The sequence below is a fragment of the Kocuria sp. JC486 genome (assembly GCF_011602805.1).
GTDB classification, from domain to species: domain Bacteria; phylum Actinomycetota; class Actinomycetes; order Actinomycetales; family Micrococcaceae; genus Kocuria; species Kocuria soli.
Window position 1 is genome coordinate 1 of the sequence record NZ_JAAOZS010000009.1, and the last position, 108640, is coordinate 108640.

The following is a 108640-nucleotide window of genomic DNA, read 5'->3' on the forward strand; positions in this document are numbered from 1 at the left end:
ATGTGGAAGCAACGACTGAAGAGTTGTGGAGCTGACTGGTACTAATACACCGAAGATCTACACACAACACACATCACAACACCGCGTGTGGCTGGGTTACCCAGTCCTGGTGGTGGTGAACAGGAGTGTGTGCTCGCGTCCACTATACGGTCCCCGAACAACACCCCCGGGGGTGAGGGTTCGCAGGACACCAGCACTGTGTGTCTGGTATAACAGCATAGGTTCTTGTGGTGACCAGTAATGGTTTTGCGGTGGTCATAGCATGGGGGAAACGCCCGGTCCCATCCCGAACCCGGAAGCTAAGGCCCATAGCGCTGATGGTACTGCACTCGTAAGGGTGTGGGAGAGTAAGACACCGCCGCAACACCACCACACCACACGGAAAGCCCCACCCACCAGGACGGGGCTTTCCGCCATTTTTGAGGCATTGCAAGGGGCGGTGGGCTCAGGAAACCGAATGTTTCCTGAGCCCACCGCCCCTTTTCTGCTGCGTTCCGGAATGAGAGCCGCGGGATTCAGCCGGCTTCGCCGTTGCGTAGGGCCTTGTGCAACGTGTCCGGCGAGTCGATGACCTTTCCAGGGTTGAAGTTCTCACCCGGATCCGCGATTTGGAACAGGCCGCGGAGAAGCTGGACGCCGCCCTCGGAGACGTCTTGCTCCATCCACGGGCTGTGCTCGGCGCCCACACCGTGGTGGTGGGACAGCGTGCCTCCGGAGTCGATGAACGCCTGTTGGATGCGCGTCTTCACCAACGCGTATTCGTGATCGACGTCGTCGCTGTATTCGAACGCGAAAGTGAAGTAGAGGCAGGCTCCCGAGTGGTACGAGTGGGACATGTGGCTCATGATCCAGCCGGTCTTGCCCAGTTCGTCAAAGGCCGATTGCGCTGCGTCGTAGACGTTCTTGTGCACGGTGGTGAGTTTGGCCCACGGTGCCGCGGTTTCGGACACGTCGCCGATGACGCCCTGTTCCAGCAGGAAGTCACGGAGGTAGGGGGTGTCGAACTTCTTCTGGTCGTAGAGCGCGCCGGGTCCGGACCCGAGGATCAAGGCTCCCTGCTTGTGAACGATGCCGGAGACCCGTCGTTTCTTGCGCAGGACATCCTGCTTCGTTCCTTCGAAGCAGACGTAGGCGATGCACATGGCGTCGGTGTCCCACCCCCGCTTCCGCATGAGCGCCCAGAGGGCGTCCTGGCCCTTCGCGGAGACCGTCTTCTTGAGAGACGTCGGTGCCTTCTGCGTGGCCAGGGAGAATTCGGTCTCCCGCGCGTCCGAGATGCGCGCGAAAGTCGTGTGCACTTCGGATTCGTGGATGTGACGCATCGCGGTCAGGCCCTGCTGCCAGGTGGGGAACATGTAGGCGATGACTTCGCGGGCTTCGGTCTGGCGGTGGATCTGCACCCAGACCTCCGTGATGATCCCCAGCCGGCCTTCCGAGCCGATGAACATCTCGCGCAGGGAAGGGCCAGTGGAGGTCGACGGGAGTGGGCGAAGCCTGACGATGCCGCCCGGGCGAACGACGTTCATCCCGCGGATGATCTCCGCGATGTCGCCGTACTTGTCCGACTGCATTCCGGAGGAGCGGGTGGCGGCCCAACCACCAAGGGTCGAGTGGTTGAAGGAATCCGGGAAGTGCCCCAGGGTCCACCCGCGGGCATTGAGCTGCTCTTCCATGTCCGGGCCCAGGACGCCGGCCTGGATTCGGGCCAGCCCGGACGTCTCGTCGATTTCCAGGACCTGATTGAGGCGACCGAGATCCACTGACACCACGGTCCGGGTCTCCTCGGGCCGAGCCTGCAAGCTCCTGGAGATGCTCGAACCACCGCCGAACGGAATCAGCACGAGGTCGAGTTCAACGGCCGCGTCGACCAAGGCTTGGACTTCGTCCTCGGAACCGGGGTAGACGACGACGTCGGGAACGCGATCGAACCGGTTCTGGAGGGTCTTGATGATGTCGGTGACCGACTTCCCCGCCCAGTGAATGACGCGGTCGTGATCATCGGTCAGTGTGTTCTCCGCCCCGGAGATCCCCTGCAGCGCAGCCAGCTGTGCATCCGTGATGCGGGACGCGGGAACCTGGGCGGTCCCGAAGTCGACGGTGTCCCGCTCGCGGTGGCGAAGGTCGATGCCCACGGCTCGCTTGACGATGGGGGCGAAGGCGGGCTTGTTCTCGTACGTGAAGAAGACGTTCTCTTCTCCCCAGCCCCACCATTTCTGGTGCTTGACGTTTGGCACTTGTACCTCTTTCCCTACGGTTCGGTACTCGACTCTACGCGGTGCGCAGGGGCGTTCCCGCGGGGACGCGAAGGCGGTGGTCCTGAGGTTGGATCACTGCTCGATGAGCGGCCGGTACTCGCGGTAGAGCTCGCGAACGGTTGCCTGGATGCGGTCGTTGAACCCCACCGTTGATTCGTGCTCCCGGGCGACCAGTGGTTCGCCGATGGCGACCACGACCGGGGGGCGTCCGCGACGCGGCCACGACGTGTCCCTGGGCATGGCCTCGTGGGCGCCGATCAGCGCGACCGGCAGGACGGGCACCCCGATGGAGGAAGCCAGTGCGGCCGCGCCGACCTTGAACTCCCGCATCTTGCCGTCCTTGGAACGGGTGCCCTCGGGGAATACCAGGACCGGGATCCCCGCACTGAGGAGTTTGCGCGACAAGCCTCGGTTCTCCCCGGTGCCCTTACGGTCGATCGGGAACGCGTTGAACACCAGCTGCGTGAAGAGCTTCTTGTACCACGTAGTGAAGAAGTAGTCGGCGGCAACCCCGGTGGCCACGTTCTGCCGGAGATTCACGGGCAGCGAGCTCATGATCAGGGGAGCGTCCAGGTGGCTGGAGTGGTTGGCGACGACGACGCACGCGCCGGTCAGAACCTCGGCGCCGGGTTTGCGCTGGACGCGCCGCCGGATCGTGCGGTCCACGATGCCGTTGAAGAAGATGGCACGGGCGACGGCGCGAAGGCGGCGGCGCCCGGGATCGGTGAAGTGCTCGAGGCCGATGTGGGCCGACTCCGCGGGGGGTGCGACCGGCGCGGGACCGTGGTCCTCCGGCGGCGCACCGTGAGCGTCAATGCTGTCCAGCACGTGCGGGGCGGGTTCTGAGGGTTCCCACGGGCGCCACTGGGTGATGACCTTGAGGCGGTCGGTGGCGGGGTTCTTCGCGTCCGCGCTCTCGTTGTCAGTCGGGCCGGAGTGTTCCGTCATGACTGGACCTCTTCCTTGCCGTGGGAATCGTCGGTGTCGGTTGCGGACAACGGCTGCGGGGTCGGGCTGTCACCGACGGGGTCGGTGGCGATCTTCTGCTCCCGGGCGCGCGCGCCGTTGAGCAGACCCGAGGCCAGCCGGATGCCCGAGCGCGGAGCGTGCTTGACCACACCCATGAGGGCCTTGTACCGCAGTGTGGGGATGGAGACCACCTTGCCCCGCGCCATGTCGCGGAGGGCCTCTTCGACGAGTTTGTCGGCGTCGAGCCACAGCCAGTTCGGGATCGACGAGCCGCTGATGCCGGCCCGCGAGTGGAACTCCGTGCGGACCCAGCCCGGCAGCAACGCCGTGACCTGCACGCCCGTGCCGCGCAGTTCCACCGCCAACGATTCCGTGAAGGTCGTGGTCCAAGCCTTGATCGCGGAGTACGGCCCCATCGAGACCTCGCCGGCCACGGAGGACACGTTGAGGATCCAGCCTTCGTGCCGGGCGGTCATTGCGCGGGCTGCGGCGGAGGACAGGACCATGACGGCGCGGCACATGACGTCGAAGCCGGCGTCGTGCAGATCATGGTCAGGAGAGGTCACGGGACCCTTGACCGAGAAGCCCGCGTTGTTGATCAGGAGTTCCACGGGCCGGTCCGGGCTTTCGAGCCGCTCGGCCACGCGGTCGACGTCGTCGCGGTCGGCGAGGTCGGCTGCCAGCGTCTCGACCTCGATCCGGTACCGGGCCCGAAGCTCTTGTGCCGCTTGATCCAGGCGAGCTGGGTCGCGAGCAACCAGCACCAGATTCAACCCCCGGGCGGCCAGTGCTTTGGCGAAGGCGGCCCCGATGCCCGAGGTTCCGCCCGTGATCAGTGCGGTGAACATGAAACCCACGGTACACTACGGTGGGCGTAGCGTAACCGGTGACTTGAGCTCTCCAGCGAACCAGTGAGTGGCTCACCGCCTTCCGCCGGCTACGGTCGCGCAGCCAGCCCGCCGTCCCCGGAGAATCGCGTGAGCACCACAGGTGATCGGCCAGGTTCCCATCTGGTCCAGCACAAGAACGGATCACTCGACCACCGCGCCCAACAGCGTCCGGCGGTCGACTCCGGCTTCCCGGCCCATGACTTCTGCCGTGGTGAACGAGGTGCCTTCCACGAAGAGCTGGACACGGCCCAGTTCGAGATCCGACCGCTGCACGTGGGTGTTCTGGACGCCGTCGCGCATCTGTGGGCACTCGAGTCCTCGACCACGGGGCCCCTGCGACCTCTGGCCGCAGGGGAGTCCGTGCAGGACCCCAAGCTCGGCGCCTTCCTGACCACGTGGGGCCGCGAGAAGCACTGGATCGCCCGTGCGCTCGAAACTCTCCTCACTGTTCACCATCGGGAGCCACCCCGGAGTGGTGCGCCGGAGCGGCGGACGCCCATGACGGGCACCGTGCTGCCGAAACTGATCGGGGCGGACGTCGTCGCCGGGCAGATGGCGCAGGCGCTCTCGCGTGAGGCGACCACCGCGGCGCTGCTGCGGCGCCTTGCCGTGGTGGCCGACCATCCCGTGGTGGATCACCTGTGCGACCGCAGCTTGGAACGCACCGCCGATTACATCCGGTTCTTCGAGCAGGAGGCCAAGGCCCGGCTCGAAGGATCTCCCAGGGCCGCGGCCCTGGCGAGGAGGGTGCTGGGGCGCGGCTTCTCCCCGGTCCGCCCGCCCAGGGTGGCCCGGGAGACAGTGCAGGAGTCACTGGACGTACTGGCTCCGAGGGTGCGACACCGTCGGGCTCTGTGCCGGGAGGCAGACGCCGCGGTGCACGACCTGCCCAACCTCAGGGGCCCGGAGCCCCTCGAGCGGGCCCTGCGCACCGAAGGGATGCTCGTGAGATCCTGACCCAATGGTGCGGCCCGACGGGTTGCCGGAACCGCGCGCCGGGCGCCGTCCCCGCCCGGTCCACGGAGCCCAAGCCCGCACCCGTGTTTGGGTGGGCCGTTGAGAATCCATGAGAATGAAGAACAGCATCGTCGGCAACCACCGTTGCCGACGCCACGTACAGCCGTTTCCGGCATGAGGAGAACCGTTGTCTGAGAACACCACCAAACGAGTGCTGCTCACGGGAGCCACAGGATTCCTGGGGCAGGCCGTGATGGAGCGCTTGTTGTCGTCCGAGGACAACGTCCACATCACCGCCGTGATCCGACCCAAGGGGGAGATCACCGCGCAGACCCGACTTGAACAGATCTTCCGCAAACCTGTGTTCAAGACCTGGCGCGAGCGTGTCGGGGACGACGAGGCCAAGCGCATTTTCGCCGAGCGGACGGATGTCCTGGAGGGCGACCTGGCAGCGCTCAAGTCGATCGACCAACCCTTCGACGTCGTGGTCCACTCCGCCTCGACCGTGTCCTTCGACCCGCCGATCGACGAGGCGTTCAACACGAACGTCGGCGGCGCACTGAGTCTCTACGAGGCGCTCCTGGCCTCCGGGCAGGACCCGCACGTGGTGCACGTGTCCACCTGCTATGTGGGCGGAATCGCCAAGGGACTGCGGCCCGAGGCGTCCATCGATCACAACGTGGACTGGCGCCGGGAATTCGACTACGCGGTCGCCGCTCGCGAGGAAGCGGAGCTGGCCTCCCGGACACCGGAGCAGCTGCATGCCTTCATCGAGTCCGCCACCCGGGCCAGCGGGAAGCGCGGGCCCAAGTCGGTCGCGGAGAACGCCGAAGCCGCCCGCACCGGGTGGATCACGCAGCGACTGGTGGACCTGGGACGTACCCGGGCACAGTCCCTGGGGTGGACGGACATCTACACGTTCACCAAGGCCATGGGGGAGCGGGTGGCCGAGGACCTCTGGCAGGGCAACGGGCACCGCTTGTCCGTGGTCCGCCCCGCAATCATCGAGTCCGCGCTCCGGCACCCCCAGCCCGGGTGGATCGACGGGTACAAGGTTGCAGACCCCCTGATCATGGCCTACGCCAAGGGTGCCCTCCCGGAATTCCCGGGTCTGCCCGATTCCGTGCTCGACGTCATCCCGGTGGACTTCGTGGTCAACGCGATCACCGCCCTGGTGACCCACGGCCATCCCGGGGAGGCCGACGGCGACCGTGGAAAGGTCGGTTACTACCAGATCTGCTCGGGGGCATCGAACCCGTTGCCGTTCCACGAGATGTACGGCTCCGTCCGTGAATACTTCTTGGAGAACCCGGTGGAGGGCCCTGACGGCAAGCCCGTGGTGGTGCCCGAGTGGAAGTTCCCGGCGAACAACGCCGTCGTGCGCTCGCTGGCCGGCAAGGAGAAACTGGCCGAATGGGGAGGGCGCCTCAACGCGTTGCTGCCTTCGACCAGGCGGACCCTGGAATGGACCAACTCCCTGCACAAGATGCAGTCCGGCCTGGGGTCCCTGCGGACCTACGTTGACCTGTACCAGAACTACACGCGCACGGAGATGGTCTTCGACGACGCCAACACGCGTGCGCTCAACGACTCCCTCCCCGAAGGCACACCGGAGGACCGGACCTTCGATCCGCGGGACATCGACTGGAATACCTACTGGCAGCAGATCCACCTTCCGGCTCTCACCGAGATGACCCGGGCGTACTCGCGGGCGTCCTCGGCCCGGGCCCGTCGTGCGCAGCGGCCGCGCAAGGATCTCAAGCCCGGCACGGACGTGGTGGCGGTCTTCGACCTGGAAGGCACCGTGTTGGACTCCACGGTGGTCTCGCAGTACTTCGCCGTTCAGCGTCGTGTGCTGCCGGCCAGCAAACGCCCGGCGGACGTGCTGGACGCGGTTCGGACCACACCGACCTACCTCAAGGCTGAACGCCGCGACCGTGGTGAGTTCGTTCGTGCCTTCATGCGGCGTTACGAAGGCATGGAGGCCGAGAAGATCCGCGAAGCCGTCGCGGGCAAGCTGGGGGAGGAAATGCTCCGGGTGCTGAAGCCGGGAGCCCTTGCCCGGATCGAGGAACACCGGGCGGCCGGGCACCGCACCGTGCTGGTCACCGGGTCCCTCGACCTGTTGGTCTCGCCCGTGGCCGACCTGTTCGACGAGGTCGTGGCGGGATCCATGGTCGAACGCGACGGCGTGCTGACCGGATACCTGTCCACCCCTCCGTTGGTGGACGAAGCACGTGCCCAGTGGCTCAAGAAGTACGCCGAGGACAACGGCTACGACCTCTCACGATCCTTCGGTTACGGCGACTCCGTGGCCGATGCCTCCTGGCTGGGATTGGTGGGCCACCCGTACGTCGTGAACCCGGACATCGCGCTCTACCGCCTGGCCAAGCGCAACCACTGGCCGATCGAGGACTGGAAGAAGATCTGACCCATGGGCACCGACACCCAACAACCGGCCATGACGACGGGCGGCACATGAGTGCGCCCAGCCCCGTCGAGGGTCCCGATCGCGGTCAGCAGGACGGCTCAGTAACGCCGGACCCGCGGACCGTGACCACGGACCGCAAGATCACCGCCGCAGTCCTGGGCATCCTCACCAGGGAGGGCCCGGGGCGGCTGTCGATCGAAGCCGTGGCCGCGGAGTCGGGTGTGGCCAAGACCTCGATCTACCGGCGGTACGCGAACTCGGACGCCATGGTCGACGACGTCCTCGCTCGCTCCCAGGAGAACCTCGCACCCAAGCCGCTCAACCTGGATCGGGAGTCCTGGACCCAGGAGCAGTGGACCCGGGCCCTGGACACGGCGTTGCGCGTGTTGATCCAGGACCTCGGGACGGGCATTGCCGTGACTCTGCTGACGGAGCCGGAATCGGAGACCTCGCACATTCTCCGGCGCCACCTGGTTCGCCCACGCATGGCCCAGTTGGTGGAGTTGCTGCAACTGCAGATTGACGCGGGGCGTCTGGACCCACAAACGGATCTCGGTGTGGTCGTCGACTTCCTGCTCGGATCTGCCTACGCACAGGTGGCCCGTGAGGGAGAACTCGGGGAGGACTGGGCGTCGCGGGTGAAGGACACGCTCACGCGGTCACTGGGCTGACCAGACCTTCAGCGGAGCGCCCGCCGGGTCACAGCATCATCTGTTCGTCCGGCCGGGTACGCAGTTGGGACTCCACGTAGTCCTCGACGGCCTGTGCGGTGGGGATGTCCTCGCGGAGCCGTTCGGACAGGAACCAGCGGTGCTCCAGGACCTCGTGGATGATCTCGGCGGGTTCACGCTTGGCGCGCAGGTCGGCGGGCACCGCCGCCATGATCTTCGCGTAGACCTCCTGCATCCACAAGGAGCCCGTCAGGTCCTCCGGCAGGCCCGGGTACAGGGCGCGACCGAACTGGGCGATGTCCGTGAGGATGCGGCGGGCCTGATTCTCGCGGGCGACCATGCCGGTGATGTTGTGGAGGTGCCGTGAGTGGTGCCCCGGTTCGACGACGCGGGGGACCAGGTGCACGAACCCGTCGTCGTCGGTGTCCAGGGAGGCCTCCTCGACGTCGAAACCGAGGTCGTTGAGGCGTTTGACGCGTTCGGCAACGCGCCACTTCTGTTCGTGCGGGAACTTCTCTTCGCCCGTGAGCTCGTTCCACAGATTTTCGTAGCTTTCAACGATGCGTTCCGAAGTGGCGAACGGGTCAACGGGCACGGGGTTCGAGGACATGATCTGCGGCAACGCCGAGGTGGCCGCGGCGGGCTCGTAGCGAGTCTTCTCCCCGCTCTTCATGGACGGGTCCAGCGGCGGGCCGTCGTGGGAGTCGTCCTCGAAGCCGGCCAGGAGGTCCATCAACTCACCGGCAACGTTGGTGCGGGCGAGCTCGAGGTCGTAGCTGCGCTGACCCTTGGTCAGCTGGGGGTGGATCTCACCGGTCTCCGCATCCACCAGGCAGGCGGCGAACCGGCCGGCGTCGCGCAGAAACAGCGTGTTCGACAGGGAGACGTCGCCCCAGTAGAAGCCCGCGAGGTGCAGTTGAACCAGCAACAGCGCCAAGGCGTCCACGAGCTTGTTGGCGATCACCGCGTCCGGGTGCTCCGAGAACAGGACCCGGTAGGGCAGGGAGAAGTTCATGTGCTCGGTCAGCAGAACCGCCGGCAATTCATCACCCCCAGCGGTGTGCCGTTCGGTGACGACGGCGACCGGGACCACACCCGGTGTGCCCAGCTGGCGGAGGCGACGCAGCAGGTCGTACTCGCGGGCGGCGTTGCGGGCGGTGGTCTCCTTGGCTGCCAGGACACGGTCACCCACCTGGGCGAACCGCACCACGTGCCGGGAAATCCCGCGCGGATAGGCGACCAGGACGTCGTCGGGCCATTCGGCCAACGGGGTTGACCACGGAAGGTCCAGCAGCTCCGGCTGGGGGAAACCGGTCTGGATCTTGACGCCACGGACCACGGGGCGGGGGTCGGAAGAGTCCTGGACCTGGGTCTCAGAGGCACGCGTGGGTCCGGTCCCTGAGGGAGCCGACGTGGCCTCCCATGGGACCTGGGGGGAGGAACCCAAGTTAGAACTATGCATGATCAACGAGACTACACGGGGGTTTCGACGGGGACCTGGGCGACATCGTTCCGAGCCTTCCAGCGTGGCGCTTCAGCCAAGATGCTCTAAAACCCCTCCCTGTCCGGTAGGGTTACAGGCATCCGTGACGTAGGCCACCATCAATCCGGCGCCGCATGGGCTGCCGTACCGCACACTCGCCGATCTGCAGAGGCCCCGTGAAATCTCTTTCGACGCTGTTCCCGGAATGTCCGTCCCGTCTCCTGACCCGTCGCCGTTTGTTCGGCGCGGCGGTGGGCCTGGGGGCGCTCGGTGCGCTCAGTGCGTGCTCTCCCACGGGACAGGGCGTGACACCGGCCGGTCCCGGGAAGCTGAAGATCCAAGCGGGCGATGACGAGATCCCGGGCCTGACGAAAATCGCCGAACGGTTCACGAAATCCACCGGTGTGACCGTGGAGTTCATAGAGCGCGAGATCAATGCGCAGACCATCTCGGACTTCATCGCCCAGGCACCCATGGGTCAGGGTGTGGACATCCTGATCTCTCCCCACGACAACCTGGGCCAGCTGGCCACCAACGGGGTGGTCGCCTCCGTGGAGATGGGTGATCGCGAGGAAGGGTTCACCGAAAACGCCCGCAGCGCGGTCAAGTACGACGGCGTCAACTACGCCGTGCCCTACGCCGTCGAATGCGTGGCCCTGGTACGCAATGACGACCTGACGGATGCCACCCCGACGTCCTTTGACGACCTTCGACGCATTGGCCACCGCCTCATGGAGCGGGAGGGGCTGTCCTACCCGTTCGCGATCCCACAGTCGGCGACCTCCGGGGACCCGTACCACCTCTACGCCATCCAGACGTCGTTCGGGGCGGAGGTCTTCAAAAGGACGGGTGCCGGTGAATACCTCCCTGAACTCACCATGGGAGGCAAGTCGGGGGCAGAGTTCGCGCGGTACCTGGCCGATCTGGGCGAATCCGGAGATCTGCGTACGTCCATGTCGCCTGACATCGCCACCCAAGCTTTCTCCAGCGGGGAGACGGCGTTCTTGATCGGCGGTCCGTGGTTGCTGCCCGTCTTCGAGGAGGCCGGGATGAACTGCACGGTGTTGCCGGTGCCTGCCGCAGGTGAGGAGGAGGCTCGGCCGTTCGCGGGCGTCCAGGCATTCTTCGTCAACGCTTTCGCCCAGAACCCCGTGGCCGCGCAGGACTTCGTGACGAATTGGTTGACGCTCGACGAGTCCCAGACGGACATGTACGAGTCGACGGGGCGGCCGCCGGCCTCCAACGCGACGATCGCCCGGATGGAAGGGGACCCTTTGCGCAGTGCTTACGCACAGATCGCCAAGGACGCCCTGCCCATGCCGGCCATCCCCGCGATGGGCGCCGTCTGGAGTTTCTGGGGAACCGCCGAGAACGCCATCGTGGACGGACGGGGTGAGCCTGCGCAGGTGTGGGAGGACATGATCAAGAACATCGAGGGGCAGATTTGATGAGCGACGCAAGCAGCTCCGCCCGCACGCGTCCGGACATGAGCGCTTCGGACCGGGAAGGGTCCGCGACCACCGAGCCGGTTTTCAAGCCCCTGCCCAAGCGCGCCCACTCACGCGGTTTCGGCATCGGGTTCCTGGTCAAGTTGATCCTCATGGGATTGGTCAACGCCTTCGGCATCTACGGGATCGTGGCGGCCTTCGGTATCAGCAGCTGGGCCATCGGGGCATTCCTGGTGGTGGCCTTGATCGCCGCGAACCTGATTTATTTTCTACCCGGGCGGCGCATCCTTCCCGCCAAGTACCTCTACCCGGGCCTGGTGTTCCTGCTGATCTTTCAGGTTTTCGTGATCCTCTACACGGGCTACACCGCTTTCACGAATTACGGTGACGGTCACAACGGAACCAAAGACGCCGCGGTTTCGCAGATCACGCGGACCTACGAGGAACGTGTGGAAGGCAGCCCGGAGTACAACGTCGAAGTTCTGCGCGGTGCAGACGGCCGATTGGCTCTGGCAACCGTTCGTGACGGTCGGGTGCTGGTCGGTTCGGAAGGGCAGGCTCTGGCCGTCGCCGAAAACGCTGAACAGGGCGATGGCGCCGTGACTGCCGTGGATGGGTACGAAATCCTCGACTATGCGGGTGTCGTCAATGCATCTGAGGATCTGGCCGAGTTGCGCGTGCCCGTGTCCGAGGAATCTGCGGACGGCGCATTGCGTACGGAGGACGGACAGACGGCCTATGCCTGGCACCCCACCATGACGTACGACGAGGGTCGGGACGCCATGGTCGACGAGGACGGAACAGTCTGGACCGACAACGGGGCGGGTGCTTTCGTCAACCCGGACGGTGAGGAACTTCGTCCCGGATGGCAGGTCTTCGTGGGGGCGGAGAACTTCAAGGCGGTGCTCGATCCCGAAGTGTACGGAGGCCCGTTCCTCTCGGTCACCTTGTGGACGTTCGCCTTCGCAATCCTGTCGGTGGCGCTGACGTTCTTCGCCGGGCTCCTGCTGGCGATCCTGTTCAACGACGAGAACCTGAGGTTCCGGAACGTGTATCGGACGATCCTGTTCATGCCCTATGCGTTCCCCGTGTTCCTGTCGGCGTTGATCTGGGCGGGTCTGCTCAACACGGATTACGGCTGGTTCAACCAGGTCCTCCTGCAAGGGGCGGGAATTCCCTGGCTGGAGAACCCGTGGCTGGCCCGAGCCTGCCTGCTTCTGGTCAATCTGTGGCTCGGCTTCCCCTACATGTTTCTGATCACCACGGGTGCCCTGCAGTCCATCCCGCAGGACCTCTACGAATCCGCGGCCATCGATGGTGCGGGGCCAGTGCGTCGCTTCCGCTCGATCACATTGCCCATGCTCATGGTGGCGGTTGGCCCCCTGCTGATCGCCTCCTTCGCGATGAACTTCAACAACTTCAACGTGATCTACCTGGTGACCGGCGGCGGTCCCGTGGACCTGGAATCGACCACCGGTGTGGGGGCCACGGACATCCTGATCACGTTCGTCTACAAGATCGCCTTTGCCGGCGGCACCAATGACTACGGCTTGGCGGCAGCCCTGTCGATCCTGGTCTTCGTGATGGTTGCGGTGGTTTCGCTGCTGACCTTCCGACGCTCCAGTGCACTCGAGGAGATCAACTGACATGTCCACCACCTCAGGTTCTTGGGTAGAGACTGACCGGCAGGCCTCGTCGCCGGATGTCGCACCGTCGTCAGAGGGGCGAGCCCCCCGTCGTCGACGAACCAAGGCAGGTCGGGCGAATGCCTGGTGGCGTCACGCGTTGGCGATTCTCATGTGTGTGTTCGCGTTGTTCCCCCTGGTTTACGCGTTGTCGGCTTCCTTGTCCGAATCGGGAACCTTGACGGGCTCCAACCAGCTGTTCGCCTCCCTGACCGGGGCGAACTACGAGGCGTTGTTCACCACACCCGCCTATCCGTACTGGCGATGGTTCTTCAACTCGATCTTCATCGCCACCGCCACTGCCTTGGGGACCGTGCTGATGGGGGCTGCGGCCGCATACGCATTCTCGCGATTCCGGTTCTCCGGACGTCGAGGGGGACTCATGACCCTGTTGGTGGTACAGATGTTCCCTCAGCTACTTGCTTTCGTGGCCATCTTCCTGCTGCTCTTCGCCATTTCCGGGATCTACCCGTTCCTGGGGCTGAACTCGAGATTCGGGCTGATCGCGGTGTATCTGGGCGGTGCGTTGGGCGCCAACACCTTTCTGATGTTCGGTTTCTTCAACACCATCCCCAGGGACATCGATGAAGCCGCCACGATCGATGGCGCGTCCCACGCTCAGATCTACTGGACGATGGTCCTTCCTCTGGTCCGCCCCATCCTGGTGGTCGTGGCCATGCTGGCCTTCATCACGGCGTTCTCGGACTTCCTTCTGGCGCAGATTGTGTTGCAGGACCCCCGGCAGTACACCCTGGCAGTCGGCCTTTACCAGTTCGTGGCCGTGGAACTTTCCGAGAACTGGGGTCTCTTCACGGCGGGAGCCATCGTTTCCGCTCTACCTGTTGTGTTGCTGTTCCTCTTCCTGCAGCGTTACATCGTCGCCGGTCTCACGGGTGGAGCGGTCAAGGGGTGAGAAGGGTGACCGCTGCCCGGGGTGGTGGGTCGACAGTTGCTCGGCGATCCACCCGGCGGTCTCGACCGGGTCGGCCTCCGGGCGTAGTGGTGTGGTGAGCCGGTCGATCACGATGCCGTTGGTGACGTGGTGGAGGGCTTCGACCAGTTCCGCTCCGCCGTCGAGTCCCCTTGACGAGTGGAACTCGACGTCCTGGACGAATCCTTGGCGGAGGAACGGGAGCACAAGCGCCCGGACTTCTGGGTTTCGTGCGGCTTCCAGGCGAAGCTCGACCAGTGCGAGTGCCAGAGACGGCTGTGCCAGCAGACGCTGCGTCGCGTACTCGACGTACGCCGTGACCGCCGCGTCGCCCTGCAGTTGCTGGAGCCGGTCCAACTCGTCTTGAGCGGGCGCAAGTCGTTCGAAGGAGCGTCGAGCCATGGCACTCATCAGGTCGGAGCGGCTCCGGAAGTAGTTCGCGCAGGTGCCTGTCGGCAGCTCTGTCCGCGCGTCGACCGCACGATGGGTGAGCGCACGTCCGCCGCTGTTCCCCAGAATGTCCAACGCAGCGTCCAAGAGGCGTTGTCGGCGACGGGGATTGGCGACCATGGTGCAACCCTATCCAAACCAGTACATCAGTTGTACGTTCGAAACAACAACAGATGTACTGGTTATGGGTTGTGATGCGTGAACTCGTGTACTACGTGGCTGTGTCCATGGATGGATACATTGCCGCGCCGGATGGCGACTTCAGTGCGTTCCCCGTCAACCCGGCCACGGTTGGGGCGCTTTTCGAGCGGTATCCGGAAACGTGCCCCGCACAGGCCCGGGAGCTTTTCGGTGTCACAGGTCGACCACGACGGTTCGACACCGTCGTGATGGGTGCCCGGACGTACGCCCCCGCACGTGAAGCCGGGATGGATACCGTCTATCCGTCGCTGCGCGAAATCGTCGTGACACACCAGGAGTTGCCGAACGACGGGCCGATGGACGTACTCAGGGGTGACGTGGCCGGTCACATCAAACACCTCAAAGCTGAGCCAGGCCTCGACATCTGGTTGTGCGGTGGTGCGGATCTGGCCGGCCAGCTGTTCGACTTGATCGACGAGGTTCAACTCAAGGTGAACCCGGTGATCCTCGGGGCCGGGGTCCCGTTGTTCCAGTCCGGGTTACGGGTGACCCCGATGCGGTTGGTATCCTCCGAGCAGCTGCCGGGCGGAGTCGTGCTCACCACCTATCGCCGGGAATGAGACCGTTCGCGCAGCTCCGCCAGCCGCTCCAACACCTCGGCCAATGCATGGACGTCGGAAACGCGGTGGGCGGCGACGGTTTCTTTGTCGCCCACCTTGATGCCCAGGTCCTGTGCACGGAGTTCCTGCATGGCGTCCTCATCGGTGACGTCGTCTCCCGCGAAGACGACCAGGTCGGCCCGCACGGCGCCCACCAGCGCATTCAGGCCCTCACCCTTGGTGGCTCCCAGGACGGAGCATTCCATGACCTGTTGGCCCGGGGTGATTCGCAAGCCGTCCAGGGCGGTGTACTCCTCAAGCATCTCCTGCAACGCCTGGTCGGACAGCAACTGGTCCGCCATGGGGCGGGTGTGGAAGCACACCCCGGCCGGCTTGAGTTCGGCCGTCGATCCCGGGTAGCGCTCGATGACCCGGTGAGTGGCCTCGACGGCGAGCTCCAGGGTGACGAGTTGCTGTGCCGACAACTCGATGTCGACCTGCTGGGCATCGGGCCCCAGCGCGGTCAGGTCGAACTCGGCTCCGTGGGAGCCGGAGAGCAACATGCGCTGCTGCGGATCCACCGTGGAACGCAGGAAATCCATGGTGCGCCCGGAGATGATGCCCACCCACGTGTGCTCTGCCACGGCAAGCCGTTGCAGTGCGGCTTCCGCGCGCGGGGTGGCTCGGGAATCCTTGGGGTCCTTGGTGAAAGGTGCGAGGGTGCCGTCGAAATCCAGGGCGACCAACAACCGGTCGGCACGTACTGCATCCTCCAGCGCGGCCTCCAGGGCTGCGGGAACGGCGGTGGGCCCGTCAGACACGGCCTGCTCGGCGGGCAAGGATGCTGCGGCGGAGTCCTCGGTCATCACAGGTCCATACTGGACCCGCCCGCAGCCGGTTCCAAGCGTTCGTTGCCGAGCCGGGGATCGACGTCGTCGTCGCGCATACGGGCCAGATCGGTGAGGAACTTGTCCTGCCAGTCGTTGACGTCGTGGGTGAGCACCTGTCGACGCATGGCGCGCATCCGGCGCCGGGCCTGGTCCTGCGGCATGTTCTTGGCCAACAGGATCCGCTCCTTGAGCGTGTCGATGTCGTGCGGGTTGACCAGCACGGCCTGCTTGAGTTGTTCGGCCGCGCCCGTGAATTCGGAGAGCACCAACCTGCCCGTTCCGTCCGACTTGGCGGCCACGAACTCCTTGGCCACCAGGTTCATCCCGTCCCGCAAGGACGTCACCAGCATGACGTCAGTGGCCAGGTAGAGGGCCACCATCTCGGCGAACGGGTACCCGTGGTGCAGGTAGCGGATCGCGGTGTGCTCCATAGTGTCGAACTGGCCGTTGAGCCGACCAACCATGCCTTCCACCTGCTCGCGCAGCACTTTGTAGGACTCCACGCGCTCGCGGGAGGGCGAGGCCACCTGGATCATGACGTCCTGCCCGACGCGCAGTTTGCCGTCCTCCAGGAGCTCACCGTAGGCCTTGATCCGGTGCCGGATGCCCTTGGTGTAGTCCAACCGGTCCACGCCCAGGAATACCGTTTCCGGGTCGCCCAGTTCCTGGCGGATCTCCTGGGCTCGCTGCCTGGTCTCCGGCTTGGCAGCCATCTCACGGATGGCGTCCACATCGATCGAGATGGGGTACGCGGCGACCTTGAGCCGCCACCTGTCCTCCGCGGACCTCATGCCCTCCGGCGTGTCCGCCGCGGGCTTCTCCGGGTCGACGGCGGGGTCCGGAACGGCGAAGGTCGCGGACGTGACCTCCGGGCCGATCTCGGCCTGCCCGTGCCGGAACGTGATCCCCATGTGCCGCCTGACGCAGCGCATGAAGTTCTGGGCGTCCCCGGGGCGTTGGAATCCGATGAGATCCGCCCCTGTCAGTCCTTCCAGGACCGCACGCCGCCACGGCAACTGGGCGAAGATCTCCAACGGAGGGAACGGGATGTGGTCGAAGAAGCCGATGGTCAGATCTGGACGCAGCTGCCGGAGCATCCGAGGCACGAGTTGCAGCTGATAGTCCTGGATCCACACCGTGGCGCGCGGGGCAGCCGTGGCCGCGGCGGACTCGGCGAAACGGCGGTTTACATTGCGGTAGGCGTTCCACCACGTGCGGTGGAACTCGGGCGGGGCGATCACGTCGTGGTACAGCGGCCACAGGGTTGCGTTGGAGAAGCCTTCGTAGAACCGCTCCACTTCCTGGGCGGAGAGTTCGACCGGAACCAGGTGGAAGACGTCATGGTCGAAGGGGTCCAGGTGCTCACCGGCCCCGCCCGCCCAGCCGACCCACGCGCCGTCGTTGTTGGCCATGACCGGTGCCATGGCGGACACCAGACCGCCGGGGGAGCGGCGCCAGGTGCTGTTGCCGTCTGCGTCCGTGACACGGTCCACGGGCAGTCGGTTGGAGACGACGACGAAGTCGTAGACGGATTCGTCGGAGGGTTTCCGGGCGTCTTGTGGGCTCACTGTGAACTCCTCGCGCAAACGGCCTGGTTCGATTCTCAGTTTACTGCCGATTGGGGGGGCGTCCCACTTCGGTCGGTGCCGTCCCCTGGCGGTCCAAGGAACGAAGCCGATGGATGAAGACGGATGAAGCGGAGAGTACCTGGGCAAAGCCTGTGTAACGAAGACCGTTATCCTTGCCTGCGAACGATCCTTCCGGGCAGGTGTCGGCTGAAGCGCCGGGTCCGGGAGCACCTCGCGGTCCGGGTGGCGGGATCGATCCCTGACCACCGCGGACGCCAGACCGACTTCAGAAGAGGACCTATGGCCGACAAGAACGACAAGTCCGACTTTCGAGCGCACGCGCGCCAGATCGCGGATCGTCACGCCAAATCCGACGCGCGCCAGCGCAAGCTCCTGATCGGGGCCATCGCGCTGCTGGTCGTCGCCGTCCTGGTCATCGGACTGCTGGTGTTCTTCCAGGTCCGATCGCAGAAGGTGGCCGATACCGGCCCCGTCCCGGCGTCGTCCAACCAGTACGGCGGCATCGTGCTGACCAAGGACGGTGCGGAGAAGGACACCTCCGACGTCGACGAGGTCGACGTGACCACCGTGCCCGAGGGGCCCGAGACCCCGCCGGAGGAACCCGACGCGGAAGGCATCGTGGAACCCGGCACGGCAGCTGATTCGGATGAGCCCGTGCAGATCGTGATCTGGCAGGACTTTGACTGCGTCCACTGCGCGGAGCTCGAGGAGACTTCCGGGGAGGACATCGCCAAGCTTGTCGAGTCCGGCGACGCCACGGTTGAATACCGGACCGTGAACTTCCTGGACAACGCGACCAACTACTCGTCGCGCGCGGCCAACGCGTACTACGCCGTGGCCGATCAGGTCGGAACCGAGGATGCGTTTGCGTTCCAGAAGGAAATGTTCGAGCACCAGGGTACCGGCGGCATTGATGACAAGGAGATCATCGACATCGCCGCCAAGCACGGGGCCGACATCGAGGAAGACATGAAGTCCGGTGAGTGGCGCACCATGGTCAACTACACCACCGCGGTGGCCAAGGCCAACGGTGTCAGCGGCACGCCGACCGTCATGATCGACGGCAAGGTCTGGGACCAGAGCAAGGGCCTGTCCGAGACGGTCGAGGCCGCCAAGAAGGGCGAAGACACCAGCGAAGGCTGATCGCCCGTCGGGCGTCGCTCCGGCACTGTCCGGTGGGGCGCCCGACCGCGCGGGTGCGCGATGTGAGTCCGTGCGGTTCCACCCGCTATCATGGGCGGGTTCCATTTACGGAATACGCCTCCTTAGCTCAGTTGGTAGAGCAGCTGCCTTGTAAACAGCAGGTCATCGGTTCGAATCCGGTAGGGGGCTCCACCACGCTTCACATGCCGAGACCCCCGGCGTGGGGCACGATCAGAGCGATCGCGCCCCACACCGGGGGTCTCGGCGTTCAACGGGTGCTCGATCCCGGGTACGGTCCCGGGGTCACCCGCAAAGATCACTAGATCACTCCTCCGTGATCACGACCTCCGCGGCATCACGTCGGCCGTAGGCCCACAGCAGCAGCTCCGAGGGATTCCCGCGCACCAGCTGGACGCGCTTGGTCTTTCCCCGGCCGGCGCTGATCGATCCGTGCCCGGAGGCCACCAGCAGGATCGAGTCCTGCTCGCCGCGCAGCAGCGGCTTGGCCATGAGCTGGAGCGAAGCCCACAGGTCCTTCTCCTCGTCCAGCAGGAGCTGCCTGCGGTGCCAGGTCTCCTGGGCGCGGCGGACGTCCTCGTGGTGCACGAAGAACTCGGCCGTGTTCATGCGCTTGTCCAACGGCCCGACCCGGGCGGCGGAGAGCAGCGCGGGCTTCTCCAGCCGTGCCACCAGCTCGTTCCACGGAAGGGCGTACAGGGCGTCGTCGCCAGCTTTGGCGCGCTTCCCCAGGACGGGCAGCTTGGGCGCGAACTTGCCGACCAGGATGTCCGGTCGGGAATCACGTTCGACCAGGTGCACGGCAAGGTCGCGGGTCTTCCACCCCTCGCAGTGCGTGGGGGCCTCGGGGCCCACCCGACGCAACAAGGCGGCCAGATGGCGGCGTTCGACGACGGCGAAGTTGGTCACGGTAGCTCCTCTGCCCGGTGCGGGCTGGTGGGGTCAGCCAGGACGTGCCTGGATGTCGTGCCTGGCTCGTGTCTCCCACGGTAGCCCCATCGGCACGGTGACGGAACTCAGGCCTTGCCTTCCTGGAACTGGCTGCGGTAGAGGTCCCAGTAGGCGCCGCGGGCGGCCAACAGGGAATCGTGGTCACCCTGTTCGACGATGCGGCCCTGGTTCATGACCAGGATCGTGTCCGCGTCCCGGATGGTGGAAAGTCGATGGGCGATCACGAACGACGTCCGCCCCTGACGCAACGCTGCCATGGCCTTCTGCACGGCGACCTCGGTACGGGTGTCCACGGATGAGGTCGCCTCGTCCAAGATCAACAGGGCCGGGGCGGCCAGGAAAGCGCGGGCGATCGTGATCAGCTGGCGTTCACCGGCGGAGATGTTGTCTCCCTCGTCCTCGATCAACGTCTCGTAACCGTCGGGCAGGGACCGGACGAAGCGGTCCACGGACGTGGCGACGGCTGCCGCTTCCACCTCCTCGTCGGTGGCGTCCAGGCGCCCGTACCGAATGTTCTCCCGGATGGTGCCTTCGAAGAGCCAGGCATCTTGAAGGACCATGCCCACGCGGGAGCGCAGCTGCGCCCGGGTCATCGAGGTGATGTCCGTCTCGTCCAGGGTGATGCGTCCGGAGTCCAGTTCGTAGAACCGCATGACCAGATTGACCAGCGTGGTCTTTCCCGCCCCGGTGGGGCCCACGATCGCCACGGTGTGCCCGGGGTGCGCCTCGAAGGAGAGGTCCTCGATGAGCGGCTCGTCAGGCGAGTAGGAGAAGGACACCTGGTCGAACCGGACGCGCCCTTCCGTGCGTTCGGGAAGGTCGATGGCCGGCGGGTCTGGTTCTTGTTCGTCGGCGTCCAGGAGTTCGAAGACCCGCTCCGCAGAGGCCACACCGGACTGCAACTGGGTGGCCATGCCCGCCACCTGGGACAGCGGCTGGGTGAACTCGCGGGAGTACTGGATGAAGGCCGTGGCCGCACCCAGGGTCATCTGACCGGAGATCACGCGAAGCCCACCGACCACCGCGATGCCCACGTAGGACAACCAGCTGATGAACTGCATGATGGGCATGATCGTGCCCGAGGTGAACTGGGCGCTGAAAGCCGCCGAGTACAGCTCGTCGTTGCGTTCGTCGAACTGGTCGGCCATGGCGTTCTCGCGGCCGAAGACCGTGACCAGTCGATGCCCGGAGAAGTCCTCCTCGATCTGACCGTTGAGCGCACCGGTTGCCGCCCACTGCCGCCCGAAGTGCTTCTGCGCGCGGGAGCCGACCACCCCGGCTGCCGCTGCGGACAAGGGCAGGGCCACCAGTGCGACCAGGGCCAGTTGCCAGGACAGGATGAACATCATGATCACGATGCCCAGGACGCGCATCGTGGATTCCAGCAGCGTGGAGAAGGTCTGCTGGAGGGTGGTTTGTACGTTGTCGACGTCGTTGGTGACCCGGGACATGACCTCGCCGCGGCGTCGGGTGTCGAAGTAGCTCAGGGGCAGCCGGTGCAGCTTGGACTCCACGCGCTCGCGCAGGTCACGGATGATGATCACGGAGATCTTGTTCAGCACCCACCCCTGCGCCCAGGCCAGGACGGAGGATCCCGCGTACATGGCCAGCACCAGCAGGATCAACACCCCCAGCCGGTGGAAGTCGATGCCGGCACCGGGGACCAGGTCCATGGCCGCGAAGACCTCGGCCAGGGAGTCGTTGCCCTCTGCGCGCAGTCCCGAGACCACCTCGGCCTGCGAGGTCCCCGCGGGTAGGTCGCGCTGCAGCACACCCGCGAAGACGACGTCGGTGGCCTTGCCCAGGTACTGGGGGGCAAGCACCGCCAGCACCACGGACACCGTGATGAAGGCTGTGACCGTTGCCAGGCCCACCCGGTGCCCCGCAAAGAGTCCCGCGATACGGCCGGCCGTGGGCCAGAAGTGTTTGGCCTTCTTCCCCGGGGGAACGCCCTCACCCAGGACCTCTGGGTCCTGGTCGGGGTCTGCGGACGCCGACGGAACCGCCTCTGAGGCTTCCGTGGCGGGTTCCAGGGACTCCGGTGTCTGTTCCTGTCGGCTCATGAGTTGCCTTCCTCGGCTGCGTCCACGGTGACCTCCTGCGGGTTCAACTGGGACTCCACGATCTCCCGATAGGTGGCGGAGGACTCCAGGAGCTGGTCGTGAGTTCCGCGGGCCTGGATCCGTCCGTGTTCCAGCACCAGAATCTGATCCGCGTCGACCACGGTGGACACCCGCTGTGCCACGACGATCACGGTCGCGTCAGCCGTGACCGGTTTGAGGGCTGCCCGCAGCCGCGCATCCGTGGTCACGTCGAGTGCGGAGAAGGAGTCGTCGAACAGGTAAACCAACGGCTGGGCCACGAGAGCCCGGGCGATGCACAACCGCTGCCGTTGGCCACCCGAGACCGATGTTCCTCCCTGGGAGATGGTGCTGTTCAGGCCCTCCGGCATGCACCGCACGAAGTCCGCCGCCTGCGCGATCTCCAGGGCTCCCCACAGCTCCTCGTCCGTGGCATTGGGGTTTCCGAACCGGAGGTTGGAGGCCACGGTGCCCGCAAACAGGTACGGCTTCTGCGGCACCGCAGCCACTCGGTTCACGATCTCCTCCCGGGGCAACTCCGGCAGGGCCACTCCGTCCAGCAGGACCTCACCACCGGTCGGGTCCACCAGTCGGGGGATGAGGTTCAGCAGGGTGGACTTGCCGGACCCCGTGGAGCCGATGATCGCCGTCGTCGTGCCCGGGGCGCAGCGGAAGGTCAGGTCTTCGAGCACCGGGCGTTCGGCGCCCGGGTAGCAGTAGGCCACCGAGCGGAACTCGACCAACCCGGTACGGGCGGACGGCACGACGGGGGAGGTGGGTTCGTGCAACGTGCTGCGGGCGTCCAGCACCTCGCCGATACGTTCGGCGGAGACCAGCGCGCGCGGCGTCATCATGAGCATGAACACGCCCATCATCACGGCCATGAGGATCTGCAGCAGGTACTGGATGTAGGCGGTCATGCCACCGACCTCGAGCTGACCGTCGTCGATCCGGTGCGCTCCGAACCACACCACGGCCGCGGTGGCCACGTGCAGGACCATCATGATGAGCGGGAACATGAGCACGAACAGTTCGCCGATGCGCATGGAGACCGTGGCCAGCGCGTCGTTGGCGGTGGCGAACCGGTTGCGTTCGTAGTCCTCCCGCACGAAGGCCCGCACCACGCGCAGGCCCACGACCTGTTCGCGCAGGACTCCGTTGATCTCGTCGATCCGGGACTGCATCGAACGGAACATGGGCATCAGCCGCACCACGATCACACCGATGAGCACCGCGAGCAACGGAACCGAGACCCACACGAGCCAGGAGAGCCCGGGGTCCTCGCGGATGGCCATGATGATCCCGCCCGCGGCCATCAACGGTGCGGCGACCATCATGTTGAGTCCCATGAGGACCAACATCTGGACCTGCTGGACGTCGTTGGTTCCGCGAGTGATCAACGACGGCGCACCGAAGGTTTCCACCTCCCGGTCCGAGAACCGGGCCACCGAACGCTGGACCGCTCGGCGGAGGTCCCGCCCGGTCCCCATCGCAGCCTTCGCCCCGCAGTACACGGCGCAAACGGAGGCGATGGCCTGCAGCAGGGTCACACCGAGCATGACCGTGCCCGTGGACGTGATCACGCCGATGTCGCCCTGAGCGATGCCCCGGTCGATGATGCGCGCGTTGAGAGCGGGCAGAACCAGGATCGCCAGGGCGGCGACCAATTGCAGCAACACGACGCCGATGACCCAGGGCAGGTATCGGCCGGTGTACTGGCGGATCAGACGTAGCAGCACGGGTACTCCGGAACTAGGGGACGCGGATCAGACTAGGACCTTCAGCGGACAGGACCTGGCCGCAACTGACAGCAAGTGGGTGCGGTTGCGTGCTTGCGTCTTGGGATATTGGAAGATGTCTTTCGGGCAGGTGAACCCTACCGCCAAGTACCCGGACCCGGTCAGGCCCGATTCTCATGGCGGTCGGTGATACCGCAATCGGTCATCCTGGCTACAGAATTGGCCTATGCAGGACAAGGAATGGAGCTCAATGTTTGCCGAAGAACGCCAGGCGGAAATCGCCCGACTCGTCGGAGACACCCGCCGCGTCAGCGGTGCGGATCTGGCGCGCCGGTTCACCGTGACGATGGAAACCATACGCCGGGATCTCGCAGCGCTCGAGTCCGAAGGTGTGCTGCGACGGGTACACGGCGGCGCCGTCTCCCTGGACCGCACGGACTCCGTGGAACAGTCCCTGGACAGCCGGGCCACGCTGAAGACCCCGGCCAAGCGGCGCATCGCGGCTGCCGCACTGGAACTGCTCGAGTACACCGAGGCGACCAGCGTGGTCCTGGACGCCGGATCCACGGTCGAGACGTTCGCGGACGCGCTCGCGACCCGGCGGACCGGTTCGAGCGACCAGTCGTTGCTGGTCATGACCCATGCCCTCCACGTGGCCGGACGGCTGGCCGACCAGCCGGAGATCGACCTGGAACTCGTGGGGGGACGGGTCCGCACCTTGACCTGGGCGGCCTCCGGGGTCTTCACCGCCGAGCAGTACAACCGGTACCGGGCGGACGTCGCCTTCCTGGGGTGCAACGGCGTGGCCGCGGGTTTCGGCTTCTCCACCCCTGAACTGCCCGAGGCTGCCGTCAAGACGGCGATCGTCAATTCGGCCCGCAAGGTGGTGGTCCTGTGCGATGCAGAAAAGCACAACCACGAGAACCTGGCGCGGTTCGCAACCTTCACCCAGGTGGACGCACTCATCACGGACGCGGCCCCCACGGGTCCCCTGGCCGCGGCCCTGGAGGAGGGCGGCGTCGAGGTGATCGTGGCCTGACACCGCCCACGGACGGTGAGAATCACAGCCGCCGATGCCCCGCCAAGACGGTGAGTCCTGCGGGGAAGCCGGTACGGTAACTGCTGAGCAACCTGTCTGGATCCGCCACCTTGGCGCATCGGCCTCGGGATCCCGACGCCGGGTCTCAGCGCCGGATCGCGGAGCACAGACACTCGGAGCACAGACATCGGAAACGGGAGAGAGCACTTTGCGAGAGTTCACCGCACGCTTTGCGACGCCGCAGGAAGTCGCGGACTGGGACACCCACGTCCAGGCGAATCCCCGCGGCGGTGACATGCTGCAGTCCGCCTCCTACGCGGACGTCAAGAAGCACCACGGCTGGCGGCCCGTTCACCTGGTCCACGAACCCGACGACGGGTCGCAGCCCGTCTACACCTTGGCCCTGGAGAAGTCCGTGCCCGTGGTGGGGCGGGTCTGGTACATCGTGCGTGGCCCCTCCGTGGAGGTCCTCAACGACCTGGTGGGGTTCACCAAGGCCACGGAGGCCTTCATCCGGGAGAGCGCCAAGAACGTCTTCCTGGTCAAGTACGAACCCGTGTTCCTGGCCGGTGAGGAGGCCCAGCAGACTCTCACTGCCGCCGGGCTGACCAAGTCCTTCGACATCCAGCCCAACGACCACACGGCGCTGCTGGACACGGACCGTGAGCCGGACGAGATCATGGCCGGCATGAAGTCCAAGGGCCGCAACATGTTGCGCCGTGCCGAGCGCGAGGGCACCCCGGTTGAACGGGTGGAACTCACCGAGGAGAACATGAAGACCATGTTCGCCCTCATGAACACGGTGGGGCAGGGCGAAGCGAACATCACGCTGCGGCCCTACGAGTACTACCGGAAGTTCTGGACGAACTTCGCCGAAGCGGGCCAGGGCCGGTTGTACTTCGTCCACGAGGACGGCGAGCCGTCGATGGGCGCGTTCGTCGTCAACTACGGGCGGCACGGTACCTACAAGGACGGCGGGTCCAAGCCGCGGCGTAAGCAGCGCGGCGACGGTCACCTGCTGCAGTGGAGGGTCATCAACGACCTCAAGAACGACTACGGCATCATCGACTATGACCTGTGCGGAACGCCGCCGTCGGACGAACTCAAGAACGAGGAGCACCCCCTCTACGGGCTGGGGCTGTTCAAGACCGCCTTCACCAAGGAGGTCATCGACTACGTGGGCGTCTGGGACCAGGAGATCAGCCCCGCCAAGGTGGCGCTCTGGAACAAACTGGCGGAGAAGGTCATGCGTCAGCTGTGGGTCCGTTCCAAGCATGAGCCCTTCTACTGAGTCGACCTACTGAGTCGGCCGTTTCGGGTCGACCGTCCTCGCCCGGTGCCCGGCACGTCCCGTGCCGGGTTCGGTGATTCTTGGGAGGTGAAGCGATGGGTCCGGCAGTGGGGACACAGCCGGTGGGGGAGACCCCCGCAGGGCTGGTCGCCTTGGCTCATTCCTTGGACGGTTCACGTCACTACCCCGTGTCCGGGTGGGCCGATCCCGAGTCCGAGTGGTCGCAGCCGTTCGGTCCGGACGCGGAGCTCCACCTGGTGGACCGGTCCCCGGGTGGCACCGTCACCCGGACCGTGTCCACGGAGGCCCAGGCCGAACGTGCGCGGGCGCGCGCGGAGGGGGCACGGACCGAGGCGCTGACGGCTGTCCCCAGGCCCATCCCCGTTCTCACGCCGGAGGAGATCGAGCGGGACCGCTTGCGCCGCGAGTCGCCGGCGCAGACTCTTCCGGTCACGACCTCGGGTCGCCGTCGTTCAGCGACGACGACGGCGCAGGTGACGCGCCCTGACACCACCGGCATCGACGTCGCACCGGTCGCAGCCGGTCCGTCCACGACCGTCCTGCCGGCCGCGTACCCGTCCTCGGACTCGACCTCAGCCACCGCCACCCAGCCGCGGTCCAAGCGTGTGCTGCGGTCCCTCATGAAGCGCGACACCGGCATGACGGCGCCCATGGGGCTCGTCGACCGGCTGGCCGCCAGCCCGTTCGCTCACCTGCGTCGGCACGCCGACTCGGGGGAGAAGGAGGCGCGGCGCACCCTGAACTTCGCTCTTCGCCTGGCCGAAACCATGTTCCACTACGGCGCGGACGCGCTGGAGGTGGAGAACGCCATCGTGGCGGTGTGCGCCACGTACGGGGTGGAGAACCTGGAGGTGGACATCACCAACCAGGCCGTCACCATCAACTACGTTCCGGACGTCGGGCACACCGGGACCCGCACGCGCGAGGACGTCTTCAACGACAACAACACGACCAGCCACACGGTCATGCGTGTGGTCCGCTCCTGGACCGACAACTACGCGGCACTGGCCGCGACCCACCAGCTGGTCACGGAAATCATCGAGGGGGAGATGCCCCGCGGTGAGGCCAGTGCCCGGCTGGAGACCATCAACTCGAGCCCCAAGACCTTCCCCAACTGGGTGGTCACCGCGGCGATGATCGCGGCCGCCGCGACCATCACCCTGGGGATCGGTGGTGGGCTCGTCGGCGCCGGGATCTCAGGTGTGTCCGGGCTGATCGTTGCGCGGATCGGGATCTGGATGGGTCGGCGTCGCTACCCGGAGTTCTTCAGCATGATCGCCTCCGGATTCGTGGTGACCGTGCTGGCCATGGCCTTCACCTGGGCGGACGTGGACATCTCCCCGCCACGGGTGATCGCCGCGGGCCTGATCATGCTCATGCCCACCACCAGGTTCATGTCCACGATGCACGACGCGATCAGCGGGTTCCCCGTGACCGCGGCGGGCCGCGTGGTGTCCACCGGTATGGCCTTCGCCGGGATCGTCGCGGGCATCTACGCGGGAATCGTTCTGGCCGGTCTGGGCGGGATCATGGCGGTGGACCCGGCCCAGGGCCAGTTCGAACCGCCCGGGGTGGTCATGAACATCGTGTTCATGGAGCTGGCCGCGGTGTTCATCGCGATCACGCTTCAGGCTTCACCCCGCTTCCTGCTGCCGGTCCTGGTGGCGTCTCTGGGCGGGCTGGTCGCCTATCACGGGGCGGGGTACGTCGGGCTGGACGTGAGGCTGCAGGCGGTCTTCGGCGCGGTCACGGTCGGCTGCATCGCCGCACTAGCCGCGGGAAGGCTGCGGATCCCCTCCCTGGTGATCGCCATCCCCGCCATGACCTTTCTGCTGCCCGGCCTGTCGATCTTCCGCGGCATGTATACCGTGGTCATCGAGGGTCAGACCACGGGCGACGGCGTGGTGGCGCTGGTGACGGCCATGACGACCATCGTGACCATGGCCGCCGGGCTGGTGTTGGGTCAGTACCTGATGCGACCGTTCACCAAGCAGCAGCACGGTGTGGGCCTGGACCGTAACCGACGACGGTGACCGGCAGCGCTCAGACCTGGCCGATGGGCGTGCGCTTCTCCGCCTGGAACACTTCTTCCGTTCGACCGCGCGCCCAGTAACCGGAGATCGACACCTGTTCCTTGGTCAGTCCTCTGCCCTGCGGGTCGGTCGAACCTGTCGAACCGCCGAAGATGATCGGCCGCAGCAGCTTCATCGCCTCGCGCTCGCCGTGGGCGAAGGCCTGGACGCCCTCCGTCGACGTCGGCCATTCGACGGCCTCCGCGGCCTCGACCAGCGCGTGCGTCCCCGGCGCCTGGTCCCGTCGATGGCACCATCGCAACGTCATGCCGGAAGGAACCGGAAGGTCCATCTGGTCCTCCGGGCCCTCCACCTCCAGGAGGACCACGCCTTGGGCGTCGTCGGGCAGGGTCTCCAGGTTGGCCGCGATCGCGGGGATGGCGGCGTCGTCGCCCAGGAAAAGGGACCAGGAGGCCTGGGGGTCCGGGACCCACTTGCCCCCGGGGCCCACGGCGACGATCGTGTCCCCGGGTTGAGCCTGCATGGCCCAAGGGCCGGCGAAACCGACCTGCCCGTGGGTGGCCACGTCGATCCACACGGAGCCGCGTTCCAGATCGACCTTCCGCAGCGTCATGTGGCGCGTGACCGGCTGCTGTTCAGGAGGCAGGCTCTCCTTGAGTTCCCAGTAATCGGGGTGCGGGCCCAGGTCTAGGGCGGGGTCGAAGAACACCAGCTTGACGTACTTCTCCGGTGGTTCGATGTCCTGGAACTGCGACGGGTCCTGGATGTCCGCAACCACCCGCACCATCGAGGCGGACAGCTGCAGCCGCTGCCGAACGACCAGGTTGATCTGCGGCTTCCTCGGCCTGTGCTGCGTGCGTGGTGCCGCTGTTGACGCGGAGGACGACGCGGAGGACGACGGGGAGTCTGAATTAGGTGTAGCTGACGTCACCTAATTCAGCCTACGCGCCAGTCCACGGGACCGACACCCTGCTGTTCGAGCATCTCGTTGACCCGGGAGAACGGGCGGGACCCGAAGAAACCCTTCGAGGCCGACAACGGCGACGGGTGGGCGGACTCGACCCGTGGTGCCCCACCGAGCCACTGCGCCGTCGAGCGTGCGGGGCGCCCCCACAGGAGACCGACCAGCGGGCGACCTCGGGTGGCCAGCGCCTTGATCGCGCACTCCGTGACCGTTTCCCAGCCCTTGCCGTGGTGCGAGGCGGGGGCACCCTCGCGCACCGTCAGGCATCGGTTGAGCAGCATGACGCCCTGCCGGGTCCAGGCGCTCAGATCCCCGTGCTGCGCCGGCGGGATACCCAGGTCGTCCTGGAGCTCCTTGTAGATGTTCTGCAGGGAGCGGGGCAGCGGCCGCACGTCCGGGCGCACGGAGAAGGACAGGCCCATGGCGTGCCCGGCGGTGGGGTAGGGGTCCTGACCGACCACCAGCACCTTGACCTCCGACATCGGTTCCTGGAAGGCCCGGAAGATGTCCTGCCCCGGGGGGAACGTTCGGAATCCCGCCGCGTGTTCGGCGCGGATGAAGTCCCCGAGCTCACGGATGACACCCTCCACCGGCCGCAGGGCCTCCGCCCAGTCCGCGGCCATGATCTCCGACAAATCGCCCTTGGTCATGGGGCTACTGTGCCACGCCACGCATCGCCGACCGGAGTCGTGTCCCGTCCGACCGTGCTCCTAGAGTGTGGCCATGACGACCTTCGACGACGACGCAACAGTCACCGCCACGGATGCCGCACCCCGGGCGTCGACCGGAGGTCCACGACCGCTGGCTCTGGTCACGGGCGCCACCGGCGGCATCGGCCGCGCCGTCGTCGAGAACCTGGCCGCCACCCACCGGGTGATCGCCGTGGGACGCGACCCCGAACGTTTGGCCGGTCTCACGGACCTGGGGCCCGCGGTGGAAACGGTGGCGGCGGATCTCACGGATTTCGACAAGCTGCCCGCGTTGGTCGAGTCCCTGCAGACGTTGGACGTCCTGGTCCATGCCGCAGCCCTGGGACACCGGTTGGGAGTGGCGGAAGCCTGCCCGGCGGACTGGCAGGCCCAGTTGGAACTCAACGTTATGGTCCCGGCCGAGCTGACCCGGGCGGCGCTCCCGGCCCTGCGCGCCGCACGCGGCACCGTGGTGCTCATCAACTCGGGCGCCGGGTTCAAGGCCAGTGGCGGCAACGCCGTCTACGCCGCCTCCAAGTTCGCCCTGCGGGCCTTCGGCGATGCCTTGCGGCAGGAGGTCGAACCCGACGGCATTCGCGTCAGCTCCGTTCACCCCGGCCCCACGGACACACCCATGCTGCGGGGCATCTTCGAGTCCGTCGGAAAGCCGTACCGGGCCGAGGAATACATCCAACCGGCCACGGTGGCAGCGGCCGTCCGGACCGTCGTCGACGCCGGTCCGGATGTCCAACTCACCACCGTGTCCGTCCGCCCGCGGACCGAACAGAAGGGCTGAACCGTGGGGGAACAGCAGCCCGCGGGGCTGGACGACCTGAGCCTGCAGATCCTCGAACTCGAGGGGCGGCGGTTCAAGTACCAGGGTGCCAAGGAACGGGCGATCCGCAGCGAGCTCGGGATCCCGGTGACGGCGTACTACCAACGGCTCAACGTGCTCATCGACGACGCGGACGCCTGGGCGCTGCGGCCCGCCTTGCTGCGCAGACTCCGTGACCAGCGTGACGGGGCCTCCGGTGCGACGGCCTGAGCGGGACCGTCCCGGGGCCGTGGGGCTGCCCGAGATGGGAGGATGGTGCCCATGACCCCGTCCAGTCAGTCTCCGGCCAACCCGCCTGCGCGCGACCCCGAGGTGTCCGCGGGGCGTACCTCGTCGTCGGCCTCCGCGTCGTCGTGGCCCCGCGACGCCTTCGACGACGTACCGGAGGAGGGGGCGCGAGTCGGAGCCCACAGGGCCCTGGACGCCCCCGCCCCGCGGGTGACCCGCCAGATCGCCGGTCTGCTCCTGGCCGGGGCGGTGGCCCTCGCGGTCGGAGCGGCTGCCTACCTGCTCGGCGGCAACTCCGAGGCCGCCCCGGGGGCTGCGAGTGGGGCTTCGGCCTCGCCGTCGCAGTCTCAGTCGCAGTCGCAAGAGGCGACCGAATCGGCCACGCCCACGCAGGAGGCCGAACCCACGGTGGAGCCCGACGCCTCCGTCCAGGTGGGCGTCTACAACGCGGCCGAGGTCGACGGGGCCGCGGGCACCACGGCCCAGGACCTGAGCTCAGCCGGGTGGACGGTCTCCGCCACCGACGACTGGGGCGTGGGTGTGGAGCAGAGCGTGGTCTACTACGCCGACGACGAGGAACAGGCGCAGGCCGTCGCGGATCATCTGGGGATCGAACAAGTGGCCAGTGACGAGGCGGTGGGTTACCCGATCGTCGTCGTGATCGGATCCGATCTTGCCGAGGACGGTGCGTGAGTCGCCGTGAACGCCCACGGTGAACACTGAGTCGAACTGGCTCAAGGGGTTTGCACTCACCCGGACAGAGTGCCAATAATGGGCTTAGCACTCAGTCGCGTGGACTGCTAGGTGGCCATGCTGCGGCCGCCACGGTTCCCGGCACAGTGAGTGAACTCCAGCCGAACTCGGTGAGGGGCAATGACGTGCGGGCCATCCCACGCGCTTGCTCCGTCCGTCGCGGGCACCGGGTGCGGCGCACAGTCTGTTGACCGTCCAGGAGGGACGAAACACATGGCAAAGTTGATCGCTTTCGACGAGGAGGCCCGTCGCGGTCTCGAACGCGGCCTGAACACCCTGGCCGACGCCGTCAAGGTCACCCTCGGCCCGCGCGGCCGCAACGTCGTGCTCGAGAAGTCGTGGGGCGCCCCCACGATCACCAACGACGGTGTCTCCATCGCCAAGGAGATCGAGCTCGAGGACCCCTACGAGAAGATCGGCGCCGAGCTGGTCAAGGAGGTCGCCAAGAAGACCGACGACGTCGCCGGTGACGGCACCACCACCGCAACCGTTCTGGCCCAGGCCCTGGTCCGTGAGGGCCTGCGCAACGTGGCCGCCGGCGCGGATCCGCTGTCGCTCAAGCGCGGCATCGAGAAGGCCGTGGCAGCCGTGACGGAGGAACTGCTGTCCTCCGCCAAGGAGGTCGAGACCGAGGACGAGATCGCCGCCACCGCGTCCATCTCGGCCGCTGACCCGGAGATCGGCAAGCTCATCGCCGAGGCCATGGAGAAGGTCGGCAAGGAAGGCGTCATCACGGTCGAGGAGTCCAACACCTTCGGGCTGGACCTCGAACTGACCGAGGGCATGCGCTTCGACAAGGGCTACCTCTCCGGTTACTTCGTGACCGACACCGACCGTCAGGAAGCGGTCCTGGAGGACCCCTACATCCTGATCGTCAACTCCAAGATCTCCGCCGTGAAGGACCTGGTCCCCGTGCTGGAGAAGGTCATGCAGGGCGGCAAGCCGCTGCTGATCATCGCCGAGGACGTCGAGGGCGAGGCGCTGGCCATGCTGGTGCTCAACAAGATCCGCGGCGCGGTCAAGTCCGTGGCCGTCAAGGCTCCGGGCTTCGGTGACCGCCGGAAGGCTCAGCTGGCCGACATCGCCATCCTGACCGGTGGCCAGGTCATCACCGAAGAGGTCGGCCTCTCCCTGGAGACCGCGACCCTGGACGAGCTGGGCACCGCCCGCAAGGTCGTCGTCACCAAGGACGAGACCACGATCGTCGACGGCGCCGGCACCCAGGAGGAGATCGAAGGCCGCGTGGCCCAGATCCGCGCCGAGATCGAGAACTCCGATTCGGACTACGACCGCGAGAAGCTGCAGGAGCGCCTGGCCAAGCTGGCCGGTGGCGTGGCAGTGCTCAAGGCCGGTGCCGCGACCGAGGTGGAGCTCAAGGAGCGCAAGCACCGCATCGAGGACGCCGTGCGCAACGCCAAGGCCGCCGTGGAGGAGGGCATCGTCGCCGGTGGTGGCGTGGCTCTGATCCAGGCCGGCAAGTCGGCGTTCGAGAAGCTGACCCTCGACGGTGACGAGGCCACCGGCGCGAACATCGTCAAGGTCGCCATCGACGCACCGCTCAAGCAGATCGCTCTGAACGCAGGGCTGGAGCCGGGCGTCGTCGTCGACAAGGTCCGTGGCCTGGACAAGGGCTTCGGCCTGAACGCCGCGACCGGCGAGTACGAGGACCTGATGGCCGCGGGCATCAACGACCCCGTCAAGGTGACCCGGTCGGCGCTGCAGAACGCCGGTTCGATCGCCGGTCTGTTCCTGACCACCGAGGCCGTCGTGGCCGACAAGCCGGAGCCCGCTCCGGCAGGCGGCGGAGAGGACCCGATGGGCGGCATGGGCGGCATGATGTGATCCAGCCGCACGGCTGATCAGCTGCCGCGCAGCACCCCACACCTCCGCCGAGTGTCCGTTTCCGGTCGCTTCCACCCGTGGAAAGCGACCGGAAACGGACACTCGGCGGAGGGTTTTCTGTCCGAGGCTCGTGAAAGGGTGTTCCCCATGGCAATCACCGCAGCAGCCCATGGTTCCGCGCTGGGCAATCCCGGGCCGGCCGGATGGGCCTGGTACATCGACGACGACTCGTGGCAGGCCGGCGGGTGGGAGCACGGCACGAACAACCTGGGTGAGTTGAAGGCCGTTCTGGACCTGCTGGAATCCACCGCGCACCTGGACGAACCGCTGCGGGTGCTGTGCGACAGCCAGTACGTGATCAACTCGATCACCAAGTGGATGCCCGGCTGGAAGAAGAAGGGCTGGAAGAAGCGGGACGGCAAGCCCGTGATGAACCTGGACCTGATGAAAGCACTGGATGCGGCCATGGAAGGCCGTGACGTGACCTTCGAGTGGGTCAAGGGCCACGCCGGCCACGAACTCAACGAGGCCGCCGACGCGCGGGCCAACGCCGCCGCACGCGCGTTCCAAGCAGGGAAGGCACCTGAGACGGGCCCGGGCCTGGCGGCCGCCGGTGGAGTTTCCGCGGGCCGCGCGGCGAGCGACTTCACGTACGACTCCGGTGAATACGATCCCCAGGAGGAGGCACAGGACCAGGATCCGGACCTGTTGGCCACCCTGGACGTTCAGCAGGAGTCACTGGCCGAAGGCGTCACACCGGACCGGGAGGTCCTGGGTCTGGAACTCCAGCGGATCCGGGGCGGCGTCCCCGCGGCCCGGGTTCACCCCGACGCGGTGCTGATCGGGGCAGACGGCCGCCCGGTCGAGGCCGACGCCCTGTCGGGAGGGGACGCCGAGGCCGACGTCCACGTGGTCGAGGTCCTGACGCTGAGCCGAAACGCCGTGCTGGTCTCGACCCACCTGGTGGGCAGTACCGTGGCTCCGGGTACCCGCGTGCACGCCTCCCTGTGGACCAGGGAGGACTCTCGCAACGAGCTGGGCGACTGGCTCCTACGACACCACCAGGTAACCGAGGAGTCCTGACCCGCCTTCACCCCGCCGAAAGTCCGAGTTCGGTCGCTTCCGGTGCCCCACGGTGACCGAACTCGGACACTCGGCGGGGGAGAGGGACAGGGAGGTCAGGGGCGGGGGTCGTGGATGATGTCGGGATCGTCGTCGTCGATCTCGGGGATCGGCGGGAGGTCGTCCTCCACGACGGGAGGCGCCGTGGGTTCGGGCACTGCCGGGAGTTCGTCGAGAGTCTCCGGCGGCGGCTCGGGTGTGGAGATGCTGGGCAGGGACACGACGAACGTCGCCCCGCCACCCGGGGTGTCCTCCAGGGTCACGGTGCCCCCGTGCTGGTCGATCACGGCGGAGACGATCGACAGACCCAACCCGGTCCCGCCCGTCTCTCGAGTTCGGGACGTGTCGGCCCGGTAGAAGCGTTCGAAAACCTTGGCCCGGTCGGCGCCCTTGATGCCGGGGCCGTGGTCGCGGATCTTGATCTGGGCGAGGAACTCCGCGGGGTCGGTGTTCCCGGCCGTCGAGGGACGCTGGTCCCGGGGGACCCCGGTCAGCGGCACGGTGCCGATCAGAATCTGCAGGTCGCTGCCCCTGGGTGTGTACCTCACGGCATTGGTCATGAGGTTGGCCACAACCTGCCGCAGTTTGGCTTCCTCGCCTCGCGTCCACACGGGAGTCGCGGGGCCGTCGTCGAGGTTCGTGACCGTGACGGACCGGTCCGGGCTGGAGGCCGCGAAGTCCGCGGCGGCGTCGTGCGCCAGGACCAGGAGGTCGACGTCGTCGGTGGCCAGTTCCCGCTTGCTGTCCAACCGGGCCAGGGACAACAGGTCCTCGACCAATTGGGTCATCCGCGTCGCTTCGGACTCGATCCGGCCCATGGCCTGTCCGACCTGCTCCTCGTCCCGCAGCGCGCCGTGGCGGTAGAGCTCGGAATATCCGCGGATGGAGACCAGTGGGGTGCGCAGCTCGTGGGAGGCGTCCGCGACGAACTGCCGCAGCCTGGCCTCCGACCGTGTCCGGGCGTCGAAGGCGTCCTCGATGTGGCCCAACATGCGGTTGAGCGACATCGACAGCTGACCGACCTCGGTTTCCGAGTTGTACCCGGCCATACGCCGTGAGAGGTCGCCTTCGGCGATCTGTGCCGCGGTCTGTTCGACCTTTTTCAACGGTTGGAAGGCGCGGGTGATCAGCACCCACCCCACCACCAGGGCAGCCAGCAGGGTGGCAGCCCCGAAGCTCAAGGTCAGCAGAGTGATCGCCGAGACCAGCCCGTTGGTGTCACCCAGCGGCTCGGCGACCACCACCGTGTAGGAGGTCCGGGACTGTGGTGCCGCCACGACCCGCCAAGACCCCTCCGCCCCGTTGGCCGACGGAACGGTGATCCCCAGCTGTTCCGACTGTTCGACCATCTCTCGGTCGAACCGCGACAGATCGGGCTGAGTGTCAGGCTGGGCGGTCGTCGTGCCCGTGGCGTCGACGTGCGCCACGACCTTGCCGTCCTCGGAGAGCAGGAAGCCCTGGTGCGGGACGGTCTCCGTCGGGCTGCCCGTCATCTCGGACATGAGTGCCGTGGACACCGAATGCAACGAGTCCTGCAGGTCCTCGTCGATCGAATTGATCAGAGAATCCCGCAGCACGGAGATCGCCACGAAGCTGGTGACGACGATGCTGACGGCCAGGAGCATGCCGGTCAGCGCCATCAACTGCGTGCGCAGTGATGACGCTCGCCAGCGGGCTGCGAGGGTCTCCACGGGGGCGGATGCTCCGGGACGGGGTCAGGAGTTCTTGTTCGCCGTGCGCAGCAGGTAGCCCACACCGCGCTTGGTGTGGATCAGCGGGGGCAGATTGGGGTCGTTGTCGATCTTGCGCCGCAAGTAGGAGATGTAGGACTCAACGATCGAGGCGTCCCCGTTGAAGTCGTACTCCCACACGTGGTCCAAGATCTGGGCCTTGGACAGCACCCGGTTGGGGTTGAGCATCAGGTAGCGCAGGAGCTTGAACTCGGTGGGCGAGAGATCGATCTCACGGTCGCCGCGGTAAACCTCGTGCGCGTCGTCGTCGAGCACCAGGTCGTCGACGCGCAGCCGGGAGTCGTCCTCCTCGGCCGGCTGGGTACGGCGCAGGACCGCGCGGATCCGGGCCACGACCTCGTCCAGGCTGAACGGCTTGGTCACGTAGTCGTCGCCACCGACGGTCAGTCCCTGGACCTTGTCGTCGGTGTCGTCCTTGGCCGTGAGGAAGACGATCGGGAAGGAGCGACCCTCGGCGCGCAGCTTGCGGGTGACGGCGAACCCGTCCAGGTCGGGGAGCATGACGTCCAGGACGGCCAGGTCCGGGTCCTCCTGCTCCGCCTTGGTGATGGCGTCGCGGCCGTTGGCGGCTGTCACGACGTCGAACCCGGCGAAGCGCAGCGAGGTGGCCAGCAGCTCGAGGATGTTGGGTTCGTCGTCGACGACCAGCAGTTTGGCTTCAGGAGTCTTGGTGTTCACGCGTTCGATTCTCCCGACGTTTTCTGTGAGGCCGCTGTGACGGATTCCAGCCTCCTCTGTGCGTGCACTGTACGGCAGGTCGGTCGACGGCGTCAGGTCTGCTTCCCCGTCCGGCAACCAGCGCGGCAACCGGCCAGGAACCAGCTGGGCAACCGGCCGGGCAGTCTCAGGCCGGCCCGAGCGCGCCGTCCGAGAAGCGCAGGTAACACGCCGCGCACAGCGATTCGTAGTTCACCTCGCCGTCGATCGCCACCTGGTCACCGGCGAACACGAACCGGCCATCCACCTTGCGGGCGTTGAACATGGCCTTGCGGCCGCACCGGCAGATCGTCTTGAGCTCCTCCAAGGAGTGCGCCAGTTCGAGCAGGCGCGCGGACCCGGGGAAGGAGCGGGTCCGGAAGTCCGTGCGGATCCCGTAGGCCAGTACGGGAACACCGTCCAGGACGGCGATGCGCAGGAGGTCTTCCACCTGGGCGGGGGAGAGGAACTGGGCCTCGTCCACCAGCAGGCAGGACACGGGTGGCAGTGTCACCGTGTCCATGAGGGCTTCGGGCTCGGCACCGGCGGCCAGCTGCTGGAACCGGGAACGGACGTCGTCCTCGGGAGAGACCAGCAGGTCCACCTGGCGGGAGATCCCCAAGCGTGAGACCACGTGGGCGTCGCCCTTGGTGTCCACCTGGGCCTTGGCCAGCAGGACACGCTGCCCGCGTTCCTCGTAGTTGAACGCAGCCTGTAACAACGCGGTGGATTTTCCGGAGTTCATGGCTCCGTGGCGGAAGTACAGTTTCGCCACCCGTCAGTGCTCCTCGAGATCGGTGATGAGATACGCGTAACCCTGCTCGGCCAGGAATCGCTGGCGCTTGGCGGCGAACACCGTGTCCACCGTGTCCCGGGCGACCACCGTGTAGAACGTCGCCTGCTGCCCACCCGGGGCGGGCCGCAGCAGTCGTCCCAGGCGTTGGGCCTCCTCCTGCCGGGACCCGAAGGTCCCGGAGACCTGGATCGCGACGGTGGCGGAGGGCAGGTCGACGGAGAAGTTCGCCACCTTGGAGACCACCAGCACGGGCAGTTCACCGGCCCGGAACCGGTCGTAGAGTTCCTGCCGTTGTCTGGCCGGGGTCTTGCCGGTCAGCACGGGGGCGTCCAGGAGCTCGCCGAGTTCTTCGAGCTGTTCCACGAACTGGCCGATCACCAGGGCCTGCTCGCCCGGGTGACGTTCCAGCAGTTTCTGGACCACGGGGTTCTTCTGCGGGGAGGAGGCCGCCAGGCGGTAGCGTTCCTTGTCCTCGGCCGTGGCGTACACCAGGCGGTCCGACTCCGGAAGGTCCACGCGAACCTCCACGCATTCGGCCGGGGCGATCCAGCCCTGGGCCTCCATGTCCTTCCAGGACGCTTCGAAGCGCTTGGGGCCGATCAGGGAGAAGACCTCGCCCTCGCGTCCGTCCTCCCGCACCAGGGTGGCGGTGAGCCCGAGGCGACGACGCGCCTGGATGTCCGCGGTCCGCCGGAAGACGGGGGCGGGCAGGAGGTGGACCTCGTCGTAGACGATCAGCCCCCAGTCCTGGCCGTCGAGCAGTTCGAGGTGCGGCCAGAACTCGCCACGTCGTGTGGCCAGCATCTGATACGTCGCAATGGTCACCGGGCGGATCTCCTTGGACCGGGACGTGTACTCACCGACCTCGTCGCTGGTCAAGCTCGTGCGGGCAATCAGTTCGTCACGCCATTGTCGCGCGGCCACCGCCGAGGTGCACAGGATGAGAGCGGTGGTCGAGGACGCGGCCAACACCGAGGCCCCCACCACTGTCTTCCCGGCCCCGCAGGGCAGGACCACGGTGCCCGCGCCGGTGGCCCAGAAGGCGTCGACAGCGGCGGCCTGGTAGGGCCGCAGGCCCCAGGGCTGCCCGCTCCTGGCATCGGTCTCCGTGAGCGTGATCGGGTACGGCGTCCCGTCCACGTACCCGGCCCGATCCTCCGCGGGCCACCCGAGCTTGAGCAACTGTTGCTTCAGCTCACCGCGGGCGCTCGCGTGCACCACGGTGGTCCGGGGATCGATGCGTGGGCCCAACAGCGGCTGGATCCGTTTGGCCCGGGAGATCTCCTCGTAGACGGGGAAGTCGTCACAGCGCAGCACCAGACCGTGGACGGGATCCTTCTCGAGCACCAGGCGGCCCCACCGTCCCATGGTCTCGTCGATGTCGATCAGCAGGGAGTGGGGCACGGGGTAGCGCGAGTACTCGAGCAGGGTGTCGACGACGGCTTCCGCGTCCACACCGGCGGCCCGCGCGTTCCAGAGTCCCAGCGGGGTCAACCGGTAGGTGTGGACGTGCTCGGGGGCGCGTTCGAGTTCGGCAAAGACCGCCAGTTCCCGCCGGGCCTCCTCGGCCTGGTCGTGATCGAGCTCCAGCAACACGGTGCGGTCGGACTGGACCACCAAGGGGCCGTCAGGCACGGGGTTTCTCCTTCGGGGTCGCGTCCTCGGGGGCAGCCGTCGTCCCACCCCGGGCAAGGGCCCGCGCGTCAGCGGCCAGACGGTCGGCCACGGTCACCACATGGTCGCGGTCCACGACCGGTTCGGCGGGTGGCGGACCCGGGAACAGCGCGCGCAGTTGGGCCGGTGAGGCGCCGCGCGGCAGGGACAGGTTACTCGGTGCCGCGTCCTCCCCCGGGTGGGCCAGGGTGGGGGCGATGCCGACCTGCTCGGTGGCTTTCAGCACGGCCACGTCCACGGGATTGCGGCGCAGAGAGGCCCGGGGCGCCTTGCGATCCGGTTCGGCCGAGCGCAGGACCAGGACCTCGGAGCTCACCCGTTCCACCTCGAAACCGTCCAAGGCGGCGGAGGAGGCGATGGCCTCCACCAGGTCCGGGCGGCCCGTGACCACGCGCTCCGCGTTCAGGATCCGGACGTTGCCGTGGGTCCGGATCGCCTCGTCCACCAGGTGTGTCAGGGCGGCCGGCACCGGCCCTTCGCTGCGCGTTGCCACCAGGTCCCGCAAGGATTCGGCGTCGTGACCGCGCTCCAGGGCGCGGTGCAAGGACGCGACACTGAACCGGAAGGTCGCCGCGGCCCCCTTGCCCTCGGGATCGGCGACGAGTCGCAGGTCAGCGGCCGCAGCCGGTGACAGCGGTCCGTGTGCCACGGCGGTGTGGTCGCTCTGCAGCACCACGGTTTCGACGACGGGCGGGAGGCGCCGCGCCACGGTGGCCGTGACCTCCTCGGGACCGTCCCGCAACAGCACGTCGATCAGATCCGTTGCGGCGCCCGCCCCGGTCAGCCCCAGGTCCGCACATTCCGCCAGAATCCCGTGGCCGTGGCGACTCAACTGTCCGCTCAGCCGCGGGCGGAACCAGGCCCAGGCGTGTTCACTCGATGAGGCATCCTCGGCCAGCTCGGAATCCCGGGTCAGGGCGAGCAGGACCGTCCGTCGCAGCGCAGGGGCGTCCTTGACCCACCAGCCGTCCGTCAACGGCGTGATGACGGAACCGTCGGCCCGTTGGGTGCGGGTCGCGGACGGAACGACGCCCGAGGCCACCCAGGCCGCCAGGACCAGCCCGTGCGCCATGGCGACGTCCAGGTCCTCGAAGGACGGAGCGCTGGGACGCCACGTGTCATCGTGCTCGTCCTGTTCGATCACCCCGGCCAGGTGGGCAAAGCCGAGCAGACGGTCCGCGCGGGGCACGTCGACGTCGAGTGCGGTGGCCAGGCGCCGTCGCTCCCGGATGCCGAGGCCTCCGGCGCGCAGGGTCTCCGCGGGCCGCTCGCGTAGCTCGTGCCGCAGGTCCGTGAGGTCGCGGACGAGTTCGGCGACGGCGGCCGAGGCGGCGTTGTCGCGGATCCGCGGGTTCACCCGGTGACCCGTGGGGGCAGGAGGTTGGGTGCTGTGCCCGGACCACGGGTCGTCGTCGTTGAGGGCCAGGCCCACCTCGCGCGGTGCCTCCACGTGGTGCGTGCCGACCGGGACCAGCAGCCGCCGGGCCAGCAACCAGTCCACGGGGTGGTTCTCCGGATCATCGGGCACGGGGCGCCGGTCGGCGTTGCGGAGCGTACCGAGGGGGCGCGACCGGAAGTTCGAGAGGACCTCCGCGGGTCGCGGTGGGAGCGAAACGAGGAGGCTCCGGTCGATCTCCGGGGGCTCCGAGCCCGTGTCCGGCCCGAGACGCTCGGCGAGGGGGCGACCGACGCCACCCGGATAGCGTCCGAGTGCCTCGGCGACACCGGGGGACAGCACCCAGCGCGGGGCGTTCCCTCGCGGATCCTCCGGGCCTGGCGTGGCCCTATGTATCAACCCGTGTATCAGCCCGGCGGCGTGCAGAGCGCGTGTGTGCCCGTCGTCGTCGATCGTGTGTTCGCCGCGAACCACTGCGCGCTCCAGAACGTCCAACTGGGCGCGGTCGACCTGATTGAGGGCCGATTGCAGGGAGGGTCGGGCGGACAGGGCCGCGGCGAGTTCGGCGACGGAGGTCGGTGTCGCGTCGGCGACGTCCGGGCGCAGTTCCAGGAGCGCTCGCAACTGGTCGGGTGTGCGCAGCGCGAGGTCCGTGACGAAGGACGACGGCAAACCGTCAGGCCCGGCGCCGCTGGGCCAGGGTGAGCACGAGTGAGAGGAGCAGGCACACGACCGAACCCGGGAACGCGAAGTAGGCGTAGCGCGTGAACCACGGCCAGACCTCTCCGCCGCCGGTGACCCATTTGAGGACCAGCATGATCAGGATGGCCGCGCAGGAGGTCACTGCCAGGAACACTGCGGCCCACCCGAACACGTTCAGCCCGGACCCGCCGGCGTTCATGGGGTCTCCTGAGGAGCCCTGGTGGTCGAGGGGCGGTGTGGCAGACATGCGCCCCAGGATACAGCCGGAGAGAGCGCTGCGCCCGCGGCGTAACGCGGAACAAACGGGGTAAGATAGGGAGTTCTGTCTAAGATTGGTGAAGACTCCTCCGGCAACTGCTCCGGTGGGTCCTTCACCACCTGATCCACGATCAACTCCTGAGAACTGAGGTCGAAGAAAGTGCCCACTGGCAAGGTCAAGTGGTTCGACGCCGACAAGGGATTCGGCTTCCTGGCCAGCGACGACGGCGGCGAGGTCTTCCTGCACGCCAGCGCGCTGCCCGCCGGAATGGAATCGGTGAGCCCGGGCACCCGCATGGAGTTCGGCGTGGCGGACGGTCGCCGCGGCCCGTCCGCGCTGTCGGCCACGGTTCTGGAGCGCACACCGTCGGTGGCCAAGAACACCCGGATGCCCGCCCAGCGCATGGCCGTGATCAACGAGGACCTCATCAAGCTCCTGGACGACATCTCCGGCGGACTGCAGCGGGGCAAGTACCCGGACCGTGCCCACGGCAAGAAGATCGCCACGATCCTGCGGACCGTCGCCGACAACCTGGACGTCTGAGGGGAAACCCATGTCTGAGACCACATCGACCGACGCCGCCCAGGGTGAGACGCCCGAAGCGGCGCCCGCGCGTCGTCGCAAACCGTCCGTCGACCAGAAACTGGCGGACGCCAAGGACTTCGCGCTGGCGGCCCTGACGCAACTCGTCCCGGAGGCCGAGATCGGCGAGGGCCACAGGGTCCAGGCCGACGACGAGCGACTGGTGACCCACTACTTCCCGTCACTGCGCCGCGGGTACAAGGACTGGGAGTGGTACGTGACCATCGCCCGGGCGCCGCGCCAGACGGAGCCAACCGTGTGCGAAACCGGTTTGCTCCCCGCCGAAGGTGCACTGTTGGCCCCCGAATGGGTGCCCTGGTCCGAGCGACTGCGCGACGACGAGAAGGACGACGCCGCGGACATCGATCCCGACGCTGATCCGGAGGTCGATCCGGACTCCGACGAGTCAGGTGCGGCCGATGACGAGGCGAAGCCGGCCGAGGTGCCGGCGGAGGACGACGCGTCCGACGATCCGACGGACTAGGTGAGCGCCGCGACGCCGTCGGGAACGCCGTCCGGAACCTTCCGGTCCTTCCGCCACCCGAACTACCGCCGCTGGTACGCGGGTGCGGTGGTGTCCAACGTGGGCACCTGGATGCAGCGCACCGCGCAGTCCTGGCTGGTCTTCGCCGAACTCACCGATCACGACACCCGCGTGATGGGCGTGGTCATGGCGTTGCAGTTCGCTCCCCAGCTGCTGTTGGCCCCCTACGCGGGGGTGCTGGTGGACAGGGCCGATCGACGGCGTCTGCTGGTCCTGACGCAGACGGTCATGGCAACCCTGGCCCTGGTCCTGGGTGTGCTGATCGTGACCGGCCTGGTGACGTTGCCCCTGGTCATGGCGTTCGCTCTTGCGTTGGGGATCACGACGACGTTCGACGCCCCCGCGCGGCAGACGTTCGTGAGCCAACTGGTCGAGGACAAGGACCTGTCCAACGCCGTCGCCCTGAACTCGACCTCCTTCAACCTGGCCCGCCTGGTCGGACCGGCCGTGGCAGGTGTCCTGGTGGCGGCCGTGGGGTCCGGGTGGGTGTTTCTGCTCAACAGCCTGAGCTTCGCGGCGATGCTGGCCGCCTTGTGGTCGCTGGACCGCAACCTGCTCCGGGCCAGTCCAAGAGCTTCCAGGGGGCGCGGACAAATCCGCGAGGGTTTCGCCTACGTCCTCAGCCGCCCGGACCTGACCGCGGTGTTGCTCACGGTCTTCCTCCTGGGCACGTTCGGACTGAACTTCGCGGTGTACCTTGCCGCGATGGCCGGCACCGAGTTCGGCAGGGGGCCGGACACGTTCGGCCTGCTCAACTCGGTTCTGGCGGCCGGCACCCTGGCCGGCGCCCTCCTGTCCGCGCACCGGCCCAGAGCGCGGCTGCGCATGATCTTCCTGGGCTCGGCCGGATTCGCCGTCTGCACGTTCATGGCGGCCATGGCCCCCACCCTGTGGATCTTCGCCGCCTGGCTGGTCCCCACGGGTCTGAGCGCACTGACCGTGAGCACGACCGCCAACGCCTACGTGCAGACCACCACGGACGCGGCAGTGCGGGGCCGCGTCATGAGCCTCTACATGGCGATCTTCATGGGCGGCACACCCCTCGGGGCGCCGCTGGTCGGGTGGATCACCTCCGAGTTCGGGCCGCGGTGGGGCCTGGGTTCAGCTGTGTTCGCGGGCCTGGCCGGTGTGACCGTCGGGGCGATCCTGTGGTGGCGGTGGGCCCGTCACCTCACAGCTGATCGACGATCAGGTCGATACAGGACAGCAGTGCCGAGACGTCCTCGGGATCCACGGCGGTGAAGGTCGCGATCCGCAGCTGGTTGCGGCCGAGCTTGCGGTACGGCTCGACGTCGACCACGCCGTGGGCACGGAGGGTTTTGCTGATCGCGGTGGCGTCCACGGCGTCGTCGAAGTCCACGGTCGTGACCACGGTGGACCGGTCCCCCGCGGCGGTGACGAACGGGCGGGCGAACTCGCTGGCCTCCGCCCACGCGTAGACCCGGTCGGAGGAGTCCTTGGTTCGGGCGGCCGCCCAGGCCATGCCGCCCTGTTCGTTGAGCCACCGCACCTGGTCGTCGAGCATGACCAGCCCGGCCAGACCGGGGGTGTTGTAGGTCTGGTTCTTGCGGGAGTTCTCGAGGGCGGTGTTGAGCGAGAGCACGTCCGGAACCCAGCGACCGGAGGCCGCGATCGCCTCGATGCGTTCGATGGCGGCGGGGGAGAAGGCGCCGAACCACAGCCCGCCGTCGGAGGCGAAGTTCTTCTGCGGGGAGAAGTAGTAGACGTCGGTCTGCTGCAGGTCCACCGCGGTGCCGCCCGCCGCGGAGGTCGCGTCGACGACGACCAGGGCGCCGTCGGACCCGGGGGTTGCCCGCTCCACGCCGTCGGGACGACGCACGGGGGCCATCACGCCCGTGGAGGTCTCGTTCTGCGGCCAGGCGTACACGTCCACGCCCTCTTCCTCGACCACCTCGGTACGGGTTCCGGGTTCGGAAGTTCGGATGCTCGAGGGCTGCAGGAACGGCGCGTTGTCGGTCACGGCGGCGAACTTCGCCCCGAATTCACCGAACGCGGCGTGCTGCGCTTTCTCGCGGACCAGGCTGAAGGCCGCGCTGTCCCAGAACGTCGACGCCCCACCCAGACCGAGCAGGATTTCGTACCCGTCGGGCAGCTCCAGGAAGTCACCCAGGCCCTCACGGATGCGACCCACCATGTCCTTGACGGGCGCCTGGCGGTGGGAGGTCCCCAGCAGCGAACGCCCCGCGCGGGCCAGGGCCCCGACCTGCTCCTCCCGGACCTTCGACGGGCCGGAACCGAACCGTCCGTCGGCGGGCAACATGTGATCGGGGATCGAGATGGGACGCGACAAGGGTGGCCTCCATGGGATGGGTCTGGGCAACGTTCACGGTCCGGTCGGCAGCCTGTGAAGCGCTTCGTAAGCCATTCTGCCCCACGCTCCTCGGCCCCTCGGCTTCTTGATCCCAGCGCTCCGCAGCACCCGGGCCCGGGGAGCCGTGGCCGGGAGAGTCGATCGGCCGTTCGGGGACGACATGTGGCGGATTCGTGCAACGACTAGACTCTTGTTTGACATCCGGCCGGGGTCCTCCCGCAACCGGAAGCGTCGCGGCCACGGTGCGTCGCCCCCGGTGACAGGCACTGCGTCGCGTTCGCCCCCGACCCTTCAGGACCCGCAGGAGTTATTCGTGACTGATCTGATCGACACAACGGAGATGTACCTGCGCACCGTCCTGGAGCTGGAGGAGGAGGGCATCCCGCCCATGCGCGCTCGCATCGTCGAGCGCCTCGACCACTCCGGCCCCACGGTCTCGCAGACGGTTTCCCGGATGGAGCGCGACGGGCTGCTCACCGTGCTGCCCGACCGCCGGATCGCATTGACGGACGACGGCAGGGAAACCGCGATCAAGGTCATGCGCAAACACCGGTTGGCGGAGCGGCTCCTGGCGGACGTCATCGGACTGGAGCTCTCGGAGGTTCACGACGAAGCGTGCCGGTGGGAGCACGTCATGAGCGAAGAGGTGGAGAAACGCCTGCTGGTCCTGCTGGACGGACCCCAGGCTTCTCCCTACGGCATGCCCATTCCCGGGCTGGACGGACTGACGGCCCCCGACGAATCGAGCGCCGTCCACGCGATCCTGGCCACCCCGACCGGGGCACTCGCGGATTTCCCGCGGCTGTTCGATCTGGTCTCCTCCGGGTCCACGGGCCCGTTCGCGTTGACCGGTGTGCCGGAGGTGGTGCAGGCCGACGGCGTCACCGTTCCCGCGCTCGCCGAGGCCGGAGTCCTAGCGGGAGCCGCCTTCACCGCGGAACTCGACGACGACGGATGGGTGGTCCTGCGCCGCGTCTCCGACGACGACGCACCGGGTGAGGAGATCCGCGTGGGTGCCAAGGTGGCGCAGGCGCTGTGTGTTTCCGTAGTGGCTCCACAGGACGGGGCCAGCGGGAACTGACACCCAGAGCTGGATGGGTCACCGTGGATTGATCGGCTGCCCGTGAACAGTTGCGGTCCGCGGCCTCCTACGACCGATTGGTGCCGACGACGGCGCGCGTAGCGTGCGACCTGTCACCCCGGGATCTGCACGGAACGGTGTGGCACATTCGATCGCTGCCACACCGGAGGAACCGACATGCCGTCCGCGACCCGCCCATCAGTTCGTTGCCTTCCCACCGACGACCCGGCCCACCTCTCCGCCGGTCTCTCCCGGGGGCGGCTGATTGCCGTGGGGCTTGCCGCGGGCAGCCCGTCCACCCCGCGGGTGACGACCGCCCAGAACCCCTGCCCTGCCCAACGCCGTGCCTGGGTGCTGGGTGGTGCCGCGGGCCTGGGTGCCATCGGCGCCGCCGCACTCGGGGCGGCGCCGGCCCATGCGTCGCCCGTCGAGTTCCCGGACTGGGTCACGGTCACCGGCACCGTGCCCGATGGTGCCGGCCTTGACCTGGCCGCGGCGGAGGCCAACAACTGGACCTTCTCCTGGTCCACCGACGCCAACGGTGTGGTCACGTTCGTGTACGCCGACGGCACCACCAGCAACTCCGCCAACCCTCCCGCGGCCCCGGCGGCGTCCACGGGAACGGACGTGACCACGCAGTCCGAACCCACCGCGTTGTGGAGCACCGACGCCGGCGGAGACCCCGCCGTCGCGACCTCGGACCCCGGGATGAACGACCTGGCCGCCGCCGTCTCCGCACCGTTCGGAGGTGATCCTGCGGCAACCACCGGTGGTCCGGTGGCGCAACCGGAAGGACAGGAACCGGCAGCCTCCGCCGGTGACCAGGCCATTCTGGACACCGCCTACCAGGGCCTAGGCGGGGCGTACATCTGGGGCGGAACGGACTTCATGGCCTGGGACTGCTCGGGTTACGTGCAGTGGGTGTACGCGCAGCACGGCATCGAGATCCCGCGGGTCACCTGGGACCAGTTCGCGGCGGGAACACCCACCACCACGCCCCGACCCGGGGACCTGGTCTCCCAGAACGGTGGGTCCCACGTGGGGATCTACCTGGGCGGCGACCAGATGATTTCCGCCCTGAACCCGGAACAGGGCACCATCGTCCACTCGGTCCACGCCATGCCGCTGGACGGCTACTACACCTACCGGTGAGCGCAGCGGACGGGTGCTGAGAACTCACCCGCGGGCTCGATAGTGTGGAGCCATGGCAGCCAATGACCGACGAACCTCCCAAGCACCGCGCGACTACAGCGCGTCCTCCCGTACCGGAGCGGATCAGGAGTACACGTACCTTGCCGTGGGCATGGTCGCGGGCGCGATCCCGGGGATCGTCATCGGGCTGCTCCTGGCCATCCCCCTCGGCCACGCCGCCATGTGGGTTTCCGTCGCCGGTGGTGTCGGGATCCTGCTGGGTTTGGTGATTGCGGCCGTGGTGTACCGACGCAGGCAGCGCCACGCAGTGACCGGGGATCAGTCCTCCGGTCCGTTCTCCAACCGGTAGGGACCTTCCGGCGCGGTGTACGCGGGCCAGAACCGTCGGTCACGCCGTCGAAGCACCGGGACCACCTGGCGGCGTACCAACGGTGCCAACGTGGCCTCCGCCTGTTCGACGGACTCGGGGGAGAGGTCCAGGTAGCGCAGCTCCTCGATCTCGGCCAGGCCGGGCGGGAGCGTGTCCGCGGCCGGTGCGACCTCGGAATCCACCAGAAAGACCGTGGTGTCGATCCACGTGGCGGCCTCGTTCGCGGCGGGTGAGGAGAACCGACCGATCTCCGTGAGGCTGTCGTGGGTCAACTCCAGTCCGATTTCCTCGTGGGTCTCGCGGAGCGCTGCCCCAGGGGCGGATTCCTCATCCTCGCGCTTGCCGCCGACCAGCATGAACATGTTGGTGTCCCGTTTGCGCACGGTCAGCAACTGGCCGTCGTTGACGAAGCACACCCCCACGATCGAGAGGACCTTGCACCAGTCGGGAACCTGGATGCGGGCCAGCGACCCGAGCCGCAGTTCGTCGATCTCCACGGACAGGTTCTCCTGCGCCTGTCGACCCCACAGTGTGCGGGCGCGATCGGACGTGTAGAGGTTCTGCGGGTCCATGCGGTCCAGGATCATGAGCCGGGCGTGCACGAAATCGAACTCGGGGATCCCCGAATACTCCTCCCGGACCCGTCGGACGTAGTCCGCGTACCCCGCCGGATCGGAACCCAGCACCGCCAGGTCCGCATCGCTGATCAACGCCCCGTTGTGGTCCTCGGCGACGGGGTTGTGATGCGCCGTCACCCGGACCAGACGGGCGACTTCGCGCGTGAGCTCTTCGGAGAACCCGGCCTGGGGCATCACCTGCTCCGCGAGCTGTGCGGAGGCCTCCTCGTCAGCGCCGGCCTGGCCTTCGTACACGACGTCGTGGAACCACGCGGCCAGGACAACCTCGAGCGGAGGTGTGGCGTCGTCGTCGGTCAACTCGTCAAGGGCGCGCAGGACGGCCAACAGGTGTGTCCGGTCGTGGTAGTGCCGGTGGTCCTCGCCCCACGCCTCCAGCAACTGCTCCCGCAACTGTTCGCGGCGTTGCCTGCTCTGTTCATCGGCCTCGGGCACCTGCCCGACGGCGCTGTCCCACCGCTGCCGCAGCGCGGTCAGAACCTTGTTGTTGCGTTGGGCCGCCGTGACCCGTAGACCGGAAGCCACGAGAACCCGCACGAGTTCCTTTCCGTCCACCTCGACGGCCCCGGCGGCCACGGCGTCGTCGTAACGCTCGCGCGGGACGTCGTAGTGGTCGCGGTCGAAGGCCCGGGGTGAGAGGCCGATGCGGGCAGCTGCCTCGTGCAATTCGTCGAGCGAGGTGTCGGACACCAGGTGGGAGAACTCGGTTCCGTGAGCGGGCCAGCGAGGAGGGTCGATGTAGACGGGCATGGGAGCCAATCTAGTGCCCGGCACCCCGACCGTGACTTGGGCGCGGTCAAGTCCCCGCGGTGCCGCCGTTATGATGGTTGGCGTTGCCCTCGTAGCTCAGGGGATAGAGCACGGCTCTCCTAAAGCCGGTGTCGTTGGTTCGAATCCAATCGAGGGCACTCTCCGCCGACCGCGGGCGCTCCGGTGCCCGCGGTTGCTTCGTTCACACGGTCACAACCCGAAGGCCGCGGCGTAACGCACCTGGCCCGGAGGCAGGGATTCGGCCGGGTTCAGCCCCGTCACCATGACCGCCTCGTCCGGGGCGTCACATGGCACGGTGATGCCGTCCACTGAGGCGCGGTGGAAACCGAACCGCGGGTAGTACTCGGGATGCCCCACCACCACGACGGCGTTCCCCCTGGCTGCGCGTGCCGCCTCAAGAGCCGCCCGGACCAGTGCCGAACCCGCCCCTCGGCGTTGCTCGGCCTGGGCCACCGCCACGGGTGCCAACGCCAGGGCGGGGACCTCGCCGATGTGGCAGCGCGTGAGCAGGACGTGGCCGAGCACGGTTTCCGAGGGGTGGCCGTCGGAACCGCCCGGGGATTCTGGCTCTGCCACGGCCACGAGCGAGAAGTCGGGAATCCAGGCGGGATCCTCGCGCAACGCATCCACCAGGTCCGCTTCGTCAGGGGTGGGGAAGGCGTCCGTCACCACGGACCGGACCTGGGGCACGTCGGTCGGGGACTCGGGCCTGATGATCCACATGGCAACTCCTGTAACGACAAGTTCTCGGGCGCGACCACCGCACCCGGGGCCGTCCATACACCGGATCTGCCTCAGCCGTTGATTATGACGGCGACGGGGCCGCTTCGCTTGCCATGGGGTGCAAGCAATTGTTAGATGCAACACATGGGAGACCCTGCGAGTTCACGCACGGGCCCGATCGGTTCCGATCGGGCCGTTCGGCGTGAACACGGTCTGCCCGTGGCTGTCGAGTTGAGCCGACGCCGGTTGTTGGGCGGTTCTCTCGCCCTGGGGTCACTGGGTGTGCTCTCGGCCTGCTCGGCTCCCACCGCGTTCGAGGTGGACGCCGACGCCCCGCCGGTACAGGGCGGAACGCTGCGCGTCGGGCTCTCGGGTGGCTCCAGCGCGGACTCGATCGACGCCCACATCACCGTGAATTCAGGGGATTCGGCGCGCGCCATTAACCTCTACGAACCCCTGGTGGAGCGCGACGACGAGTACAAGATCGCCTACCGGCTGGCCGAGAGCATGGAGCCCAACGACGACGGATCGGTCTGGACCCTCTACCTGCGGGAAAACCTCAAGTTCTCCGACGGCAGCGATCTCACGGCGGACGACGTCGTCTTCACGTTCGAACGCGTCACGGACCCCGAGGATCCCAAGACCAACGCCTCCAACCTGGCCACGTTCGACCGCGCCGTCGCGGTGGACGACCGGACGGTGGAGGTTCATCTCACCTCACCCAACGCGGTGCTGGACGATGCTCTGGCCCAGTACTCCATGGGCGTCGTCCCGCGCGATTACGACCCCGAGAACCCCGTGGGGGCGGGGCCGTTCAAGCTCAAGTCGTTCACCGCGGGGGTCTCGACCGTGCTGGAGCGCAATCCGCACTACTGGGACACCGCACCCCACTTGGACCAGGTCGAGCTGCTGAACTTCAACGACACCGACGCCCTGATCAACGCGTTGCTCTCCAGCCAGGTGGACTGCGTGGGACAGATCCCCGTGGCCCTGGTGGAAGTGCTCGAATCCGACGAACGCATGGCGGTCCTGAACTCGGCGACCGGCATGTGGCTGCCGTTCACCATGCGCGTGGACGTCAAGCCGTTCGACGACGTCCGGGTGCGGAGGGCGTTCCGGTTGGCCGTGGACCGCGAACAGATGATCGACCAGGTGCTCTCCGGCCACGGTCGCCCCGGCAACGACATGTTCTCGCCCTACGACCCCTCCTACCCGCGTGACTTCCCGCAGCGCGACCAGGACGTGGCCGAGGCCAAACGCCTGCTCTCCGAGGCTGGTTACCCGGACGGGCTGACCGTGGAGCTGGTCACCGCACCCATCCAGTCGGGCGTGGTTGAGGCCGCCCAGGTCTTCGCCCAACAGGCCAAGGACGTGGGCATCACCGTGGAGATCCGACGCGTGGACACCACCACGTTCTTCGGGGACCAGTACCTGCAGTGGGACTTCGCGCAGAGCTTCTGGTACACGCGCAACTTCCTGCCCCAGGCCCGCAACTGCGCCACCGCCGAGGCCCCGTTCAACGAGACCGCCTGGACGGACCAGGAGTTCACGGACCTGCTGGACACCGCCCAGGCCGAACTGGACGAAACCCGCCGCAACGACCTGATCCGAAAGGCACAGCAACGCCTCTACGACGACGGCGGGTACATCATCTGGGGCTTCGCCAACCAGGTGGACGCCTACCAGCGCTACGTGCTGGGCCTCCGGGAGAACTCCACGGGGCTGCCGTTGTCCGGGTACACGTTCCGCCGAGTCTGGTTGGGGGAGGTGTCCTGATGGTCAAACTCATCCTGAAGCGCCTGCTGGTCAGCGTGTTCATCCTGCTGGCAGTCTCCGTCGTCGTCTTTGCCGCGACCCTGCTGCTCCCCGGGGATCCCGCCCGCGCGATCCTGGGGCAGCAGGCCACGGAGGAACGCCTGGCCGCGCTGCGTACCGAGATGCACCTGGACCGTTCCCCCGTGGAGCGGTATCTCCTGTGGCTGGGCGGCTTGTTCGTCGGCAATTTCGGGACGTCGACGACGACCGGCGGACCCGTGGCGGACCTGCTGTCCGAGCGCATCGGAGCCTCGCTCATCCTGATGCTGTGCGCGGCGGCCATCGCGGTGCCGGTGGGTGTGGCCATCGGCATCTACTCGGCCCTGCACCGGGGCACGCGCCGGGACCAAGCCGTCACCTGGAGCACACTCACCCTGGCGGCCCTGCCGGAATTCGTGATCGGCATCGTTCTGGTCACGCTCTTTGCCACCTCCGTGTTCCGGGTGCTCCCGGCAGTCACCATGAGCCCACCCGGCCAGCAGGTGTGGGAGATCCCCAGCCAGCTCATTCTTCCGACCCTGACGTTGGCCCTGGTCGTGATCCCGTACATCATCCGCATGATGCGCGCCACGATGGCCGAGGTCATGGACTCGGGCTTCGTGGAAATGGCGCGCCTCAAGGGCGTACCCGAACGTCAGGTCATCCTGCGGCACGCCCTCCCGCACGCGATCGGCCCGGTGGCCCAGGTCATCGCCATCCAGCTCGCCTGGCTGGCCGGCGGGGTGGTCGTGGTCGAGTACCTGTTCCGTTATCCCGGCCTGGGACAGGCCTTGATCGACGCCGTGGCCTTCCGTGACGTCCAGGTGGTCCAGGCTGTGTCGATCATCATCGCGGCCGTGTACGTCCTGGTGAACCTGGTGGCCGACGTGGTCGGCATCCTGGCCAACCCCAAACTTCGGAGCGCCTCATGAGCACGCCCGATCTGGACCCCGAAGTCGTCGCGACGCCGGAACCCGGCGCCGCCGAGACACCGCCCAAGGAATCCGCCACTCGTTCCCGCCCGCTGCCCGCCAGGGTCTGGGCGCAGACCCAGGGCAAGGTGGGCGTTGTCCTGACCGCCGCCGTCGTGCTGGTGGCGCTCGCGGGACCGCTGCTGGCGCCCTGGCTCACCGGGTACTCACCCACGGAGTTCGCCGATCGGCCCTTCCAGTCCACCGGTGTCTTCGGCACGGACAACCTGGGCCGCTCCGTGGGCGCCCGTTTCCTGGCCGGTGGACTCCTGTTGCTGGCCTACTCCGTGCTGGCCACGACCCTCGGACTCGTCGTTGGCTGCACGATCGGGATGATCGGCGGTTATGCGGGAGGCCGGACCGACTCCGTGATCATGCGCCTCAACGACATCGTTCTCGCCTTCCCGCAACTGGTGCTGGCGTTGTTGGCCATCGTGGTTCTGGGTCCCCACGGGTGGGTCCTGGTCACCGTCATCGGCCTCACCCACGCACCGCGCATCGCCCGGGTCGCACGGGCCGCCACCCTCGGGGTGGTGAGCGAGGACTACATCCGGGCGGCGGAAATGTACGCGGTCCCGCGCACCCGGATCCTGGCGCGGGAGGTGCTGCCGAACATCACGGGTCCGCTCAGCGTCGAAGCGGGGCTGCGGTTGACCTACTCGATCGGTGCCATCGCGTCCCTGTCCTTCCTGGGGCTCGGGATGCAACCACCGGCTGCGGACTGGGGCCTGATGATCAACGAGAACCGGATTGCCCTGAGCGTCCAACCGTGGGGTGTGATCCTCCCGGTCCTGGCCATCGCCGTCCTGACGATCGGTACCAACCTGCTGGCCGACGCCGTCGCCCGGGCCACGGCGTCGACCACGGTGGAGGCCTCGTGAGTGGCGTGACTGCGGAACGGGGGTGGCGTCCTCAGCGGGACGCGGCGTTGAGCATGCGCGGCTTGCGAGTCGCGGCACGCGGTGGAGCCGAGATCCTCCATGGCGTGGACCTCACGCTGACCCGCGGCGAGATCCTGGGACTGGTGGGGGAGTCGGGGTCCGGCAAGACGACGGCGGGGCTGGCCTGCTTGGGACACTTCCGTTCCGGGCTGGCACACACGGCGGGCAGTGTGCGTCTGGAACCCCGCCCTGCGTCGTCGGAAGCGGACGACGGCGGGGAGGGCCTGGAACTGATGGGGCTGCCGACCGACCGTCTCCGGAGGTTACGGGGCAGCCGTGTCGCCTACATCCCGCAGGATCCCGCGTTGAGCCTCAACCCCGTGTTGCGGGTCGGCGAGCAGATCCGCGAGGTGCTCGACACCCACGGGTACGGGGAATCGACCGGCGACCGTGACGCGCGGGTTGAGGAGGTGCTCGCCGACGTCGGGCTGCCCTCCACAGCCGAATACCGCCGGAAGTGGCCCCACCAACTCTCCGGGGGACAGCAGCAGCGCATCGGGATCGCCATGGCGTTCGCGATGTTCCCGGACGTTCTGATCCTGGACGAACCCACCACCGGGTTGGACGTGTCGACCCAGTCCCACGTCCTGGACACGATTCGGTCCATGACCCGCCAGCACGACGTGGCGAGCCTGTACATCACTCACGACCTGGCCGTGGTGGCGGAACTGGCCGACCGGATCGCCGTGATGCTGCGGGGCGAGCTGGTCGAGGAAGGCACGGTGCAGCAGGTGCTGCAGGCACCCGAGCATCCCTACACGCGGAGATTGCTCGATGCCGTTCCGGATCTGGCGGGCCGGAAGGTGCTGACCGCCACGGGTCAGCTGCCGGCCGCCCGGCCGTCCGGCTCGGATGCTGACGGCGGTAAAGCCACGGGGGGCGCGACGGCGTCGTCGGAAACCGGACCTCGAGAACCCGAACCCGGACGCGAGGCCCCGCTGTTGGAGGTCAAGCACCTGCGGAAGTCCTACGGGCGTACGCCGGTGTTGCAAGACGTCGGGTTCTCCCTGCGGACCGGTGAGTCGACCATGGTCCTGGGCGAATCGGGCTCCGGGAAGACCACGCTGTCACGCTGCGTGGCCGGGCTGATCGAGGACTACGAAGGCAGCATCGCCCTGAACGGCAAGGAGCTCGCTGCCTCCACCCGCAAGCGCAGCAACGACGAACGGCAGGAGATCCAGTACATCTTCCAGTCGCCGTTCTCCTCGCTGAATCCACGACGCTCGATCGGTCAGTCCCTGTCCGTACCACTGGAGATGAGCGGAAAACTCCCCGCCCGCGAGCGTCGCGGGGTGGTCGAGGACGCTCTGGACTCCGTGCGCCTGGGCCGCAGCTTCCACGATCGCCGTCCCGGAGACCTCTCGGGCGGCGAACGCCAGCGCGCCGCGATCGCGCGGGCACTGGTCAATGCACCGAGCGTGCTGATCTGTGACGAGATCACCTCCGCGTTGGACGTGTCCGTTCAGGCGTCGATCATCGACCTTTTGAACCGGCTGCGCTCGGAACGCGGGCTGGCGCTGCTGTTCGTGACTCACAACATCACGCTGGCCCGGCACGTCGCAGACCGCATCGTGGTGCTCAACCAGGGAGTGATCGTGGACTCCGGGCCCGTCGACGATGTCCTGGAGAACCCCACCCACGACTACACCCGCGAGCTGCTGAGCAACGTCCCCACCCTCTGACTCACACCCTCCCTTTCTCTCTCCGCCGAGTTCGGCGGAGAGAGAAAGGGAGGGGTCAGCGGCGGCGGAAGGTGCGGCGGCGTTCGTCGTTGGCGGCCACGGGGTCGAAGTCCTGGAGCTGTTCACGCACCTTGCGCAACAGCACGGACGCGGTCACGAAGATCAGCACGACCAGCAGCACCCAGCGGGTACTCATGAGAACGGACGACGCCGCGACCCAGCCCGTCCACTCAGGGCCGGCAACCGCCGCGTCCACTGCCACGTTGCCCAAGAGGTAGACGATCAGGAACAGGGCCGTGACGGTCAGGGCACTGATCCGTTCGTACCCGCGTCGGGCGTACACCACGAAGAACAGCGCCCACCCGGCGGCCGTGACCAGCGGCGCGAGCAAACCCGTGCTCCAGTGCACGGAGGCGTACAGCCCAGGTCCGTCCTGACCGAGGGCCTGCGTGAATCCCGCGAACCACTCGGCGTCGTATCCCGTGAACTGCCATTCGGGGAGCCCGTGGCCCTGGGCGGCCACCGCCGCGAACTCGGGGAGGATCAACACGTTGACGTAGAACAACAACAGCACGCCGATGATCATCACCACGGCGATCAGGATGCCCGGGCGGCGCTTTGCCTCCGTGGGTTCCGGCATGGGAAGTTCCGTGTTCCGCCGCGCAGACGGCCGGGCGTTGGGGGCCGACTGCTCCCCTTGCGCGGAGCCGCCACCTGCTTTCTCCCCGTACCGTTTGATCTTCTGCGCGCGCGTCAAACCCATGGGCCCATTATCGGCCACGGCGGCCGCCACCCATCCGTCCACAGCCCCGTGCGCCGAGCGTTGTCGCACGGGGGCACCGAGTAAGCTGGATCACGTCCCGGTGGGGATCACTCCGGCGGGACGACGCGGGCAACGGGGTCCGTGGTCAGAGCGATGGAGGTGCACTGTGGAGTTGTCGATCGGCCTCCCGGAAGGTCTGCTGCTCAAGCTGTCCGGCGGGGAACTCACCCTCTTCGAGAAGGACTGGACCACGGTGCGCCGTCAGATCGACCTCTCCATCCTGGAGGGTGCACCCATCGCGGACATCACGTGGTCGCACAAGCTGTGGGCCGCCGTCGTCGCGGTGCCCGATCGCCATCAACTGTTCCGGTGGGACGCCTACACCAATGCCCTGGTCGAGTTCGCGGGCACGGGTGAGCCCGGGCGACGGGACGGACGCGTGGCGCACGCGAAATTCGCGGCCACGTGCGGAACCATCGAGGACTCCGAGGGCCGGATCTGGCTGGTGGACCGTGATTCCTCGTCCCTGCGCTACCTGGAGTTCGACCTGGACAAGGGCGACGCCGACCCCCACGTGGTCACGGTCATCGGACGGCAGGGTGCCGGTTACGTCGACGGGGAGGCCGGGCAGGCAAAGCTCTCCGCCCCCGAATCCGTTCACATCCTCTACGACGGGTCCGTCGTGGTCGCGGACACCGGCAACAACGCGGTTCGCGTGCTCGACCTGGAAACCCAGGAGCTGCGGACGGTGTTGGGTGGCCCGGAGTTGACGCAGGAGGACACCGACTTCACGGAGGACATCGTGCTAAATCGTCCGTACCTTGTCGAGGTGGCCGACGGCGAACTGTGGGTCACGGACGACAACGGGCGTCACCATGTCGAGGTCGTCTCCGTCTGACGCGTCCGGAGGGCGTCCCGTGCGGCCCGGTCGTGCCGGGCGCAGCGTGTCTGCGGGCCCACCTAAACTGGGCGGATCATGGATTTCCTCTCGGACAACCCCCTGCTCTCCGCGGCCGCAGCAACCCCACGGACGGGGGAATCGGCGCGCGAAATCGCATCCGCTGATCCGGCCGCTCTGCTCGAAGGGTTGAACGCGCCCCAGCGGCGGGCGGTTGAACACGCGGGTTCCCCGCTGCTCATCGTCGCGGGGGCCGGTTCAGGCAAGACCCGGGTGCTCACTCACCGCATCGCCCACCTGCTGGCCACGGGCCGGGCACGGCCCGGGGAGATCCTGGCGATCACCTTCACCAACAAGGCTGCGGCCGAGATGCGGGAACGCGTGGTCGAACTGGTGGGTACAACCGCCCGCGCCATGACGATCTCCACGTTCCACTCCTTCTGCGTCCGGGTTTTGCGCAGGGAGGCCACGTCCGTCGGACTGAAATCCACGTTCTCGATCTACGACTCCGCCGACTCCTTGCGCGTCATCACGGCCGTGGCCAAGCAGAACGAACTCGACCCCAAGCGCTTTGCCCCCAAGGCGATTCAGCACGCCATCTCAGGGCTCAAGAACGAATTGGTCGACGACGAGACCTACCTGTCCCGGGCCTCCGCCAACGACCCCTGGGAGCAGGCCGTGGCCCAGGTGTACCGCGGGTACACGCAGCGCCTGCGTGCCGCCAACGCCCTGGACTTCGATGACCTCATCGCCCAGACGGTGCACATGCTGCGGGCCTTCCCCGCGATCGCCGAGTTTTACCGACGCCGCTACCGCCACGTCTTGATCGACGAGTACCAGGACACCAACCACGCCCAGTACGCCCTGGTACGCGAAATCGTCGGTGACGGCCAGGACGCGTCGGTCCCACGGGGCGAACTCACCGTGGTGGGGGACTCGGACCAGTCCATCTACGCGTTCCGTGGTGCGGACATCCGCAACATCGTGGACTTCGAGCAGGACTACCCGAACGCCAGGACCGTGCTGCTTGAACAGAACTACCGTTCGACCCAGACCATCCTCTCGGCGGCCAACGCCGTGATCGCCAAGAACACCGGGCGGCAGCCCAAGCGGCTGTGGACCTCCACGGGCGACGGCGCGAACATCGTGGGCTACGCCGCCGAGTCCGCGCACGAGGAAGCCCGCTGGATCGTCGAAGAGATCGACCGGTTGCAGGACGAACACGGGGTCCGGCCCGGGGACGTCGCGGTCTTCTACCGAACCAACGCGCAGTCCCGTTCGCTCGAGGAAATCCTGATGCGGGTGGGGCTCCCGTACCGCGTGGTCGGGGGAACCCGGTTCTACGAACGCAAGGAGATCAAGGACGCGTTGGCGTACCTGCGCACCCTGATCAACCCGGACGACGAAGTCACGGTGCGCCGGATCATCAACGAACCCAAGAGGGGGATCGGCGACCGCGCGCAAGGTGCCGTCAGCGCCCTGGCCGAGCGTGACGCCTTGAGTTTCATGGCTGCGCTGCGCAGGGCCGAGGAGGCCCCCGGAATGGCCACCCGCTCCGTGAACGCCGTCAAGGCTTTCGTCCAGTTGATCGACGACCTGGCGACCGTCGCGGAGGGCAACGGGCCCGCCGCCGTCCTGGAAGCGGTCCTGGAACAGTCCGGGTACCTGGAAGCCCTGCGCACCTCCGAGGACCCCCAGGACGAATCCCGGGTGGAGAACCTGGCGGAACTGGTCGCCGTCGTGCGGGAGTACGAGCGGGAGAACCCCGACGCCGGGCTGCCCGAGTTCCTGGAACACGTGGCCCTGGTGGCCGATGCGGACCAGATTCCCGATCGCAGCGAGGACCCGGAGAACGTCGGCATGGTCACGCTCATGACCCTGCACACGGCCAAGGGCCTGGAGTTCCCGGTGGTCTTCCTGACCGGGATGGAGTACGGGATCTTCCCGCACCAGCGGTCGATGACGGACGAGAAGGAGATGCAGGAGGAACGCCGTCTGGCCTACGTGGGCATCACCCGCGCCCGCGAGCGGCTCTACCTGACCCGCGCGGAGAACCGGCAGCAGTGGGGGCAGTCCCAGTACAACCCGCCGAGCCCGTTCCTCGAGGAGATCCCCGCGGGACTCATCACGTGGGAACGAGAAGGTTCCGCTGCGCCGTCGGGCTGGGGGTCGGCCACCTACGGAGCCGGTGCCTACGGCGGCTCCGGCGTGTACGGCGGTGGGGCGCGCCGTGGCGGCGACGCCGGTTCGTGGTGGGGTGCAGGAGCCGGGTCCTCGGGCGGTTTCCGACGCATGGGGGCGGGCCAGCCCGCTCGTGCCGGGCGGGTGGACCAGCAGAAGGAGGTCCTCTCGCTCACCGTGGGCGAGCAAGTGGACCACAAGAGCTTCGGCCGGGGAACGGTCGTTCAGCTCGAGGGCTCGGGCGACAAGGCGATCGCCAAGGTCCGCTTCGGCGCCGAGGAGAAGCGGCTGCTGGTCCGTTCGGCCCCGCTGTCCAAGGTCAAGGAATGAGCCGCCCGTAGACCGCGCGCATTCCGGCGGACCTCGCGCGGACTGAACCGGGCGCCATCAGCGATCCGCCGCAAGACTCACAGGAAGATCAGCACAAGGGCGGTGGCCGGCGCGGTCCAGCGCAGTCGACGGCCCGTCAACAGATGAACCGCTCCCAGCAGGGTGCACGAGATCAACGTGGTCACGAATGCTGCAGGTCCGCCCGTGAGCGCCTGCAGCAAACCACCCATGAGCCCGACGACGATCCCACCCACCGGCACGACGGAGGCCCAGCGCGAGGACACAACCGACTCGGTCAGCGCCTGGACGGTGGCCAGAGTCAGCGCCGCCAGAATCGAAAAGCCACAGTGGTAGGCCAGCCAACCGGCGGCGGCCATGACTCCGGCCATCCCGTAGGTCGAGTACAGCCCCTGCCACAGCTGCACGGGCTGCAGGGTCCACTGCCCGATCAACATCGGGGGCAGGATCACGGCACACAGGACCGCTGACACCCCGAACCACAGGGCTGCGGTCAGGTGCCGGTGGTCCTCGTCCAGGGAGGGCAGAGACTCCGTGTCCTGGAAGACGCCGCGGGAGGTGCTGCTACGCCGCAGGAACAGGAAGATCCTGCGTGACCCGATGATCCAGAGGGCCCCCATTCCGAGCCACGCGAGGGTCTGTGGCCACAGCGTCATCAACCGCCCCGGTGGGCGCACCAGATCCGGGATTCCGGCCAGCGCCAGCTGAAGGGCGGCCAGGACGGCGCACACAGCGAGGGCCGCGAGCAGCGAGGACCGAGAGGGCCCGGGACGGTGCTCCGCGAACGCACCGTCCCGCTCCCCGGAGGGAGTCCCGGACGCACCCCGGGGCCCGTGACCCGGGCCGGGATGGTTGCGATCGCTGAAACCTGCCATGGGGTCAGTCAATCAAGTTTCCGAGGCTCGTGGTGATCAGCGAGCTGCTCACAGCGCTCCCGGTGGGGCGACGACGACGCTCTGTCTCCCCGCAGCGGGTCAGGCGCACACCGCGGCAGGTCGCGGTGGGACGGGGGAGGACCGCATCCCCGCGAGCGTCTTCTCTGCGTCCGGGAAGTCGAGACATTGAGTCCAGTGTCACGTCGGCGCGCCCAGTCCGTTAACCTTGCATCCGAGAGGAGTGCGTCCGCCGTGCCCAACGAGTACGACGGCGTACCGCGGTGCGGGTGACCGCCCCGCGGTCGGCTCTTCCGGAACGCGGTCGTCGACGTTCACACACGGCGGCCAACGACACTTCGACGAAGAAGGACTCTCACCCGTGGACCTGTTCGAATACCAGGCACGCGACCTCTTTGAGAAGCACGGCGTCCCCGTGCTCCAGGGTTACGTGGCCACCACTGCAGAAGAAGCAAAGGCAGCCGCAGAGAAGATCGGCGGGGTCACCGTCGTCAAGGCACAGGTGAAGGTGGGCGGCCGCGGTAAGGCCGGCGGCGTGAAGGTCGCCAAGACCGCTGACGAGGCCTACGAGTACGCCCAGCAGATCTTGGGCATGGACATCAAGGGCCACACGGTCCACCGCGTGATGATCGCCCAGGGCGCTGACATCGCCGAGGAGTACTACTTCTCCGTGCTCCTGGACCGCGCCAACCGCTCCTACCTGGCCATGTGCTCGGTCGAAGGCGGCATGGAGATCGAGCAGCTGGCCGTCGAGCGCCCCGAGGCGCTGGCCCGCGTGGAGGTCGATCCCATCGCCGGGATCACCGAGGAGAAGGCGCGCGAGATCGTCGCCCAGGCCAACTTCGACGCCGAAACGGGCGAGAAGGTCGTCCCCGTGCTGGTCAAGCTCGGCGAGGTCTACGACAAGGAAGACGCCACCCTGGTGGAGGTCAACCCGCTGGTCAAGACCGGCGACGGCCAGATCCTGGCCCTGGACGGCAAGGTCTCCCTGGACGAGAACGCCGACTTCCGTCAGCCCGAGCACGCCGACCTGGTCGACAAGGCCGCGGAGAACCCGCTCGAGGCCAAGGCCAAGGAGAAGGACCTCAACTACGTCAAGCTCGACGGCCAGGTGGGCATCATCGGCAACGGTGCCGGTCTGGTCATGTCCACCCTGGACGTCGTCGCCTACGCCGGTGAGGCGCACGGCGGCGTGAAGCCCGCGAACTTCCTGGACATCGGGGGCGGCGCCTCCGCCGAGGTCATGGCCGACGGCCTGGACGTCATCCTGGGGGACGAGGACGTCAAGTCCGTGTTCGTCAACGTGTTCGGTGGCATCACCGCATGTGACGCCGTGGCCAACGGCATCGTGAAGGCCCTGGAGATCCTGGGTGACTCCGCCACCAAGCCGCTGGTCGTGCGCCTGGACGGCAACAACGTGGAGGAAGGCCGACGCATCCTGGCAGAAGCCAACCACCCGCTGGTCACCTCCGTGGACACCATGGACGGTGGCGCGGACAAGGCCGCCGAACTGGCCGCAGCAGCCAACTGATCCCGCCGCAGCTTAGAGACGAAGCAGAGGAAACACTCATGTCCATTTTCTTGAACAAGGACTCCAAGGTCATCGTTCAGGGCATCACCGGCGGCGAGGGAACCAAGCACACCGCCCGGATGCTCGCAGCAGGTACCCAGGTGCTCGGCGGCGTCAACGCCCGCAAGGCTGGCACCACCGTGGCGCACAAGGACAAGGACGGCAACGACGTCGAACTGCCCGTGTTCGGTTCGGTCTCCGAGGCCGTTCAGCAGACCGGCGCCAACGCGTCGATCGTGTTCGTTCCGCCGAAGTTCTGCAAGGACGCGGTGATCGAGGCCATCGATGCAGAGGTCCCGCTGGTCGTCGTGATCACCGAGGGCATCCCGGTGCAGGACTCCGCCGAGTTCTGGGCCTACTCCAAGTCCAAGACCGGTGCGGACGGCAAGCCCAAGACCCGCATCATCGGCCCGAACTGCCCCGGCATCATCTCCCCGGAGGAGTCCCTGCTGGGCATCACCCCCGCCAACATCACGGGCAAGGGCAAGCTGGGCCTGGTGTCCAAGTCCGGTACCCTGACCTACCAGATGATGTTCGAGCTGCGTGATCTGGGCTTCACCACGGCCATCGGCATCGGCGGTGACCCGGTCATCGGCACCACCCACATCGACGCCCTGGAGGCCTTCGAGGCGGACCCCGAGACCGAGGGCATCGTCATGATCGGCGAGATCGGTGGCGACGCCGAGGAGCGGGCCGCTGACTACATCAAGGCCAACGTGACCAAGCCGGTCGTCGGCTACGTGGCCGGCTTTACCGCCCCGGAGGGCAAGACCATGGGCCACGCCGGCGCCATCGTCTCCGGCTCCTCCGGAACCGCCCAGGCCAAGAAGGAGGCCCTCGAGGCCGCCGGTGTGAAGGTCGGCAAGACCCCCACCGAAACCGCTGACCTCATGCGAGAGCTCATGGCACAGCGCTGATCTTCAGCCCACTCGGGTGTCGCTCGGCGCGCTACCGACGACGACGGCCCGTGCATCCCTCGATGGGGTGCGCGGGCCGTCGTCGTTCATGGTTTGAGCGGGGTTGTCGGCTTGACCAGAGTGAAGTGAAGGGGAGGGCTGACGGTCGCGGGAACGGATGCTCAAGATGCACCCAGCGCGGGGAGAGATGCGCCTCCAGAATTGGAAGAGATCCCGCGACCGTCAACAGACGCTGTGCGTCTCAGCAAGGGCAACCGTGGGCTGTCCGGTTGGGTACGTCACGGGGCTCGAAACGCAGCACCCCCCAGTGCTCGCGAAACGGCGTGATCCGTGGCGTCCCCTGCTGCCGTGTGACTCGTGAGCCACAGGGCCCATGGTATCGACTCTTTGGCGGCCGGGTGAACGACAGCCCTCAGGAATTCACGGGTGACCTGCTGTTACGCACGGTGTGTTTGATGTCACTTCAACAACACGTGATTCTAGGCCACCGAGGTGTTGAAGATCAGGCCCAATCCGTACGTCGCGATCGCCGCGCCGTAGCCGATGGCCAGCTGGCGGAGGCCGCGAGCCAGCGGAGAGGCCCCGGAGAGCAGCCCGACCAGCCCGCCAGTGATCAGCAGGGCAACCCCGACCAGGGCCATGGCCACGACCATGGCCCAGATACCGCTCATGCCGATGAGGTACGGAAGGATCGGGATGACGGCACCCGAGGCGAAGAAGCAGAAGCTCGAAGCCGCGGCTCCCAGGTCGGTACCCAGGGCCACGTGCTCGCCCGGGCCTTCTTCGTCCTCGGGTGCCGGATCCTTGAAGGACAATGACGGGTCGCAGTCACAGTCCAGGTGGCCCAGCCGTTCCTGCGCCCGGTGGGCGGCGGCCTCCGGCGACATCCCGCGGGCCTTGTAGATCAACTCGAGCTCATTGGCATCCAGATCGAGATCCGGCGCGACGGCCAGGGTCACTTGCGTGGGCGAGGAGGCCTCGAGCAGTTCACGCTGGGAGCGCACCGAGACGAACTCGCCGGCACCCATCGACAGCGCACCGGCCAGGAGACCGGCAATGCCCGTGAACAAGACCATGGTCGGGGCCATCCCCGTGGCCCCCGCGCCCATGACCAGAGCGAGGTTGGAGACCAGGCCGTCGTTGGCGCCGAAGACGGCGGCTCGGAAGTTACCCGAGAGCCGCTGCCGGCCGTCGTTGGCCAGGGCGCGAACGATCTCTTCGTGAACGGCCTCGTCCGCGGCCATGGCGGGAGGTGCGTCGGCGTCGCCGTCGTAGGGGGAGCGGGATTCGGCGCGCTGCAGCAGCGCCAGGACGAAGACGGACCCGAAGTGCTCGGCGAGGAACATGAGGACCCGCGAACTGAGCGACGGGCCGACGGTGCGCTCGGCGTGCGGGCCGAGTTTGGTCTCCCAGTGCTGGGAATGGCGCCCTTCGGCGGCAGCGACCTGGAGGAGGATCTCCTGCTGCCGACCGGTGCTGGATTCACCCAGGCGGCGGTAGATCTCGGCCTCGGCGCGTTCGTCGGCGAGGTACTTGCGCCACCGGCGGATCTGGGCGGGAGTGGGCTCGACGGAGCCGTGGGCGGGCGCGATGGGTTGTTGAGCCATGGAGGAGTCCTTGTCTTCGCGGGAGGTCAGGTCCCGTGATCATCGATGGGATGCGGCACGCGCTGCCGATTCGAAGGTCTCGCTCGCCCGTCTCCGGGTGACCAGCCGGGACTCCTCCAAGAGATCCGGTGTGTCGACTGGCCGCTGCGCCACACCGGTTACCCGGCGGCTGCGTGGAACTACTCCCCTTCGAGCCCGAAAGTTTACGGCAAGTGCCCACCACACGCATCGTGGCCTTGGTTACGTGCCGCATCCGCAGTGGGATGCCGCCGGGTTCACCGCCCGTGCAGAGGAATGACCTCGCCGCGCGTGGGGCGATCTGTAACGCTCAACGATTCCTGACCGACGTTCGTGGCAGACACCGGGTCGAAGCCGCCCAGTCCGTCCGGCGACGTACCCCACCGGAACCGGTAGGGGTCCTCGCACAGTCGGCCGAATCGCAGACCGTCGATCATGCGCTCGGCGGCGGTCACGGGGTCCAACGGGCCGGCGGTCCAGGGGCGGTCCCAGCTCGCGGGTTCCTCCCAGTCGCCTTCGTCGAAATAGGCCTCGTCAAGGGGCCAGGACGTGGCCGGGACGGTGACAGTGGTCGACAGCGCACAGGTCAGGCCTTCAGGGCCGCTGCCGGCCCAGGCCGAAGGTGAATTGCCGCGTATGGGTCGGTCGTACTTGAGCACGAGCTGGCTCTTCCACGGCAGTTCCGCGAGGTCCTGGGCGATCAGGTCGCGCAGTTCGTCCCAGACGGACTCCGGGATCTGCTCGGTGGGTACGTACGGGGTGATCAGTCCGATGCCGGGGTCATCCAGCCGCTGGATCTCCTGAGCCGCATCCGGTGCCGCGTTGCGTCCGGTCGCGTCCACCTCCGTTCCGTGGCGCGAGGGCACTTCCAGTCCCAGGGAGGTGAGAGCGCTGTTCCACAGGCCGTTCCCCAGGCGGTAGGCGACTTCCGGCCAGGGCGCGGGCCAGGCGGGGGCCTCTTCCAGCCCTACCTGTCGGCCGAGTTCGGTGCGCATGCGCTCGTAGTCGTTCGGGGCCAGGGCGTACTTGCACCCGTCGGCCTGCGAGCGGCGCAGAGCCGCCACACGACCGAGGATGCGGCGGGTGGTGTCCCCGGAGGGGTCGAAAGCCGAGAACAACTGCTCGACGGCAGCGAACGTGGTTTCGTCCAGGGTGCAGGCTGCTTCGGCATCCGGTTCCAAACCCGCGATGCGCGCCACCGTCAGTTCCACGCCCACCCGGATCTGCGTCTCGGTGTAGAACGCGGTCATGGCCGCGGCCTCGTCCGCCGTGTACTTGGGGGAGAGCTGCACCAGAAGCTGATCGAGCAGTGCCGAGGACTCGTGGGGGTGCAGCAACAGGAAGCGGCGTCGAATCTGATCGGGCCGCAGCCCGCGATCGAGCATGTCGGCAACCAGTGCGCCGTGCCGATCTTCGAAGCGCGGGAGGCCGGTGGGTACCGTGTACACGTCCGGGACACCTCCTGGGGGATCGAGACTTCACGCTATTGCACCGCGGGGCGGAATTCACGTGCCAGAGCAACAGCGGCTGAAACCGGGGGGAAACGGCGCCAATGTGACGACGCCAAAAAGTTGACGTGTCATCATGCGCCCGAAGTTACCGGTTCGTCAAGATGTTTCAGCGCTCGAAAAGGGCCAGTACGTCCTGCTCGGTGAGGGCCGAGGAGAACGTGCCGTCGTCGTCCATGACCTGGTCGAACAACTGTGCCTTGCGCTCCTTGAGCTCCATGACCTTTTCCTCGATGGTCCCCGCAGCCACCATGCGGTAGACCATCACTTTCCGCTCCTGGCCGATGCGGTGGGCGCGGTCCACGGCCTGGTTCTCGGCCATCGGGTTCCACCACGGGTCCAGGAGGAAGCAGTAGTCGGCCTCGGTGAGGTTCAGGCCGGTCCCGCCGGCCTTGAGGGAGATCAGGAAGATCTTGGTCCGCCCGTCGCGGAACCGTTCGATGGCCCCGGCCCGGTCACGGGTGGCCCCGTCCAGGTACGAATAGGTGATGCCCAGCCGGTCCAACCGCGCCGCGGCGAGTTTCAGGAAGCCGGTGAACTGGGAGAACACCAGCGGTCGGTGGCCCTCCGCGACGATTTCGGGGAGGTGTTCGAACAAGGCCTCCAGCTTGGACGAGTTGGTCTCCAACTCAGGATCGACCAGTGACGGGTCCAGCGCCATGAGTCGCAGCTTGGTCAGGGAACTGAAGACGGTGAACCGGTTGCGGTTGAGCTCGGGCAGCAGCTTGAGGACCTTGGAACGTTCCCTCTGCAGGTGGAGGTCGTAGAGCTTCCGGTGCTCCTCCGTGAGCTGGACGCGCAACGTCTGCTCCAGCTTGGGCGGCAGCTGCAGATCCACGGCGTCCTTGGTCCGGCGCAACATGAAGGGCGCGACACGACGGCGGAGACGTGCCAGGGCGTTGCGGTCGCCCGACACCTCGATCGGACGTTGGTAGTCCTCCACGAACTTCCTGCGTGACGGGAAGAGCCCCGGCGCACTGAGACCCAGCAGCGCCCACAGATCCGTCAACCCGTTCTCCAACGGTGTACCGGTCACGGCGATCGTGCTGCCGGCGCGCAGTTCCCGCGCCACGCGGTGGGCCTGGGTGCGCGGGTTCTTCAGGAACTGCGCCTCGTCCAGGACCACGGCCTCCCATTCGATGTCCCGCCACAGCGCCTCGTCCAGACGCAGTAGCGCATAGGAGGTGACGACGACGTCGTTGTCCGCCGCCAGTGTGCGGGGCTGCTCACCCGATCCCTTCGCGGTGCCTGTGGCGGCCGCAACGCGCAGACCCGGGGCGAACTTCTGGATCTCGCTGACCCAGTTGGGGACCACGGAGGTGGGGGCGACCACCAGGAACGGTTTGGGGGTGTCGGCGTGGTCCTCAAGGGTCCGCAGGAACATGGCGATGACCTGCAAGGTCTTGCCCAGGCCCATGTCATCGGCCAGGATGCCGCCGAGTCCGAGTTCGTGGAGTGCGCACAGCCAGCGATAACCGTCGACCTGGTAGGGCCGCATCTGGGCTTGCAGCCCCGTCGGCAGCGCAACGGGGTCCGTGGGTTCCCGTTCGGCCAGCCGGGTCACGGCCTCCGTCCACGAGCTCACGGCCTCACTGTGGTCGGAGAGTTCCTCCAGGTCCTGCCACAGGCCGAGCTGGTGCTTGGAGATCCGCAGCTGGTCGTTCGGGGCGTCCTGGAGGGAACGGGCCTCACGCAGCAGCTCACGGAGGTGTTCGAAGCGCGGGGCGTCCAGGGCGAACCATGTGCCGTCGGGCAGCATCATGACGTCCTGCCCCTGGGCCAGTGCTTTGAAGACGTCGGCGAACGGCACGTAGAACTCGCCCACGCGCACGGTGACTCCAAGGTCGAACCAGTCGCGGTGGTCACTGGGCAGCGTGGAGACCGTGATCTCCGGTGGTTCCTGGGACGGCTTGTAGGCCGGGGCCGTTCCCCGGGTCTCGATGCGAAGGTCGTGGACCTTCTCCAGTTCAGGAAGCCAGTCCCGGATGAGGACCACGGCGTCGTAACCCACATAGGCGGAGCGGCGGAATTCGAGGTCGGGGATCCGGCGGGTGACGGCCTTGGTCATGGCCGTCTCCCAGGTGGACTCGCGTTTGACGGGCTCTGTGCCCAAGGGATCGGCGGGGCGGAAGGGGAGACGGACACGCTGGCCGCCCTGGCTGTACTCCCATTCCCACTCCAACCGGACCGTGAGGTCGTCGTGGGTCACGGTCAGGACCATCTCGGGGGAGGCCACTTCCGGGAGCTCGATCGACCCGTCGTCGTTCGTCAGACCGATGCGCTGATGAAGGCGCGGGAACCACCGGTCCAGGAACTCCTGGATCTCATCGCGCGGCACGGTGACTTCCCGGGCCGATTCCAGGAACTGGCGCTGTTCGCGCGTCAGTCGTGTGCCCAACGGCACCAGCGTCAGCGGGAAGGCACTGAGGTCCTCGGCCCGCCTCACGTCCTCCGGATCGGCGTCCGGGAAGAACAGTCCGTGGCCGGGTGCCCCCACGATCCCGGCTGCGTCCAGGGGAAGGTGCCGGCGGTCGTCACCGTTGCCCAGGACCACCTCAGGGCGCAGCACCAGGTTCTCCTGGTCGTCGTGGACCAGGTCGATCTGGAACCGTCCCGGGCCCGCCACGGTCACGGGCCGTTCGTGGTCCTTGCTGACGAACTCGATCTCCAGCTCCGGTGCCCGGCCCAGCAAGGACCACAGAACCGGGGACTCGTAGTGCTCCAGGTAGATCCAGTGCCGGTCGTGGACCACCTGGCGGGAACGGACCGTTGCCAATGCCCGGATCTCGTCGAACCAGTCCGCCTGTTCAGGCGTGAGCAGCCCGGAGACGCCCGCTTCCACCACCTTGTCCCAGTCCAGGCCGCTCCGGATCCAGGTGCCGCGGCGTCCCCGCCGCACCGGGCGCATCCCCAACGAATACGGGGCACCGGCGGTTTCACGGCGCACGCGCCGCAGCGTGGGCAGCTGCAGGTCGAACTCGAGCCCGATCGCGGGCCCTTCGTACTCGAGGTCCTCGACCTCCTGGGCCAGGGCGTCGTCGTCGAACACGGAGGCCAGCGCGCGTTGCCATGACGACGTACGGCGACCCGCGGGGTGTTCGGCGGCAGAAGTGGTCATTCTGGTCATTCTAGGTCGCGGCAATCCACGGCGGAGACCGGCGCGGGCCCGGCCGCTCACACATATACTCATGACCCGTCCCCACCGATCTCAGCGCCCGCGACCCGCGGCCGCCGTGCGCTCGGGACGACGACGTGAAGAGCATGACAGCGGCGTGATCGCCGCAGACGGAGGGCGCAGTGACAGAGACCAATTCGCTTGCTCTCGGCCAACACCGCATCGCGCGCAACGATGCCGAGGCCGAGTACCTCAAGTGGAATGACGCGGTGTGCGCGGCCTTCTTCGGGGAGCACAAGGCAGGGGAACTGGTCTTCCTGGACCTGGACGAGAAGACTCTGGCGCAGATCGGGCAGGATCACGGGCTCGACGGCCCGGCCACTCTGCGGGCCATCGCCGATTCCGTCACGCCCCTGCTGGTTCTCGACGGGTCCCGGACGCCCGTTTTCGAGGCCTTCACGCGCCTGACCACCCTCTGGTACCGGGACTCCCGCCGCCAGCTGGACACCCTGTCCGAACTGGCCCCGCCGCCCGTCGTCGCCCTCCTGGCGCTGTTCGCGCTCGCCGGACGCCACACGTCCCGGCTGGCCTCCCAGACCGGCAACAAGTCCGCCTCCGCGTTCTACCTGCCGCTGGCGGTCCTGCTGCAGGCGGGGCAGGACACCAAGGCCCTGGAAGCCTCTTTCAAGAAGGACACCGAGGCGTACTGGGACGCCCTGCGGTACTGGCTCGAACTGCGTGACGGCGAGGTCGGGCTGCCGGTCGGGGACGCCCTCAACCAGCGCCCCGTGGGACTGGCCCTGTCCCAGACACTGCTGGGGGATTCCGAACGTCGGCAGTTGCACCAGATGTTCTCCGACATGCAGCTCACCACGGCCCAGGGGCTCTCGCCCGAGGAACTGGGCGTGTACGTCGATTTCTGGCTGGACGTGGCCGACACCGACGTGTCCAAGTCGATGCGCCAGATCTGGTCCACGTCCGTGACCCGCTACCCGGGCCTGGAGGTCGCCCGCGCCGAACTCGCGCGGTGGGAGAAGTCCCGCGCGGAGGCCGGCGGCCCCAGCCCCGTGACCCGCTCCGTCTCCAGCAAGCCCGGACAGCACTCGGCCTCCTTGGCACTGGTGGACTCGCAGGACTACATCGGCAACAAGGTCTTTGAGTTCGGACTGGTGGTACCCAAGCGCTTCATGACCGAGCGCGAGGTCGAGCTGGAGACGACGGCCGGGCCCCGCACCCTGTTCCTCTCCTACATCGGCGACGCGTACCTGGGAATCTCCGCCCTGACGGCGCGCATCGAACCGGCCTCCCTGTTGGAGGGCGAACTGCGGCTCTCCGCCGGGGCGCACCGGTTCGACCGGACGGCGCGGCCCGTCGTCGTCTTCGCCAAGGACGCGTTCTCCGACACGTTCATCTCCGTGGACCACATCCCCGCGGCCTGGCCGTGCCGGGTCCTGGTCCGCGACGACGAGGCCATGCTGGCCCAGATGCGTTCGATCCTGGACGACTCGGCCTCCCCGGACTACGCCTTCGTCCCCGCCGGGACCTCCGGTCTGCCGGAGGGCTGGGCGATGTTCGACGACGTCCAGGTCCTGCGGGCGGGCAATCCCGAATTGACCGTCAACGACAACTTCTCCGGTCTGGTCCCGCGTCTGGTGCCCACGGTTCGACTGTCGGGTGGTCTGCGTATCCCCGGTGACGTGGTCCGCTGGTCGGCCCAGCGCCCGCCGCAGATCACCGTGGTCTCGGACACCGACGAGCCCCTGACCCTGGACGTCGAGTGGCGGCACCCGGAGACCTTCCGCCTGCAGCGCCACAAACTGGCCGAGGGGCTGGTGCCGCCGTTCCAGATCTCCACGGACGGGACCCCCATGGCCAGCGCCACGGGCGGGCTCAAGCCCAACGACTACGTCCTGGTGCTCAAGGCCGGACGCACGGTCAAGCAACGCATGCCGTACTCCGTGCGGGACACGTCGTTCTACATGACCCAGCGCTCCCTGGGATACGAGGGCGAGATGGTGCACACGGACGACGACGCTCTGTGGCCCGTCACCGCCTCCACCGTGACTGAGCTGCCCGACGAATACGTCCAGGGCGCCTTCAACAACCTGGATCCTGTGCAGTTGCCCGAGGACGACGTGGCTGCCGTTGAGCTGCCCACGCTCCCCGGGTGGCATTCCGCCGAAGGTCAACTGTTGGTGGCCCGCGAAAACGTCCTTCCCGCCCATGAAGGCGCGTCCTGCCTGGCTTCCGGCAAGCACCGGATCATCCTCCCGCCCATGGATCCCAAGGCGAAGGCTCCTTGGGTCTTCGGTCGGTGCCGGGACTGCGGGCTCGAGAAGCGGTATCCGGGGCGGCTGACCAAGCTCTCCGCGGTGTCCGAGGTGGGCTCCGTGGAATCGCTCCAGTTCATCGGCCCCGACGAGGGGGAACACCCGACGTCCTGGGGCCCGTTCAAGGACGCCCTGACGTTCCTGGGCGGTGGCAAACGCTCCACGCTGTCGATCGTCGCTCGCCAGCTCGTGGACACCGAACGGTTCGAGGAATGGTTCGTGGGGCACCTCCAGGCCCTGGGGTTCCTGGAGGTCATCCGCGACGAGAACTGGGTGGTGCGCCGCTGGCAGGTGTGCTCCCCGGCGCTCACGCAGCTCGTGGACGGTTCCATCCTGTTGACGGGTGGGTGGACGCCGGACAAGGAAGAGTTGGTCGGGCGTGCTGCCGACTCCCTGGGGGGCGCGTTGGTGACGCTCTCGCCCGAGGACCATTCGTCGTCGTTGGTCCAGGACGTGGACCTGGAAGAACTGCAGGAGGCGCTCCCGGAGGGGCTGTGCGACGTGGTGTACGAGGCGGGTCCGGTCATGCTGGACACCCTGGCGCCGCTGTCCACCGTGGAAGCGGGGCTGGCCCGGACGGAGATGCAGTACAACGGCGTGGCGGAGCTGTTCGCCCCGGCCGATGCCACCTGGCAATCGACCACGGACCGTGAGCAGCCGGGCCTGTACCGCATCAATCACCACCACCGGACCCGATACGTGTTCCGAACCGTCGAAGACGTCGCTTCCGGCCACGGTCGGCGCGTGAGCTCCGGCCTGGGCAAGCACCTGGCCGCCCGCCAGGCCGGCAACCCGCTGGTGTCCTGGGACGAGGACCTGCAGTTGCTGTCGGTGCCGATCGGTGCCGAGCTCCCCGGACTGTACGCCCGGGCGACCGTGCTGTGTTCAGGTGTCCTGCCGACTCGCGTGGACGAGGACTTCTCCCTGAACTACGGCGACGTGTCCGAGGAATTCGCCCGCGTCCTGGTGGCCAAGCTCATGGGGTGAGGCAATACCGCCTTCACCCCGCGGATGGCCGGGGAAGGGGCCGTTCTGACCAGGTCAGAACGGCCCCTTCCCAATCCAGGTCTGTCAGTGGGCAAGGCGGCCGGTCGTGCGACCAGCAGATCATGCCGATGAAGCCCCGCGCCGCGTCGTCGTCGGGGCCACGGCCTGATGCGGGTGGGCTGTCCCGGGTTGCAACTCCGCCACCATGGCTGCCGCGAGGTCGGCCCGCGCCGTCCATCCCTGGCTTGGGGCTTCGGCGTCCAGTCGGTAGGCAGATGGTGCGGGCGCGTTGAAGAGTCGGCCGGGGCGCATCACCGTCCACTCGATGTCCGGTTCGTCCCGAAGGGCTTCCTCCATGCGGCGCATGTCCGCGTACAACGTCCGGCCCACGACGTTGCGCAGCAGGGGGAACAGCGCGGTGTTGGCAAACCAGTTCATTTTCGGGGGTTCGTAGGTCAAGCCCGAACTGACCACGACCAAGCGGCGACCCGTACCCGCCCGGCGCATCGCCTCCACGATGTGCTGCGTGCCGGATGAATACACGGTCACCGCCGACCGTTGGTAGGCGCAACCCAGGGTGGAGAGCACGGCGTCCGCACCGGTGACGGCGTTTTCGACGCCGGTGCCGGTGACAGCGTCAGCTCGCACCTGGACAAGGCGGTCGCTTCCGGGCAGTGGTAAGGGATCGTCACGCCGCGACACGGCCCGGACGCGGTGCCCAGCGGCCAGGGCCGTGAGGCAAACCAGCAATCCGGTCGGTCCCGCCGCGCCGAATACGGTGACGGTCTGAGGACTCTTCAGAGGTGCACCCACGGGTCAAAGGTAGTCAGGATTCCCTCATGGGTGCCAGATCTCAGAACGCCGTCTTGGACCGCATTCTGTCGCCGCGACCGGTGAGGATCCAGACCTTCTCGTAGTGGGCAATCAGCTGATCTCCTATGGCTGACCAGGTGCGATTCTCCACGGTGGCGCGGGCGGCCGTGGCGAAGGCCGTTCGCTTCGTGGTGTCACCCAACAAGTCTTCGACATTCGCCCGCAGCTGACCGAGATTGCCCGGCTCGTACAGCCAACCATTACGGGATTGATCGACCAGGTCCACGGGACCGCCTCGACCCGTGGCAACCACCGGAACGCCGGAGGCCATGGCCTCCTGGATGGTTTGGCCGAAGGTCTCGAATTCCCCTGGGTGCACGAAGACATCGAAGGAGGCCATGGACCTGGCCAGTTCCTCACCGGTTTGAAAACCCGCGAAATACGCGTTGGGCAGGTGTTTCTCGAGTGCTTCGCGGTCAGGCCCGGACCCCACGACCACCAGCCGGGCGCCCGGAATGGAGTCCAGGACCCGCAGGTCCTCGACCTGTTTCTCGGGAGCCAGCCGACCGACGTAACCGATGAGCAGATCGTCACCCGCCGCTCGTCGTCGCCAGTGTTCGTCGCGCTTGGCGGGGTCGAACCGTGCGGCATCGACGCCGCGGCGCCACATGTGGATGCGCTCGACGCCGTGGCGGCTCAGCTGGTCGATGGCCACGGTGGACGGAGCGAGGGTGAGGGTGGCCAGGTTGTGCATGGTGCTCACGTGCTGCCACAGGACGTCTTCCAGGAACGGGGCCCCGTAGCGAGCGGCGTAACCCGGCACCTCCGTCTGGTAGACGGCCACGGAAGGCAGCGACATCTGATGGGCGGCCTGGATCGCCCGCCACCCCAGCACGAACGGCGAGGCGACGTGAACGACGTCGGGCCCGAAGCGTGTGAGGATCTTGCGCAGCCGCTGCACGCTGCCCCCGGCGACGCGGACCTCCGGGTAGCGGGCCAGCGGGAAGGCCGGAAGGCGATGCACGGGGACGCCTGTGAGGTTCGGGGCGCCTGCCGCCGGCCCGTCCATGTGTTCGACGGTGGGGATGAGCTGAAGTGGGTCGGCCGCGGGAGCGACGACCATCACCTCATGTCCTCGGTTCCGGAGATGTTCGAGAACGCGGATGACCGAATGGGTCACGCCGTTCATGTGGGGGAGGAACTGTTCGGCGATCACGGCAACTCTCACAAGTGCAACTGTCGCCGCTGCACCTCACGCCCTACCCACCCGCGTGTGGCATCGGGATGAAAGAACCGTGAACAAGTCCACGTCGCGCAGGCCCCGGTCGGCCGGGGCCCGGACGGTCAACCGTGCGACCATAGAGGCGATGTCGAACACCGCGCCCGCTTCCCCTGAAACCGCCGCCCGCACCCCACGCACTCGTGGAGAGGCAGAGCGGAAACCCCACGTCGCGTGGGGGAAAGGCGTGGTTCCGGGTGTGATGATCGCGCTCGGGGCCTTGGCCGTGGTGGAACTCGTGGTCATGCTGTCGGTGGTTGCCGGGGGATTCGCCGACCTGGGCTGGATCCCGGGCCTCGGCCTGGGCGGGCAACTCTGGTTGCTCTCGCTGGGCGTCCCGCTGGACGTTTCCGTCGCACCGCTGGAGGGTGCCGGGCCGGTGGCTCAAACAGTGACGTTGGCACCGCTCGGACTCAGCCTGCTCACGGCGTCGATGGCTTTCCTGGCGGGGGCCCGGATGGCCCGCCGGGCACTGTCCGGTGCCGGACTGGCGGGGGTCGTGCTCACGACGGCGGTCGTGCACGCGGTGGTGGCCGCCCTGGTGGCTGCCGCGACGACGTCCGGTGCGTCCGCGGCGTCGCCGTGGAGCGCCCTGGCTTTCGGGGGCCTGATCGTCCTGGCCTCCACGGCCGCGGGCGCGCTGGTCGCCGGCGGTACGCCCGCCGCACTGGTCGGTGCCCGCGCCGTGGACATGGCACGCCAAGCCGGACAGGACATGCGGTGGGCCGGTTCCTACCTGTGGGCGGTGCTCCGAGCCGCCTGGGTTGCGATCGTGGCCGCCGTGGCAGTCGGAGCATTGGTCCTGGCGTTCGCACTCACGCTCGGATGGCAGCAGGTGATCGCGATCCAGCAGCAGCTCGGTTCGGACGCCGCCGGGGACACCGTGTTCGCGATTCTGCACGTGGCCCTGCTGCCGAACTTCCTGGTGTGGGCCCTGTCCTGGGCGTCGGGCGCAGGGTTCTACCTGGGCGAGGGATCGCTGGTGTCTCTGGCCGGCACCAACGCGGAGACCATTCCTCTCCTGCCGGTTCTGGGCGCCCTCCCGCCCCAGGACGCTCCGACGCTGCTGTCCGCGGCACCCGTCCTGGTGGTGCTCTGCGGGCTGCTGGCCGGATGGTGGTTCGTCCGGGAGGGCGAGAACCACCTGGGTGAATGGATTGCCATCCGGATCCCGTGGCGCGTGGTCTCGGCTCCCGTGGTCGTGGTGGTCTCGGGGCTGGCCATCGGTGCTGCGACCGCCGTGTTCACAGCCGTGTTGGCCGCTCTGGCCTCGGGCTCGCTCGGCCTGGGGCGGCTGAGCCTGGTGGGACCGCAGACCTGGGAGACGGCACTGACCGTAGGACTCGAGGTGGCCATCGGCGCCGCCGTCGGGGTCGCGGTGGCTCCGTGGGTCGAACAGGGACGGTCCGTTCCGGGCGCGGTGCCTAGCTCGGCGCCGTCCACGGCCAGGCCCGAGGCCACTGCCAGCCCAGTGCCATCCGCGCGGCCCGTGTCGCCCGCGGTGCCTGACCGGGCTGACCGCGCTGACCGGACCGAGGCGGAGGAGAGCCTGGCCGGTGCGGGGCAGTTGGGCGAGGGCCTGGAAAAGGCCCACGGCGGTTCGACGGCGGCCGGTGCGGTCAAGACCAAGGTCTCGCGCGGAGCCAAGGAACGTGACCGGGAGGCCAAGCGCCGGGAGGACATCGCCCGCAAGCAGCAGGCGCAAAGCCTCCAGGCCGACCGGAAGGCCCAGAAGCGCTACGCCGCAGCGGAGAAACGTCGGGCGCGGCGCAAGGCGGCACGCGACCGCTGACCACGGCCTGGCAGGGAACAGCGGGCCAAGACAAGATCGGTCAAGAAACGACCGGTCAGGAATCGGTCATTCGAGCCCCGGGAGCAGGATGCCCTGGAGGTTGTCCTCCATCTTCTGCTGACACCCGGCCTGCCCGGAGATGGTGACCGAATCCGTCATGCACCGCTCGTAGGTGGACACGGTGTCCCAGAACGCCAGGCGTACGCCGCCGGTCACCAGCCCGAAGCCGGCCACAGCCATGGCCACCAGGGCCGAGAACACGATCACGGCGCGTCGTTCGGCCACCCGCAAGCGCACCAGGGCCACGACGGCGAAGAAGATCCCGGCAACCCCGGCGACCAGACCCGCAACGGTCATCCACAACGGGCCGCTGGTCATGAACATGGACGCACCCGCGGCGAAAAGGGCCAACAGGGCCGTGTTGAGCGGCCGACGTGACGGGCCGCCGTCGGGCCCGCCCTGTCCCGATTCCTGACCCGACCCGTCCGTGGTCTGGGGGTCGGGTGCCTCCGGTCGACGGGCCGGGCTGGACGGGGGCCTGGAGGGAGCGGAACTCATGCGTCCACTGTAGGCGGTTCCACGCGGCGGCCCCGGGGGCGCTCGCGGGGCCGGAGGTTAGGATCGCCCCATGCGCATCGTTGCTCTCGTCTCCGGATCCGGTACCACTTTGCAAGCAGTCCTGGACGCCGTGGCAGAAGGGCGCATCGACGCGAACGTCGTCGCCGTCGGAGCTGACAAGGACTGTCACGGGCTCGAACGCGCCCAAGGGGCAGGGGCCGACACCTTCCTCGTGGAACCGTCCGCGTATCCGGACCGGCCGGCCTGGAACCGGGCCCTCCAGCAAGCCGTTGAGCGCCATGAACCCGACCTGGTCCTGCTGGCGGGATTCATGCGAATCCTGGACGAGGAGTTCGTGACCGCGTTCGCCCCCGCACTGATCAACACCCACCCCGCGCTGCTCCCGTCCTTCCCCGGCGCCCACGGAGTCCGCGACGCCCTGGCCCACGGGGTGAAGATCACCGGGGCCACGGTCCACAGGGTGACTGCTGCGGTCGACTCGGGACAGATCCTGGGGCAGGTCGCGGTGCCCGTCCTGGCCGACGACGACGAGGCGACCCTGCACGAACGCATCAAGACGGCTGAACGTGACCTCTTCGTGGACGTCGTGGCCGAGCTGTGCGCGGACGCCGACACACAATGACTCGTTCCCTGCCCGTCGTAGACTGACGTCGGTCCGCGGCGCAAGCCCTCGGACCGACCGTGCACCAACGGCCCACATCCGCACCGAACGCCAACCTCGGGAGCTGCATCACGTGACGAACGACCAGGTCCGAGCACCGATCAAACGAGCTTTGATCTCCGTCTACGACAAGACCGGATTGGAGGAACTGGCTGCCGGACTGCACCGCGAGGGCGTCTCGATCGTCTCCACCGGCTCCACGGCCAAGCGCATCGCCGATTCGGGTGTCCCCGTCACGGAGGTCGCCGACCTGACCGGCTTCCCCGAATGCCTGGAAGGCCGGGTCAAGACCCTCCACCCGCGCGTCCACGCCGGCATTCTGGCGGACCGCCGCAAGGAGGATCACGTCACCCAGCTGGCCGACCTGGGGGTCGCGCCCTTCGACCTGGTGGTGGTCAACCTGTACCCGTTCGTGGACACGGTCAAGTCCGGCGCCGGGCAGGACGCCGTGATCGAACAGATCGACATCGGCGGCCCCTCCATGGTCCGCGCGGCGGCCAAGAACCACCCGTCCGTCGCCGTCGTCGTGGACCCCGCTCGCTACGACGACGTCATCCGGGCCACCCGCGACGGCGGATTCGACCTCGCGGCGCGTCGCCGTCTGGCAGCGGCCGCCTTCGCGCACACCGCGGCCTACGACACCGCCGTGGCCACCTGGTGCCAGGAGCAGTTCCCTGAGGACACCGGCGAGAACACCGAGAGCCCGGCGCTGACCTTCCCGCCGTACGCGGGACTGGCCTTCGAGCGCGCGGAGACCCTGCGCTACGGCGAGAACCCGCACCAGGGTGCTGCGCTCTACGTGGACCACGCAGCCTCCCCGGGGATCGCCCAGGCCGAACAGCTGCAGGGCAAGGCCATGTCCTACAACAACTACGTGGACGCGGACGCCGCACTGCGTGCGGTCTACGACTTCACCGAACCCGCCGTCGCAGTGGTCAAGCACAACAACCCGTGCGGCCTGGCCGTGGCCGACCGCGGTGCCGAGGACCCCGTGGCCAACGCCCACCTCAAGGCCCACGCGTGCGACCCGCTCTCCGCCTACGGTGGCGTGATCGCGGTCAACGCGACCGTCACCGCCGGGATGGCCGCGGGTGTCAAGCCCATCTTCACGGAAGTCATCGTGGCCCCCGGGTTCGAGCCGGAAGCCCTCGAGATCCTGAGCTCCAAGAAGAACCTGCGTGTCCTGCAGCTCCCGGAAGGGTTCGACCGGGACCCGCTGGACTACCGGCAGATCTCCGGCGGTGCCCTCATGCAGATCACCGACCGGGTCCAGGCCGACGGCGACGACCCCGCGAACTGGCAACTGGTGGCCGGTGAGGCCGCGGATGAGGCCACGCTGGCTGACCTGGCCTTTGCCTGGACCGCGCTGCGCCCCGTCAAGTCGAACGCGATCCTGCTGGCACAGGACGGTGCCACGGTGGGCATCGGCATGGGGCAGGTCAACCGTGTGGACTCCTGCCGTCTGGCGATCGAGCGGGCCAACACGCTCGCCGAGGACGGCAAGCTGCGCGCCCAGGGTGCCGTGGCGGCATCGGATGCGTTCTTCCCGTTCGCCGACGGTCTCCAGGTCCTCCTGGAAGCCGGGGTCCGCGCCGTGGTGCAGCCCGGCGGCTCGATTCGCGACGACGAGGTGGTGGCCGCAGCCCAGGAGGCCGGGGTGACGATGTACTTCACGGGAGCCCGCCACTTCTTCCACTGATGCCCATGAGGCTCGTGCAACCGGGGTCCTCGATTCGGGGTCCCCGGCTGCAGGTGTCTCCGCGCTTGGGCGTCAGCCGACCTCGGCCTCCGCTGCCACCGCGTCCGTGAGTGCCGCCCGGAGGTCTGCGGGCCGTGCGCCATGGAGATGGCTGCCGCCCGTGGTCTCGGCGATCTCGGTCAGGGCGTCGTCGTCGTCCTCGGGACCGGAGGTGGTCTCCACGGTGATGATGGCCACCGGGCGGGCGGGGTCCTGTTCCGAGCCCAGGTGCTTGAGCAGTCGATCGAGCGGCACGGACTCGTCCACGTCGTCCTCCCGCCGGCCCTTGCCGGAGGAGGTGGACCCGCGCTCGCCGTCGGAGATGAGGACCACCGCGTTGAGCTGACCGGTCATGTAGTTCTCCTGCTGGTACCTGAACGCGGCCAAGGCACTCTGGTGCAGTTCGGTGTGGCCGTCGGTCTCGGGCTCCCGCGCGGACAGACTGCTGCGGAGGGCCTCACGCTGGGTCGTGGTGATGACGGTTTCGTCCATCCCGCGTGTGGGGACCACCGATTCGTACGCTGCACCATTCGGGCCCAGGTCATCGGCAAAGACCCACAGGCCCATGGAATCCCTGCCGGGGAACGAACCCGCCGCCAGTTCCACGTCGCGGACCGCGTCGTCCCACCGTGACCGGCCGTTGGAGCTCTCGGTACGCATCGATGCCGAGGCGTCCATGACCACCAGGACGTTCATGGGGGTGGCGCTGGTGCGGTACGTCTCGGCGATCGACTCCCAGGTCTCCGGCTCCGGTTTCTGGAACCTGGCCGGGACGGTGGCGGCGTGCCGGTCCGTGGTCTCTCCCTGGGGCGTCCGGTAGTTGGCCGCGGACAGGACGCGTCGCCCGTCGTTGGATTCGAGCCAGCCCCGGATCTCGTCGGCGGCTTCGGGGAGGAACTCCTTGGCGTCGCTGCTCTCGCGCGGAATCACCAGGGGGAAGTCCAGAAAGGCAGTTCCCGACGGCGGGGTCACGGCGGTGAGCCGGTCGCCCCCGGCCTGGGCACGGCTGGTCAGGAAGGCGCGTTCGGAGACCACTGCCCGCGATCCGTTGTCACGCACGTCGGCCAGAAGTTCCGGGGCCAGGAGCACCGGGCTGTCGACTCCCTGGGTGTGGGCGCGCGGCGTCATGGCCCGCAGTGCGCTCTGTTCGGACACGACTCCCGAGTCGACGTCGTGGGCAACGCCTTGCAGGGCCGCAAAAGCACCCGCATCCACCGCAGGGTCACTCATGCGGATCGAGTCGTCCTCAAACACCTCGGTCCAACTGTCGGGGGCATCAACCTGATCCCGACCCACGACGACGGCCGGCGAACTGGCCAGGGACGGTGTGTGGATCACCACCTCGGAGTCGATCGCCGATGCGGGCAACCGGGCGGAGGAATCGGGGATCCACACCTGGTCGCCCAGCTCACCGGCCGCCGCCCGCGTGGCCGTCTGGGAGCTGGACTCCGCCACGATCTCCAACTGGATGCAGCTCTGCCCGTCCACGGGCTTGTCCTTGAGCACCTCGGCCATGGGTTGCTCCGTCACAACGACCACTGGGCGGAGCTCCTGGCACGAGTCGGGTACCGATTCCCGCCCCTCGTCACTCCGGATGACGCTCAGCAGCCCACCCCCGCCGACGGCCACTGAGACTGCGGCCACCAGGGCAGCCCAACGAAGCCCGGTCTTCTTCTTCTCCGCCTCGCGCCGGGCACGGCGGGTCTGCGAATACGGCACTGGGTCGGTTTCCTTCACGGGGGGATGAGGAACGGGACAGGCAGGAGGGGCCACCGGGGGAGTGGCCTCGTCAATCATGCGCCTACATGTACTTTACAAGTGTGACACCGGATGCGTTGGGTGTCGCATTGTGGGCGCATGTGCCGGGACGCCGCGGGGTGCCGGGGACGTCGACCCATGTGGTGGGCAGGGCGCATCCCCGGTGTCCGACACGCGGTGGGCGGAGCCACCCGCGGCCGCGTCCTGGCTTGGACTTGTCGGCCCGTTACGCGAAAATGAACGGGTGAACCAGGACCACAGCAGGCATGACGTAGCCCCCGCCGATCAAGAATCGGCGCCCGCGCAGCCGCGACGTCGTTCTCGCGGGAATGCACCCACGATCTACGACGTGGCAAAACTTGCGGGGGTTGCGCCGTCCACCGTCTCACGCGCGTTCGCCCGGCCGGGCCGGGTCTCCTACGAGACGGCGGAACGCATCCGTGAGGCCGCGGACGAACTCGGGTACCGCGCGCGGACGATCTCCCGTAACGCCGACGGCCGTGCGGGCAGCCAGATGATTGCGCTTGTGGTCACGGACATCTCCAACCCGGCCTTCTTCGACCTGATCCGCGGTGCCGAGGAGGCTGCCGCGGAAGCCGGGTACACGCTGCTGCTGGCCAACTCGCAGGAGTCCGACCGCCGTGAGCGGGAGGCCCTGGAACGCGTCCTGCCACTGGTGGACGGCGTGCTGCTGACCTCGTCGCGCATGTCCGACTCCGCGGTGCGGATGACCGCCAAGCAGAAGCCCACGATCATCATGAACCGTGCGGTTTCCGGTGTGGTGTCCGTGGTCACCGACAACCCCACGGGGACCCGACGCGCGGTGGAACACCTGGCCGCACAGGGTTGCAAGGACATCACCTACGTCGCGGGCCCGGAAGCCTCCTGGGCTGACGGCATGCGCTGGCGGGCCGTGCGGGAAGCCGGCGTGGAGCAACACCTTCGCATCCACCGCATCGGGCCGGCCTCCCCGACGGTCGCGGGTGGCCGCGTAGCCGCCCTGGCCTGGGCAGAGAACCGCACCCCGGCGGTGATCTGCTACAACGACCTGGTGGCCATGGGGTTCGTGCGCACGGTCCACGAACTCGGGCTTTCGGTTCCCGACGACGTCGCCGTGATCGGTTACGACAACATTATGTCGTTGTCCTTCCTGAGCCCCAGCATGTCGACCATCGCCGCGCCCATGCACGCCGTCGGTTCAACCGCGGCCAAGAACCTGGTCGCCATGATCAAGGGCGCGCTGCCGACGTCGAACCGTCCTCTGGTCCTGCCGACCAAACTGGTGGTCCGTCAGTCCAGCGACATCAAGGGCCGGTTCCGGGCCCCCAGCGCGGTCGGCTGAGCCGGACTCACCCGACGCTGTCGTCATTCGGCAACCGGAGGCCGATGTCCGCTCGGATGTCGTCGAACAACCGCGCGCGGAGCGTGGACAGGTCCCACGGGACGAAGGGCGACTGGGTGAGACCCAGGCGGATGCACCGCGTGGCCTCCCGGATCTGCTGGACGTAACCGGCACCGATCGAGCGGATCTCCTCGACCAGCGGTTCTCCGCCCTCCGCCCGCCGTTGCGCGGTCATGAGTTCGATCGTCGGCGGGTTGTTGAGCCGCCCGTCCACGCGGAGCCACCCCTGGGTGCCGGAGAGGGCGATCCCGGTGGTCGGGGCGCGCATCAAGGTGGCCGAAAGCTGCGCCCACCCGTGTTCGCGCTCCAGCTGGACGGCCAGGTCGTCGTCGACCCCCGTGGGCCCCAGATGCCCCACCACGCTGCGCGAACGGATCTCTCCCTGCAAGGCGTCGGACCACAGCAGCGGGTAGACGAGCATGTCCAACGTGACCCCGCCGCCGTCCTCCGGGGCGAAAAGTCTGTGGCCGCGCTCGGGCGGGATGTTGAAGCCGATCGCTCCGGTGACCCCGCGGACCGGTCCGATCGCGCCGTCGGCCACCAGGCCCATGGCGCGCCGGAACCCCGGGGTCATGGCGGTCCAGACAGCCTCCATGAGCAGGACACCCTGTGAAGCGGCCATGCGTGTGAGGTCTTCGACCTCCCGGGCCGTGACGGCCAGGGCTTTTTCGCACAACACGTGCTTGCCTGCCTTGAGCAGCACGGACACGTGGGCGTGGTGGTAACCGTGCGGGCTGGCCACGTAGACGACGTCGACCTCCGGATCGGCGGCGAGGGCCTCGATGCCGGACAGGCCGTCCTTGTCCGCGTAGGCGCGGTGGAAACCGTGCCGATCAGCGAAGTCCCGTGCCCGCTCACTGCTGCGGGAGGACACCGCGACCAACCGTGCGTCCGGCAGGCGGGCGATGTCCGGCACTACGCGCTCGGCGATCGCACCGGGACCGACGACGCCCCACCCGAGCGGTTCGGACGCCGGATCCGTGGGCTCCAGCGGGGAATCCAGGTGCGGGGCGTCGAGCCCGGCCCGGGCGAACGGGGCCAGGTGAATGTCGGACCCGGGCAGGGTGTTCTCACGTGCGAGTTCGTCGGTGGAGGCCATGCCCTCAGAATGACAGACCGGGGCCGGTTCCAGTCCGCTCCGGCGCGGACCGTCGTCATGCAAGGCGCGTCCGAGTCGTCCCTGTTGCCCACTGCGTAGGATCAGGACATGCCCAAAGTCAGTCAGGAGTACCGCGACAACCGACGCCGTGCCGTGGTGGGTGCTGCGACCGACTGCTTTCTGGCGGAGGGTTACCGGGGTGCGTCGATGCACGAGATCATCGCGGCCACGGGGCTGTCCGCGGGCGCGATCTACAACCACTTCCCGCGTGGCAAGTCCGAACTGGTGGCGGCCTGCGCCCAGACCGGGCTGGACCAGGTCTTCGAACTGGCTCAGCGTCGGGTTGCGCAGCCCTTTGACCCGGAGTCCTGGCTGGTGGGTGTGCTCGAGGAACTGGCCGCCCAACCCCGGTTGGCCCGGCTCCTGCTGATCACCTGGGGGGAGGCCGCGGTCGACGACGACGTCAATGCCGCCCTTGGCTCTCACCTGGAGGCACTGCGGAGCCTGGTGGACGAGCAGTTCGCGGGGTGGGCCGTCACGGAACTGGGGCTGAGCCGCCAGGACGCCACGCAATGGGTGGGCATGTTCTCCCAGGCGGTGCTGTCGGTCATCCAAGGGTGGGTGGTCCAGTCCCAGCTCATGCCCGGCTTCACCCACGAGCCCTACCTTGACTACGCACGCACGATCGCCGCCGTCGGGGACTGACACAGCCGGTACTCACGCGATGTCGGCACGATGACCCGACACAACGACGCCAACAAAAGACACCATCACAACGACGCCAACACAACGACGTGGAGGAGAACCCATGGAACCCGTGATTGCAGCGTGGGAGGGCCGTGAGCCTGACATCGCGCCCGATGCCTTCGTCGCCCCGAACGCCACGGTGATCGGTGATGTCCGGATCGGGGCCGGGAGCGGAGTCTTCTACGGCACGGTGATCCGCTCGGACCGCTCGCCCATTTCGCTGGGGGACGGCTCCAATCTGCAGGACAACTGCACCGTGCATTCGGACCCGGAGTTCCCGTGCACGATCGGTAACGGGGTCTCCGTGGGTCATGCCGCCGTCCTGCACGGATGCACGGTGCACGACGACGTCCTGGTCGGCATGTCCGCCACGGTCCTCAACGGCGCGGTCATCGGATCCGGCAGCCTGATCGCGGCGGGCGCCGTCGTACTGGAAGGCACCGAGATCCCTCCGGGATCCCTGGTGGCGGGCGTCCCGGCCAAGGTGCGGCGGGAACTGACGGGAGAGGAACGTGAAAAGGTCACGCTCAACGCCAGCACCTACTTGGAGCTGAGCCGCCAGCACCGGGAACTGGGCGCCTGAGCGTCCCGTCCGATTCAGGTCCGCAGGCTCAGGGGAACCGAACAACGACGACGAAACGGGTCCGCCCCATCCGCACGAGGTGTGCGGACGGGGCGGACCCGTTGATCGTGAGCCAGTACCTGCCGGTCAGCGCCGGCGGATGGATACGGCGATCTTCTGACCACCCTTGAGCACGTACTCCGCGCCGCTCACGTGAATGGTCACGGGTGCTGCCTGTCGGGAGCTGCCCTCGAGTTCCAGGACCTCGTGGTCCATGCACACCCGGATCACCTGGCCGTGGTACAGGACCGTGAAGTTCACGGATTCCAGCTGCCGGGGGAGGTGAGGCGCGAACTCCAGCCAGTCACCGCGCACTCGCAGGCCCGCATAGGCGCGGGTCACGACGTCGATGGATCCGGCCATTGCACCCATGTGGATGCCTTCGCCGGTCGTGCCGCCCTGGGTGTCGTCCATGTCCACCACCAGGGCGTCCTGGAAGGACGCCCAGGAACGGTCCGGTGCCAACCACGCCAGGACGGCCGCGTTGACCACCTTCGACAGGGAGGACCCGTGCGAGGACCGTGCGATGTAGAAGTCCACGGTGCGCTGGACGACGTCGTGGTCGATCTCGTAGCCCATGCGACCCAGTTCTTCGACCAGGCCCTCCGGACCCAGGAGGTAGACCAACATGATGGTGTCGGCCTGCTTGGACAGCTTGTAGTTGTTGGTCATGTCGCCCTCGTTCTCCAGCAGGAGATCCAGGCGGCCGATGTTGCGGTACTTCTTCTTGTAGAAGTCCCAGTCCAGTTCGTCCAGGTCGTCGTACCCGTCGTACTGGGAGATCGTGCCGTCCGAGTTGAAGGCCACGGACAACTTCTGGGACATCTCCAACCACTGGGCGGGCTCGTCGTCGGCGATGCCGAACCGGGCCTGCAGTTCTTCACGCTGGTGGTCGACCATGTCGTTGAAGATGTTGGCAGAGTGGCGGAACAACCATGCCGCCAGGACGTTCGTGTAGGCGTTGTCCTTCAACCCGCCACCGTGCTGGCCGCGGGGGCCGTCGTGGTACTCGTCGGGCCCCATGACGCCGCTGATGTGGTACCGGCCGTCCGCCTCGTCGAACTCCGTCAGGGAGGCGAACAGTCGGGTGATGCCGATGATCAGTTCCGCACCCTGGCCGGAGAGCCAGTCGATGTCACCCGTGGACTCGTAGTAGTGCCAGGCGTTGTAGGCGATGGCCAGACCCACGTGGAACTGCCGCCAGGAGTTGTCCGGGAGCCAGCGCTGCGAGTGGTGGTTGAACAGCTCGGGCGGGGTCTCCTCGCGGCCGTCGGAACCGGACTGCCAGGGGAACGCAGCACCGTTCAGACCGAATTCCTGAGCCCGGTAGTAGGCCATCGGGAGGCGGCGCCACCGGTAGGAGAGCAGCGACCGGCTGACCTGCGGTTCGTGCAGTGAGACCAGCGGGAGGATGTAGACGTCGTCCCAGAAGATGTGGCCGCGGTATCCCTCACCGTGCAACCCGCGTGCGGGGATGCCGGCGTCGCGCAGGGACAGGTGCGGGGCCAGGGTCTGTGCCGTGTGGAAGGCGTGGGTCCGCAGGGCCAGCTGGGTCAGCAGCTCTTCGGGTGCCGCGTCCGGCTGCAACTCGAGGTCGTAGCGGTCCCACAGGCGCTTCCAGGCCAGTTCGTGGCCTTCCAGCAGGCCCTTGAAGCCTCTGGGGCTGCGGTCCAGCTGGGACAGGGCGCCGTTGCGCGGGGAACCGATCGCGGCGTCGCGGCTGGTGACCACGGCGGTCGTGGTGTCGACGACCACCGGCTCGCCCTGGTGCACGCCGATCTGGTGGCGGCGGAATTCGGTGCCACCGGGGCGGATCTCACGTCGGGCACGGATCGCGGCACCGCCGTAGACCTCGGTGCGCTGGGCCGTGGCGATCTGGATCTGAGACTGGTTGGTGGTCACCAGGCTCAGCAGGGTCTCTTCCTCGTCCGGGAGCGTGGTCGACTCGTCCGTGGACAGGTGGTGAGCGTTGAGCTCCTTGTACTCCTTGACGCCGGCATTGGTCACGGCGGGATCAATGCCCGTCCGGACGTGGATGCGGCCGGTGAAGTTCAGGGCCGTGATGGTGGTCTCCTGGGCACCCAGGTGACGCAACCGCAGGGAGACCATGCGCCGCTGGACCACCTGGATCCGGGGGCGTTCCTTGCGTTCCGTCGGATCCCCGTTGAGGTCGGTCAGGATCATGCTTCTGGTCAGAACGCCCGTGCGCAGGTCGAGTTCGGTGCGTTCATCCGAGTACTCCAGGCCGCCTTCAGACAGCCAGGTGCCGCCGGAGACGCGAAGGTCGAGGTGGGTCCAGTTGGGGGCGTTGACCATGGACTCGTGTTCGATGTCGCGGCCGTTGATGTGGCTGACCACGCGGTTGAACACACCGGACAGGTAGTTGCCGGGGTAGTGGATGCCGTCGGCGGAGCGCTCGGAATGCGAACCCCGCACACCCATGTAACCGTTGGACAGGGTCAGCAGGGATTCGCGGCGGGGCTGCACGGAGGGGTCGAAACCGTCGAAGATCAGCTTCCAGGGATCTTCACGCCGGGCTCCGAGGTCCAGTTCGCTCACGTCGTTCAGCACGACGTGAGCGCCGCCGTTGTAGAGCGCCTGGCGGTCTCCGTGCCGGGCGATGCCCACGACCAGGCCGAATCCACCGGCAACTCCGGCTTCCACACCGGCCACGGCGTCTTCGACGACGACGGCCTCGACCGGGTCCACGCCGAGTTCCTTGGCGCACTGCAGGAAGGTGTCCGGAGCGGGCTTGCCGGGCAGGCCCAGCTCCGCAGCGGTGGCGCCGTCGACGATGTGGTCGAACAGGTCCCCGAGCTCGGCCCGGGCCAGCACCGTGGCCGAGTTGCGCGAAGCGGTGACCAACCCGACGGGCACATTGCCCTCACGCAGGCGTTCGATCAGCCGGACCGTTCCGTCGAACACCCGCACGCCCTGGTCCTCCAGGGCGTCGTTGAAGTAGGTGTTCTTGAGGGCCGCCTGGCCCTGGACGGTCCAGGCGCCCGGCTCGTCCTCCGCGGAGCCCTCCGGGAGTGCCGCGTTGCGTGAGGCCAGGAGCGTGCGGATCCCGTCTTCACGACGGCGCCCGTCGACGAAGTCCCGGTAGTCGGTGGCGACGTCGAACTCGGCCCGGTTCACGGGGGAGTCGTCGTCCAGCTGCTCCAGGCGAGAGTCCTGGAGCACCGCGTCGAACAGGGACTTCCAGGCGGAGGCGTGAACCGCGGCCGTGTCCGTGATGACGCCGTCCATGTCGAAGATGACGGCCCCGTAGTTGGTGCGAAGTCCGTCGGAGGGCTTCTCGGGGAGTTCGTCCGCGCGGATCTGCGGGATCGAAGCCGTGTACGGCGCGGAGGGCAGTGCGTTCAACAGGTGCTCCTGATACTTACGAGCCCCGGACCCATGCGGTGTTTCGCGGCACGCAGCCACCCACCACCTGTTGGATCGGGCGCGGCTGTGCGTCGGAATGACGGGGAAGGTCGATGCGGAGGGCATATTTTCCCCGGTTCAGGTGTCGCCACAGATTACATCACGCGCACGGGGGGCTGAGGTAGCCGGGAATCGTCAACTTTTATGGCTGCACGGGTGGGTTTCGGCGGCTCGCGATCAACCAAGGTGGTCAGGCCCTGTTCGCTCTCGTGTAAGCGCCCAAGACACTGCGTTCCGAATTCAGCAGATAGCGCTCCAACTCGAGTGCTCCCGCTTCCGGACCTTCGGCGGTGAATACGGTGAGCACCCTGCGGTTACTGGCCACGAACGGGGCGTGAAGGGCGTGTGGATCGTCAAGCGTGAGGAACACCAGACGTAGTTCGGCGGCGACGTTGCGGTACATGCGCATCAGGCGAGGGCTGTCCGACAGGGCCACGATCCCTTCGTGAAAGGCCATGTTGGCGCTCCCGATGCCGAGCCAGTCCTCAGCGGCCAAGTGCGTTTCGGCGAGGTGGAGGGCGTCCGTCATGTGCTGCACAGCCGGGTGCTCGGGTCGCGACTCGCGCATGGTGGTGCATTCCACCGTGCGTCGGCACCGATAGATGTCCACGACGTCAGCCATCGACGGCGCGGACACGGACACGCCGCGATGTGGGACGTGGGTCAGCAGGCCCTGTTCGGCCAAGGCTCGGTACGTCTCTCGGAGGGTGTTGCGTGAGACCTCGAACTGGTTGGAGAGGGCCGATTCCGACAGGCGAGATCCGGGCATGAACTCGCCGTCGATGATCCGCTGGCGCAAGAGGTCAGCCAGGGCGTCGCTGTGTGTCACATTCCGGACTCTACCGAGCCGCCCGGGCGTCGTGGCGGCCTGACGTCGCCTCCCGTAGCAGGAGGGGCAGTTGGGTGAAGCGCACCCTTGACGGTCACTTTGGATTGTTGAACAATGCGGATCAGATCGTTCTATGGTGTAGATCACATTTGCGGTGTTCCCGGAAGGATGTCCGACATGGCTGGTTCGAGAACCGAGGTCCCCGACGGTATGGACGAACGCCGTTCGTCGGAGCTCGGGAAACGGGTTTCACGCGGAGCCGTGATCGGTGCCGTCTTCTTGATGGCCACGTCGGCCATCGGCCCCGGATTCATCACTCAGACCGCAACCTTCACGGCCGGCATGGGGGCCGCGTTCGCCTTCGCCATCCTCGCTTCGGTGCTGATCGACGTCGCGGTTCAGTTGAACGTCTGGCGAATGATCACCTCCTCGGGGCGCCGTGCGGGTGACCTTGCCAACCGCGCCATTCCGTTCTCGGGGCACTTCATCGCCGTGCTGGTGGTGATGGGCGGCTTGGCGTTCAACATCGGCAACATTGCCGGGGGCGGTCTGGGACTGAATGCGCTGCTCGGGATCGACCCCAAGGTCGGTGGCCTGCTGACGGGCCTGTTGGCGATCGTGTTGTTCCTGATCAAGAAGGCCGGCCGCGTCATGGACGTGGTGTTGGTGGTTCTGGGCGTCGGCATGATCGTCATGACGGTGGTCGTCGCCGTCGTGTCCCAACCTCCCGTGGGGGAAGCGTTGAAGCAGACGATCGTTCCTGATCAGCTGAATTTCGCGACGATCACCACCATCGTGGGCGGCACGGTCGGCGGGTACATCACCTACGCCGGGGCCCACAGGTATCTCGACTCGGGTCTGGTGGGCCCCAGACATTCCCGCACGGTCATGCGCTCCGCCACCAACGGGATCGTGGTGACTGCGATCATGCGGTACGTGCTCTTCCTGGCGGTCCTGGGGGTTGTCGCATCCGGGGTCGCACTGGACGTCTCGGGTCAGGCGGCGAACCCTGCCGGGCAGGCCTTCGGCGCCGTCCTGGGCCAGGCCGGGATACGGATCTTCGGTGCAATCTTCTGGGCCGCCGCTCTGAGCTCCGTGATCGGAGCCGCCTACACCTCGGCCACCTTCCTGTCGACGTTCAGCCGGAAGGTCTCCGGGGGGTGGGCCCTGCAACTGGCCACGGTCGGATTCATCGCCGTCTCCCTGGCGGTCTACCTGGTCATCGGCACGGCGCCGGCTGCGCTGTTGGTGTTCGTCGGAGGGTTCAACGGTTTGATCCTCCCGGTGGGTCTCACGGTGTTCATGTACATCGGGTGGTTCCGCCCCGACCTGCTGGGGGTGGACCGTTATCCGAGGTGGCTGCTGATTCCCGGGACACTGGTGACGGCGCTCACCTGGTACATGGGTAGCGTGTCGGTCGGACCGATCTTCGACTTCCTGAGCACGAGCGGATGACCTGGGGGAACTCATGACCAGCATTGATCTGAACTCCGATCTGGGCGAGAACACGCACGACCGAGTGGTCAGCGACGACGAATCCATGCTCGCGATCGTGACGAGCGCGAACACGTCCTGTGGCTTCCATGCCGGCAGCCCCGAAGGGATCCGGCGAACGGTCGCAGCCGCGATTGATCGCGGTGTGAGCATCGGGGCCCATCCGAGTTATTGGGACTACGAGAACTTCGGGCGAACCGCGGTCGACGTCGACTCCGCCACGTTGCAGGCGCACGTCGAGTACCAACTGGGTGCGTTGAGCGGGCTCACCTCTGCGCTGGGCAGCCGCGTCACTTACGTCAAGCCCCACGGTGCCCTGTACAACGCCATTGCCCACGACGAGCGCCAGGCCAGGGATGTGGTGGCGGCCATCAAGTCGATCGACCCGGGCCTGGTCCTGCTGGGACTGGCTGGTGGCGTCGTGTTGCGAGTGGCCCAACGTGCCGGCCTGCAGGTGGCGGCCGAGGCATTTGCGGATCGGGCCTACCAGTCCGACGGGCAGTTGGTTTCCCGTTCACTGCCGGGTGCGGTTCTGAACGACCCGGAAGATGTGGCCACCAGGATGCTCCGCCTGGTCGAGCACGGCGTGATCCGGTCGATTGACGGTCGGGACGTCCGCGTGGAGGCGCAGTCCATCTGTGTGCACGGCGACAGCCCCGGGTCTGTGGCCATGGCTGCCGAGACGCGGCGAGTCCTGGAATCGGCCGGAGTCACCATCGCACCTTTTGCGGGGGTCTGATGCGTTTCCTACGGGCCTCGGACACAGCCCTGCTGGTCGAGGTCGAGGATCCGATGGAGGTGACGCGTCTGGGTGCCGCCTGGTCCGAGGTCCCCGGGGTCACGGAGCTGATCCCCGGAGCACAGACGGTGTTGGTGCGCTTCGACCCGTCGCGGATCAGCGCCGCTCAGCTGGTGGACGCCCTCTCGACCGCCCGAACCGGAGCGCATTCCTCGGTCGCCGGTCCCGAGGTCAGCATCCCCGTGCGGTACGACGGCGAAGACCTCGACGAGGTTGCGGATCTGCTGTCCGTCTCCGTGGACACCCTCATCGAGCGTCATCTGAACGCGCAGTGGCGTGTGGCCTTCTGCGGATTCGCCCCCGGGTTCGGGTACGCAACCTGTACTGACCCATTGTTCGACGTTCCTCGCCGTTCCTCCCCGAGAACGCGCGTTCCCGCCGGCGCCGTCGGCTTGGCCGGGCCCTTCACGAGTGTCTATCCGCGCGACAGCCCCGGTGGGTGGCAGTTGATCGGTCACACCGACGCCGTGATGTGGGACATCGACCGCGACCCGCCGGCATTGGTTGCACCGGGCACGGTCATCACGTTCGAGCAGCAACGCCCCGTCGCCGTCGTGACCAGTACACCGAATACCTCTGGACGAACGGGTGAGCTCTTCGACGGGTTGGAGGACGATCCGGTTGCTTCCGAGGTCGGTGGCCCGGCCTCGGGGTCCGGTCCAGAGGTGACGGTACGGGAGACCTGGCGGCCCGATCCCGTCCTGGCGTCACTGCGCGTCATCCACCCCGGAATACGGACCCTGATCCAGGACGGGGGACGCCCCGGTCAAGCTGCCGTGGGGGTCTCGGGTGCCGGTGCGGCCGACCGTACCGCGCTGTCCCAGGCCAACAGGGCAGTGGGAAACCTCCCAACCGCGGCGGTCCTCGAATGCACGGGGGCGGTGCACATGGAATACCGCGGCCTTCCCGGCGTGGCTGCCGTGGCAGGCGCCCAGGGGACCGGCGAACTCGTTTCATCCGATGGCACGGTCCGACCGATCCTCCAAGGAGTGCCCTTCGCGATCGACGACGGAGACGAACTGTCCTTGAGTCACCCCACGCACGGACTGCGCTATGTCATCGCGGTGAGGGGCGGTCTGCTCGCGCGTCCAGCTCTGGGCAGTGTCTCGTCGGACACGCTGGCTGGGCTCGGGCCGGGGCCGCTCGAGGCAGGGGACTGCGTCGTGGTCGGGGATCCTCGGCACGCCCCGGCCGTCGTCGAACCGCTGGGCATCACTCGAGACCTGCCACGTTCAGGGGAGACCGTGGACGTGATGATCACCCTGGGGCCGCGTGACGATTGGTTCACGCCCGAGGCCGTGGCAGCCCTCACGGCTCAGGAATGGCTGGTCGGCACCAGGTCGGATCGGGTGGGACTGCGACTTGAGGGAGCCGTTCCGCTCGACAGGCGGATCGAGGGCGAGTTGCCGAGCGAAGGCACGGTCACGGGGGCGATCCAGGTGCCGCCGGACGGGCAGCCCGTGCTGTTCCTTCCCGATCACCCTTTGACGGGCGGCTATCCGGTCATCGGCGCGGTGGTCGCGGAACACCTTGACCTGGTGGGGCAGCTGCCACCGGGGGCCCGTATCCGGTTCCGGCTCCGGCCGGAGGAAAACTTTGGAGGCTGATCATGAAGAAGATCCTGATCGCCAATCGCGGCGAGATCGCGGTTCGCGTGATCCGGGCCTGTGCGGAAGCGGGGTACACGTCCGTGGCCGTCTACGCCGACCAGGACGTCGACGCCCTGCACGTGCGGATGGCCGATGAGGCCTACGGACTGGGTGGCACCACGGCGGCCGAGACCTACGTGTCTGTTCCCTCGCTGCTCGACGTCGCTCGCAGGTGCGGCGCGGATTCGGTTCACCCCGGCTACGGTTTCCTGTCCGAGGACGCCGAGTTCGCTCGGGCCGTGGAAGAGGCCGGACTGGTATGGATCGGTCCCGGCCCGGAAACGATCGAGGCCCTAGGGGACAAGATGACGGCCCGCGGGATCGCGCGGAGCGTGGGTGCGCCATTGGCTCCGGGAACCGACCGCCCGATCGAAGACGCTGAACAGGCGATGGCCTTTGTCGAAGAACACGGGCTTCCCGTGGTCATCAAGGCCTCCCACGGTGGCGGAGGACGGGGACTGAAGGTCGTCCGCTCGGTGGACGAAGTGGCCGCCGCCTTCGAATCGGCGACCAGGGAAGCCACAGCCGCGTTCGGACGGGGGGAGTGTTTCGTCGAGCGTTTCCTCGAGAGGCCACGCCACGTGGAGGTCCAGATCCTCGGTGACGGGGACGGCGGCGTCGTTGTGGTGGGGGACAGGGACTGCTCCGTCCAGCGGCGCAATCAGAAGCTCATCGAAGAAGCCCCCGCCCCGGGGCTGACCCGGGCTCAGCGACGTGAACTACACGAGTCCGCGCGTCGCATCTGTGAGCATGTGCGGTATCGAGGAGCGGGAACCGTGGAGTACCTGCTGGCCGAGGACGGGACGCTGTCCTTCCTGGAAGTCAATACACGGTTGCAGGTCGAGCACCCCGTCACGGAGGCGGTCACGGGTACGGATCTGGTCCGAGAGCAGTTGCGCATCGCGGAAGGTCACGCGCCGTCCTTCTCGGACACCCCGGAACCCGTGGGGCATGCGTTCGAATTCCGCATCAACGCGGAGGACCCGGGGCGGGGCTTCCTGCCCAGTCCCGGCAGGGTGAATACCCTGCGTGTCCCCGGGGGACCGGGCGTGCGGTGGGATTCCGGGGTCGAGGCCGGGGACACCGTCCAGCCGGCGTTCGACTCCCTCATGGCAAAGCTGATCGTGCACGACGAGTCACGGGACGCCGCACTGGCCAGGGCGCGGCGTGCGCTGGCGGAACTCGTGATCGACGGGCCGGCCACGGTCGTCCCCTTCGCACGGTCGGTTCTGGACGCTCCGGAGTTCGGTTCTGACGATCTCAGTGTTCACACGCAGTGGATCGAGACGACGTACCTGTCGCGGGTGCAGCCCCAGATGCGACCGCATCCCGTCGTCAACCCCGGCCTGCGCCGGGTCCCGGTGGAGATCGACGGGAAGAGGGTCGTTCTGGGGCTCCCGGGGGAGTTGACCGCAGGCTTCAACGGTGCTGCTGGAGTTGCACCTGCGGAGCCGGAACCGGAACCCTCCGCCCTACGGGCGCAGTCACCCGGGACCCTGGTCCGATGGTTGGTCGACGACGGCGTTGAGGTCACGCAGGGGCAGGCCGTAGCCGTACTGGACGCCATGAAGACCGAGGCGCAAGTCCTGGCCCACCGATCCGGAACACTTCGTCACGGTGCAGACATCGGGGCGGTGGTCGGCGTCGACGACGTGTTGGCGAGCATCGAGACCTGACGGGGCGTCCTACAATGGGCGAGGCCGTCTTGACCGACCGATCGGCAGTTGCACGATCCGTGGCTGCCCCAAGGCTGAGAATCTCCGACGTCGCATCGGAGCCCAGGAGGAATCGCATGAGCCCCACGCCGTCCGCCGATGTCACCAACCTGCCGCTGTCAGAAGTCGATCCGGAGGTCGCTGCGGCGATCGGTGCGGAGGTCGGCCGTCAGCGCGGAACCCTGGAAATGATTGCCTCCGAGAACTTTGCCCCCCGCGCGGTCCTCGAAGCCCAGGGTTCGGTGCTCACTAACAAGTACGCGGAGGGCTACCCGGGTCGCCGGTACTACGGCGGGTGTGAGCACGTCGACGTCGTGGAGAACCTGGCCCGGGACCGCGCCACCGAACTCTTCGGGGCCTTCCACGCCAACGTCCAGCCGCACTCCGGCGCCCAGGCCAACAGCGCCGTGATGACCGCTCTGATGGAACCCGGCGACACCCTCATGGGTCTGTCCCTGGCCCACGGCGGGCACCTGACGCACGGGATGAAGCTCAACATCTCCGGCAAGCTCTACAACATCGCCGCGTACGAGGTCGATCCCCAGACTCACCGACTGAACATGGATCAGGTCCGCCAGGTGGCCCTCGAGAACCAGCCCAAGGTGATCGTGGCCGGTTGGTCCGCGTACTCCCGCCAGCTGGACTTCGAGGCCTTCCGCTCGATCGCGGACGAGGTCGGCGCCAAGCTGTGGGTGGACATGGCACACTTCGCGGGCCTGGTGGCCGCGGGCCTGCACCCGAACCCCGTGCCGCACTCCGACGTCGTCTCCTCGACCGTGCACAAGACCCTGGCGGGCCCTCGCTCGGGCGTGATCCTGTGCACGGAGGAGTGGAAGAAGAAGATCGACTCCAACGTGTTCCCGGGGCACCAGGGTGGCCCGCTCATGCACGCCATCGCCGGCAAGGCAGTGGCGTTCAAGATCGCGGGCAGCCCGGAGTTCAAGCAGCGCCAGGAACGCACGATCGAAGGCGCCAAGATCATCGCCGACCGCCTGACCTCCCCGGACGTCACCGAGGCGGGCGTCTCCGTGCTCACCGGCGGCACCGACGTCCACCTGGTCCTGGTCGACCTGCGCAACTCCGAACTCGACGGCAAGCAGGCGGAGGACCTGCTCCACGAGGTCGGCATCACCGTCAACCGCAACGCCGTCCCGTTCGACCCGCGGCCCCCGATGGTGACCTCCGGACTGCGGATCGGCACCCCCGCCCTGGCCACCCGCGGATTCGGCGCCAAGGAATTCGAGGAGGTGGCGGACATCATCGCCACCGCGCTCAAGCCCCAGCCCGACGTCGCAGCGCTGCGCGCCCGCGTCGACAAGCTCGCCAAGGACTTCCCGCTCTACAGCGGCCTCGAGGAGTGGTGATGACGGCAGCTGTTCTCGACGGACGGGCCACGGCGGCCGCCATCAAGTCCGAACTCCAAGAACGCGTCGCCGCACTCACGACGCAAGGGCAGGTGCCGGGTCTCGGGACGGTGCTGGTCGGCGACGACCCCGCCTCCCATTCCTACGTGGGCGGCAAGCACAAGGACTGCGCCGAGGTGGGCATCAACTCCATCCGGCGCGACCTTCCGGGAGACATCTCCCAGGAGGACCTGGAAGCGGAGATCGACGCGTTGAACGCCGATCCGGCCTGCACCGGCTACATCGTGCAACTGCCACTGCCGGATCACATCGACACCAACCGGATCCTCGAGCGCATCGACCCGGACAAGGACGCGGACGGGCTGCACCCCACCAACCTGGGCAAGCTGGTGCTCAACGTCAACGAGCCCATGGACTCGCCGCTGCCGTGCACCCCGCACGGCATCGTGGAGCTGCTGCTGCGTCACGACGTCGACCTCAAGGGAAAGCACGTCCTGGTGATCGGCCGCGGGGTCACGGTCGGGCGACCGATCGGCCTGCTGCTGACCCGCAAGGCCATCAACGCCACCGTGACCCTGGCCCACACCGGAACCCGGAACCTGCCGGAGTTGCTGGCCGTGGCCGACGTCGTGGTGGCGGCAGCGGGACAGCCGCACATGATCAGCGCGGATCAGATCAAGGACGGCGCCGTCCTCCTGGACGTGGGAGTTTCACGTGTGGAGGACCCGGAGACCGGCAAGAAAAAGCTGACGGGCGACATCTCACCCGAGGCGGCCGAACGCGCGGCGTGGATGTCGCCCAACCCCGGCGGGGTGGGCCCGATGACCCGCGCGATGCTGCTGGTCAACGTGGTCGAAGCCGCCGAGCGCGCCGTGGCCTCGGGACAGCACTAGGCCGGGCGAATCGCCCGGAAGAGGGCCGAGAGACCGTCGAGGGGCAGGGCAGCGTCCCTGCCCCTCGTGTTTCCGCGCTCGGGCCTCGGATCGCCGGGCCTGTTGCGCCCAGGGCGATCCGACGCCGCCGATTTCCACGCTTCAGACGACGTACGGGAGAATGTGCCGCATGCAGCAGATCGGATCCACTCGCAATGCCCCCACCGGGGCGCACCCCGCCGCCTCCAGCAAGGCATCCCTTTGGATCACGCTGATCGGCATGACGGCGCTGCTGGTGATCTTCGTCGTCGCACTCCTTCAGGCCGCCAACGAGAACTCCGTCCTGGGCTGGATCCTCGCGGCGATCGCCCTCGGGTGGCTGCTCATCGCGTGTTTCGTGCTCTGGATGGTGCGCAAGGCGGCCAAGTTCGGAGCACGGCAGTTCGAACACGCCCAGCAGGAGGCGGACCGGAGGTTCGGCCGCGCCCCCATGGCCGCGACGACGGCGGCCCCTGCCGCCGACCGGTCGATCCTGGACCAGAAACTCGAACATTCCTTCCAAATCATCATGGTTCAGGCGCGGGTCATCGCCGCGAACCTCCCTGCGCAGGACGGATCCACCGCCGGTGACCGTGAACAGGTCGACCGCGCACTGGACACCATTGCCGTGACCGCATCGAACGGAATGGGCATGGTCAAGGACGCCGGTGAACCCCTCACCGGCGAAGTCGTCGACGACGACACAGACCGCGCCTGACCTGGACCCGAGAGGAACCCGACCATGAACCAGCAGTCCACCGACGCGACCCGTGAGGGCGTACTGCGCGTCGCCACCGTGAACGTCAACGGCATCCGGGCAGCCTACAAACGGGGGATGGCCGACTGGCTGGAGGGGCGTGACATCGATGTTCTATGCCTCCAGGAGGTCCGTGCGCCAGACAAGGTGGCCAAGGACCTCCTGGGTGAGGACCGTTGGGAGATCCACCACCACGAGGCCGAGGCAAAGGGGCGTGCTGGCGTGCTCACGGCCGTGCGACGTGACGCCCACGGTGGCACGTTGCTTCCCGTAGAGCGTCGGGTCGGGCTGGCCGAGGGCACCAACGACTCCGGTCGCTGGATCGAGGACGACATCGCCCTGCCGGACGGGTCGAAGCTGACGATCGTGTCGACCTACGTGCACTCGGGAGAGGTCGACACCCCACGCCAGGTGGACAAGTACGCCTTCCTGGACGCCATGACGCGTCGGCTGCCGGACTTGGTGGAGCATGCCGACCACGCGCTGATCGTCGGAGACCTCAACGTGGGCCACACCGAACTGGACATCAAGAACTGGAAGGGCAACGTCAAGAACGCGGGGTTCCTGCCGGAGGAACGGGCCTACTTCGACCGGTACTTCGGTGAGTTGGGCTTCGTGGACGTCGCGCGTTCCCTGGCCGGCGAGGTACCGGGGCCCTACACCTGGTGGTCCTACCGCGGCCAGGCCTTCGACAACGACGCCGGGTGGCGGATCGATTACCACATGGCCACTCCCGCGCTGGCAGGCAAGGCCGCGACCGCCGTCGTTGACCGGGCGGCCAGCTACGACACCCGATTCTCCGACCACGCCCCGTTGGTCGTCGACTATCGCCTGTAGTAGCGGGACTCCACCCGTGAACCGGGGTGCGTGCCCCGCCCGTAATTGATCGAGGAAGAAGAAGCTCATCGTGACCGTCCCCTCCGAACGTCCCACCGGAACCCCACAGGACGCGGCAGACAACCCCGCCCGGATCAGCACGACCGCCACGCCCGCGGGGCGACCTCGCGTGCTGTCGGGAGTTCAGCCTTCGGCCGACTCCCTCCACCTGGGCAACTACGTGGGGGCGCTGCGCAACTGGGTCCGGATGCAGGACGAGAACGACTGCATCTTCTTCATTGCGGACATGCACTCGATCACCGTCCCCCAGGGCCCGGCGGAGCTGGTGAACCGGACCCGGGTGACCGCAGCCCAGTACATTGCGGCGGGCATCGACCCCGAACGCTCCACCATGCTGGTGCAGTCCCACGTCCCCGAACACGCGCAGCTGGCCTGGGTGCTCAACTGCATCACCGGGTACGGGGAGGCCGCCCGCATGACCCAGTTCAAGGACAAGTCGGCCAAGCAGGGCAACGACGCCACGACGGTCGGGCTGTTCACCTATCCCGTGCTCATGGCCGCCGACATCCTGGTGTATCAGAGCAACTTGGTACCGGTGGGGGAAGACCAGCGGCAACACCTCGAACTGACGCGCAACCTGGCGCAGCGGTTCAACACGCGCTTCGGCGAAACCTTCACGGTCCCCGAGCCCAAGATCATGCGGGAAACGGCCAAGATCTATGACCTTCAGCGGCCCACCGCCAAGATGTCCAAGTCCGCGGATTCCGGCAATGGTCTGATCCGGTTGCTGGACCCCGCCAAGAAGAACGCCAAGAAGATCAAGTCCGCCGTGACCGACGACGGCACGGAGATCCGGTTCGACCGAGGCGAGAAGCCCGGGATCGCCAATCTGCTCACGATCTACTCCGCCATGACGGACCGGCCGGTGGCCGAGATCGTCGCCGAGTACGAAGGCAAGATGTACGGCCACCTCAAGGTCGGCTTGGCCGAGGTGGTCAACGAGGCGCTGGACCCCATCCAGAAGCGAGCCCAGGAGCTGCTGGACGACCCCGCGGAACTGGACCGGATCCTGGCCCGCGGGGCCGAGAAAGGCCGGGAGATCGCCGCCGCCACCCTTGCCGAAGTCCACGAGAAGGTCGGCTTCCTGCCGCCGCAGGCCTGAGCGCCGACCGTACCGATCACCGTGGCGCCCTCGACTGCAACTTCTTCACACCCCGGAAGGTCGGAGACCTCGGGGCAGCCCAGCGACGCCGAGAGGGCTCCGGTCCTCGAAGCCCCCAAGGTCATGCCCTCCGCAGTGGACAAGGCCGGGCTGCAGCGGGAACTACGTCGTCAGATCTCGATCATCAGGGCGCAGCGAAAAGGCGGTGCCGGGTTCCTCAAGGTGACTTTCCAAGCGCTGAACCTGGCTCTGACCTGGATCTGGACGCTGGTCCCGGGTCGCCTGGTGATGCACTACTTCTTCCACGGTGGGCCTCTCATGGCGGCCGGTCTGTCCTACAACATGCTTTTCGCCTCGACCGCCATGCTGGTGATCGGTGCGTCGATCGGCGGCAGCGTACTGGGCAACGACTCCGAACTGCGTCGGCTCGTCGTGGAAGCCGTGCACGAAACGGTCCCCGGGTTGATCAACACCGGGGGAGGCGGCATCATCCCCGTTTCGGCCCTGGCCAACCCGCAACCCTTCACCGTGACAACCATCGTCGCCTCGGCCGTGCTGGCTTTCACGGCGTGGCGTTGGGCGGCGGGAATCCGCTTGGCCTGCCGCCGCATGTTCGAGGTGCCACCGACCCGGGGTGCTCCGATCGCAGCCATACCGCGGGATGTGTTCGGTCTGGTGCTGCTGGTTCTGACGCTGGCCATCTCGCTGGTCATGAATGCCGAGGCGGCCGGTGCGCTGCGACTGCTGGAAGGAGCCACGGAGGACATCGGGTGGCTGAGCGCGTTGATCGACTTCCTGGGCGGTGACTTCGCCTACGGCGCGGCCACGTTCGTGGGAGTTCTGGCCGACGCCTTGATGCTGTATTTGATGATCCGCGTGGTCGCCCAGCTGCGGCCCGGCCGGTGGTCGATGTTCTGCTCGCTGTTCCTCGGGGTCACGGGCAACCTGGCATTGCGTGAGCTAGGGGGCACCCTGATCCAGACCATGGCGGCCAATCCGTACCTGTTCTCGGTGGGCCTGATCGTGGGTGTGCTGTTCTGGTTCTACTTCTTCAGTCAGATTGTCTTGCTGTCCGCCGCCTTCGGCGCCCTGGTCCAGGCTGATACCCACGGTGGTCACGCCCAGCCGACGGGGGAGGACCGGGCGGTCACGCCCATTCACGCTGATCTCCTGGACCACGTGCGCTCGCAGGAACGCGCTCTATGACACACCGCGCCAGGCGCTTGGGCACCGGGGGCTAGGGCGATCCAGGGTTCAGGGCGGTAAGTGGTCGGTCCTGTGTACGACGAAGGGGCCGGTGGGGTCCTGAACCGGCACTTGGTTCAGGACCCCACCGGCCCCTCAAAGCTCCCGTGCCACTATCGGCCACGATCGGCACGGGCAAGGATCACATCGAGCGGGTCAGGGCAGCCTTCTTGACCTCGGCGATGGCCTTGGTGATCTCGATGCCGCGCGGGCAGGCCTCGGTGCAGTTGAAGGTCGTGCGGCAGCGCCACACGCCCTCCTTGTCGTTGAGGATCTCCAGGCGCATGTCACCCGCCTGATCACGCGAATCGAAGATGAACCGGTGGGCGTTGACGATCGCGGCCGGGCCGAAGTACTGGCCGTCGGTCCAGAACACCGGGCAGGAGGAGGTGCAGGCAGCACACAGAATGCACTTGGTGGTGTCGTCGAACCGCGCGCGGTCCTCCTGCGACTGGTAGCGCTCACGCTCGGGTTCGTTGTCCACGTTGACCAGGAACGGCATGATCTCGCGGTAGGACTGGAAGAAGGGCTCCATGTCCACGATCAGGTCCTTCTCGCAGGGCAAGCCCTTGATCGGCTCGATCGTCAGCGGCTTGGACAGATCAAGGTCCTTGAGCAGGACCTTGCAGGCCAGGCGGTTGCGGCCGTTGATGCGCATGGCATCCGAGCCGCAGACGCCGTGGGCGCACGAACGACGGAAGGACAGCGACCCGTCCAGTTCCCACTTGATCTTGTGCAGGCAGTCGAGCACGCGGTCCGTGCCGTACATGGTCAGCTTGAACTCGTCCCAGCGGGCCTCTTCCGAGACCTCGGGGTTGTACCGGCGGACCCGCACGGTGACGTCGAACGACGGGATGGCCCCGGCCTGGGTGTTCTCTTCGGTCTTGTCAGTGGTAGCGGTCGACATCAGTACTTACGCTCCATCGGCTCGTAATGGGTGAAGATGACGGGCTTGGTCTCCTGCCGGATCCCGGCGGTCTCCGAGGCCGGATCGTGGTAGACCATCGAGTGCACCATGAAGTTCTCGTCGTCGCGCTTGGGGAAGTCCTCACGCGCGTGCCCGCCGCGGGACTCCTGCCGGTGCAAAGCCGCCACGGACATGACCTTGGCCAGCTCCAGCAGGAAGCCGAGTTCAACGGCTTCGAGCAGGTCCAGGTTGTAGCGCTTGCCGTGGTCCTGGATCGCGATGTTGGCGTAGCGCGCCTCCAGAGCGGCGATGTCCGAGAGTGCCTTGTTGATGGACTCCTCGGTGCGGAACACCTGCATGTTGAGGTCCATGGTGTCCTGCAGGTCCTTGCGGATCGCACCCACCTTCTCGGAGCCCTCGGCCGAGAGCGCGTTGTTCAACAGCGCTTCCGTGGCCTCCATGGCGTCGTCGGGAATCGGGAGGAACTCCGCCCCCTGGGCGTACTCGGCGGCGTAGATACCGGCGCGCTTGCCGAACACGTTGATGTCCAGCAGGGAGTTGGTGCCCAGGCGGTTGGAGCCGTGCACGGACACGCACGCGACCTCACCCGCGGCGTAGAGGCCCGGGATGGTCTTCTCGGAGTTCTCGAACACCTCGCCCTTGATGTCGGTGGGGATGCCACCCATCGTGTAGTGCGCGGTGGGGAAAACCGGAACGGGCTCGGTGTAGGGCTCCACACCCAGGTAGGTGCGCGCGAACTCGGTGATGTCCGGGAGCTTGGCGTCGATGTGCGCGGGCTCCAGGTGCGTGAGGTCCAGCAGCACGTAGTCCTTGTTGGGGCCGCAACCGCGCCCCTCGCGCACCTCGTTGGCCATGGAACGCGCAACGATGTCACGCGGGGCCAAGTCCTTGATGGTCGGTGCGTAGCGCTCCATGAAGCGCTCACCCTCCGAGTTGCGCAGGATCCCGCCCTCACCGCGAGCGGCTTCCGAGACCAGGATGCCCAGGCCGGCCAGCCCGGTCGGGTGGAACTGGACGAATTCCATGTCTTCGAGCGGCAGCCCGTTGCGGAAAGCGATGGCCATGCCGTCACCGGTCAGGGTGTGGGCGTTCGACGTCGTCTTGAAGACCTTGCCGTTGCCGCCGGTGGCGAAGACCACCGACTTGGCCTGGAACACGTGCAGCTCGCCGGTGGCCAGTTCGTAGGCGACGACGCCGGCGGGGCGGCGACCCTCCGGGGTGTCCACGAGCACCAGGTCAAAGACGTAGAACTCGTTGTAGAACTCGACGTTGTGCTTGATGCAGGCCTGGTACAGGGTCTGCAGAATCATGTGCCCGGTGCGATCCGCGGCGTAGCAGGCGCGGCGGACCGGCGACTTGCCGTGGTCGCGGGTGTGACCGCCGAAGCGACGCTGGTCGATCTTGCCTTCGGGCGTACGGTTGAACGGCAGGCCCATCTTCTCGAGGTCGAGAACGGCCTCGATGGCTTCCTTGGCCATGACCTCGGCGGCGTCCTGATCGACCAGGTAGTCACCACCCTTGATGGTGTCGAACGTGTGCCACTCCCAGCTGTCTTCCTCGACATTGGCGAGTGCTGCACACATGCCGCCCTGGGCGGCACCCGTGTGGGAACGGGTGGGGTAGAGCTTGGTCAACACGGCGGTGCGGGCGCGCTGACCGGATTCGATGGCGGCACGCATACCGGCGCCACCGGCTCCTACGATGACCACATCGTATTTGTGAACCTGCATTCTGAAATGTTCTTTCTTCTCGAGATTCAGTGGGCGCGCACCGGCCGAGAGGCTCAGGTCAGCGCCCGTTCAATGCTGAAGTGACCGGTGCCGGGCTCAGGGAGCCGGGCAGAAGGACGCGAGCAGTTCGGGGTCGGCGCCGGTCGGGCAGGGCTCGAAGGTGAAGATGACCAGCGTGCCCAGCAGGATCACGAAGGCGGTGGCAAGGAACAGCGCGAGCTTCAACCAGAAGCGGGCACCGTCGCGCTCGGCGTAGTCGTCGATGATCGTGCGCATGCCGTTCGCGCCGTGCAGCATGGCCAGCCACAGCAGGGCGAGATCCCAGACCTGCCAGAACGGGTTGGCCCACTTGCCACCGACGAAGCCGAAGTCGATGGCGTGCACGCCGCCTTCGGGGACGATCAGGTTGGCGATCAGGTGACCGAAGACCAGGACCAGCAGCAGGATCCCGGACAGACGCATGTAGAGCCAGGCCAGCATCTCGAACTTGCTGCGCCCGGATCCGGAGCGGTTGTACTTGACGCCGTTGACCACGCGGTCATTGCTGCGAGGAACGGCAATTTGAGGCTTCAGCGGAGTGCTCATTCTTAGGTATTCCTCGCGATCAGTGCATGAAGGCGTTCATCAGGTGACGGACCAGGAAGGGCACCATCACCACGACCCAGGCCACGATCACACCCCAGAACATCTGCTTCTGGTACTTGGCTCCCGAGGACCAGAAGTCGATCAGGATGATTCGGATGCCGTTGAAGGCGTGGTAGACGATGCCCGCCACCAGGCCGGCCTCACCCAGCGCCATGACGGGGTTCTTGTACGTCTCCATGACGGCGTTGTACGCCTCCGGGTCCACCCGCACCATGGCGGTGTCCAGGACGTGGACCAGAAGGAAAAAGAAAATGCCCACACCGCTGATGCGGTGCGCGACCCAGGACCACATTCCGTACTCGCCCCGGTAAAGGGTTCCGGATTTTGGCCCAGACTGGGTCTCCGTGGTTGTCGCGGCCACGATTGATACCTCCCTGTATCACCTGCGGGTGCCTTCGCTCGCCTCGGCGTGTTGATCTGCGTGCTGTGCACCCTTGCGGGAGTCTGTGACTCACCTCAAGATTCTCCAGCGAACTCGGGGTCACCTTATCAGCCTGGCGAGGGCGGAAGCGCCACTTGGCGACAAGGTGTCAGCCACCGGTAGTCGTATTCCGGATGTGACAAGCGCGGTAGCTCTGTCCACCGTTCGGCCGATCTTGCGTGCCGCGCGTCTCCTGCGCCCAGGGCCCGGGGAGACGACGGGTTAGGATCGCGATCGTGACCCAACCTCTTGAGCACTTCTACCCCTTCATTCCGGCCGGCGGTGTCGGTTCCCGGCTCTGGCCGCTGTCCAGGGCGGATGCACCGAAGTTCCTGCTGGATCTCACCGGCTCCGGTTCGTCCCTGTTGCGCGCGACGTACGAACGTCTGGCGCCCTTGACGAACGATCCGGTCATGGTGGTCACCGGCCGTGGCCATGCCGGTGCGGTCAGCCAGCAGCTGCCCGAACTGTCCGCCAAAGACCTGGTGCTCGAACCCTCGCCCCGTGATTCGGCGGCGGCCATCGGTCTGGCCTGCATGCTGTTGGAGCGCCGTGACCCCGGGTGCGTTGTCGGATCCTTCGCCGCGGACCATGTGATCGAGCCGGCTGCTGCCTTCCAGGACGTCGTCGTCGAGGCCGTCACCGCCGCCCGCACCGGGAAGATCGTGACCATCGGCATCCAGCCGACCACTCCGTCCACGGGCTTCGGCTACATCAAGGCCGACGGCGAGCTGGGCATCGAAGGCGCACCCTCCGTGCGCGGGGTCGAGCAGTTCGTGGAGAAGCCCAACGAGGACACCGCGCGGGCCTACGTGGCCAGCGGTGACTACCTGTGGAACGCGGGCATGTTCGTGGCTCCCGCAGCGCTCATGCTCGAACACCTCAAGGTCAACGAACCCGAGCTCTACGACGGTTTGCAGGCCATCGCCGACGCCTGGGGCACCGTCCGGCAGGACCAGGTCATGTCCCGCGTCTGGGAGACCCTGCCCAAGACCGCGATCGACTACGCGGTGGCCGAACCGGCCGCCGCCGCCGGTGACGTGGCAGTGGTTCCGGGTCGCTTCACCTGGGACGACGTGGGGGATTTCGCCGCGATGTCCCGGCTCAACCACGTCGGGGAGTCAGACGACGTCGCCGTCCTGGGGGAGAACACCCGCGTGCTGGTGGACAACTCCTCGGGCATCGTGGTCTCCGACACCGGGCGTGTGGTCGCGTTGATCGGCGTCGAGGACATCGTCGTCGTCGACACCCCTGACGCGCTGTTGGTGACCACCCGTGAACACGCACAGCGGGTCAAGGAAACGGTCAACTCCCTCAAGGCCGCGGGCGACACGGACGTCTTGTGACGTTGCGTGTTGGCCTGTCCGGCCGCGGCGTATTCTGAGGAAATGCCCAACATCACCGACCAGGACACGGAGACCGACGCATTGACGGCCCACAACCAGCGCGGAACCGAGGCCCCGAACGGGGCGGCGGGACAAGCTCAGGCGGCCTGGTCGGGTGAGGCGGGGCAACTGCCGTCCGTCGGACCGTTCCTGGGCCGTTGGTTGCCCGGTCTGATCGATTTCCGCCGCGACCTCCACCAGCACCCGGAGCTGTCCTACCAGGAGTTCCGCACGACCGATCGGATTGTCGCGGAGCTGGAAAGCGTGGGGCTCGCCCCGGTGCGGCTCAAGGGCACCGGGTGCTACGTGGACATCGGTCGGGGGCCGATCGCCGTCGGACTGCGGGCCGACATCGACGCCCTGCCCATCCAAGAGGCCACGGGGCTCGCGTTCTCGTCGGTCAACGACGGCGTCGCCCACTCGTGCGGGCACGACGTGCACACCACGGTCATGGTGGGGGTGGCGAAGGTCCTGGCCGACCTGGACCGCTCCTCGTCGCTGGCCGGTCGGGTGCGGGTGCTCTTCCAGCCTGCCGAGGAGAAGCTGCCCGGTGGGGCGCTCAAGGTGATCGAGCAGGGAGTGCTCGACGGAGTGCCGCGGATGTTCGCCCTGCACTGTGAGCCAAAGGTCGACGTCGGCCACGTGGGGACCCGGATCGGCGCCATCACCTCCGCCTCCGACACCGTACGAGTGCACGTCTCCGGCATGGGTGGGCACACCTCCCGACCGCACCTGACCCAGGACCTGGTCTTCGCGATGGCGCAGATCGCGGTCAACGTTCCCGCCGTCATGTCCCGCCGCGTCGACGTCCGCTCCGGGGTGGCCGTGGTCTGGGGCGAGATCAACGCCGGGATCGCGCCCAACGCCATCCCCTCGCGCGGCACCCTGGCGGGGACCATGCGGTGCCTGGACGCGGACGCCTGGCAACGGGCCGGTGCCCTGCTGGACGAGGTCGTGGGCCAGGTGGCCTCCCCGTACGGCGTCGACGTCGAAGTGGAACACATCCGCGGGGTCCCGCCCGTGGTCAACGGGGAGGAAGAAACCACCCTGCTGGAGAACGCCGCCCGCGACGAGCTGGGGGAGGACGCGGTCCTGCTGGTCGAGCAGTCCATGGGCGGGGAGGACTTCGCCTGGTACCTCCAGGAGGTCCCCGGTTCCATGATGCGACTGGGCACGCGAACCCCCGGCGGGCGGACCTACGACCTGCACCAGGCCGACTACATCGCCGACGAGGAAGCGATCGGTTGCGGGATCCAGGTCATGACCAACACGGCTCTGCGCGCGGTGCTGCTGCACACCCGGGAAGTCACGCGCTGACCCGGAGTGTGCCTCCCGAGCTGCCGCACGGCCCGTTCGAATCAGTGGCGGTCGGAAGTCAGGGCTGTCGACTGTGTGCTGTGTAACAGCCACGCGCTACTCGCGAGTACACTGTCGCCGTCACTTGTCAGACCCTGTCCCCGGTCATGCCTGATTTCCGCCCCTGTGGGCCGAACCCTTCTGTGCTTCTGTGCCCGGGACACTCTCCACCGGAGGAAACATGACCTTCCGCGCTCGCACCATGAAGGTATCGGCCGTTCTCAGCCTTTCCGCACTGGCCCTGGCGGCCTGCGGTGAAGCTCCCGAAGAGGGCGGCGGCAACGCTGAGGCCTCGGACTTCACGGGCTGCATCGTCTCCGACGAAGGCGGCTTCCAGGACCGCTCCTTCAACCAGAACTCCTACGAAGGGCTCAAGGCCGCAGAGGAGAAGCTGGGCATCACCGTCCAGCAGGCCGAGTCCCAGGCCGAAACGGACTTCACCCCGAACCTCAACTCCATGGTGCAGAACGGTTGCGACCTGACGGTCTCCGTGGGCTTCATGCTGGCCGACGCGACCAAGACCGCCGCGGAGGAGAACCCGGACATGCACTTCGCGACCGTGGACGACAACTCCATCCAGTTGGACAACGTCAAGCCCATCACCTACAACACGGCCGAGGCCGCGTTCCTGGCGGGCTACGTCGCCGCCGGTTCCTCCGAGAGCGGGAAGGTCGCCACCTACGGCGGTCTGGACATCCCTACCGTCACGGTGTTCATGGACGGGTTCTCCGACGGCGTGGACTACTGGAACGAACAGAAGGACGACGACGTCGAACTGCTCGGGTGGGACAAGAAGGCTCAGGACGGCACGTTCGTGGGCAACTTCAGTGACACCGCAGCCGCCAAGACCACAACGCAGAACTTCATCAACGAAGGCGCCGATGTGATCATGCCGGTGGCCGGCCAGGCCGCCACGGGCACCGCGGACGCCGTCGTCGATGCCAACGCGGACGGGCGCGAGGACGAAGTCACGTTCGTGTGGGTCGACGCCGACGGCTACGACACCCTCTCCGAGGACCAGAAGAAATACCAGCTGACCTCCGTGCTCAAGGAACTCTCGACCTCGGTCGAGGACGTCGTGACCACCGCGGCCGAGGGCGAGTTCGACAACACCCCGTATGTCGGCACGCTCGAGAACGGCGGTGTGGGCATCGCCGAGTTCCACGACCAGGAGGACCGCGTCGGCAAGGACGTCGCGAGCGAGGTCGAGGACATCAAGCAGAAGATCATCGACGGCGAGATCAAGGTCGAATCCGAGAACTCACCCGAGTGACCCGTCGTGGGGGGGGGGGCCCCCCGGGGGCCGGGGCCCACCCCCCCCCCCTCCCCCTCGGCGCCCCCGGGGGCACGCCCCCCCCCGCGGCCGGACCCG

Annotated in this window: 87 protein-coding genes, 2 tRNA genes and 1 rRNA gene; 53 read left to right on the forward strand and 37 right to left on the reverse strand. The window is 67.4% G+C overall.

The genetic code is table 11. The features are described from left to right. The first annotated feature begins 247 nt into the window (after positions 1-247). Positions 248-364: ribosomal RNA gene (gene rrf, locus GWK18_RS06310) — 5S ribosomal RNA — on the forward strand. Positions 365-515: 151 nt separating this feature from the next. Here rrf and GWK18_RS06315 read toward each other — a convergent pair. From GWK18_RS06315 to GWK18_RS06325, 3 genes are all read right to left on the reverse strand, one after another. Then, on the reverse strand, positions 516-2234 hold the full coding sequence (locus GWK18_RS06315; protein WP_166833966.1) for an FAD-binding oxidoreductase: 1719 nt from the start codon (positions 2232-2234) through the stop codon (positions 516-518). Positions 2235-2327: 93 nt separating this feature from the next. Then, complete coding sequence (locus tag GWK18_RS06320) at positions 2328-3203, reverse strand: lysophospholipid acyltransferase family protein (protein WP_123826674.1); 876 nt, start codon at positions 3201-3203, stop codon at positions 2328-2330. Further along, complete coding sequence (locus GWK18_RS06325) at positions 3200-4072, reverse strand: SDR family NAD(P)-dependent oxidoreductase (protein ID WP_123826675.1); 873 nt, start codon at positions 4070-4072, stop codon at positions 3200-3202. Before GWK18_RS06325 ends, GWK18_RS06320 begins: the two co-directional genes overlap by 4 nt. Before the next feature lie 129 nt (positions 4073-4201). Here GWK18_RS06325 and GWK18_RS06330 point away from each other — a divergent pair, with 129 nt between their 5' ends. From GWK18_RS06330 to GWK18_RS06340, 3 genes are all read left to right on the forward strand, one after another. After that, entirely contained in the window at positions 4202-5071 is an 870-nt protein-coding gene (locus tag GWK18_RS06330; RefSeq protein WP_166833968.1) for a hypothetical protein, read from the forward strand. A 187-nt stretch (positions 5072-5258) separates the two neighbouring features. Next, entirely contained in the window at positions 5259-7502 is a 2244-nt protein-coding gene (locus tag GWK18_RS06335; RefSeq protein WP_166833970.1) for an HAD-IB family hydrolase, read from the forward strand. A 47-nt stretch (positions 7503-7549) separates the two neighbouring features. Beyond that, on the forward strand, positions 7550-8173 hold the full coding sequence (locus GWK18_RS06340; protein WP_166833972.1) for a TetR/AcrR family transcriptional regulator: 624 nt from the start codon (positions 7550-7552) through the stop codon (positions 8171-8173). 28 nt (positions 8174-8201) lie between these two features. Here GWK18_RS06340 and GWK18_RS06345 read toward each other — a convergent pair whose 3' ends face one another. Next, complete coding sequence (locus GWK18_RS06345) at positions 8202-9512, reverse strand: DUF4032 domain-containing protein (RefSeq protein WP_348535867.1); 1311 nt, start codon at positions 9510-9512, stop codon at positions 8202-8204. Between the two features lie 320 nt (positions 9513-9832). Between GWK18_RS06345 and GWK18_RS06350 the strand changes: the two genes are divergently transcribed. The 3 genes from GWK18_RS06350 (at position 9833) to GWK18_RS06360 (ending at position 13702) form a co-directional block, all read left to right on the forward strand. Further along, positions 9833-11104 (forward strand): maltose ABC transporter substrate-binding protein, encoded by a 1272-nt coding sequence (locus GWK18_RS06350; RefSeq protein WP_348535859.1) that lies wholly within the window; start codon positions 9833-9835, stop codon positions 11102-11104. Further along, complete coding sequence (locus GWK18_RS06355; RefSeq protein ID WP_166833978.1) at positions 11104-12750, forward strand: ABC transporter permease subunit; 1647 nt, start codon at positions 11104-11106, stop codon at positions 12748-12750. Before GWK18_RS06350 ends, GWK18_RS06355 begins: the two co-directional genes overlap by 1 nt. Positions 12751-12901: 151 nt before the next feature. Continuing rightward, the gene (locus GWK18_RS06360) at positions 12902-13702 is read left to right on the forward strand and encodes an ABC transporter permease subunit (RefSeq protein ID WP_245192956.1); all 801 of its coding nucleotides are present in this window, start codon (positions 12902-12904) and stop codon (positions 13700-13702) included. Here the strand turns inward: GWK18_RS06360 and GWK18_RS06365 are convergent. Further along, the gene (locus tag GWK18_RS06365) at positions 13625-14290 is read right to left on the reverse strand and encodes a TetR/AcrR family transcriptional regulator (RefSeq protein WP_166833982.1); all 666 of its coding nucleotides are present in this window, start codon (positions 14288-14290) and stop codon (positions 13625-13627) included. The two genes, GWK18_RS06360 and GWK18_RS06365, sit on opposite strands and share 78 nt — an antisense overlap. A 74-nt stretch (positions 14291-14364) precedes the next feature. On the opposite strand from GWK18_RS06365, the gene GWK18_RS06370 reads away from it, so the two are divergent. Next, positions 14365-14931 carry a dihydrofolate reductase family protein gene (locus GWK18_RS06370; RefSeq protein ID WP_166833984.1) on the forward strand — a complete coding sequence of 189 codons (567 nt, stop codon included), beginning with the start codon at positions 14365-14367 and terminating at the stop codon, positions 14929-14931. On the opposite strand, the gene otsB is transcribed toward GWK18_RS06370, so the two are convergent. Then, complete coding sequence (gene otsB, locus GWK18_RS06375; protein ID WP_166833986.1) at positions 14916-15776, reverse strand: trehalose-phosphatase; 861 nt, start codon at positions 15774-15776, stop codon at positions 14916-14918. The two genes, GWK18_RS06370 and otsB, sit on opposite strands and share 16 nt — an antisense overlap. Next, on the reverse strand, positions 15776-17368 hold the full coding sequence (locus tag GWK18_RS06380) for a trehalose-6-phosphate synthase (RefSeq protein WP_348535860.1): 1593 nt from the start codon (positions 17366-17368) through the stop codon (positions 15776-15778). Before GWK18_RS06380 ends, otsB begins: the two co-directional genes overlap by 1 nt. Positions 17369-17668: 300 nt before the next feature. On the opposite strand from GWK18_RS06380, the gene GWK18_RS06385 reads away from it, so the two are divergent. Together GWK18_RS06385 and GWK18_RS06390 are read left to right on the forward strand one after the other, a co-directional pair. After that, complete coding sequence (locus GWK18_RS06385) at positions 17669-18532, forward strand: thioredoxin domain-containing protein (RefSeq protein WP_166833988.1); 864 nt, start codon at positions 17669-17671, stop codon at positions 18530-18532. 116 nt (positions 18533-18648) lie between these two features. Next, positions 18649-18724, forward strand: a tRNA-Thr gene (locus tag GWK18_RS06390). A 132-nt stretch (positions 18725-18856) separates the two neighbouring features. On the opposite strand, the gene GWK18_RS06395 is transcribed toward GWK18_RS06390, so the two are convergent. From GWK18_RS06395 to GWK18_RS06405, 3 genes are all read right to left on the reverse strand, one after another. Further along, positions 18857-19459 carry a TIGR03085 family metal-binding protein gene (locus GWK18_RS06395; RefSeq protein WP_123826610.1) on the reverse strand — a complete coding sequence of 201 codons (603 nt, stop codon included), beginning with the start codon at positions 19457-19459 and terminating at the stop codon, positions 18857-18859. Between the two features lie 107 nt (positions 19460-19566). Further along, on the reverse strand, positions 19567-21564 hold the full coding sequence (locus GWK18_RS06400; RefSeq protein ID WP_166833990.1) for an ABC transporter ATP-binding protein: 1998 nt from the start codon (positions 21562-21564) through the stop codon (positions 19567-19569). Continuing rightward, positions 21561-23321 carry an ABC transporter ATP-binding protein gene (locus tag GWK18_RS06405; protein ID WP_166833991.1) on the reverse strand — a complete coding sequence of 587 codons (1761 nt, stop codon included), beginning with the start codon at positions 23319-23321 and terminating at the stop codon, positions 21561-21563. The genes GWK18_RS06400 and GWK18_RS06405 overlap by 4 nt, the downstream gene beginning before the upstream one ends. Before the next feature lie 250 nt (positions 23322-23571). Between GWK18_RS06405 and GWK18_RS06410 the strand changes: the two genes are divergently transcribed. The 3 genes from GWK18_RS06410 to GWK18_RS06420 all read left to right on the forward strand — a co-directional run bounded on the left by GWK18_RS06410 (position 23572) and on the right by GWK18_RS06420 (position 27705). Beyond that, entirely contained in the window at positions 23572-24360 is a 789-nt protein-coding gene (locus tag GWK18_RS06410; RefSeq protein WP_123826607.1) for a DeoR/GlpR family DNA-binding transcription regulator, read from the forward strand. 208 nt (positions 24361-24568) lie between these two features. After that, positions 24569-25651 carry a peptidoglycan bridge formation glycyltransferase FemA/FemB family protein gene (locus GWK18_RS06415; RefSeq protein ID WP_166833993.1) on the forward strand — a complete coding sequence of 361 codons (1083 nt, stop codon included), beginning with the start codon at positions 24569-24571 and terminating at the stop codon, positions 25649-25651. A gap of 95 nt (positions 25652-25746) precedes the next feature. Then, a complete protein-coding gene (locus tag GWK18_RS06420) occupies positions 25747-27705 on the forward strand; it encodes a threonine/serine exporter family protein (protein ID WP_166833995.1) in 1959 nt (652 codons plus the stop codon). A gap of 10 nt (positions 27706-27715) precedes the next feature. On the opposite strand, the gene GWK18_RS06425 is transcribed toward GWK18_RS06420, so the two are convergent. Both GWK18_RS06425 and GWK18_RS06430 read right to left on the reverse strand, forming a co-directional pair. Next, the gene (locus tag GWK18_RS06425) at positions 27716-28636 is read right to left on the reverse strand and encodes an SIP domain-containing protein (protein ID WP_348535861.1); all 921 of its coding nucleotides are present in this window, start codon (positions 28634-28636) and stop codon (positions 27716-27718) included. A gap of 5 nt (positions 28637-28641) precedes the next feature. Further along, positions 28642-29319, reverse strand: a complete 678-nt coding sequence (locus GWK18_RS06430) for a uracil-DNA glycosylase (protein WP_166833998.1) — start codon at positions 29317-29319, stop codon at positions 28642-28644. Between the two features lie 73 nt (positions 29320-29392). Here GWK18_RS06430 and GWK18_RS06435 point away from each other — a divergent pair, with 73 nt between their 5' ends. The 5 genes from GWK18_RS06435 (at position 29393) to GWK18_RS06455 (ending at position 34099) form a co-directional block, all read left to right on the forward strand. Next, on the forward strand, positions 29393-30154 hold the full coding sequence (locus tag GWK18_RS06435; protein WP_166834000.1) for an SDR family oxidoreductase: 762 nt from the start codon (positions 29393-29395) through the stop codon (positions 30152-30154). Positions 30155-30157: 3 nt separating this feature from the next. Further along, positions 30158-30403, forward strand: coding sequence for a DUF3263 domain-containing protein (locus GWK18_RS06440; RefSeq protein WP_123826602.1), 246 nt, complete (start codon positions 30158-30160; stop codon positions 30401-30403). A gap of 51 nt (positions 30404-30454) precedes the next feature. Then, on the forward strand, positions 30455-31114 hold the full coding sequence (locus tag GWK18_RS06445) for a LytR C-terminal domain-containing protein (protein WP_166834002.1): 660 nt from the start codon (positions 30455-30457) through the stop codon (positions 31112-31114). A 273-nt stretch (positions 31115-31387) separates the two neighbouring features. Continuing rightward, on the forward strand, positions 31388-33016 hold the full coding sequence (gene groL / locus GWK18_RS06450; protein ID WP_123826600.1) for a chaperonin GroEL: 1629 nt from the start codon (positions 31388-31390) through the stop codon (positions 33014-33016). 147 nt (positions 33017-33163) lie between these two features. Next, a complete protein-coding gene (locus tag GWK18_RS06455; protein WP_166834004.1) occupies positions 33164-34099 on the forward strand; it encodes an RNase H family protein in 936 nt (311 codons plus the stop codon). 95 nt (positions 34100-34194) lie between these two features. Here GWK18_RS06455 and GWK18_RS06460 read toward each other — a convergent pair whose 3' ends face one another. The 6 genes from GWK18_RS06460 to GWK18_RS06485 all read right to left on the reverse strand — a co-directional run bounded on the left by GWK18_RS06460 (position 34195) and on the right by GWK18_RS06485 (position 41400). Next, on the reverse strand, positions 34195-35829 hold the full coding sequence (locus GWK18_RS06460) for an ATP-binding protein (protein ID WP_348535862.1): 1635 nt from the start codon (positions 35827-35829) through the stop codon (positions 34195-34197). 24 nt (positions 35830-35853) lie between these two features. Next, complete coding sequence (locus GWK18_RS06465; protein WP_123826598.1) at positions 35854-36567, reverse strand: response regulator transcription factor; 714 nt, start codon at positions 36565-36567, stop codon at positions 35854-35856. A 166-nt stretch (positions 36568-36733) separates the two neighbouring features. Beyond that, positions 36734-37360, reverse strand: coding sequence for a thymidine kinase (locus tag GWK18_RS06470; RefSeq protein WP_123826597.1), 627 nt, complete (start codon positions 37358-37360; stop codon positions 36734-36736). A 3-nt stretch (positions 37361-37363) separates the two neighbouring features. Further along, a complete protein-coding gene (locus GWK18_RS06475; protein WP_166834006.1) occupies positions 37364-39016 on the reverse strand; it encodes a DNA repair helicase XPB in 1653 nt (550 codons plus the stop codon). Next, positions 39009-41123 (reverse strand): helicase-associated domain-containing protein, encoded by a 2115-nt coding sequence (locus GWK18_RS06480; protein ID WP_166834008.1) that lies wholly within the window; start codon positions 41121-41123, stop codon positions 39009-39011. The genes GWK18_RS06475 and GWK18_RS06480 overlap by 8 nt, the downstream gene beginning before the upstream one ends. A gap of 4 nt (positions 41124-41127) precedes the next feature. Continuing rightward, the gene (locus GWK18_RS06485) at positions 41128-41400 is read right to left on the reverse strand and encodes a hypothetical protein (protein WP_166834010.1); all 273 of its coding nucleotides are present in this window, start codon (positions 41398-41400) and stop codon (positions 41128-41130) included. A gap of 171 nt (positions 41401-41571) precedes the next feature. On the opposite strand from GWK18_RS06485, the gene GWK18_RS06490 reads away from it, so the two are divergent. The 3 genes from GWK18_RS06490 to GWK18_RS06500 are packed head-to-tail and all read left to right on the forward strand — an operon-like array spanning position 41572 to position 43780. Continuing rightward, positions 41572-41955 (forward strand): cold-shock protein, encoded by a 384-nt coding sequence (locus GWK18_RS06490; protein ID WP_123826593.1) that lies wholly within the window; start codon positions 41572-41574, stop codon positions 41953-41955. A 10-nt stretch (positions 41956-41965) separates the two neighbouring features. After that, positions 41966-42478: a DUF3027 domain-containing protein gene (locus tag GWK18_RS06495; RefSeq protein ID WP_123826592.1), complete on the forward strand. Its 513-nt coding sequence runs from the start codon at positions 41966-41968 to the stop codon at positions 42476-42478. Beyond that, positions 42479-43780, forward strand: coding sequence for an MFS transporter (locus GWK18_RS06500; RefSeq protein WP_123826591.1), 1302 nt, complete (start codon positions 42479-42481; stop codon positions 43778-43780). It abuts the gene before it with no gap. Here the strand turns inward: GWK18_RS06500 and serC are convergent. Beyond that, complete coding sequence (gene serC, locus GWK18_RS06505; protein ID WP_233568893.1) at positions 43710-44819, reverse strand: phosphoserine transaminase; 1110 nt, start codon at positions 44817-44819, stop codon at positions 43710-43712. The two genes, GWK18_RS06500 and serC, sit on opposite strands and share 71 nt — an antisense overlap. Positions 44820-45183: 364 nt before the next feature. On the opposite strand from serC, the gene GWK18_RS06510 reads away from it, so the two are divergent. The 3 genes from GWK18_RS06510 to GWK18_RS06520 all read left to right on the forward strand — a co-directional run bounded on the left by GWK18_RS06510 (position 45184) and on the right by GWK18_RS06520 (position 47452). Continuing rightward, complete coding sequence (locus GWK18_RS06510; protein WP_166834012.1) at positions 45184-45951, forward strand: metal-dependent transcriptional regulator; 768 nt, start codon at positions 45184-45186, stop codon at positions 45949-45951. Positions 45952-46128: 177 nt separating this feature from the next. After that, positions 46129-47103 (forward strand): C40 family peptidase, encoded by a 975-nt coding sequence (locus GWK18_RS13115; protein ID WP_245192950.1) that lies wholly within the window; start codon positions 46129-46131, stop codon positions 47101-47103. Positions 47104-47155: 52 nt separating this feature from the next. Continuing rightward, positions 47156-47452, forward strand: coding sequence for a hypothetical protein (locus tag GWK18_RS06520; protein ID WP_166834014.1), 297 nt, complete (start codon positions 47156-47158; stop codon positions 47450-47452). Here the strand turns inward: GWK18_RS06520 and GWK18_RS13435 are convergent. Next, positions 47422-48858, reverse strand: coding sequence for a DUF4031 domain-containing protein (locus GWK18_RS13435; protein WP_209280905.1), 1437 nt, complete (start codon positions 48856-48858; stop codon positions 47422-47424). The genes GWK18_RS06520 and GWK18_RS13435 overlap by 31 nt on opposite strands. Positions 48859-48943: 85 nt before the next feature. On the opposite strand from GWK18_RS13435, the gene GWK18_RS06530 reads away from it, so the two are divergent. Beyond that, a tRNA-Arg gene (locus GWK18_RS06530) sits at positions 48944-49016 on the forward strand. Positions 49017-49068: 52 nt separating this feature from the next. Here GWK18_RS06530 and GWK18_RS06535 read toward each other — a convergent pair. Beyond that, positions 49069-49602, reverse strand: a complete 534-nt coding sequence (locus GWK18_RS06535; RefSeq protein ID WP_123826588.1) for an N-acetyltransferase — start codon at positions 49600-49602, stop codon at positions 49069-49071. A 219-nt stretch (positions 49603-49821) separates the two neighbouring features. Between GWK18_RS06535 and GWK18_RS06540 the strand changes: the two genes are divergently transcribed. Genes GWK18_RS06540 through GWK18_RS06555 form a run of 4 tightly spaced genes read left to right on the forward strand, consistent with a single transcriptional unit; the run spans position 49822 to position 54990 of the window. Then, positions 49822-51378, forward strand: coding sequence for an ABC transporter substrate-binding protein (locus tag GWK18_RS06540; protein ID WP_348535863.1), 1557 nt, complete (start codon positions 49822-49824; stop codon positions 51376-51378). Next, a complete protein-coding gene (locus GWK18_RS06545; RefSeq protein ID WP_166834016.1) occupies positions 51378-52328 on the forward strand; it encodes an ABC transporter permease in 951 nt (316 codons plus the stop codon). Before GWK18_RS06540 ends, GWK18_RS06545 begins: the two co-directional genes overlap by 1 nt. Further along, a complete protein-coding gene (locus GWK18_RS06550; protein WP_166834018.1) occupies positions 52325-53248 on the forward strand; it encodes an ABC transporter permease in 924 nt (307 codons plus the stop codon). Before GWK18_RS06545 ends, GWK18_RS06550 begins: the two co-directional genes overlap by 4 nt. Continuing rightward, positions 53245-54990 (forward strand): ABC transporter ATP-binding protein, encoded by a 1746-nt coding sequence (locus GWK18_RS06555; RefSeq protein WP_348535864.1) that lies wholly within the window; start codon positions 53245-53247, stop codon positions 54988-54990. The genes GWK18_RS06550 and GWK18_RS06555 overlap by 4 nt, the downstream gene beginning before the upstream one ends. Positions 54991-55045: 55 nt before the next feature. On the opposite strand, the gene GWK18_RS06560 is transcribed toward GWK18_RS06555, so the two are convergent. Then, on the reverse strand, positions 55046-55753 hold the full coding sequence (locus GWK18_RS06560; RefSeq protein WP_123826584.1) for a hypothetical protein: 708 nt from the start codon (positions 55751-55753) through the stop codon (positions 55046-55048). A gap of 166 nt (positions 55754-55919) precedes the next feature. Between GWK18_RS06560 and GWK18_RS06565 the strand changes: the two genes are divergently transcribed. Both GWK18_RS06565 and pcrA read left to right on the forward strand, forming a co-directional pair. After that, on the forward strand, positions 55920-56651 hold the full coding sequence (locus tag GWK18_RS06565) for an integrase (protein WP_123826583.1): 732 nt from the start codon (positions 55920-55922) through the stop codon (positions 56649-56651). A 78-nt stretch (positions 56652-56729) separates the two neighbouring features. Then, positions 56730-59162, forward strand: coding sequence for a DNA helicase PcrA (gene pcrA, locus GWK18_RS06570; protein WP_166834020.1), 2433 nt, complete (start codon positions 56730-56732; stop codon positions 59160-59162). 77 nt (positions 59163-59239) lie between these two features. Here the strand turns inward: pcrA and GWK18_RS06575 are convergent, their stop codons facing one another. Continuing rightward, entirely contained in the window at positions 59240-60055 is an 816-nt protein-coding gene (locus tag GWK18_RS06575; protein ID WP_166834023.1) for a hypothetical protein, read from the reverse strand. 379 nt (positions 60056-60434) lie between these two features. Between GWK18_RS06575 and sucC the strand changes: the two genes are divergently transcribed. Both sucC and sucD read left to right on the forward strand, forming a co-directional pair. Next, positions 60435-61604: an ADP-forming succinate--CoA ligase subunit beta gene (sucC, locus tag GWK18_RS06580; protein WP_123826580.1), complete on the forward strand. Its 1170-nt coding sequence runs from the start codon at positions 60435-60437 to the stop codon at positions 61602-61604. Between the two features lie 38 nt (positions 61605-61642). After that, entirely contained in the window at positions 61643-62560 is a 918-nt protein-coding gene (gene sucD / locus GWK18_RS06585) for a succinate--CoA ligase subunit alpha (protein WP_123826579.1), read from the forward strand. 479 nt (positions 62561-63039) lie between these two features. On the opposite strand, the gene GWK18_RS06590 is transcribed toward sucD, so the two are convergent. From GWK18_RS06590 to GWK18_RS06600, 3 genes are all read right to left on the reverse strand, one after another. Continuing rightward, complete coding sequence (locus GWK18_RS06590; RefSeq protein ID WP_166834025.1) at positions 63040-64167, reverse strand: VIT1/CCC1 transporter family protein; 1128 nt, start codon at positions 64165-64167, stop codon at positions 63040-63042. A 275-nt stretch (positions 64168-64442) separates the two neighbouring features. After that, positions 64443-65633 (reverse strand): hypothetical protein, encoded by a 1191-nt coding sequence (locus GWK18_RS06595; RefSeq protein WP_166834027.1) that lies wholly within the window; start codon positions 65631-65633, stop codon positions 64443-64445. Between the two features lie 169 nt (positions 65634-65802). Then, the gene (locus GWK18_RS06600) at positions 65803-68811 is read right to left on the reverse strand and encodes a DEAD/DEAH box helicase (protein WP_166834029.1); all 3009 of its coding nucleotides are present in this window, start codon (positions 68809-68811) and stop codon (positions 65803-65805) included. A gap of 179 nt (positions 68812-68990) precedes the next feature. On the opposite strand from GWK18_RS06600, the gene GWK18_RS06605 reads away from it, so the two are divergent. Next, positions 68991-72125: a hypothetical protein gene (locus tag GWK18_RS06605; RefSeq protein ID WP_166834031.1), complete on the forward strand. Its 3135-nt coding sequence runs from the start codon at positions 68991-68993 to the stop codon at positions 72123-72125. A 120-nt stretch (positions 72126-72245) separates the two neighbouring features. On the opposite strand, the gene GWK18_RS06610 is transcribed toward GWK18_RS06605, so the two are convergent. Together GWK18_RS06610 and GWK18_RS06615 are read right to left on the reverse strand one after the other, a co-directional pair. Next, a complete protein-coding gene (locus GWK18_RS06610; RefSeq protein WP_166834033.1) occupies positions 72246-72938 on the reverse strand; it encodes an NAD(P)H-binding protein in 693 nt (230 codons plus the stop codon). Between the two features lie 40 nt (positions 72939-72978). Further along, positions 72979-74166, reverse strand: a complete 1188-nt coding sequence (locus GWK18_RS06615) for a glycosyltransferase family 1 protein (RefSeq protein ID WP_166834035.1) — start codon at positions 74164-74166, stop codon at positions 72979-72981. Between the two features lie 238 nt (positions 74167-74404). Here GWK18_RS06615 and GWK18_RS06620 point away from each other — a divergent pair, with 238 nt between their 5' ends. Continuing rightward, the gene (locus GWK18_RS06620; RefSeq protein WP_166834037.1) at positions 74405-76009 is read left to right on the forward strand and encodes a DUF6350 family protein; all 1605 of its coding nucleotides are present in this window, start codon (positions 74405-74407) and stop codon (positions 76007-76009) included. 66 nt (positions 76010-76075) lie between these two features. Here GWK18_RS06620 and GWK18_RS06625 read toward each other — a convergent pair whose 3' ends face one another. Beyond that, on the reverse strand, positions 76076-76567 hold the full coding sequence (locus tag GWK18_RS06625; protein ID WP_166834039.1) for a hypothetical protein: 492 nt from the start codon (positions 76565-76567) through the stop codon (positions 76076-76078). Positions 76568-76637: 70 nt separating this feature from the next. On the opposite strand from GWK18_RS06625, the gene purN reads away from it, so the two are divergent. Beyond that, positions 76638-77210 carry a phosphoribosylglycinamide formyltransferase gene (purN, locus tag GWK18_RS06630; RefSeq protein ID WP_166834041.1) on the forward strand — a complete coding sequence of 191 codons (573 nt, stop codon included), beginning with the start codon at positions 76638-76640 and terminating at the stop codon, positions 77208-77210. Between the two features lie 112 nt (positions 77211-77322). Beyond that, on the forward strand, positions 77323-78948 hold the full coding sequence (gene purH, locus GWK18_RS06635) for a bifunctional phosphoribosylaminoimidazolecarboxamide formyltransferase/IMP cyclohydrolase (protein ID WP_166834043.1): 1626 nt from the start codon (positions 77323-77325) through the stop codon (positions 78946-78948). 72 nt (positions 78949-79020) lie between these two features. Here purH and GWK18_RS06640 read toward each other — a convergent pair whose 3' ends face one another. Next, positions 79021-80706: a substrate-binding domain-containing protein gene (locus GWK18_RS06640; protein WP_166834045.1), complete on the reverse strand. Its 1686-nt coding sequence runs from the start codon at positions 80704-80706 to the stop codon at positions 79021-79023. Between the two features lie 388 nt (positions 80707-81094). On the opposite strand from GWK18_RS06640, the gene GWK18_RS06645 reads away from it, so the two are divergent. After that, positions 81095-82087: a LacI family DNA-binding transcriptional regulator gene (locus tag GWK18_RS06645; protein ID WP_348535865.1), complete on the forward strand. Its 993-nt coding sequence runs from the start codon at positions 81095-81097 to the stop codon at positions 82085-82087. A gap of 7 nt (positions 82088-82094) precedes the next feature. Here the strand turns inward: GWK18_RS06645 and GWK18_RS06650 are convergent, their stop codons facing one another. Then, positions 82095-83246, reverse strand: a complete 1152-nt coding sequence (locus GWK18_RS06650) for a Gfo/Idh/MocA family oxidoreductase (protein WP_166834049.1) — start codon at positions 83244-83246, stop codon at positions 82095-82097. 108 nt (positions 83247-83354) lie between these two features. Here GWK18_RS06650 and GWK18_RS06655 point away from each other — a divergent pair, with 108 nt between their 5' ends. Continuing rightward, positions 83355-83951, forward strand: a complete 597-nt coding sequence (locus tag GWK18_RS06655; protein ID WP_166834051.1) for a TetR/AcrR family transcriptional regulator — start codon at positions 83355-83357, stop codon at positions 83949-83951. 103 nt (positions 83952-84054) lie between these two features. After that, positions 84055-84576, forward strand: coding sequence for a gamma carbonic anhydrase family protein (locus GWK18_RS06660; protein ID WP_166834053.1), 522 nt, complete (start codon positions 84055-84057; stop codon positions 84574-84576). A 126-nt stretch (positions 84577-84702) separates the two neighbouring features. Here the strand turns inward: GWK18_RS06660 and GWK18_RS06665 are convergent, their stop codons facing one another. After that, positions 84703-87981 carry a beta-phosphoglucomutase family hydrolase gene (locus tag GWK18_RS06665; protein WP_166834055.1) on the reverse strand — a complete coding sequence of 1093 codons (3279 nt, stop codon included), beginning with the start codon at positions 87979-87981 and terminating at the stop codon, positions 84703-84705. A gap of 250 nt (positions 87982-88231) precedes the next feature. After that, complete coding sequence (locus tag GWK18_RS06670; protein ID WP_166834058.1) at positions 88232-88870, reverse strand: GntR family transcriptional regulator; 639 nt, start codon at positions 88868-88870, stop codon at positions 88232-88234. Positions 88871-89080: 210 nt separating this feature from the next. On the opposite strand from GWK18_RS06670, the gene GWK18_RS06675 reads away from it, so the two are divergent. From GWK18_RS06675 to GWK18_RS06720, 10 genes are all read left to right on the forward strand, one after another. Continuing rightward, on the forward strand, positions 89081-90325 hold the full coding sequence (locus GWK18_RS06675) for an NRAMP family divalent metal transporter (RefSeq protein WP_233568870.1): 1245 nt from the start codon (positions 89081-89083) through the stop codon (positions 90323-90325). Between the two features lie 13 nt (positions 90326-90338). Then, entirely contained in the window at positions 90339-91103 is a 765-nt protein-coding gene (locus GWK18_RS06680; RefSeq protein ID WP_166834060.1) for a 5-oxoprolinase subunit PxpA, read from the forward strand. Then, complete coding sequence (locus GWK18_RS06685; protein ID WP_166834062.1) at positions 91103-92770, forward strand: carboxyltransferase domain-containing protein; 1668 nt, start codon at positions 91103-91105, stop codon at positions 92768-92770. The genes GWK18_RS06680 and GWK18_RS06685 overlap by 1 nt, the downstream gene beginning before the upstream one ends. Positions 92771-92772: 2 nt before the next feature. Next, entirely contained in the window at positions 92773-94488 is a 1716-nt protein-coding gene (locus GWK18_RS06690) for a biotin carboxylase N-terminal domain-containing protein (RefSeq protein WP_166834064.1), read from the forward strand. A gap of 116 nt (positions 94489-94604) precedes the next feature. Then, positions 94605-95891 carry a serine hydroxymethyltransferase gene (gene glyA / locus GWK18_RS06695; RefSeq protein ID WP_166834066.1) on the forward strand — a complete coding sequence of 429 codons (1287 nt, stop codon included), beginning with the start codon at positions 94605-94607 and terminating at the stop codon, positions 95889-95891. Beyond that, a complete protein-coding gene (locus tag GWK18_RS06700) occupies positions 95891-96784 on the forward strand; it encodes a bifunctional methylenetetrahydrofolate dehydrogenase/methenyltetrahydrofolate cyclohydrolase (RefSeq protein WP_123826326.1) in 894 nt (297 codons plus the stop codon). Before glyA ends, GWK18_RS06700 begins: the two co-directional genes overlap by 1 nt. A gap of 169 nt (positions 96785-96953) precedes the next feature. Continuing rightward, positions 96954-97520 carry a hypothetical protein gene (locus GWK18_RS06705; protein WP_233568864.1) on the forward strand — a complete coding sequence of 189 codons (567 nt, stop codon included), beginning with the start codon at positions 96954-96956 and terminating at the stop codon, positions 97518-97520. A 24-nt stretch (positions 97521-97544) separates the two neighbouring features. Continuing rightward, on the forward strand, positions 97545-98396 hold the full coding sequence (locus tag GWK18_RS06710) for an exodeoxyribonuclease III (protein WP_166834068.1): 852 nt from the start codon (positions 97545-97547) through the stop codon (positions 98394-98396). A gap of 133 nt (positions 98397-98529) precedes the next feature. Continuing rightward, entirely contained in the window at positions 98530-99558 is a 1029-nt protein-coding gene (gene trpS / locus GWK18_RS06715; RefSeq protein WP_166834093.1) for a tryptophan--tRNA ligase, read from the forward strand. A gap of 123 nt (positions 99559-99681) precedes the next feature. After that, positions 99682-100764: a YihY/virulence factor BrkB family protein gene (locus tag GWK18_RS06720; protein WP_166834070.1), complete on the forward strand. Its 1083-nt coding sequence runs from the start codon at positions 99682-99684 to the stop codon at positions 100762-100764. A 181-nt stretch (positions 100765-100945) separates the two neighbouring features. On the opposite strand, the gene GWK18_RS06725 is transcribed toward GWK18_RS06720, so the two are convergent. The 4 genes from GWK18_RS06725 to sdhC form a co-directional block, all read right to left on the reverse strand. Further along, positions 100946-101710, reverse strand: coding sequence for a succinate dehydrogenase iron-sulfur subunit (locus tag GWK18_RS06725; RefSeq protein ID WP_166834073.1), 765 nt, complete (start codon positions 101708-101710; stop codon positions 100946-100948). Further along, positions 101710-103461: a succinate dehydrogenase flavoprotein subunit gene (sdhA, locus tag GWK18_RS06730; protein WP_166834075.1), complete on the reverse strand. Its 1752-nt coding sequence runs from the start codon at positions 103459-103461 to the stop codon at positions 101710-101712. Before sdhA ends, GWK18_RS06725 begins: the two co-directional genes overlap by 1 nt. Positions 103462-103557: 96 nt before the next feature. Next, positions 103558-104046, reverse strand: coding sequence for a succinate dehydrogenase hydrophobic membrane anchor subunit (locus GWK18_RS06735; protein WP_166834077.1), 489 nt, complete (start codon positions 104044-104046; stop codon positions 103558-103560). A gap of 19 nt (positions 104047-104065) precedes the next feature. Next, positions 104066-104467 (reverse strand): succinate dehydrogenase, cytochrome b556 subunit, encoded by a 402-nt coding sequence (sdhC, locus tag GWK18_RS06740; RefSeq protein ID WP_348535866.1) that lies wholly within the window; start codon positions 104465-104467, stop codon positions 104066-104068. A 296-nt stretch (positions 104468-104763) separates the two neighbouring features. Here sdhC and GWK18_RS06745 point away from each other — a divergent pair, with 296 nt between their 5' ends. The 3 genes from GWK18_RS06745 to GWK18_RS06755 all read left to right on the forward strand — a co-directional run bounded on the left by GWK18_RS06745 (position 104764) and on the right by GWK18_RS06755 (position 108541). Next, complete coding sequence (locus GWK18_RS06745) at positions 104764-105873, forward strand: mannose-1-phosphate guanylyltransferase (RefSeq protein WP_166834079.1); 1110 nt, start codon at positions 104764-104766, stop codon at positions 105871-105873. A gap of 42 nt (positions 105874-105915) precedes the next feature. Then, entirely contained in the window at positions 105916-107229 is a 1314-nt protein-coding gene (locus GWK18_RS06750; RefSeq protein WP_166834081.1) for an amidohydrolase, read from the forward strand. Between the two features lie 220 nt (positions 107230-107449). Continuing rightward, complete coding sequence (locus tag GWK18_RS06755; RefSeq protein ID WP_166834082.1) at positions 107450-108541, forward strand: BMP family ABC transporter substrate-binding protein; 1092 nt, start codon at positions 107450-107452, stop codon at positions 108539-108541. The last annotated feature ends 99 nt before the right edge of the window (positions 108542-108640 follow it).

What these genes read in the sequence shown, in the direction of transcription:
- GWK18_RS06410 (WP_123826607.1), top strand. Translation starts at nt 23,572, where the DNA reads ATGTTTGCCGAAGAACGCCAGGCGGAAATCGCCCGACTCGTCGGAGAC.
- GWK18_RS06455 (WP_166834004.1), top strand. Translation starts at nt 33,164, where the DNA reads ATGGCAATCACCGCAGCAGCCCATGGTTCCGCGCTGGGCAATCCCGGG.
- GWK18_RS06705 (WP_233568864.1), top strand. Translation starts at nt 96,954, where the DNA reads ATGCAGCAGATCGGATCCACTCGCAATGCCCCCACCGGGGCGCACCCC.
- otsB (WP_166833986.1), bottom strand. Translation starts at nt 15,776, where the DNA reads ATGACCGAGGACTCCGCCGCAGCATCCTTGCCCGCCGAGCAGGCCGTG.
- GWK18_RS06600 (WP_166834029.1), bottom strand. Translation starts at nt 68,811, where the DNA reads ATGACCACTTCTGCCGCCGAACACCCCGCGGGTCGCCGTACGTCGTCA.
- GWK18_RS06655 (WP_166834051.1), top strand. Translation starts at nt 83,355, where the DNA reads ATGCCCAAAGTCAGTCAGGAGTACCGCGACAACCGACGCCGTGCCGTG.
- GWK18_RS06590 (WP_166834025.1), bottom strand. Translation starts at nt 64,167, where the DNA reads ATGGCTCAACAACCCATCGCGCCCGCCCACGGCTCCGTCGAGCCCACT.
- GWK18_RS06435 (WP_166834000.1), top strand. Translation starts at nt 29,393, where the DNA reads ATGACGACCTTCGACGACGACGCAACAGTCACCGCCACGGATGCCGCA.
- GWK18_RS06625 (WP_166834039.1), bottom strand. Translation starts at nt 76,567, where the DNA reads ATGAGTTCCGCTCCCTCCAGGCCCCCGTCCAGCCCGGCCCGTCGACCG.
- GWK18_RS06430 (WP_166833998.1), bottom strand. Translation starts at nt 29,319, where the DNA reads ATGACCAAGGGCGATTTGTCGGAGATCATGGCCGCGGACTGGGCGGAG.
- GWK18_RS06675 (WP_233568870.1), top strand. Translation starts at nt 89,081, where the DNA reads ATGGACGAACGCCGTTCGTCGGAGCTCGGGAAACGGGTTTCACGCGGA.
- GWK18_RS06750 (WP_166834081.1), top strand. Translation starts at nt 105,916, where the DNA reads ATGCCCAACATCACCGACCAGGACACGGAGACCGACGCATTGACGGCC.
- GWK18_RS06320 (WP_123826674.1), bottom strand. Translation starts at nt 3,203, where the DNA reads ATGACGGAACACTCCGGCCCGACTGACAACGAGAGCGCGGACGCGAAG.
- GWK18_RS06370 (WP_166833984.1), top strand. Translation starts at nt 14,365, where the DNA reads ATGCGTGAACTCGTGTACTACGTGGCTGTGTCCATGGATGGATACATT.
- GWK18_RS06535 (WP_123826588.1), bottom strand. Translation starts at nt 49,602, where the DNA reads ATGTGGATCATCAGGCCCGAGTCCCCGACCGACGTGCCCCAGGTCCGG.
- pcrA (WP_166834020.1), top strand. Translation starts at nt 56,730, where the DNA reads ATGGATTTCCTCTCGGACAACCCCCTGCTCTCCGCGGCCGCAGCAACC.
- GWK18_RS13115 (WP_245192950.1), top strand. Translation starts at nt 46,129, where the DNA reads ATGCCGTCCGCGACCCGCCCATCAGTTCGTTGCCTTCCCACCGACGAC.
- purN (WP_166834041.1), top strand. Translation starts at nt 76,638, where the DNA reads ATGCGCATCGTTGCTCTCGTCTCCGGATCCGGTACCACTTTGCAAGCA.
- GWK18_RS06710 (WP_166834068.1), top strand. Translation starts at nt 97,545, where the DNA reads ATGAACCAGCAGTCCACCGACGCGACCCGTGAGGGCGTACTGCGCGTC.
- GWK18_RS06400 (WP_166833990.1), bottom strand. Translation starts at nt 21,564, where the DNA reads ATGAGCCGACAGGAACAGACACCGGAGTCCCTGGAACCCGCCACGGAA.
- GWK18_RS06325 (WP_123826675.1), bottom strand. Translation starts at nt 4,072, where the DNA reads ATGTTCACCGCACTGATCACGGGCGGAACCTCGGGCATCGGGGCCGCC.
- GWK18_RS06725 (WP_166834073.1), bottom strand. Translation starts at nt 101,710, where the DNA reads ATGTCGACCGCTACCACTGACAAGACCGAAGAGAACACCCAGGCCGGG.
- GWK18_RS06360 (WP_245192956.1), top strand. Translation starts at nt 12,902, where the DNA reads ATGTGTGTGTTCGCGTTGTTCCCCCTGGTTTACGCGTTGTCGGCTTCC.
- GWK18_RS06700 (WP_123826326.1), top strand. Translation starts at nt 95,891, where the DNA reads ATGACGGCAGCTGTTCTCGACGGACGGGCCACGGCGGCCGCCATCAAG.
- GWK18_RS06755 (WP_166834082.1), top strand. Translation starts at nt 107,450, where the DNA reads ATGACCTTCCGCGCTCGCACCATGAAGGTATCGGCCGTTCTCAGCCTT.
- GWK18_RS06485 (WP_166834010.1), bottom strand. Translation starts at nt 41,400, where the DNA reads ATGTCTGCCACACCGCCCCTCGACCACCAGGGCTCCTCAGGAGACCCC.
- sucD (WP_123826579.1), top strand. Translation starts at nt 61,643, where the DNA reads ATGTCCATTTTCTTGAACAAGGACTCCAAGGTCATCGTTCAGGGCATC.
- GWK18_RS06560 (WP_123826584.1), bottom strand. Translation starts at nt 55,753, where the DNA reads ATGGGTTTGACGCGCGCGCAGAAGATCAAACGGTACGGGGAGAAAGCA.
- GWK18_RS06420 (WP_166833995.1), top strand. Translation starts at nt 25,747, where the DNA reads ATGGGTCCGGCAGTGGGGACACAGCCGGTGGGGGAGACCCCCGCAGGG.
- GWK18_RS06365 (WP_166833982.1), bottom strand. Translation starts at nt 14,290, where the DNA reads ATGGTCGCCAATCCCCGTCGCCGACAACGCCTCTTGGACGCTGCGTTG.
- GWK18_RS13435 (WP_209280905.1), bottom strand. Translation starts at nt 48,858, where the DNA reads ATGCCCGTCTACATCGACCCTCCTCGCTGGCCCGCTCACGGAACCGAG.
- GWK18_RS06550 (WP_166834018.1), top strand. Translation starts at nt 52,325, where the DNA reads ATGAGCACGCCCGATCTGGACCCCGAAGTCGTCGCGACGCCGGAACCC.
- GWK18_RS06660 (WP_166834053.1), top strand. Translation starts at nt 84,055, where the DNA reads ATGGAACCCGTGATTGCAGCGTGGGAGGGCCGTGAGCCTGACATCGCG.
- groL (WP_123826600.1), top strand. Translation starts at nt 31,388, where the DNA reads ATGGCAAAGTTGATCGCTTTCGACGAGGAGGCCCGTCGCGGTCTCGAA.
- sdhA (WP_166834075.1), bottom strand. Translation starts at nt 103,461, where the DNA reads ATGCAGGTTCACAAATACGATGTGGTCATCGTAGGAGCCGGTGGCGCC.
- GWK18_RS06545 (WP_166834016.1), top strand. Translation starts at nt 51,378, where the DNA reads ATGGTCAAACTCATCCTGAAGCGCCTGCTGGTCAGCGTGTTCATCCTG.
- glyA (WP_166834066.1), top strand. Translation starts at nt 94,605, where the DNA reads ATGAGCCCCACGCCGTCCGCCGATGTCACCAACCTGCCGCTGTCAGAA.
- GWK18_RS06340 (WP_166833972.1), top strand. Translation starts at nt 7,550, where the DNA reads ATGAGTGCGCCCAGCCCCGTCGAGGGTCCCGATCGCGGTCAGCAGGAC.
- GWK18_RS06690 (WP_166834064.1), top strand. Translation starts at nt 92,773, where the DNA reads ATGAAGAAGATCCTGATCGCCAATCGCGGCGAGATCGCGGTTCGCGTG.
- GWK18_RS06650 (WP_166834049.1), bottom strand. Translation starts at nt 83,246, where the DNA reads ATGGCCTCCACCGACGAACTCGCACGTGAGAACACCCTGCCCGGGTCC.
- GWK18_RS06355 (WP_166833978.1), top strand. Translation starts at nt 11,104, where the DNA reads ATGAGCGACGCAAGCAGCTCCGCCCGCACGCGTCCGGACATGAGCGCT.
- GWK18_RS06720 (WP_166834070.1), top strand. Translation starts at nt 99,682, where the DNA reads ATGCCCTCCGCAGTGGACAAGGCCGGGCTGCAGCGGGAACTACGTCGT.
- GWK18_RS06575 (WP_166834023.1), bottom strand. Translation starts at nt 60,055, where the DNA reads ATGGCAGGTTTCAGCGATCGCAACCATCCCGGCCCGGGTCACGGGCCC.
- GWK18_RS06445 (WP_166834002.1), top strand. Translation starts at nt 30,455, where the DNA reads ATGACCCCGTCCAGTCAGTCTCCGGCCAACCCGCCTGCGCGCGACCCC.
- GWK18_RS06685 (WP_166834062.1), top strand. Translation starts at nt 91,103, where the DNA reads ATGCGTTTCCTACGGGCCTCGGACACAGCCCTGCTGGTCGAGGTCGAG.
- GWK18_RS06385 (WP_166833988.1), top strand. Translation starts at nt 17,669, where the DNA reads ATGGCCGACAAGAACGACAAGTCCGACTTTCGAGCGCACGCGCGCCAG.
- GWK18_RS06735 (WP_166834077.1), bottom strand. Translation starts at nt 104,046, where the DNA reads ATGAGCACTCCGCTGAAGCCTCAAATTGCCGTTCCTCGCAGCAATGAC.
- GWK18_RS06680 (WP_166834060.1), top strand. Translation starts at nt 90,339, where the DNA reads ATGACCAGCATTGATCTGAACTCCGATCTGGGCGAGAACACGCACGAC.
- GWK18_RS06495 (WP_123826592.1), top strand. Translation starts at nt 41,966, where the DNA reads ATGTCTGAGACCACATCGACCGACGCCGCCCAGGGTGAGACGCCCGAA.
- serC (WP_233568893.1), bottom strand. Translation starts at nt 44,819, where the DNA reads ATGTTGCCCGCCGACGGACGGTTCGGTTCCGGCCCGTCGAAGGTCCGG.
- GWK18_RS06520 (WP_166834014.1), top strand. Translation starts at nt 47,156, where the DNA reads ATGGCAGCCAATGACCGACGAACCTCCCAAGCACCGCGCGACTACAGC.